The sequence below is a fragment of the Gordonia sp. Swx-4 genome (genome assembly GCF_030316175.1).
Taxonomy (GTDB): Bacteria; Actinomycetota; Actinomycetes; order Mycobacteriales; family Mycobacteriaceae; genus Gordonia; species Gordonia alkanivorans.
This window is the reverse complement of record NZ_CP128197.1, coordinates 5,054,750-5,169,601: the sequence shown is the minus strand read 5'-3', so window position 1 is coordinate 5,169,601 and position 114,852 is coordinate 5,054,750. Positions and strand designations below refer to the sequence as shown.

104 protein-coding genes and 1 pseudogene (2 of these 105 only partly in view) are annotated in these 114,852 nt (G+C 67.0%); 55 read left to right on the top strand and 50 right to left on the bottom strand.

Annotated elements, in window-relative coordinates:
- A protein-coding gene (locus tag PWF70_RS23410; RefSeq protein ID WP_042378357.1) for an MFS transporter crosses the window boundary here: on the bottom strand, positions 1–487 show its beginning. It extends 845 nt beyond the left edge of the window; the window shows 487 of its 1,332 coding nt (coding positions 1–487); its start codon is at positions 485–487; its stop codon lies off the left edge, out of view.
- Positions 488–654: 167 nt separating this feature from the next.
- On the opposite strand from PWF70_RS23410, the gene PWF70_RS23405 reads away from it, so the two are divergent.
- Positions 655–1,248, top strand: coding sequence for a YqgE/AlgH family protein (locus tag PWF70_RS23405; protein ID WP_042378368.1), 594 nt, complete (start codon positions 655–657; stop codon positions 1,246–1,248).
- 248 nt (positions 1,249–1,496) lie between these two features.
- A complete protein-coding gene (locus tag PWF70_RS23400) occupies positions 1,497–3,539 on the top strand; it encodes a CocE/NonD family hydrolase (protein WP_286352791.1) in 2,043 nt (680 codons plus the stop codon).
- A gap of 67 nt (positions 3,540–3,606) precedes the next feature.
- On the opposite strand, the gene PWF70_RS23395 is transcribed toward PWF70_RS23400, so the two are convergent.
- Positions 3,607–4,962, bottom strand: a complete 1,356-nt coding sequence (locus PWF70_RS23395) for an ATP-binding protein (RefSeq protein WP_286352790.1) — start codon at positions 4,960–4,962, stop codon at positions 3,607–3,609.
- 176 nt (positions 4,963–5,138) lie between these two features.
- On the opposite strand from PWF70_RS23395, the gene istA reads away from it, so the two are divergent.
- Together istA and istB are read left to right on the top strand one after the other, a co-directional pair.
- Positions 5,139–6,650, top strand: coding sequence for an IS21 family transposase (gene istA, locus PWF70_RS23390; RefSeq protein WP_075863973.1), 1,512 nt, complete (start codon positions 5,139–5,141; stop codon positions 6,648–6,650).
- Positions 6,647–7,432, top strand: coding sequence for an IS21-like element helper ATPase IstB (gene istB, locus PWF70_RS23385; RefSeq protein WP_006361228.1), 786 nt, complete (start codon positions 6,647–6,649; stop codon positions 7,430–7,432). Before istA ends, istB begins: the two co-directional genes overlap by 4 nt.
- A gap of 48 nt (positions 7,433–7,480) precedes the next feature.
- On the opposite strand, the gene PWF70_RS23380 is transcribed toward istB, so the two are convergent.
- The 3 genes from PWF70_RS23380 to PWF70_RS23370 form a co-directional block, all read right to left on the bottom strand.
- A complete protein-coding gene (locus PWF70_RS23380) occupies positions 7,481–7,900 on the bottom strand; it encodes an AlbA family DNA-binding domain-containing protein (protein WP_286352789.1) in 420 nt (139 codons plus the stop codon).
- 78 nt (positions 7,901–7,978) lie between these two features.
- Positions 7,979–8,974 carry a bile acid:sodium symporter family protein gene (locus PWF70_RS23375; protein WP_035753921.1) on the bottom strand — a complete coding sequence of 332 codons (996 nt, stop codon included), beginning with the start codon at positions 8,972–8,974 and terminating at the stop codon, positions 7,979–7,981.
- Between the two features lie 28 nt (positions 8,975–9,002).
- Positions 9,003–9,524: an SdpI family protein gene (locus PWF70_RS23370; RefSeq protein WP_006361136.1), complete on the bottom strand. Its 522-nt coding sequence runs from the start codon at positions 9,522–9,524 to the stop codon at positions 9,003–9,005.
- Between the two features lie 131 nt (positions 9,525–9,655).
- On the opposite strand from PWF70_RS23370, the gene leuS reads away from it, so the two are divergent.
- Positions 9,656–12,553, top strand: a complete 2,898-nt coding sequence (gene leuS, locus PWF70_RS23365) for a leucine--tRNA ligase (protein ID WP_035753922.1) — start codon at positions 9,656–9,658, stop codon at positions 12,551–12,553.
- Between the two features lie 24 nt (positions 12,554–12,577).
- Here the strand turns inward: leuS and PWF70_RS23360 are convergent, their stop codons facing one another.
- Together PWF70_RS23360 and PWF70_RS23355 are read right to left on the bottom strand one after the other, a co-directional pair.
- Positions 12,578–14,377, bottom strand: coding sequence for an alkyl/aryl-sulfatase (locus tag PWF70_RS23360; protein ID WP_035753923.1), 1,800 nt, complete (start codon positions 14,375–14,377; stop codon positions 12,578–12,580).
- A gap of 165 nt (positions 14,378–14,542) precedes the next feature.
- Positions 14,543–14,875 carry a TfoX/Sxy family protein gene (locus tag PWF70_RS23355; protein WP_006361133.1) on the bottom strand — a complete coding sequence of 111 codons (333 nt, stop codon included), beginning with the start codon at positions 14,873–14,875 and terminating at the stop codon, positions 14,543–14,545.
- Positions 14,876–14,947: 72 nt separating this feature from the next.
- Between PWF70_RS23355 and PWF70_RS23350 the strand changes: the two genes are divergently transcribed.
- Both PWF70_RS23350 and PWF70_RS23345 read left to right on the top strand, forming a co-directional pair.
- A complete protein-coding gene (locus PWF70_RS23350; protein ID WP_006361132.1) occupies positions 14,948–16,138 on the top strand; it encodes an acyl-CoA dehydrogenase family protein in 1,191 nt (396 codons plus the stop codon).
- Positions 16,139–16,258: 120 nt separating this feature from the next.
- On the top strand, positions 16,259–17,500 hold the full coding sequence (locus PWF70_RS23345) for an amidohydrolase (protein ID WP_006361131.1): 1,242 nt from the start codon (positions 16,259–16,261) through the stop codon (positions 17,498–17,500).
- 42 nt (positions 17,501–17,542) lie between these two features.
- Here PWF70_RS23345 and PWF70_RS23340 read toward each other — a convergent pair whose 3' ends face one another.
- Positions 17,543–18,394, bottom strand: coding sequence for an RDD family protein (locus tag PWF70_RS23340; protein ID WP_006361130.1), 852 nt, complete (start codon positions 18,392–18,394; stop codon positions 17,543–17,545).
- A 144-nt stretch (positions 18,395–18,538) separates the two neighbouring features.
- Here PWF70_RS23340 and PWF70_RS23335 point away from each other — a divergent pair, with 144 nt between their 5' ends.
- Together PWF70_RS23335 and PWF70_RS23330 are read left to right on the top strand one after the other, a co-directional pair.
- Complete coding sequence (locus PWF70_RS23335; protein ID WP_006361129.1) at positions 18,539–19,531, top strand: stage II sporulation protein M; 993 nt, start codon at positions 18,539–18,541, stop codon at positions 19,529–19,531.
- Positions 19,532–19,569: 38 nt separating this feature from the next.
- Positions 19,570–19,845, top strand: a complete 276-nt coding sequence (locus PWF70_RS23330) for a DoxX-related protein (protein ID WP_006361128.1) — start codon at positions 19,570–19,572, stop codon at positions 19,843–19,845.
- 4 nt (positions 19,846–19,849) lie between these two features.
- Here PWF70_RS23330 and PWF70_RS23325 read toward each other — a convergent pair whose 3' ends face one another.
- From PWF70_RS23325 to PWF70_RS23310, 4 genes are read right to left on the bottom strand one after another with little or no spacing between them, the layout of a single operon-like run.
- Complete coding sequence (locus tag PWF70_RS23325; RefSeq protein WP_006361127.1) at positions 19,850–21,142, bottom strand: DUF58 domain-containing protein; 1,293 nt, start codon at positions 21,140–21,142, stop codon at positions 19,850–19,852.
- On the bottom strand, positions 21,142–22,182 hold the full coding sequence (locus PWF70_RS23320; protein ID WP_035753924.1) for an AAA family ATPase: 1,041 nt from the start codon (positions 22,180–22,182) through the stop codon (positions 21,142–21,144). Before PWF70_RS23320 ends, PWF70_RS23325 begins: the two co-directional genes overlap by 1 nt.
- Positions 22,179–23,447 carry a DUF4350 domain-containing protein gene (locus tag PWF70_RS23315; RefSeq protein ID WP_231380925.1) on the bottom strand — a complete coding sequence of 423 codons (1,269 nt, stop codon included), beginning with the start codon at positions 23,445–23,447 and terminating at the stop codon, positions 22,179–22,181. Before PWF70_RS23315 ends, PWF70_RS23320 begins: the two co-directional genes overlap by 4 nt.
- The gene (locus PWF70_RS23310) at positions 23,444–24,121 is read right to left on the bottom strand and encodes a DUF4129 domain-containing protein (protein WP_035753926.1); all 678 of its coding nucleotides are present in this window, start codon (positions 24,119–24,121) and stop codon (positions 23,444–23,446) included. The genes PWF70_RS23315 and PWF70_RS23310 overlap by 4 nt, the downstream gene beginning before the upstream one ends.
- Positions 24,122–24,296: 175 nt before the next feature.
- Here PWF70_RS23310 and PWF70_RS23305 point away from each other — a divergent pair, with 175 nt between their 5' ends.
- Positions 24,297–24,686 carry a nuclear transport factor 2 family protein gene (locus PWF70_RS23305; protein ID WP_035753928.1) on the top strand — a complete coding sequence of 130 codons (390 nt, stop codon included), beginning with the start codon at positions 24,297–24,299 and terminating at the stop codon, positions 24,684–24,686.
- A 15-nt stretch (positions 24,687–24,701) separates the two neighbouring features.
- Here PWF70_RS23305 and PWF70_RS23300 read toward each other — a convergent pair whose 3' ends face one another.
- Positions 24,702–25,382, bottom strand: coding sequence for an SDR family oxidoreductase (locus PWF70_RS23300; RefSeq protein ID WP_006361122.1), 681 nt, complete (start codon positions 25,380–25,382; stop codon positions 24,702–24,704).
- A gap of 150 nt (positions 25,383–25,532) precedes the next feature.
- Between PWF70_RS23300 and ggh the strand changes: the two genes are divergently transcribed.
- From ggh to PWF70_RS23225, 15 genes are all read left to right on the top strand, one after another.
- On the top strand, positions 25,533–26,873 hold the full coding sequence (gene ggh / locus PWF70_RS23295; protein WP_035754033.1) for a glucosylglycerate hydrolase: 1,341 nt from the start codon (positions 25,533–25,535) through the stop codon (positions 26,871–26,873).
- Positions 26,874–26,964: 91 nt separating this feature from the next.
- Positions 26,965–27,300, top strand: coding sequence for a hypothetical protein (locus tag PWF70_RS23290; protein ID WP_035753930.1), 336 nt, complete (start codon positions 26,965–26,967; stop codon positions 27,298–27,300).
- 292 nt (positions 27,301–27,592) lie between these two features.
- On the top strand, positions 27,593–27,976 hold the full coding sequence (locus PWF70_RS23285) for a cupin domain-containing protein (RefSeq protein ID WP_035753931.1): 384 nt from the start codon (positions 27,593–27,595) through the stop codon (positions 27,974–27,976).
- 9 nt (positions 27,977–27,985) lie between these two features.
- Positions 27,986–28,543 carry a dimethylamine monooxygenase subunit DmmA family protein gene (locus tag PWF70_RS23280; protein WP_035753932.1) on the top strand — a complete coding sequence of 186 codons (558 nt, stop codon included), beginning with the start codon at positions 27,986–27,988 and terminating at the stop codon, positions 28,541–28,543.
- Positions 28,540–29,553 carry a PDR/VanB family oxidoreductase gene (locus PWF70_RS23275; RefSeq protein WP_035753934.1) on the top strand — a complete coding sequence of 338 codons (1,014 nt, stop codon included), beginning with the start codon at positions 28,540–28,542 and terminating at the stop codon, positions 29,551–29,553. Before PWF70_RS23280 ends, PWF70_RS23275 begins: the two co-directional genes overlap by 4 nt.
- Positions 29,550–31,079, top strand: coding sequence for a heme-dependent oxidative N-demethylase family protein (locus PWF70_RS23270; protein WP_035753936.1), 1,530 nt, complete (start codon positions 29,550–29,552; stop codon positions 31,077–31,079). Before PWF70_RS23275 ends, PWF70_RS23270 begins: the two co-directional genes overlap by 4 nt.
- Entirely contained in the window at positions 31,076–32,065 is a 990-nt protein-coding gene (locus PWF70_RS23265) for a PDR/VanB family oxidoreductase (protein ID WP_035753937.1), read from the top strand. Before PWF70_RS23270 ends, PWF70_RS23265 begins: the two co-directional genes overlap by 4 nt.
- Positions 32,062–33,087, top strand: a complete 1,026-nt coding sequence (locus tag PWF70_RS23260; RefSeq protein WP_286352788.1) for a heme-dependent oxidative N-demethylase family protein — start codon at positions 32,062–32,064, stop codon at positions 33,085–33,087. Before PWF70_RS23265 ends, PWF70_RS23260 begins: the two co-directional genes overlap by 4 nt.
- Positions 33,088–33,150: 63 nt before the next feature.
- Positions 33,151–34,512, top strand: coding sequence for an ammonium transporter (locus tag PWF70_RS23255; protein ID WP_286352787.1), 1,362 nt, complete (start codon positions 33,151–33,153; stop codon positions 34,510–34,512).
- 216 nt (positions 34,513–34,728) lie between these two features.
- Complete coding sequence (glnT, locus tag PWF70_RS23250) at positions 34,729–36,090, top strand: type III glutamate--ammonia ligase (RefSeq protein ID WP_119033507.1); 1,362 nt, start codon at positions 34,729–34,731, stop codon at positions 36,088–36,090.
- 68 nt (positions 36,091–36,158) lie between these two features.
- Positions 36,159–37,055 carry a class II glutamine amidotransferase domain-containing protein gene (locus PWF70_RS23245; RefSeq protein WP_286352786.1) on the top strand — a complete coding sequence of 299 codons (897 nt, stop codon included), beginning with the start codon at positions 36,159–36,161 and terminating at the stop codon, positions 37,053–37,055.
- The gene (locus PWF70_RS23240; RefSeq protein ID WP_502876438.1) at positions 37,043–37,825 is read left to right on the top strand and encodes a protein glxC; all 783 of its coding nucleotides are present in this window, start codon (positions 37,043–37,045) and stop codon (positions 37,823–37,825) included. The genes PWF70_RS23245 and PWF70_RS23240 overlap by 13 nt, the downstream gene beginning before the upstream one ends.
- A gap of 91 nt (positions 37,826–37,916) precedes the next feature.
- On the top strand, positions 37,917–39,275 hold the full coding sequence (locus tag PWF70_RS23235) for an FMN-binding glutamate synthase family protein (protein WP_005200589.1): 1,359 nt from the start codon (positions 37,917–37,919) through the stop codon (positions 39,273–39,275).
- The gene (locus tag PWF70_RS23230; protein WP_286352785.1) at positions 39,272–40,468 is read left to right on the top strand and encodes an NAD(P)/FAD-dependent oxidoreductase; all 1,197 of its coding nucleotides are present in this window, start codon (positions 39,272–39,274) and stop codon (positions 40,466–40,468) included. The genes PWF70_RS23235 and PWF70_RS23230 overlap by 4 nt, the downstream gene beginning before the upstream one ends.
- Before the next feature lie 51 nt (positions 40,469–40,519).
- Entirely contained in the window at positions 40,520–41,212 is a 693-nt protein-coding gene (locus PWF70_RS23225; protein ID WP_005197668.1) for a helix-turn-helix domain-containing protein, read from the top strand.
- A gap of 10 nt (positions 41,213–41,222) precedes the next feature.
- Here PWF70_RS23225 and PWF70_RS23220 read toward each other — a convergent pair whose 3' ends face one another.
- From PWF70_RS23220 to PWF70_RS23200, 5 genes are all read right to left on the bottom strand, one after another.
- Positions 41,223–42,506: an MFS transporter gene (locus PWF70_RS23220; RefSeq protein ID WP_005197669.1), complete on the bottom strand. Its 1,284-nt coding sequence runs from the start codon at positions 42,504–42,506 to the stop codon at positions 41,223–41,225.
- Between the two features lie 56 nt (positions 42,507–42,562).
- Positions 42,563–43,048, bottom strand: coding sequence for a MarR family winged helix-turn-helix transcriptional regulator (locus tag PWF70_RS23215; protein ID WP_042376062.1), 486 nt, complete (start codon positions 43,046–43,048; stop codon positions 42,563–42,565).
- A 160-nt stretch (positions 43,049–43,208) separates the two neighbouring features.
- The gene (locus PWF70_RS23210) at positions 43,209–45,287 is read right to left on the bottom strand and encodes a PhoX family protein (protein WP_143934214.1); all 2,079 of its coding nucleotides are present in this window, start codon (positions 45,285–45,287) and stop codon (positions 43,209–43,211) included.
- A gap of 109 nt (positions 45,288–45,396) precedes the next feature.
- Positions 45,397–47,463: a TPM domain-containing protein gene (locus tag PWF70_RS23205; RefSeq protein ID WP_143934215.1), complete on the bottom strand. Its 2,067-nt coding sequence runs from the start codon at positions 47,461–47,463 to the stop codon at positions 45,397–45,399.
- Between the two features lie 76 nt (positions 47,464–47,539).
- Positions 47,540–48,331 carry an LLM class F420-dependent oxidoreductase gene (locus PWF70_RS23200; RefSeq protein WP_005197684.1) on the bottom strand — a complete coding sequence of 264 codons (792 nt, stop codon included), beginning with the start codon at positions 48,329–48,331 and terminating at the stop codon, positions 47,540–47,542.
- A gap of 60 nt (positions 48,332–48,391) precedes the next feature.
- Here PWF70_RS23200 and PWF70_RS23195 point away from each other — a divergent pair, with 60 nt between their 5' ends.
- Positions 48,392–49,555 carry a MalY/PatB family protein gene (locus PWF70_RS23195; protein WP_119033504.1) on the top strand — a complete coding sequence of 388 codons (1,164 nt, stop codon included), beginning with the start codon at positions 48,392–48,394 and terminating at the stop codon, positions 49,553–49,555.
- Between the two features lie 57 nt (positions 49,556–49,612).
- Positions 49,613–50,206, top strand: coding sequence for a class I SAM-dependent methyltransferase (locus tag PWF70_RS23190; RefSeq protein WP_005197687.1), 594 nt, complete (start codon positions 49,613–49,615; stop codon positions 50,204–50,206).
- A gap of 11 nt (positions 50,207–50,217) precedes the next feature.
- Here PWF70_RS23190 and PWF70_RS23185 read toward each other — a convergent pair whose 3' ends face one another.
- The 3 genes from PWF70_RS23185 to PWF70_RS23175 all read right to left on the bottom strand — a co-directional run bounded on the left by PWF70_RS23185 (position 50,218) and on the right by PWF70_RS23175 (position 54,655).
- Complete coding sequence (locus PWF70_RS23185; protein WP_286352784.1) at positions 50,218–51,072, bottom strand: SGNH/GDSL hydrolase family protein; 855 nt, start codon at positions 51,070–51,072, stop codon at positions 50,218–50,220.
- 261 nt (positions 51,073–51,333) lie between these two features.
- Positions 51,334–53,049, bottom strand: a complete 1,716-nt coding sequence (ilvD, locus tag PWF70_RS23180; protein ID WP_039880307.1) for a dihydroxy-acid dehydratase — start codon at positions 53,047–53,049, stop codon at positions 51,334–51,336.
- A gap of 97 nt (positions 53,050–53,146) precedes the next feature.
- A complete protein-coding gene (locus PWF70_RS23175; protein WP_286352783.1) occupies positions 53,147–54,655 on the bottom strand; it encodes an acyl-CoA synthetase in 1,509 nt (502 codons plus the stop codon).
- Between the two features lie 130 nt (positions 54,656–54,785).
- Here PWF70_RS23175 and PWF70_RS23170 point away from each other — a divergent pair, with 130 nt between their 5' ends.
- The 7 genes from PWF70_RS23170 to PWF70_RS23140 all read left to right on the top strand — a co-directional run bounded on the left by PWF70_RS23170 (position 54,786) and on the right by PWF70_RS23140 (position 62,662).
- Positions 54,786–55,223 (top strand): DUF309 domain-containing protein, encoded by a 438-nt coding sequence (locus PWF70_RS23170; RefSeq protein WP_075863116.1) that lies wholly within the window; start codon positions 54,786–54,788, stop codon positions 55,221–55,223.
- Between the two features lie 66 nt (positions 55,224–55,289).
- The gene (gene dinB / locus PWF70_RS23165; RefSeq protein WP_035753959.1) at positions 55,290–56,498 is read left to right on the top strand and encodes a DNA polymerase IV; all 1,209 of its coding nucleotides are present in this window, start codon (positions 55,290–55,292) and stop codon (positions 56,496–56,498) included.
- Positions 56,499–56,680: 182 nt separating this feature from the next.
- Positions 56,681–58,117 carry a CitMHS family transporter gene (locus PWF70_RS23160; protein ID WP_035753961.1) on the top strand — a complete coding sequence of 479 codons (1,437 nt, stop codon included), beginning with the start codon at positions 56,681–56,683 and terminating at the stop codon, positions 58,115–58,117.
- Positions 58,118–58,171: 54 nt separating this feature from the next.
- A complete protein-coding gene (locus PWF70_RS23155) occupies positions 58,172–59,833 on the top strand; it encodes an ATP-binding protein (protein ID WP_286352782.1) in 1,662 nt (553 codons plus the stop codon).
- The gene (locus PWF70_RS23150; protein ID WP_042376037.1) at positions 59,826–60,494 is read left to right on the top strand and encodes a response regulator; all 669 of its coding nucleotides are present in this window, start codon (positions 59,826–59,828) and stop codon (positions 60,492–60,494) included. The genes PWF70_RS23155 and PWF70_RS23150 overlap by 8 nt, the downstream gene beginning before the upstream one ends.
- 57 nt (positions 60,495–60,551) lie before the next feature.
- Positions 60,552–61,853 carry a TrpB-like pyridoxal phosphate-dependent enzyme gene (locus tag PWF70_RS23145; protein WP_005197711.1) on the top strand — a complete coding sequence of 434 codons (1,302 nt, stop codon included), beginning with the start codon at positions 60,552–60,554 and terminating at the stop codon, positions 61,851–61,853.
- 14 nt (positions 61,854–61,867) lie between these two features.
- A complete protein-coding gene (locus PWF70_RS23140) occupies positions 61,868–62,662 on the top strand; it encodes a DUF429 domain-containing protein (protein WP_286352992.1) in 795 nt (264 codons plus the stop codon).
- Here the strand turns inward: PWF70_RS23140 and PWF70_RS23135 are convergent.
- Positions 62,589–63,173 carry a GNAT family N-acetyltransferase gene (locus tag PWF70_RS23135; protein WP_035754043.1) on the bottom strand — a complete coding sequence of 195 codons (585 nt, stop codon included), beginning with the start codon at positions 63,171–63,173 and terminating at the stop codon, positions 62,589–62,591. The two genes, PWF70_RS23140 and PWF70_RS23135, sit on opposite strands and share 74 nt — an antisense overlap.
- Before the next feature lie 57 nt (positions 63,174–63,230).
- On the bottom strand, positions 63,231–63,845 hold the full coding sequence (locus PWF70_RS23130; RefSeq protein WP_006361081.1) for a TetR/AcrR family transcriptional regulator: 615 nt from the start codon (positions 63,843–63,845) through the stop codon (positions 63,231–63,233).
- Between the two features lie 206 nt (positions 63,846–64,051).
- On the opposite strand from PWF70_RS23130, the gene PWF70_RS23125 reads away from it, so the two are divergent.
- From PWF70_RS23125 to PWF70_RS23115, 3 genes are all read left to right on the top strand, one after another.
- Positions 64,052–65,161 (top strand): homogentisate 1,2-dioxygenase, encoded by a 1,110-nt coding sequence (locus tag PWF70_RS23125; RefSeq protein ID WP_042376035.1) that lies wholly within the window; start codon positions 64,052–64,054, stop codon positions 65,159–65,161.
- On the top strand, positions 65,158–66,345 hold the full coding sequence (locus tag PWF70_RS23120; RefSeq protein WP_035753969.1) for an alpha/beta fold hydrolase: 1,188 nt from the start codon (positions 65,158–65,160) through the stop codon (positions 66,343–66,345). Before PWF70_RS23125 ends, PWF70_RS23120 begins: the two co-directional genes overlap by 4 nt.
- 199 nt (positions 66,346–66,544) lie before the next feature.
- Positions 66,545–67,396, top strand: a complete 852-nt coding sequence (locus PWF70_RS23115) for a type IV toxin-antitoxin system AbiEi family antitoxin domain-containing protein (protein ID WP_042376033.1) — start codon at positions 66,545–66,547, stop codon at positions 67,394–67,396.
- Positions 67,397–67,522: 126 nt separating this feature from the next.
- Here the strand turns inward: PWF70_RS23115 and PWF70_RS23110 are convergent, their stop codons facing one another.
- From PWF70_RS23110 to PWF70_RS23095, 4 genes and pseudogenes are all read right to left on the bottom strand, one after another.
- The gene (locus PWF70_RS23110) at positions 67,523–68,914 is read right to left on the bottom strand and encodes an acyl-CoA synthetase (RefSeq protein ID WP_035753971.1); all 1,392 of its coding nucleotides are present in this window, start codon (positions 68,912–68,914) and stop codon (positions 67,523–67,525) included.
- A gap of 57 nt (positions 68,915–68,971) precedes the next feature.
- Positions 68,972–69,589: pseudogene (locus PWF70_RS23105) on the bottom strand (SRPBCC family protein).
- Positions 69,586–70,104 carry a hypothetical protein gene (locus PWF70_RS23100; protein WP_006361075.1) on the bottom strand — a complete coding sequence of 173 codons (519 nt, stop codon included), beginning with the start codon at positions 70,102–70,104 and terminating at the stop codon, positions 69,586–69,588. The pseudogene PWF70_RS23105 and the gene PWF70_RS23100 overlap by 4 nt, the downstream one beginning before the upstream one ends.
- 63 nt (positions 70,105–70,167) lie before the next feature.
- Positions 70,168–70,854, bottom strand: a complete 687-nt coding sequence (locus tag PWF70_RS23095) for a helix-turn-helix transcriptional regulator (protein WP_006361074.1) — start codon at positions 70,852–70,854, stop codon at positions 70,168–70,170.
- Positions 70,855–71,134: 280 nt separating this feature from the next.
- Between PWF70_RS23095 and PWF70_RS23090 the strand changes: the two genes are divergently transcribed.
- Entirely contained in the window at positions 71,135–71,878 is a 744-nt protein-coding gene (locus PWF70_RS23090) for an MSMEG_1198 family transcriptional regulator (protein WP_042376030.1), read from the top strand.
- Here the strand turns inward: PWF70_RS23090 and PWF70_RS23085 are convergent.
- From PWF70_RS23085 to PWF70_RS23065, 5 genes are read right to left on the bottom strand one after another with little or no spacing between them, the layout of a single operon-like run.
- Positions 71,823–72,695, bottom strand: a complete 873-nt coding sequence (locus PWF70_RS23085) for a haloacid dehalogenase (protein ID WP_042376028.1) — start codon at positions 72,693–72,695, stop codon at positions 71,823–71,825. The two genes, PWF70_RS23090 and PWF70_RS23085, sit on opposite strands and share 56 nt — an antisense overlap.
- Complete coding sequence (locus PWF70_RS23080; protein WP_042376026.1) at positions 72,692–73,810, bottom strand: cysteine protease StiP family protein; 1,119 nt, start codon at positions 73,808–73,810, stop codon at positions 72,692–72,694. The genes PWF70_RS23085 and PWF70_RS23080 overlap by 4 nt, the downstream gene beginning before the upstream one ends.
- Positions 73,807–75,120, bottom strand: coding sequence for a phosphoribosyltransferase family protein (locus PWF70_RS23075; protein WP_042376024.1), 1,314 nt, complete (start codon positions 75,118–75,120; stop codon positions 73,807–73,809). The genes PWF70_RS23080 and PWF70_RS23075 overlap by 4 nt, the downstream gene beginning before the upstream one ends.
- Complete coding sequence (locus PWF70_RS23070; protein ID WP_006361069.1) at positions 75,117–76,367, bottom strand: HpcH/HpaI aldolase/citrate lyase family protein; 1,251 nt, start codon at positions 76,365–76,367, stop codon at positions 75,117–75,119. Before PWF70_RS23070 ends, PWF70_RS23075 begins: the two co-directional genes overlap by 4 nt.
- The gene (locus PWF70_RS23065; RefSeq protein WP_042376022.1) at positions 76,364–77,476 is read right to left on the bottom strand and encodes a hypothetical protein; all 1,113 of its coding nucleotides are present in this window, start codon (positions 77,474–77,476) and stop codon (positions 76,364–76,366) included. The genes PWF70_RS23070 and PWF70_RS23065 overlap by 4 nt, the downstream gene beginning before the upstream one ends.
- 269 nt (positions 77,477–77,745) lie before the next feature.
- On the opposite strand from PWF70_RS23065, the gene PWF70_RS23060 reads away from it, so the two are divergent.
- From PWF70_RS23060 to PWF70_RS23050, 3 genes are read left to right on the top strand one after another with little or no spacing between them, the layout of a single operon-like run.
- Positions 77,746–78,366: an AIM24 family protein gene (locus PWF70_RS23060; protein ID WP_042376020.1), complete on the top strand. Its 621-nt coding sequence runs from the start codon at positions 77,746–77,748 to the stop codon at positions 78,364–78,366.
- A 14-nt stretch (positions 78,367–78,380) separates the two neighbouring features.
- Positions 78,381–79,100 (top strand): AIM24 family protein, encoded by a 720-nt coding sequence (locus PWF70_RS23055; RefSeq protein WP_006361066.1) that lies wholly within the window; start codon positions 78,381–78,383, stop codon positions 79,098–79,100.
- Complete coding sequence (locus PWF70_RS23050; RefSeq protein ID WP_005194143.1) at positions 79,097–79,861, top strand: AIM24 family protein; 765 nt, start codon at positions 79,097–79,099, stop codon at positions 79,859–79,861. The genes PWF70_RS23055 and PWF70_RS23050 overlap by 4 nt, the downstream gene beginning before the upstream one ends.
- A 76-nt stretch (positions 79,862–79,937) precedes the next feature.
- Here PWF70_RS23050 and PWF70_RS23045 read toward each other — a convergent pair whose 3' ends face one another.
- Together PWF70_RS23045 and PWF70_RS23040 are read right to left on the bottom strand one after the other, a co-directional pair.
- Positions 79,938–81,092, bottom strand: coding sequence for a DUF475 domain-containing protein (locus PWF70_RS23045; RefSeq protein WP_035753981.1), 1,155 nt, complete (start codon positions 81,090–81,092; stop codon positions 79,938–79,940).
- Between the two features lie 145 nt (positions 81,093–81,237).
- A complete protein-coding gene (locus PWF70_RS23040; RefSeq protein WP_035753983.1) occupies positions 81,238–81,813 on the bottom strand; it encodes a TerD family protein in 576 nt (191 codons plus the stop codon).
- 339 nt (positions 81,814–82,152) lie between these two features.
- Here PWF70_RS23040 and PWF70_RS23035 point away from each other — a divergent pair, with 339 nt between their 5' ends.
- Positions 82,153–84,162: an aconitate hydratase gene (locus tag PWF70_RS23035; RefSeq protein ID WP_042376017.1), complete on the top strand. Its 2,010-nt coding sequence runs from the start codon at positions 82,153–82,155 to the stop codon at positions 84,160–84,162.
- A 3-nt stretch (positions 84,163–84,165) separates the two neighbouring features.
- Here the strand turns inward: PWF70_RS23035 and PWF70_RS23030 are convergent, their stop codons facing one another.
- From PWF70_RS23030 to PWF70_RS23020, 3 genes are all read right to left on the bottom strand, one after another.
- A complete protein-coding gene (locus PWF70_RS23030) occupies positions 84,166–84,591 on the bottom strand; it encodes a hypothetical protein (protein WP_035754045.1) in 426 nt (141 codons plus the stop codon).
- A gap of 175 nt (positions 84,592–84,766) precedes the next feature.
- On the bottom strand, positions 84,767–85,858 hold the full coding sequence (locus tag PWF70_RS23025; RefSeq protein WP_006361047.1) for an inositol-3-phosphate synthase: 1,092 nt from the start codon (positions 85,856–85,858) through the stop codon (positions 84,767–84,769).
- A 57-nt stretch (positions 85,859–85,915) separates the two neighbouring features.
- Positions 85,916–86,629 carry a PadR family transcriptional regulator gene (locus PWF70_RS23020; RefSeq protein WP_035753986.1) on the bottom strand — a complete coding sequence of 238 codons (714 nt, stop codon included), beginning with the start codon at positions 86,627–86,629 and terminating at the stop codon, positions 85,916–85,918.
- A gap of 225 nt (positions 86,630–86,854) precedes the next feature.
- Between PWF70_RS23020 and PWF70_RS23015 the strand changes: the two genes are divergently transcribed.
- The 5 genes from PWF70_RS23015 (at position 86,855) to PWF70_RS22995 (ending at position 92,853) form a co-directional block, all read left to right on the top strand.
- On the top strand, positions 86,855–87,247 hold the full coding sequence (locus PWF70_RS23015; protein ID WP_006361045.1) for a DUF5318 family protein: 393 nt from the start codon (positions 86,855–86,857) through the stop codon (positions 87,245–87,247).
- Positions 87,248–87,376: 129 nt separating this feature from the next.
- Positions 87,377–89,737, top strand: a complete 2,361-nt coding sequence (locus tag PWF70_RS23010; RefSeq protein WP_035753989.1) for a transglycosylase domain-containing protein — start codon at positions 87,377–87,379, stop codon at positions 89,735–89,737.
- Positions 89,697–91,358 carry a glycosyltransferase family 87 protein gene (locus tag PWF70_RS23005; RefSeq protein ID WP_231498855.1) on the top strand — a complete coding sequence of 554 codons (1,662 nt, stop codon included), beginning with the start codon at positions 89,697–89,699 and terminating at the stop codon, positions 91,356–91,358. Before PWF70_RS23010 ends, PWF70_RS23005 begins: the two co-directional genes overlap by 41 nt.
- Positions 91,359–91,431: 73 nt before the next feature.
- On the top strand, positions 91,432–92,373 hold the full coding sequence (locus tag PWF70_RS23000; RefSeq protein WP_042376015.1) for an 8-oxoguanine DNA glycosylase OGG fold protein: 942 nt from the start codon (positions 91,432–91,434) through the stop codon (positions 92,371–92,373).
- Between the two features lie 36 nt (positions 92,374–92,409).
- Positions 92,410–92,853 (top strand): hypothetical protein, encoded by a 444-nt coding sequence (locus tag PWF70_RS22995; RefSeq protein WP_035753990.1) that lies wholly within the window; start codon positions 92,410–92,412, stop codon positions 92,851–92,853.
- Here the strand turns inward: PWF70_RS22995 and PWF70_RS22990 are convergent.
- Positions 92,833–93,414: a GNAT family N-acetyltransferase gene (locus PWF70_RS22990; protein ID WP_035754048.1), complete on the bottom strand. Its 582-nt coding sequence runs from the start codon at positions 93,412–93,414 to the stop codon at positions 92,833–92,835. The two genes, PWF70_RS22995 and PWF70_RS22990, sit on opposite strands and share 21 nt — an antisense overlap.
- Position 93,415: 1 nt before the next feature.
- A complete protein-coding gene (locus PWF70_RS22985) occupies positions 93,416–94,873 on the bottom strand; it encodes a glycosyltransferase family protein (protein ID WP_042376071.1) in 1,458 nt (485 codons plus the stop codon).
- A 122-nt stretch (positions 94,874–94,995) separates the two neighbouring features.
- Here PWF70_RS22985 and PWF70_RS22980 point away from each other — a divergent pair, with 122 nt between their 5' ends.
- The 5 genes from PWF70_RS22980 to rplI all read left to right on the top strand — a co-directional run bounded on the left by PWF70_RS22980 (position 94,996) and on the right by rplI (position 97,301).
- Positions 94,996–95,448, top strand: a complete 453-nt coding sequence (locus PWF70_RS22980; protein WP_006361037.1) for a hypothetical protein — start codon at positions 94,996–94,998, stop codon at positions 95,446–95,448.
- Between the two features lie 132 nt (positions 95,449–95,580).
- Positions 95,581–95,862, top strand: coding sequence for a 30S ribosomal protein S6 (rpsF, locus tag PWF70_RS22975; RefSeq protein ID WP_004020660.1), 282 nt, complete (start codon positions 95,581–95,583; stop codon positions 95,860–95,862).
- A gap of 116 nt (positions 95,863–95,978) precedes the next feature.
- Positions 95,979–96,503: a single-stranded DNA-binding protein gene (locus PWF70_RS22970; RefSeq protein ID WP_035753991.1), complete on the top strand. Its 525-nt coding sequence runs from the start codon at positions 95,979–95,981 to the stop codon at positions 96,501–96,503.
- Between the two features lie 65 nt (positions 96,504–96,568).
- On the top strand, positions 96,569–96,826 hold the full coding sequence (gene rpsR, locus PWF70_RS22965) for a 30S ribosomal protein S18 (protein ID WP_006361034.1): 258 nt from the start codon (positions 96,569–96,571) through the stop codon (positions 96,824–96,826).
- 19 nt (positions 96,827–96,845) lie between these two features.
- Complete coding sequence (gene rplI, locus PWF70_RS22960) at positions 96,846–97,301, top strand: 50S ribosomal protein L9 (protein ID WP_006361033.1); 456 nt, start codon at positions 96,846–96,848, stop codon at positions 97,299–97,301.
- Positions 97,302–97,371: 70 nt separating this feature from the next.
- Here rplI and PWF70_RS22955 read toward each other — a convergent pair whose 3' ends face one another.
- A complete protein-coding gene (locus PWF70_RS22955; RefSeq protein ID WP_035754051.1) occupies positions 97,372–98,037 on the bottom strand; it encodes a hypothetical protein in 666 nt (221 codons plus the stop codon).
- Positions 98,038–98,611: 574 nt separating this feature from the next.
- On the opposite strand from PWF70_RS22955, the gene dnaB reads away from it, so the two are divergent.
- Entirely contained in the window at positions 98,612–100,864 is a 2,253-nt protein-coding gene (gene dnaB, locus PWF70_RS22950; protein ID WP_035753992.1) for a replicative DNA helicase, read from the top strand.
- A gap of 20 nt (positions 100,865–100,884) precedes the next feature.
- On the opposite strand, the gene PWF70_RS22945 is transcribed toward dnaB, so the two are convergent.
- Positions 100,885–101,409, bottom strand: a complete 525-nt coding sequence (locus PWF70_RS22945; RefSeq protein WP_035753993.1) for a hypothetical protein — start codon at positions 101,407–101,409, stop codon at positions 100,885–100,887.
- Between the two features lie 253 nt (positions 101,410–101,662).
- Here PWF70_RS22945 and PWF70_RS22940 point away from each other — a divergent pair, with 253 nt between their 5' ends.
- Entirely contained in the window at positions 101,663–102,973 is a 1,311-nt protein-coding gene (locus tag PWF70_RS22940; protein ID WP_035753994.1) for an MFS transporter, read from the top strand.
- A gap of 132 nt (positions 102,974–103,105) precedes the next feature.
- Positions 103,106–104,437, top strand: a complete 1,332-nt coding sequence (locus PWF70_RS22935) for a DoxX family protein (RefSeq protein WP_035753995.1) — start codon at positions 103,106–103,108, stop codon at positions 104,435–104,437.
- Positions 104,438–104,459: 22 nt separating this feature from the next.
- Here the strand turns inward: PWF70_RS22935 and PWF70_RS22930 are convergent, their stop codons facing one another.
- The 9 genes in view from PWF70_RS22930 to PWF70_RS22890 are tightly spaced (at most 55 nt apart) and all read right to left on the bottom strand, a layout consistent with a single transcriptional unit that may run on beyond the window.
- Positions 104,460–105,656, bottom strand: coding sequence for a Wadjet anti-phage system protein JetD domain-containing protein (locus PWF70_RS22930; protein ID WP_035753996.1), 1,197 nt, complete (start codon positions 105,654–105,656; stop codon positions 104,460–104,462).
- On the bottom strand, positions 105,653–109,051 hold the full coding sequence (locus PWF70_RS22925; protein WP_042376009.1) for an ATP-binding protein: 3,399 nt from the start codon (positions 109,049–109,051) through the stop codon (positions 105,653–105,655). The genes PWF70_RS22930 and PWF70_RS22925 overlap by 4 nt, the downstream gene beginning before the upstream one ends.
- Positions 109,048–109,635 (bottom strand): DUF4194 domain-containing protein, encoded by a 588-nt coding sequence (locus PWF70_RS22920; protein WP_035753998.1) that lies wholly within the window; start codon positions 109,633–109,635, stop codon positions 109,048–109,050. The genes PWF70_RS22925 and PWF70_RS22920 overlap by 4 nt, the downstream gene beginning before the upstream one ends.
- On the bottom strand, positions 109,632–111,074 hold the full coding sequence (locus PWF70_RS22915; protein ID WP_035753999.1) for a DUF3375 domain-containing protein: 1,443 nt from the start codon (positions 111,072–111,074) through the stop codon (positions 109,632–109,634). The genes PWF70_RS22920 and PWF70_RS22915 overlap by 4 nt, the downstream gene beginning before the upstream one ends.
- 40 nt (positions 111,075–111,114) lie before the next feature.
- Positions 111,115–111,513 (bottom strand): type II toxin-antitoxin system VapC family toxin, encoded by a 399-nt coding sequence (locus PWF70_RS22910; protein WP_035754001.1) that lies wholly within the window; start codon positions 111,511–111,513, stop codon positions 111,115–111,117.
- Entirely contained in the window at positions 111,510–111,743 is a 234-nt protein-coding gene (locus PWF70_RS22905) for a type II toxin-antitoxin system Phd/YefM family antitoxin (RefSeq protein ID WP_035754052.1), read from the bottom strand. The genes PWF70_RS22910 and PWF70_RS22905 overlap by 4 nt, the downstream gene beginning before the upstream one ends.
- Positions 111,744–111,798: 55 nt before the next feature.
- The gene (locus PWF70_RS22900; RefSeq protein ID WP_081724846.1) at positions 111,799–111,999 is read right to left on the bottom strand and encodes a hypothetical protein; all 201 of its coding nucleotides are present in this window, start codon (positions 111,997–111,999) and stop codon (positions 111,799–111,801) included.
- A 31-nt stretch (positions 112,000–112,030) separates the two neighbouring features.
- On the bottom strand, positions 112,031–113,485 hold the full coding sequence (locus PWF70_RS22895; protein ID WP_035754002.1) for a wax ester/triacylglycerol synthase domain-containing protein: 1,455 nt from the start codon (positions 113,483–113,485) through the stop codon (positions 112,031–112,033).
- A 2-nt stretch (positions 113,486–113,487) separates the two neighbouring features.
- Positions 113,488–114,852: the 3' portion of an HAD-IB family hydrolase gene (locus tag PWF70_RS22890; protein ID WP_035754003.1), read on the bottom strand. The gene runs 123 nt beyond the window's last position; only the last 1,365 of its 1,488 coding nucleotides appear in the window; its start codon lies beyond the right edge, outside the window; it ends in the stop codon at positions 113,488–113,490.

Below are 114,852 nucleotides of genomic sequence, written 5' to 3'. Positions count from 1 at the left end.
CGAGCGTCGTGAACAACGCGTTGGTCGCCACGATCACCTCGCGTCTGGCCACGTGCGGGAGTCCGGCGGACAGACCCGCGGCGACGAACCGGCTCGCACCCGTTGCGGCGAGTGCGGAGACCAGCACCACCAGGTCCGGTGCGCCGGATGCGACCGCGATCGCGACGAGTCCGATGATCGCGCCGCGCAACAGGTTCGCGTACATCAGCACATTGCGTCGATCCCAGTGATCGAGCAGCGCTCCGGCGAACGGACCGATGAGCGAATAGGGCAACAACAGCACTGCGAGACCGCCCGCGACGGCCAGCGGATCCGCGTGACGTTCGGGGTTGAAGAGGATGCTCCCGACGAGCGCTGCCTGGAAGATCCCGTCCGTGACCTGACTCGAGAGACGGACGAACAGCAACCGTCCCAGACCCGGTGAGTGACGGAGCGAATGGATGAACACCGACCACCCGCGGCTTTGGCTCACCTCGGTGCTGTTCACCCGTTCAAGCGTACTCACCGACGCCGGTGGGGTCCGTCGGCTGCGCCGACCCCGGGACTCGACGGACGTGCGATGATGGCTGAGTGGCCGGCGGTGACGACGCAGACGATCCCACACCGGAATTCCGCTCCGGGGATCCTTCGGCGGGCAGCGGTGACAGTGGTCGCATGCCCGGTGTCCCCTGGGACGCCGATCCCACCCAGCGCGTCCGTCCCGGCACCGCGCTGATCGCGTCGACCGATCTCATCGAACCGACATTCGCGCGCACGGTCATCTATGTCATCGAGCACAACGAGGCAGGCAGTCTCGGCGTCGTCCTCAACCGCATGAGCCAGACAGCGGTGCACAACCTGCTGCCGCAGTGGACGGACATCGCGGCGTCGCCTCGCGCGCTCTACATCGGCGGCCCGGTCAAGCAGGACGCGGCACTGTGCCTCGGCGTGATGAAGCACGGCTACGACGTCGACGACCATCCCGCTCTTCGTCCCGTCGACGGCCGCGTAGTCCTCGTCGACCTCGACGCCGACCCGGAACCGCTGTCCGAGGTCCTCGAAGGTGTGCGCATCTTCGCCGGCTACAGCGGATGGGGAATCGGTCAGCTCGACGACGAGCTCGACCAGTTCAGCTGGATGCTCGCCTCGGCACTCCCCCGCGACCTGCTCGCCCCGCCCGGCGCCGACGTCTGGTTCGACATCCTGCGCCGGCAACCGTGGCCGTTGCCGCTTCTCGCGACGCACCCGATCGACCTCAGCCTCAACTGACCGTGCCCGTTGATCCGCGGGAGCGCACCCCTTGTCGTGCTGCTCCGCGGGGCGCACCCCTGCTGCCTGAGGTGCGAGGAGCGAAAGCGACGAGCCACGAAGGCCCGGTGAGCCGAACCAAACCAGCGAGCACCTGGCCGACCGCTGGTGACCCACATCACCACCGATGCTAAGTTGTGATCGCTTGATCAGGTATCGCCGCGACGACGCACGACCGTCGGCGCGGCGAATCACACGCGGGGGTGTGTATGGGCGGGTCGTCGAAGAGTGTTCGTCTGCTGGCGGGGGTGATCGCACTCGTCGCGGTGCTGGTCGCGCCGACCGTTGTCGCCGGCGCCGCGCCGAGCGGTCCGACGGGAGGGTCGGCGGCAGCGCGTTGGGCCGCGAGCCACGACGGCCCGCAACCCTACGCCGGCGTGAACGTCAGCTGGGACGTGCCGATCCGGATGAGCGACGGCACCGTCCTGCGGGCGAACGTCTACCGGCCCGCCGACGCCCGCGAACGGCCGACGTCGACGAAGACCCCCGTCATCGTCAACATGACCCCGTACACCAAGCTGATCAGCTCGATAGGTTCCGCGGTCACCCAGCATCCGGTGCTCGAACCGTTCCTGCTGCAGCTCGCCCGGTCGATCAATCTGTCGGGCACCCCGATCGACGGCATCAACGACATCGCACACACCATCCGTGACGGCGGCGCCAAGACCTTCCTCGTCGACTTCGACCTCGTCCGCAGCGGCTACACACAGGTCGTCGTCGACGTACGCGGAACCGGCTTCTCCCAGGGCAAGTGGGATGTCTTCCAGGACCGCGAGCAGCGGGACACCGTCGAGGTGATCGACTGGGCGTCGAAGCAGCGATGGTCCAACGGCAAGGTCGGCATGTCGGGTGTCTCCTACTCGGCGATCAACCAGATCCAGGCCGCCAACAAGAACCCGAAGGCGCTCAAGGCGATCTTCCCGGTCGAACCGGGCGGCGATCTCATCCGCGACATCGTGGCGCCCGGCGGCGCACTCGGCGTCGGCTTCCTCCCCCTCTGGCTGACGCTGGTCAACACCACCAAGATGGTTCCGAACGTGGCGTCGATGCTGAACGGCACCTTCGACTGGAAGTGGCTGGCCGACCGGATCGCCGATCCGCTCACCTTCTATCCCCAACTCCTCGCCGGCCTCTTCACCCCCGACATCGCGTCGGTGCCGCCGGAGCTGAAGGAGTTGCTGGAGACCGACTCCGAGCCGCGCACGGCCTGGCTCGACCGCGCCGAGAACATCACCACGCCGACGTTCATCTACGGCGGTTGGTTCGACCTGTTCACCAACTCCGAAGTCCGCATGTACAACAAGATCCCGCTGCCCCCCGGCAAGAAGCAGCTGATCATGGGCGACGGTTATCACCTCACCATCGGTGGCGGCCAGCAGGGCCGTGCCGGCACGCCGCCGCGGCTCGACGTGCTGCAGAAGGCGTGGTTCGACAAGTGGCTCAAGGGAATCGACAACGGCATCGACTCCTACGGTCCGGTGAACCTCAAGCAGGTCGGTGACTCCTGGATCACCGCGCGGCAATTCCCGCGCGCCGGGATGGAACGCCAGCGCCTCTACCTGAGCGACCGTCGTAGCGGTACCGCCCCGTATGCGGTCCGCGACGGCAGCCTGACCCCGACGGCGCCGCAGTCGCGGGCGCGCATGACCGTCGCCCCCGGCCTCGCACCCGTGTGTTCGCGCGACGCCGCGCAGCAGATGGCCGGCGCGCTGGCGATCTTCCCGGGCTGCTCCGACGACGCCCGGATCTCCGAGCGCGCCGCACTGACGTTCACCACTCCCCCGCTGACGACGACCCGCAGCGTGTCCGGCTACTCGAACGTCCGGCTGAACACCGTGCTCGACGCCACGGACGGCTATTGGACGGCCACCCTCAACGACGTCGCACCCGATGGCACGTCGAAGGTCATCACCTCCGGCCAGGTGGTGGCGTCCCTGCGCGGATATGACCGTGCGACATCACAATTCGCACCCAATGGCGATGTCATCGACCCGTTCTACAACCTTACCCTGTCAACACGACAGCGGGTGGCGCCGGGACGACCGGTCAGCATCGACATCGGATTGTTGCCCACCGAGGCGATCGTGAAGCCCGGTCACCGACTGCGCGTCGACGTCTTCGCGATGAACTTCCCGCGCGGACTGCCGCTTCGGCCGCTGCTCAACGAGTCCGGACTGAGGCCGCAGCACATCCAGCTCGACCCGAACCGGCCGAGCTTCGTGAACCTGCCGGTCTCGACGCCTATCGGCTGACGCTTTGGCGTACTCGCAGAACGGGCCCGACGATGTTGATTCACTCCCACCGTCGTGATCGAAGCAGCTACTCCGAGCCGTCCGAGAACAGTGTGAGCGATTCACCCTTGGAGGTTTGCTTCCGTCTTGTCTTCTTCGCGGGGAATCTCGGTCCCGGTCCGTACTTCACGGCCTTGCCACGGGTCTGAGTGGATACCCGGGTTAGGACTTCACGCCCGACAAGATTCTTGAGAATGTCGCGCGCACCGTAAACGTCGATGTCGAATAGACGCTGAACTGTCGCGTTGTTTATTGAGTTGTATTCCCGGACATGGTCGATGATCTTCCGGTCGACTTCGCCGCTTGTACGAGAGTGATAGGCGACCGCAGGGCCAAGGCGAGCGAGTACATCGCCACGGAATCTGTAATTGGGATACTTGCGATTTCGCGTCCCTGCTGTGGGCTCGACAAGCTCGACCTCGGATTGGCTTGCGTGGCGAAGAGCAGACTCCGCATCTTCGACCGAACGTTGGATGATCGGCGCTATTTGCTGCGCGGTCACACTCTTCTTGGCGCACAATCGCATCAGTATCAACAGAGTGTCGGTGTCGTTCTTCAAGTCCTCGGGCAGCTCTGCAACCAGTCGAGCGACATGGATATTTGGTGGGGCACCCCTGAACAGCACCTCTACGCGGTCGGGGTAACTCTGGATTTCGGGCAGAGGCCGTCCGCTTCGCGCCATTTCGCGAAACATCCGATTTACTCCTTGGCCGAGGTATTCCCCCCAACCGAGGGTGTTGAAGGCCTTGGCGAGCGATGGGTATCTCGGTTTCGTTCCACGCGTGAGGATGTTGTCTGGAGTGACGCCAGCTACTAGCGGGCCAGGGGAATTGATGTTCAGCGTTGCGGGCGAGTGGCGTACTTGGACTGGCTGGTTTTCGCGTAGGTCGCGGTGGATCAGGGCGTTGGCGAGCGCTTCGCGGATGGCGATCGACGAGAAGTCCTCGATTGCGAGTTGCTGGCCCGAGCGAACGGTTATGGGTGTGACAGAGAGACGGGCTGAGATCACCTCAAGGACCTCGGCGAAGGTTGTCACCAGCGGCGTGCCCCATCGGCGACTGAAGTCGGCTTCGCCGCTGGGGGTGCGGCGGTGTTGATAAACGAGTAGCTCTTGTGGGCCACTTGACGACTTCTCGACAAGGAGGATCTCGCCTGCCCTTGTGAGGCATCCGTCGTCCGCTGCTAACCCGAGTCGACGCACGATTTCCGCTGGGCTAGAGCGTGACAAGTGAACCCTGGCGTCGTCGTCGGTCAGACGCAGGAGCTCACGGACTTTCTCTATTGCGGTTGTGTCGACTGCGTCGATCGGAGTGCCCGATGATTCTGCAGACCAGTCGTTTCCGCGCCGTTCGTCACTCAATCGCGCGACCGCGCCCGGATCCATAGGACGGCACTCTGTCCATGGCCATGAGAAAGTCCCCACTGGTGGCCAGGTCGAGGTCCCCGCTGGTGGCCAGATAAAAGTCCCCACCCTGTGTTCGTCGTGTCGACCCGGAACTGAGGGCCCAGGCGATGACGGTGAAGGTGCCAACCGATCACCATCACCGCCTGGGAGTTCCATTGAAGTCTGCGAAGGACCGTATGGACATCATTTCTGCTTACCGAGAACTCGGAAGCTATCGCGCCGCAGCCGAGGTGTGCGGCACCACCCACAAGACCGTCAAACGTGTGGTCGACCGGTTCGAGGCCGACGATCAACCACCCGATCGCAAGGAACGGGCCCGCAACTACGACACCGTCGCCGAGCTGGTCGCCGAGCGAGTCGAGCGGTCACACGGCCGGATCACCGCCAAACGTCTGCTACCAGTAGCGCGAGCGGCGGGCTATGCAGGCTCGGCCCGCAACTTCCGTCGTCTCGTCGCCCAGGAGAAAACACAGTGGCGCCGTGATCACCATCGTGGGCGTCGCCCGGCAGTGTGGGCTCCGGGTGACTACCTGGTCATCGATTGGGCCGTGATCGGCGGCCTGCACATGTTCTGCGCGGTGTTGGCGTTCTCACGCTGGCGGTTCGTTCGGTTCGCCACCAATGAAACATCCACCACCACACTCGGATTCATCGCTGAAGCCTTTGAGGAGATCGGTGGAGTACCCAACAAGGTACTCGCTGATCGGATGGGCTGCCTCAAAGGTGGAGTCGTCGCCAACGTCGTCGTACCCACCCCCTCGTATGTGCGGTTTGCCACCCACTACGGGTTCGCCCCGGATTTCTGTCACGGCGCCGATCCGGAATCGAAAGGGATCGTGGAGAACCTCTGCGGGTACGCGCAGTCAGATCTGGCGCAACCGTTGTGGACCGAAGCCAAGATCGCCGCTGGTCGTGACGACGTGCAGCTGGATGTGCACGCAGCGAACCGGGCCGCGCGGGACTGGTGTGTCGAGGTCAACACCCGCCGCCACAGCGACACACTGTGCGTGCCTGCTGAGCAACTCGATGTGGAACGAGAAGTGCTGTCGACGTTGCCATCTCTGCGGGCCCAAGTCGGCCCACCGCCGGTCACCCGAAAGGTCGATCGCCTCTCATGTATCCGGTACGCCTCGGCCCGCTACTCGGTACCCAACCGGCTCATCGGCACCACCGTGACCCTCATCCAGGACGGTGAACGGCTCCTGATCGCCGAACCCGCCTCAGGCGAGGTGATCGCCGAACATCTGCTGGCCGCACCCGGAGAGGTCGTCCTCAACGATGACCACTACGGCGGGCCACGCACACCGCCCAGTCGTGCACCACGACCCAAAACCGCAGCAGAGAAGCAGTTCTGCGCTCTCGGTGAGGTTGCTGAGCAGTTCCTGGTCGGTGCCGCCGCGATCGGTAACACCCGCCTAAGCGGTGAACTCGACGACATCCTCGGGCTCGTCACCTCCCACGGCCACGAACAGGTGCTCACCGCCCTGACCAGGGCGGTGGCATTCCGACGGTTCAAGGCCGCCGATGTGCGTTCGATCCTCGATGCCGGAGCCGGCACCCCCAACCCGCGACCGGCCGGCACAGCACTGCTCGGGCACCTGCCTACCGCGCCCACCCGCTCGCTGGATGCCTACAAGCTCGGCGCCGGCGACAAGGAGGTGTCATGACCACCACAACATCGACATCAGTTGCACCAACAGTGCCGCCACTACCGGCCGACCTCGACCAAGCGCTACGCCGATTGAAGCTCGCCTCGATCCGCCGCACCGCACCCGAGGTACTGCTCACCGCGAAAACCCAGCGATGGACACCCGAAGAAGTGCTGCGGACCCTGGTCGAAGCCGAGATCGCCGCTCGTGATGCCTCCAACATCCGCAACCGACTCAAAGCTGCCGGGTTCCCGGTCACCAAAACCCTGGAATCGTTCGACGTGGCCGCATCCTCCATCCCGGCCAACACCTTCGAATACCTATCCTCACTGGAATGGGTTCGAGCCCAACACAATCTGGCCTTGATCGGCCCAGCCGGGACTGGCAAGAGTCACACCCTGATCGGGCTGGGGATCGCCGCAGTACACGCCGGACACAAAGTGCGGTACTTCACCGCCGCCGACCTCGTGGAGACCCTGTATCGCGGACTGGCCGACAACACCGTCGGCAAAACCATCGACACCCTGCTACGCCAAGATCTGCTCATCCTCGACGAGATCGGATTCGCACCACTCGACGACACCGGCACCCAACTACTGTTCCGGCTCGTCGCCGGCGCCTACGAACGCCGCTCTCTCGCGATCGCCAGCCACTGGCCCTTCGAACAATGGGGACGATTCCTGCCCGAACACACCACCGCCGCCAGCATCCTCGACCGGCTCCTACACCACGCCACCATCGTCATCACCGACGGCGACTCCTACCGCATGACACACCGAACGGAGGTACCACCCACCTAGAACATCCCGCACAGGGTGGGGACTTTTACCTGGCCACCAGCGGGGACATCAAACTGGCCGTTGACAGCACTCAGACATCCAGCGCTGGCGGTACTCGCCTTGGGACGTTGAGTACACTTCGAGGCCCTCTGGCACTGTGATCTGCAGTAGCCGCGAACCCTCGTAGTGAACTTCTTCGATACTCACTGTCAGGTGGGGTTCGGTGCGGTCATAGATCGCGGATCGCAGTTTGTCGGCGTTGATTGACGTTCCGACGAATGCATCGGCCCCTCCCGGCTTGTCCTTGATCCCGAGTACAACTATTCCGCCGGTCGAGTTCGCGAAGCACACGCATGCTTCCGCAAGATCCACCGCGGTCTCTTTGAACCCACCCTGCTTCTCGGTCTTGAAGTCCAGGGTCGAAGACTCAACCGAGTCAGCAAAGGTACCTGAGCGAACTTTATACAGAGCAGTATCGATACCGGACATGACTTTGATCCTACTTTGGGGCTAGTGACAAAGTGTCATTTGCCCCAAAGTTTCGTCAAAGTAGCGTGCCTGCGTCAGCTAGCCGGCCTCGATCGCTTCCGCCTCACGTCCGTACCGCGTCGCCAGCCATGAGCAGATGATGAGCTGGATCTGATGGAAGATCATCAGCGGTAGGACGATGAGGCCGACGGTCGAGCCGGCGAAGAGGACGGTGGCCATCGGCAGTCCGGTGGCGAGGCTCTTCTTGGTGCCGCAGAACTGGATGGCGATGGTGTCGGCGCGGTCGAAGCCGAGCTTCTTCGGCACCCAGCCGGTGATGACGAGCATGATCAGCACCAGTAGTAGCGAGATCACCGCGACGGCGATCACCTGTGCGGCGTCGACCGACGACCAGATGCCGTTGACGACGCCCTCGCTGAAGGCGACGTAGACCACGAGGACGATGGTGCTGCGGTCGGCGAGTTTGGTGATCTTGGCGTGCCGGGCGAAGAACGGCCCGACCCACGGCCGAGCCAGCTGACCGACCACGAACGGCACCAGGATCTGCGCGACGATCTTCAGGATCGACGTCGCGTCGATGCTCGCGTCGCCGGTGTTGTGCATCAGTGCGACCACCAGCAGCGGGGTGAGGAACACGCCCAGGATGTTCGACGCGGAGGCGCTGACGATCGCGCCGGCGATGTTGCCCTTCGCGATGGAGGTGAACGCGATCGACGACTGCACGGTCGAGGGCACCAGGCACAGGAACAGCAGTCCGGCGTAGAGGTCGGAACCGATCAGCGGCTCGACGACCGGCTTCAGGGCCAGACCGATGATCGGGAACGCCACGAACGTGAACGCGAGGATCGTCACGTGCAGGCGCCAGTGCTTCAGACCCTCGAGGGCCTCTCGGGGGTGCAGCCGCGTGCCGTAGAGGAAGAACAGGGCGCCGATCGCGAAGATCACGACCCAGTCGAGGACTTCTCCGGCGGCCCCGCGGACGGGTAGGAAAGCGGCGACGACCACCGCGGCGACGATCGCGAGGATGAATCCGTCGATCGGCGAGCGGTCGAGAAGATTCTTGAGCGTGCGCATACGTCCGAGCTGCCGGCGGCAGGCCTGGTCAGGCCTGCGCGGTGTCGCTCGAGCAGACGCCGCGCAGCGAGCATGCACCGCAGCTGCTGGTGCCGCAGTCGGCGGCGGGCTCGGAGGTGCCCTGCTCCCCGGCCGGCTCGGCATGGCTGTGGCCGTCGTCGTGTCCCGAGCAGCAGGAGCAACCCGCGTCCTCGGCCGGCACGGTGGCGGCGGCGCGGACCCCGATGGCGCTGACCAAGCCGATGATGACCAGCGCGGCGACCAGGGCGACCACACCGAACAGGATCGACCAGCCGCCGTCGACGGCGAGGGTGGCGACGGCGCCGAGGACGAGGATCACGCCGGCGCCGAGGGTGCCCGGTGCGGCCACGCGATTGGCGACGCGGAAGGCTTCGTCGGAGCGCATGGTCTCGTCGGTACGAACGCCGAAGCGGCGATTGCGCGGGAGTGAGCCGCGGAGCCCGCGGACCCCGACCGTGGCCCAGAGCCCGGCCAACGCGAAGAGCAGCACGGCAACGGCGACGGACAGGGCATTCACGACCCACAGCATACGACCGCGGCCACCGCGCAACCGAATCGAGGATGGTCGGTGAGCTGCACCTCATAGAGGCACGCGCCCGGTCGCGGGTGACGGGCTGACCGGATTTCAGGCTGGTCGGGCCCAGGATTTACCCTGGTCGGGTGACTTCAGTCGACACCACCAGCACCAACGGCTCCGCCGGCGCCACCGCTCATCGCTACACCGCGGAGGTTGCGGGCGAGCTCGAGCAGCGCTGGCAGCAGACCTGGTCCGACGAGCATGCCTACGAGGCACCCAACCCCGTCGGACCGCTGGCCGGTGACCTGAGCGCGTTCGGCGGCGGCGGCGCCGACGCCCCCGACAAGCTGTTCGTCCAGGACATGTTCCCCTACCCCTCGGGCGCGGGTCTGCACGTCGGCCACCCGCTGGGCTTCATCGCCAGCGACGTCTTCGCGCGCTACCAGCGGATGACCGGCAAGAACGTTCTGCACACGATGGGCTTCGACTCCTTCGGTCTGCCCGCCGAGCAGTACGCCGTCCAGACGGGCACACACCCGCGGACCACGACCGAGCAGAACATCGAGCGCTACCTGGGTCAGATCCGACGCCTCGGCCTCGGCCACGACGAGCGTCGTCGTGTCGCGACCACAGACGTCGACTTCTATCGCTGGACACAGTGGATCTTCCTGCAGATCTACAACGCCTGGTTCGACGCCGATCAGGGCAAGGCCCGACGCATCTCCGAGCTGGTCGACGAGTTCGTCGCCGGCACCCGCGAACTCACCGGCGAGCACGCAGGCAAGTCCTGGGCGGACCTCTCCCCGGCCGAGCGCACCGCGGTGATCGACGACCACCGTCTCGTGTACCTGAGTGACTCGCTGGTCAACTGGTGCCCCGGTCTGGGCACCGTGCTGGCCAACGAGGAGGTCACCGCCGACGGCCGCAGCGACCGCGGCAACTTCCCGGTCTTCCGGAAGCATCTGCGGCAGTGGATGATGCGGATCACCGCCTACTCCGACCGTCTCCTCGACGACCTGGACCTGCTGGACTGGCCGGAGAAGGTCAAGACCATGCAGCGCAACTGGATCGGCCGTTCGCGCGGCGCCCAGGTCCGGTTCAGTGCGCCCGGGGTCGGCGACATCGAGGTCTTCACCACCCGCCCCGACACCCTGTTCGGCGCCACCTACATGGTGCTGTCACCCGAGCACCCGCTGGTCGATGCGCTGACCGCCGACGCGTGGCCGGAGGGCACCGACGACCGCTGGACCGGCGGCGCCGGGAGCGGCGCGGATGATCCGGCGTCGGCGATCGCCGCCTACCGTGCGTCGATCGCGGCGAAGTCCGATCTCGAGCGCCAGGAGAACAAGGAGAAGACCGGTGTCTTCACCGGCTCCTTCGCGATCAATCCGGTGAACGGACACCAGGTTCCGGTCTTCATCGCCGACTACGTCCTCATGGGCTACGGCACCGGCGCCATCATGGCGGTCCCGGCGCACGACTCCCGCGACCACGAGTTCGCGACCGTCTTCGGCCTGCCGATCATCGAGGTCATCGGCTCCGACACCGATGTGCAGGCCGAGGCCTACGTCGGCGACGGTCCGCTGGTGAACTCCGACTTCCTGAACGGTCTGAACGTCGAGGACGCCAAGGCCGCCATCGTCGAGCGTCTCGAGGCCGACGGCGTCGGTACCGGCAAGATCCAGTACAAGCTGCGGGACTGGCTGTTCGCCCGTCAGCGGTACTGGGGCGAGCCGTTCCCCATCGTCTACGACGCCGACGGTCAGCCGCACGCCCTGCCGGAATCGATGCTGCCGGTGGAACTCCCGGAGGTCGAGGACTACGCGCCGGTCTCCTTCGACCCCGACGACGCCGACAGCGAGCCGTCGCCGCCGCTGGCCAAAGCCGCCGACTGGATGACCGTCGAACTCGATCTCGGTGACGGTCCGAAGACGTACACCCGCGACGCCAACGTCATGCCGCAGTGGGCGGGCAGCTCGTGGTACCAGCTGCGCTACATCGACCCCACCAATCAGGACACCCTGTGCGACAAGGACAACGAGGCCTACTGGATGGGGCCGCGTCCGGAGCTGCACGGTCCGAACGACCCGGGTGGCCTCGATCTCTACATCGGTGGTGTCGAGCACGCGGTGCTCCACCTGTTGTACTCGCGGTTCTGGCACAAGGTCCTGTTCGACCTCGGTTACGTCACCAGCCGCGAGCCGTACCGAAAGTTGTTCAACCAGGGCATGATCCAGGCGTACGCCTACACCGACTCGCGCGGCATCTACGTGCCGGCCGAGGAGGTCACCGAGGAGAACGGCACGTTCTTCTACAACGGTGAAGAGGTCAACCAGGAGTACGGCAAGATGGGCAAGTCACTGAAGAACTCGGTGACCCCCGACGACATCTGCCGCGACTACGGTGCCGACACCCTGCGCGTCTACGAGATGTTCATGGGCCCGCTCGACCAGTCCCGCCCCTGGGCGACCAAGGACGTCGTCGGCTCGCAGCGCTTCCTGCAGCGCATCTGGCGTCTCGTCGTCGACGAGGAGTCCGGCGCGTCGCGGGTCGCCGACGCCGAGTCCGACGACGACACCAAGCGGTTGCTGCACAAGACGATCGCCGGTGTCCGCGAGGACTACGACGCGCTGCGCAACAACACCGCCGTCGCCAAGCTGACCGTGCTGACCAACCACCTCACCAAGAACTTCGAGAAGACCGGTGCCCCACGGGATGCCGTCGAAGCTCTGGTGATCATGCTCGCGCCGCTGGCACCGCACATCGCCGAGGAACTGTGGCACCGCCTGGGCCACGACACCCTCGTCGTCCGTGCGCCGTTCCCGGTGGCCGACGAGGCCTGGCTGGTCGAGGACACCATCGAGATCCCGGTTCAGGTCAAGGGCAAGGTTCGCAGTCGCATCACGGTCGCCGCCGACGCCGGTGAGGAAACCCTGCGTACCACCGCCCTCGCCGACGAGAAGATCGCCGCTCTCCTCGACGGTGCCGAGCCGCGCAAGGTGATCGTGGTCCCGGGCCGCATGGTCAACATCGTCCCCTGACGCCTCTCGATCCAACGGTTACGCTCACGGCGTCACGATCGCGAACCCTGGGTCGGGGTTGTCGATCAGTCCGATGATGGTCCCGATCACCGACGTGTCGCCCTCGAGACCGACACCGTCGGCCGACGCGCCGGTGAGAAGTCCGAGCAGATCGCGTTTGGTGAGTGTCACGACGAGGTCGGCGGGATCCTGCCGCCGCGTCGGATGGTGGATCAGGACTCCGTTCGACAGTTCCATCCGGTAGGTCTCGTCGAGATCGGTGAAATGCCAACGGATCGAGGACGACAGGTCCCAGGCCCGTGGACCGTCGAGGCGGATGGCGAGACTGTCGAAGAGTTGTGTGACGGTGAGCGCTGAGGAAACCCCGGATGCGTTGATCGGGGCGGCATGGACCTGCCCACCGAGTTCGTCGGCTCCGACGAGGAAGTTGTTGCGCCAGGTGGCGCACTCGGCGCCGTAACCCAACGTCGTGAAGACCTGCGCGAGCAACTCTTTCGCGCCGGCATGGTCCGGCTCGGCGAAGACCGCATGACCGGCGAGTTCTGCGGCGAATCGCAGATCCCCGTCGTCGGCGAACTGTTTCGCCTTGGCGACCGTCGCCTCGACGCCGCCGAGCGCTTGCACGTAACGTGCGGCGGCGGCTTCCGGTGGATGCTGCCACAGGTGCGCCGGATTGCCGTCGTACCAGCCGAGGTAGCGCTGATAGATGGCCTTGACGTTGTGGCTGACCGAGCCGTAGTACCCACGGGCGTGCCAGGCGGCATCGAGAGCCGGCGGCATCGGGAAGTCTTCGGAGATCTCGCTGCCGAGGTGGCCCTGATTGAGTCGCCGTAGCGTCTGATCGTGAAGGTATGCATACAGATCGCGCTGCTGGGTCAGATAGACGAGCAGCTCGTCGGTCCCCCAGGTCGGCCAATGGTGCGAAGCGAACGCGACATCGGAGTCGTAGGCGAACATCTCGATCGCCTCGCTGAGATACCGGGACCAGACACGGGCGTCGCGGACCTGTGCCCCACGGAGTGTCAGGAGGTTGTGGAGATTGTGAGTTGCGTTCTCTGCCAGACACAGTGCTCGGTGATCGGGGAACCAGAAGTTCATCTCCGACGGGGCTTCCGTTCCCGGCGTGACCTGGAAGACCATCCGGACATTGTCGAAGGTCTCCTCTTGTCCGGTGTGAGTGATGTCGAGCGTCGGCGCGATCAAACCCACTGTGCCGGTGGATGTACTGGGCCCGAGGCCAGCACCGAGGGTTCCGGTTGCACCGACGGGCAGGACGATCCCCGTGTGGTACATGCTGCGCCGTAGCATCGCGGTGCCGGCGTAGACGTTCTCGGAGACGGCATGCTGGAGAAAGTGTTCGGGCGCGACGATCGGCACCGTCGTGTCGGCGTCGACGACACCGAGAACGCCGCCGAAGTGATCGACGTGAGAGTGGGTGTAGATGACCGCGCTCACCGGACGGTCACCACGATGCTCGCGGTAGAGGGCGAGGCCGGCCGCTGCACATTCCGACGAGACCAGGGGGTCGATCACCACCACACCGGTGTCCCCTTCGACCATCGTCATGTTCGACAGGTCGTACCCACGGATCTGATAGATACCGGCGGTCACCTCGAACAACCCGTGCACTGACGTCAGCTGGGCCTGCCGCCACAGACTGGGGTTGACGGTGTCGGGGCAGTCGCCGACGGTCGCCTCCGCGAAACCCGCGGCGTCGTAGACCACTCGGCCGTCGCCGCCGTGAACGACGGCCGGGTCGAGTACCCCGATCAGACCGCGGGTGGCATTGTCGAAGTCGGTCTGGTCGGAGAAATCGGCAGACATCGGGACTCCTCCACCGGCAGGCCCGCGGGCTGCGCGGCTCAGATCGATGTTCGGTTCCCGACGCCATCACGTTCGAATCGCAATCACGAGTATCTCGCACCGGGTGCCCGGAACGTGGGGGTTCGTCAATGCCCGGCTGACGCCCGTCGCCGCCGAGCTCCCGTCTCACTTCGGCGGGAGCCTCCTGGCGTAGTCGGCACCGATGGTCACCCAGCGCGTCAGCTGCCGATCGGACGCGATCCCATCCTCGAAGACGCGCAGCCAGCCGAGTGTCTCGCGCGCCGACATGTGCATCGGCGCGGTGTGCGGGTATTCGAGCAGGGTGCTGGTCTCCTCGGGCGGCACGCGGACCATGATCCCGCCCTTGCCGCTCACGGTGACGGCCATGTTGCCGTTGATCAGGAAGGCCAGGCCGCCGAACATCGGGACCTCGTCCACGCCGACCTCCGCCGCGAGCAGCGCGCGGATGCGGAAGGCGAGTTCCTCGTCGTAAGCCACGTCTCCAGGCTATTCGGCGGGTGTGACGGGGAAAGACTTGGCAACCAACTTACCGAGCAGTAAGGTCATGCCATGGCGATCAACCTGGAGCTCCCGAAGAAGTTCGATTCGACGGTCGAGCGCACCCATCTGGCTGCCGAGCACATCTTCCGGCCGATCTCACGCAAGTACGACAAGGCCGAGCACGAATACCCCACGGAACTCGACGACCTGGCGAAGCTCGCCAAGCAGGGACGCGGGTCGGAGAAGGCGGCCGACTCGTCGAGCAGCGACGACGGACCGTCGGTCAACGGCGCCAACATGCGCGGCCTGATCTCCGCACTCGAGATGAGCTGGGGCGACGTGGGCCTGCTGCTCTCGATCCCGGGCCAGGGACTCGGCAACGCCGCCATCGCGGCCGTCGCCAACCCCGAACAGCTCGAGAAGTTCTCCGACGTCTGGGCGGCGATGGCCATCACCGAGCCCAGTTTCGGGTCGGACTCCGCGGCGGTGTCGACGACGGCAACCCGCGACGGCGACGACTACCTCATCAACGGCGAGAAGATCTTCGTGACCGCCGGTTCGCGTGCTGATCACGTCGTCGTGTGGGCGACCATCGACAAGAGTGTGGGCCGCGCGGCCATCAAGAGTTTCGTCGTCCCGATGACCACCGAGGGCGTGACGGTCGCCCGCCTCGAGCACAAGCTCGGCATCAAGGCCTCCGACACGGCCGTGATCCGTTTCGAGAACGCCCGCGTCCCCGCCGAGAATCTGCTCGGTTCGCCGGAGATCGACACCAAGAAGGCCTTCGGCGGGGTCATGCAGACCTTCGACAACACCCGTCCCGTCGTCGCGGCCATGGCGATCGGCCTGGGCCGCGCCGCCCTCGAGGAGCTCCGCCGGATGCTCGACGAGGCCGGCCACGAGATCGACTACGACCGGCCGGCAGCCGCCCAGCATGCGACCGTCGCCGAATTCATCCGCCTCGAATCGGAGTGGGAGGCCTCGTGGCTGCACACGCTGCGGGCCGCCTGGATGGCCGACAACGCCCAGCCGAACTCCACCGAGGCCTCGATGTCGAAGGCCAAGGCGGGGCGCACGGTCACCGAGATCACCAACAAGGCCGTGGAAATCGGTGCGACAGCAGGCTTCTCGGAGACCTCCCTCCTCGAGAAGTGGGCACGTGACTCGAAGATCCTCGACATCTTCGAGGGCACTCAGCAGATCCAGCAGCTGATCATCGCCCGCCGCGTTCTGGGAAAGTCCAGCACCGACCTGAAGTGAGGTCTTGGGCAGTCCTACGACGCTCGGGTTCCCAAAGCGGCACGGACGAGAACAACTGCGTGTGACGATGGAGGCTGGGCCGGCATTCGGTCCGGACGACTCCCGTCGGAAGGTCCTGACATGACCGCACCTGCAGGCATTCGCATCGATCCCTCGTTGGAGGACCTCTACAAAGACCTTCACCGACACCCGGAGCTCGGCTTTCAGGAGCACCGCACCGCCGGTCTGGTGGGCGATCGGCTCCGAGCGTCGGGGTTCGACGTGACCACCGGTGTCGGCAGGACCGGTGTGGTCGGTGTCCTGCGTAATGGTGACGGTCCGACGATCGCGATGCGCGCGGACATGGATGCCCTACCCGTCCGCGAGGACACCGGGCTCGACTACGCCAGCACCGTCACGGCCACCGACGACACGGGTAAGACGGTTCCGGTCGCACACGCCTGCGGCCACGATCTGCACACGACATGCCTGCTGGGCGCGGCGGACATCCTCGCCTCCGCTACGTCGGAATGGTCGGGCACGGTTGTCCTGGTGTTCCAGCCCGCCGAGGAGCTGGGTGCCGGCGCGCAGGCGATGGTCGACGACGGCTTGTGGGACCGTTTTCCCAAGCCCGACGTCGTGCTCGGTCAGCATGTCTCACCGCTGCCGGCCGGCAAGATCGCCGGACACCCGGGAGCTTCGTACGCCGGGTCGGATTCACTGCGGGTGAAGCTGGTGGGCCGGGGTGCACACGGCTCGATGCCCGAGGCCTCGGTGGATCCCATCGTGCTGGCCGCGGCCACGGTGCTGAGGCTGCAGACCATCATCTCGCGGGAGATCCCGAGTACCGCAACCGCGGTGCTCACCGTCGGATCGATCCACGCGGGTGACGCCGCGAATGTGATTCCGGGTGAGGCCGAGATCCAGCTGAACATCCGCAGCTACAACGAGACCGTTCGCGGCAAGATTCTCGACAGCGTCGAGCGCATCGTGCGTGGCGAGGCGGCGGCGTCGGGCGCGCCGGACGAGCCGACGATCACCGAGATCGAACGCTTTCCCGTGGTCACCAACGACCCGGACGCGCTGCGCACGACCCTGGATGCCTTCACGGACTGGTTGGGTGCGTCCAACATCCTCGACCCGGGGGCAGGTGCGGGAAGTGAGGACGTAGGCATCCTGGCCACGAGTTGTGGTGCACCTCTTTCGTACTGGCTGCTGGGCGGAGCCGATCCTTCTCTGTTCACCACCGGCGACCTGACGGACCCGGCGCTGCTGAAAGTGCCGTCGAACCACTCTCCGCATTACGCTCCGGTGATCGATCCGACGCTGGGTACTGGAGTACGGGCGCTGGTCGTCGCGGCTCGTACCTGGTTGGGCCGCTAGCCGTCTCGGTGACGAGAGGCTGAGGCAACCGGCCCGCTCGGCTCAGCGCAACAACCGTTCCCGTAGCCGTGCCTCGCGTTCCAGGCGTTCGGTATCCCGACGTCGACGTTCGGCCATGATCGCGCACAGCACGTCTTCGAACGGTGCATCCCGCGGCGGAGCAGGTGCCACGAACGGAGCGACGGCGAAGACCAGTCGGCGCGCGGCGACCGCGCGGGGCTCGGGTTTCATGCCATGTCGACCGTTGAGGAACTGGCGGATGACGACGGCGAGCTCGTCGGGAATGGCCGCGATATCCGCAGACACCGCCCACGTGGCGAGTCCGGCGGGCATCTCGATGGGATGCTGCTCCTCGATGCGGTGGCGGTCGCGGATCACATAGGTCCCGGCGAGGAGATCACCGAGACGCTTGTTCTTTCGAGAGATGGCCGCGCTGATGACCGCGGGTAGACCCAGGCAGGCGTACATCTCGACGAACCCGACGAGCGCTCGGGTCAGCGACTGCCGAAAACCGGTGGGCCCGGCGTCGTCTCGCACGGTGCGTAGCCCGACCACCAGATGGCCGACGGTCTTGCCGCGGGTGAGTGTCTCGGTGACGGTCGGTAGGGCGATCACGCTGACGATGGGCAGCAACGTGCTGACGGTGCCCCGCCACGCGTCGTTCAGGTCACCGGTCACCGTGTAGGACAGCCACCAGAGGAACAGCCACAGAGCGATCCCCAGCGCGACGTCGAGCATCCCCGAGAGAATCCGGTAGCCGAGACCGCCCGGCGGTAGTGCGAGCGCGACCGCCTCACCGGAGACGAGGTCGTTGCGGCCGACGCCGACGGTGGCCGACACACCGCCACCCCAGACGGTCGGCGGCGGCCCGACCGGGACCGGCGCACCCGCCATCACCGGAGGTCGTGGTGGCAACGATCCGGGCGGCACCGCCTCACCATACGACGCCTACTGCGGTCCGCGCGGTGTGAGCACACGCCACGACGCCCGTCGAATGACACGCTCTGCACCGGGTCGGATGCCGGTTACGCTGGCGGAGTGGATCTCGACGCCTATGTGTCCGCGCATCGCGCGACGTGGGAACGACTCGACACGCTGTCGCGCCGACGTCGGCTGACCGGAGCCGAGGCCGACGAGATCATCGACACCTATCAGCGCGTGGCCACCCACCTTTCGGTGATCCGCTCCTCGGCCCCCGACGCCTCGCTCGTCGCGTATCTGTCGGCGTTGTTGGCGCGGGCCCGCGGTCGGGCGTCGGGCACTCGGGTGAGTACCTGGTCGACGTTCATCGACTTCTTCGCCATCTCCTTCCCCGCCGCGCTGTACCGGATGCGGTGGTGGTGGCTGACCGTGATGGGTGTCTGCCTGCTCGCCGCCGCCGTCATGACCTGGTGGGTTCTGGAGCACCCGCGCATCGAGAGTTCCTTCGCCTCTCCGCAGGAGATCGAGCGTCTCGTCACCAACGACTTCGAGAGCTACTACAGCGAATACGAGGCGACCTCGTTCGCGGCGCGTGTGTGGACCAACAACTTCTGGCTCGCCGCGATGTGCATCGTCGTCGGCATCTTCGGCCTGCCGGTGATCTGGATGCTCTACACCAACATCCTGAACCTGGTGGTGATCGCGTCGATCATGATCCGGCACGGCCGCGGCGACCTGTTCTTCGGGCTACTCCTCCCACACGGCATGCTCGAGCTCACCTGCCTGTTCGTCGCCGCGGGGGTCGGCCTGCGGATCTTCTGGTCGTGGGTGTCACCCGGGAACCGAACGCGCGCAGCCGCTCTCGGTGAGGAGGGGCGCGCCGCGATCGGCGTGGCCCTGGGACTCGTCGTCGTGTTGCTGATCTGCGGCGTCATCGAGGCCTTCGTGACCCCCTCTCCCCTTCCGACCTGGGCGCGTGTCGGGATCGGTGTGACCGCCTGGCTGCTGTTCATGGCCTATGTCTTCGTCGCGGGACGTCGTGCGCACGAGTCCGGTGAAACCGGCGACCTCGCCGAGCTGGATCGAGGCCTCACCGCGCCCACCGTGTAGGAATGGACGGAGTGCATCCACCCGAGAGGAACACCCGAATGGCCAAGAACGACAAGTCCCTGGACGCGGTTTCGCTGATCGGCGGAGGTCTCGCCGCGGTCGGTCTGACGCACTTCGTCAAGCCGGAGCTGTTCGCCCCGATCACCGCGCCGGTGTTCCCCGAGGACACCACCACCTGGACCTATCGGAACGGGGCGTGCGAGACCGCGATCGGCGTCGCGCTGGTGTCTCCCCGTACCCGCCGGCTCGGCCTGGCCGGACTCGCCGGCTACCTGGGCTTCCTCGGCTACCGCGCGGTGCAGGCCAAGAGCTGACCGGCTAGAGCAACCCGCGCGACTTGAGCAGCAGATAGTGATCGGCGAGCCGCGCGGGGAGCTTGTCCGGCGGTGCGTCCACCACGTCGACGCCGAGTCGGCCGACGGCGGTGGCCGTCCGATTCCGCAGGGTGACGGTCCGGGCCGCGGCCGCCGCGTCGTAGACGGTCGCCGGATCCTCCCGGGCCGAGATCATCTCTTCCAGTGCGGGATCCGCAACGGATCCGATGACCACCTTGTAGTGCTGCGCGAGAACCGACAGCGGCGGCAGCAGTGACTCCTCGACGGCGGCCGGCTCCAGCGGGGTCAGCAACACCAGCAGGGCGCGCTGACGGCCGATCTTCGCGACCTCCGCCCCGAGCATCGGCCAATCGGCCTCCAGCAGAGCCGGTTCGAGGTTCGCCATCGCAGAGACCAGGCTGTTGAGCAGCGTCGTCCGGCCCACCCCGACCACTCGTCGGTGAACGCGTCGGTCACCTGCGATGAGGTCGACGCGGTCGCCCGCATGCGACGCCAGCGCGGCGAGCAGTAGAGCAGCGTCCATCGCCGCGTCGAGGCGTGGGACGTCGCCGACGCGACCGGCCGAGGTGCGCGACGTGTCGAGCACGATGACGATGTGACGATCCTTCTCCGGCTGCCAGGTACGCACGACGGTCGAACGGCGTCGTGCTGTCGCCCGCCAGTCGATGCTGCGGACGTCGTCTCCTTCGACGTAGTCCCTCAGCGAGTCGAATTCGGTTCCCTGTCCGCGTATCCGGACCGCGGACCGGCCGTCGAGCTGACGCAGGTGGGCGAGCCGGGAGGGCAGCAGTCGCCGTGAACCGAACGGCGGGAGCGCCCGGACCCGACCGGGTAGCGGCACACCGCGTTGCCGTCCGGCGAGTCCGAGGGGGCCGAGCCGACGAACCGTCATCCGCACCGCGAGCCGGTCGCCACGGCGCGTCGGGGTGAGAGTGGTGGTCACAGTGCGTGCTTCGCCGGGGGGCACGGTGAGCCGATGCTCGTCGTCGGTGGCACCGGCCGACGGCTGCCAGCAGTCGCGCAGGACGCCGCGGAACGTGCTGCTTCCGTTGTTGGTGACCGCGACCGAACACGAGGTGGTCTCGCCGAGCCGGACCGGACCGGGCGCCGACCGTGCCAGGGTCACGGTCTTCGTCGACCCGGCGAGCGCGAGGTCGAGGCACATCAGGAGCACGCAGAACAGGACCCACAGCACCGGGACGGCATAGTTCGGCCATACCAGGATCGGCACTGCGCCGAGCAGCACCAGGATCAGGAACCGGCCGGTGAGGAACATCAGCGCGGGACGGGAACCGAGTTGACGGCGGCGTCGAGGACCGAGCTCACGGACACGCCTTCGAGTTCGGCCTCCGGACGCAGCGACAACCGGTGCGCCAGCGTCGACTGTGCCAGCGCCTGCACGTCATCCGGGGTCACGAAGTCACGTCCGTTGAGCCATGCCCAGGCCCGGCTGGTCCCGAGCAATGCCGTCGCGCCGCGCGGGCTGACGCCGAGGGCCAGGGACGGTGAGAACCGTGTCGCGCGGGCGATGTCGACGATGTAGGCGGCCACCTGCGGGGCGACGCCGACGCGACGGACCTGCTCGATGCCGGCCTCGACGTCGGCGGCTGAGGCGACCGGTCGGAGCCCCGCCGCGGCGAGATTGCGCGGATCGAACCCGGCGGCATGCCGGGTGAGAACGGTGATCTCGTCCTCGCGGGGCGGCAGCGGCAGCGTCACCTTGAGCAGGAAGCGATCGAGCTGGGCCTCCGGCAGCGGGTAGGTCCCCTCGTACTCGACGGGGTTCTGCGTCGCCGCCACCAGGAAGGGGCTGGGCAGCGGACGGCCGACGCCGTCGACGGTCACCTGCCGTTCTTCCATCGCCTCGAGCAACGACGCCTGCGTCTTCGGCGGGGTGCGGTTGATCTCGTCGGCCAGCAGGAGATTGGTGAAGACCGGGCCTTCGCGGAAGGTGAATTGGGAACTGGCGGCGTCGAACACGAGTGAACCGGTCACGTCGCCGGGCATCAGGTCGGGGGTGAACTGGACGCGTTTGGTCTCGACGTCGAGCGCGGCCGCGACCGATCTGACGAGGAGTGTCTTCGCGACACCGGGTACGCCTTCGAGCAGGACGTGCCCGCGGCACAGCAGTGCGATGAGGATGCCTGCGACCGCCTGATCCTGTCCGACAACCGCTTTGGCGACCTCGGCACGTACCGCACCGAGTGCGTCGCGCGCAGTGTTCGACGACGGGGCGGGGCCGCCGTGCGGATTCTGCGGCGGTGCTGCGATCTCGAACGGACCGGGGCCGAAGGTGCGGGATGGATCGACGGTCATGGCGTTTGTCGGACTTCCTTGTCGAGGGCGGTCAGTTCGCTGGTGAAGAGGACGAGGCCGGTGTCGGTGGTGGGGAGCGGTCCGGCGAGCAGGGCCCGCACCCGGGCTAGGTCCTGGCCGGTGACGGACACGACTGTGGTGATGATGGCGTGCACCGCGGGGTCGGCGGTTTCCTCATGCGCCACCATCGATTCCCATCCGGGTATGGCCAGTTCGTCGGTGGCCTTCCCGGCGTCGTACGGCAGGCCGAGATACGACGCGAGTGAGGCCAGCGTGTGGATGCGCAGAGCGGCGGCGGACCGGGCATCCGCGCGGGCCTTGTGGTACATCCGACCCCGTGCCTGGGTGGTCTCGATCGCCTTGACGACCGCCGGCAGCGGCTCGGTGACCAGCGCGCCGAACCGGCGACCCCGCCACAGCATGAGGGCCAGAACCGCGAACGCGGCCAGCACGATCAGCGGCCCGATCGCCGCCGGGACGTCGGATTCCTCGTTCTCGGACGGCACCTCGTCGGTGACGAACGGTACGTACCAGAGGATGTCGTCGGCATTGGCGAAGAGCCGGGTCGTCACGCCGGCGTTGTCGCGGAGCGCGAGGTTCTCGTTGAGCAGCATGTCGCCGCTCACGACCACGATCTCCGGACGGCCGGCGGCGGCCGGAAGGTACAGCACATTCGACGCGGCGCCGGTGGTGAAGCACGACGTCGTACCCGGTGCGGAGGTGCTGTAACCGAGCGTGCCGCCCGTGATGGTGTCGTCGGGGGCGATCTCGCCGGTCGTGCAGCGGGCGGGCACCCCGGTCGGGGCGCCGCCGAACTCGAGCCGAACGGGCAGTCCGAGAAGCGACAGCGCGTAGTCCTGCGGCGCGATCAGGATCACCCGGTGCGCCTCGGAGACCCGGTCGAGGAACTGTTGCGCCGTACCCGGGTTGAACGCACCCACCGACGACACGACGACCGTCGTGTTGCTGCCGGGGCGCGGTGCGTCGGTGAACTCGTCCAGGCCGCGAGCCTGTCGGAGGTCGCCGCTATGCTCGTCGACGATCTGAGCCAAGGCGCGGGCGCCCTGGGGTCGGGGGTTGTCGGGGTCGTAACTCACACCCGGCCCGGGCTCCGCCCCGAACACGTTCAGCGCGGATACCCCGAGCAGGCCGATCGCGCCGACCACGACGACGACCAGAACCACCACGAGCACCCAGATCCACCGCGGTGTGCCGCGCTTCGGCGGGGACAGCGCGATCGACGGGGCACGGGTAGTCGTGGTCATCGGGGCACCGCCATTCGACGCGGACCTGAGGTGTCCGCCGCGGCCGGTTGGGCGGACGACACCGCACGCTCCAGATCGAGCACCGCACGCGCCGACCCGGCGGCCGCATGTCGGTCGCCATAGGCGATCGCGTCGAACAGATCAGCGGCGCGGCGCAGTTCGACGCCGTGGTCGGCGAACCGGAATGCCAGTTCGGCGGCCACCTCGTGCGCGGTGAGAGACGGCTCGTCGGCGAGCAGACCCCGTTCGATGGCGCGGCGGGCGAGGGCACGGACGGCGTGGACCACGCTGCCGTCGTAGTCGCCTGCGGTGTATCGGTCCTCGGCCACGGCCCGGAGTTCCTTCGCTGAGCGCGTACCGGGCAGCACCACTTTGGCCGCGGTGGTGTCGGCCGTTGTCGGGGCCCGCGGGATGCGTCGAACCCGGCGGGTCACGAGCACGGCGAGGCCCACGACCAGAAGGATCGCGAGCACGATGACGATCGCCCGGATCGTGTCCGAACCACCGAACAGGTCGAGGACGTTGTCGGCGATCCATTCCCACACGCCGTCGCTGAACTCGTCCCACCACGACGGTTCCGGCGGCTGGTAGGCGTCCTTCGACAGCTCGTCCTCGGCCCAGCGTCGGGCCTGCTCGTTGCCGGGGTCCAGAGGAGCAGCCAGGATCGGGGTCACGGATACCGGCCTTTCCGTGCTGCTGGGACTCGTCGTTTCACGGACTAGACGCCCGAGGAGACTCTTGCGGCGAACGTATCAAAGAACCCTGTGCAGGCACCGGAAACATCCACCGGTCGACGGACGCGCGTGCTACGGTGCAGAACTAGAACACGTTCTAATTTCTGGAGGATTCATGACCGTGGAGCAAGCCGACCTCGCCGACAAGATCGACGCGGCGGTCGACGCCTACGTCGAGCTGCTGAACACCGGGACCGCCGAACAGATCGCCGACCTCTACGCGCCCGACGCGACGGTCGAGGACCCGATCGGCGCCGACATCCGCAACACCCGCGAACAGCTCGTCGAGTTCTACTCGGTGATCACCGGCATGGACGAGCGCACCGCCACCCTCAAGTGGAAGAAAGTCGCCGGCGACACCGCGGTCTTCGAGTTCACCCTCGTCACCAAGACCGCGGGTCTCGCCTTCGAGATCACCCCGGTCGACATCATGGTCTTCAACGCCGACGGCAAGGTGTCGTCGATGCGCGCGGTCTGGCGGCCGGAGGATCTGACGCAGCTCTGACTCCGCTCTGAGCTGCTACCCACGCCCCGTCGGCCGCAGCACGATGTCCTGTGGATGGGCGTCGGCCGGGGTCTCGACGGCGTGCACGACGGCGGCCGCGACCGATTCCGGGCGCAGGAACTGCGAGGCGTCGTAGTCGCGACCCTCGATGGCGACCAGCTCGCGCTGCATGTCGGTGTCGATGCGACCGGGGTAGACGGATGTGACCCGGAGCGTCGGCTCTTCGGCGCGTAGGGAGTCGGCGAGTGCGCGCAGGCCGAACTTGCTTGCCGCATAGGGCGCCCAGCGCGGCTTGGCCGACCGGCCGGCTCCGGAGTTCACGAAGACGACGTGCCCTTCTGCCTGCCGCAGCGCCGGCAGGAGGAGCCGCGTCAGTTCGGCGACCGCCACGAGGTTCACCTCGAGTACGTGATGCCATTCCTCGACGGGGGTGTCCGAGACGTGTTCGAGACTGCTGCCGACGCCGGCATTGTGGACCAGCACGTCGAGTTCGCTGATGGTCTCCACCGCGGCGGCGACCTCGTCGTAGTCGGTCAGTTCGACGGCGAAGGTGCTCGCGCCGTCGAGCTCCGTGGCGAGGTGGTCGAGTTCGGGTGAGGGACGGCCGCCCAGCAACAGGTCATGCGTGGGGGCCAGCTGTCGGGCGATCTGTGCGCCGAGGCCGCGACTGGCCCCGGTGATCAATGCGGTGGGCACTCTGCCAACCCTACTGCGGCGACCCGGATGCCGAAATCGTCATGCCCACCCTCCGTCGGCCCGGTGACGACGACCGAGGCGAGTGAGGACGCCGCGTATCGAGGCCGCCTCGATGAGCAGACGTGCGCGCCGGGGGGCACAATCGTCGGCGTGGCCAGGTACGGATTCACCCCAACGCAGCTGTCGGCACGTGCCGCTTATCTGCTGCGCGGCAACGACCTGGGCACCATGACCAGTGCGGCGCCCAAGCTGTACCCGCACATGTGGAGCTGGGACGCCGCGTTCGTCACCGTCGGTCTCGCGCCGCTGTCCGTCGAGCGTGCGGTGATCGAGATGGACACCCTGCTGTCGGCCCAGTGGCGCAACGGCATGATCCCGCACATCGTGTTCGCCAACGGCCGTGACGGATACTTTCCCGGCCCGTCCCGCTGGGAGTGCGCACGACTGGCCGAGTGCGCCCCCGACTTCCCGGACACCTCGGGCATCACTCAGCCGCCGGTCCACGCGATCGCGGTGCAGCGCATTCTCGACCACTCCCGACGTCACGGTCGTACGACGCGGGCGGTGGCCAATGAGTTCATCGACCGCCGCTGGAGTTCGCTGGTGCGGTGGCATCGCTGGCTGGCCCACGCCCGGGATCCGATGGGACGCGGCCGGATCACCATCTTCCACGGCTGGGAATCCGGCATGGACAACTCGCCGCGCTGGGACTCCGCGTATGCGAATGTCGTTCCCGGACTAGACCTTCCGCCGTACCAGCGTGCCGATCTCGATCACGTCACCGACCTGTCGATGCGGCCCACCGACCTCGAGTACGACCGGTACATCTGGCTCGTCGAGCAGATGAAGCGTGCGCACTACGACGACGAGTTGTTGCCGAAGGTCATGAGTTTCGCCGTCGAGGACGTCTTCGTCAGCGCGATCTTCGCCGTCGCCTGCGACGTGCTCGCGACGATCGGCGAGGACTATTCCAAGCCGCTGGCCGACGTTCGCGACCTGCGCGCCTGGGCCGACCGGTTCCGTTCCGGCGTGGTGGCCGCGGCCAACGACCGTAACGGTGCCGCAAGGGATTTCGATCTGCGGGCGAACTCCTGGATCACCACCGAGACCATCGCCGCGTTCGCTCCGCTCATCTGCGGCGGGCTCCCCCGTGAGCGGGAACGCGCGCTGCTCCGGCTGTTCGAGGGCCCGCGCTTCTGCGGACATCCCGACCTTCGGTACGCCGTCCCACCGTCGACGTCGCCGATCTCGGCTGACTTCCGACCCCGCGAGTACTGGCGTGGTCCGGTGTGGCCGGTCATGACCTGGCTGTTCAGTTGGGCGTTCGCGCGTCGGGGCTGGACCGAGCGTTCGGCGCGGCTCCGCGAGGAGGGTCTGCGTCAGGCCACCGACGGCTCGTTCGCGGAGTACTACGAGCCCTTCACCGGCGAGCCTCTCGGCAGCATGCAGCAGAGCTGGACCGCGGCGTCGGTGCTGGACTGGCTCGACTGAGAGTGTCGTTCCGACTACCTGGGAGGTAGTGGCTTCCGCGCGTTCGGGGGCGGAGTCTGGAGTCACCGCAATCCGTCTCAGGAGGTGTCCGATGACCACGGAGAAGACCACTCACCGGAACCGGCGACCCCCACTGGGTGCGATGCCTACGGCCTCGACGCCGCGGTGGCTGGTGGCCGTGGCGCGATGCGACCGTGCGCTTTCGTCGTGGTTCATCGGGGCGGGCTTCTTCTTCGCGCCGATCCTGCTGATCCTCGACCCCTGGCCGATCGCGGTCGCCGTCGCCTGGACCGTGATCTCGCTGGCGGGACTGTGGCTCGGACTGCTCGGTGCGTTCATGGCCGCCGGACTCGCGCGCGTGTTGCGCGCCGGCGACGTGATCCCCGACGAGTTCTGGGTCGGGCTGCTCGACTATCGCCGTCAGTAGGCGCTGCGACTCTCGCTCACCCCCTTCGTTCTCGCTCACCCGATAAGTGTGAGCGGGAACGGATTACGTGAGCCGATCTCACGCCGAACCTCCGACGAGGCTCCGCACCGCATGACGTACGCCGCGTAGCACACCATTACAGAGCCGTCACACTCCGGAAACACACCACTTGTTTCATAACAGGGGACGGCGTCCACTACGAAGAGTCATCACGAACCCCCGGGTGGCACGAGGACGCCGACCACGTACCCGACGAGCGCATTCGCGCCCGAGTGAGACATGGAGGAGCATCGTGACGATCGAGAGTGCCAAGGCGTTGGAGTTCCGCGTGACCAGCGATGGTTTCAAGAATCTTCCGAAGATGCCGGAGGCGGAGTACCCGGGCACCGAGGGATTCATCGGTGACGTCTACGAGAACCCGGACGGCAGCCCGATGTGCAGCGGGTACTTCGAACTCCACCACACCGACGAGCCGCTCTACTACGAATACGAGTACGACGAGATGAAGGTCGTTCTCGAGGGCGAGTTCCTCTTGGAGAACAAGGAAACCGGGCAGAAGACGGTCGCCAAGGCCAAGGACGCGATCTTCTTCCCGAAGGGATCGAAGATCTACTTCAGCACACCGGACTATGCGCTCGCCTTCTACACCGGTCTGCGCGACGCCACTCTCCTCTGATCGCTGACGATGTCGCAGATCACGTACTCCAGCGTGCCGGCGTGGGCACGACCTGGTGACCTGGTCGAGACGACGACCCCCACGCCGACCGGTAGTTCCTACCTGCTGGTCGGTGTCGGGGACGTCGCCGACGCACTGGGCCGCTGGGAAGCCGACCTCCCTCCGCTGGTCACCACTCGAATCCACGGCGACGCCGACACCGCCGCCGACCTGCTCGCCGGAGCGCTCGCCGAGGCCACCGTCGGGGTCCGGGTCTGGATCGTCGCCGACGCCGGTGCGGCACTGCGGTTGCGCGCCGTCGCCGTGAACGCCGGACTCGAGGACGACGAGATCGAAGTCATGACAACCGATTCCGACGGCCAGGCCGAGGCCGACGTGTTCTGTTCGCACTGCCGGTCGGTCACCCGCGTCCGAGCGGTGATCGATGACGTCATCCCGTGCGCCGGATGTCGTCGCGACCTGCTGGTGTACCACCACGTGTCCCGTCGAACGGGGCAGTACCTGGGCTTCATGGTCGACGCCGAGACCGCCCAACCCCTGTCCACCGGTGAGGAGGTCCAACTGTGAGCATCACCGTCGCAGCAGAACCCGATTCGGCCGGCGCCGCCGCCGAGTCGACGAGCCGCGTCGACCGGATGCCCACGATGCAGCTCGTCGTGACCGCGATCGACTCCACCGTCACCGGCATCCGCAGCATCACGCTCGCCGACCCCGACGGTCGGGCCCTCCCCGGCTTCGTCCCCGGCAGTCACCTGGTGGTCCACGCCGGCTCGAACACCAACGCCTACAGCTTGACCGGCGACGGCACCCATCCCACGAACTACTCGATCTCGGTCCTCGAGGTCGACGACGGCAACGGCGGGTCCCGCTGGCTGCACAACGAACTCGCTGTCGGCGACACGCTGACCGTCGGACTCCCCCGAAGCGCCTTCGCGCCGATCGCCCGCGCCCGCAAACACCTGCTGGTCGCCGGCGGGATCGGGATCACTCCCATGGTGTCCCACCTGCGCGCAGCCGTGCGCTGGGGCCGGGACGTGCAGTTGCTCTATGTCTTCCGTGAGGAAGCCGCGGCCCACCTGGCCGACGTCACGGCGCTCGCCCGGGCTCGCGCCGAACTGTTCACCGACCGTGTCTCGTTCACCGGGCGCCTCGACGAAGCGCTTCGTACCCAGCCGGTCGGCACCCACCTGTACGTCTGCGGACCGTCGTCCATGATCGATTCCGTCGTGGCGTCCGCCGCAGCAGCCGGATGGCCCGACTCCCGAATCCACTTCGAACGCTTCGGCATCGATGCACTCGATGCCGGTGACCCGTTCCGCGTCGAGCTCACCGAATCCGGCCGGAGCATCGATGTCCCGTCGGGGACGAGCATGCTCGCGGCCCTGGAAGAGGCGGGCGTCGAGGTCCCGAATCTGTGCCGTCAGGGCGTGTGCGGCGAATGTCGCATCCCCCTGTCCGGCGGATCACCCATCCACCGCGATCTCTACCTCAGCGCCGAGGAGAAGTCCGCCGGTGACGCCATCATGCCGTGCGTCTCGCGCGCCGCCGGCGGCTGCACCCTGGAGGTTCCCCTGTGACAAGCACACTCGACAACACAACCGCCGAGACCGCGGCCGACCTGGTCGCCGGCTTCCCGTTCCCGTTCCTCGAGGACCGGTACCGCTACAGCACCAACGTCGAACCGGCCGAGCAACCCGTCACGACGCCCGCGGGTCAGTGGGGCACCGCGGTCGTCGACATCGACTCCGAGTACCGCGCCGAACTCGACCAGCGTGCGGTGACCCTCGCCGCCGATCCGACCCGCCACGCCGTACTCCCCCACATGGTGCCCGCCGCGTGGGATGCGATGTTCACCCTCATGCGCGAACTCGACGCCGCGTACCCGGAGCAGATGCAGCTCCGCTCGACCGGACCTGACGAATGGTTGTGGCGCAACGACATCCTCGGCATCGAACAGCACTTCCGCTACGGCGACGCCACCACCCTGCCCGACGAACCACTGCGCTACATCACCTCTCAGGTCCAGGAGGACATCGCGCTCCTCGACCAGCGCAACGACCAGCTCTTCGTCGACGCCGGGGTGGTCACCTTCGCCGCCGACTGGAGCTTCGGCTTCGACGTCGGGATGAGCTTCCTCGAGATCCACGGGCCCGTCCCGCGGGTGCGCAAGGAAGGCGTCATCACCCGGGCGCACGAGTTCCTCAAGCGTCTTCAGCCGCACCAGCCCTACCGGCGGACCAACTGGACACTCACCATCGACCGCCGCCTCGATGTCTCGACCGAGATCTACCCCGAGTGGGGCCCCGACCGCGAGAGTATCCAGCTCGTCGACGACGCCGAGTTCGGACGCCGCGTCCACCTACGCGTGGAGGTGCAACATCTCATCCGGCTCCCGGATTCGGGAGCGGTCATGTTCCTGATCCGCACCTACATGCTGCCTCTGGAGCAGCTGGCCACCGTCGATCCGTGGCGGCGTCGTGCCGCCGAGGTCCTGGCCGAATTGCCCGAGGACATGGCCGATTACAAGGGCATCATCAAGTACCGGGACCGCGCCGCCCAGTGGTTGCGCGACGCCGCGCCCACTCCGCCGGCGCCGACCGGCCCGGGCCTGCCGGTCTGGCCGGCCACTCCCCCGGCGGTCGACACCACCGGGGCGGCCTTCCTCGTGGTCGCCGTCGGCGATGACGCCGAGACCGCACACGTGTCACGCAACTGGGTCGCGGCGGCCGAGGCCGTCGGAGCCACCCGGCTGCTCGTGCTCGACACGCTCACCGACGAGCAGGATCGTGCGTCCCTGCACGACGCCCTCGACGAAGCGCTCACCGGCACGCGCATTCTCGTCACCGGCGGCCAGTACGACGTGTTGACCGCGCTGGCCATCGCGCGCGAGGCCGGGGCCGTACCCGCCGAACTGTCCTCCCATGTCGTCCACCTCCGCGACCTGCCGCTCTACTGTGCGCACTGCCGCAACACCTTCCGCGTCGAGGGTCGTGCCGGCGGGACAGCCACCTGTCCCGGTTGCTCCCGCGATCTGGAGATCCACGAACACCATTCACCGACGATGGGCAGCTTCCTGGCATCGGCTGCGGGAGGTGATGCATGACGGCGGCAGCCATCCCCGCACACCTGCACCCGGGCTATGCGACGTCGACACGGCCCATGCGCGTCGTCGCCGTCCGGCAGCTGACCGCGGACATCACGCACTTCCGGTTCGCGCCGCTCGCCGACACCCCGCAGGTCCTGACGCCCTACCAACCGGGCAGCCATCTCATCATCACCGCCGGTGAGCACCGCAACGCCTACTCGCTCGTCGACGACGGCATGTACCCCAACACCTACGGCATCTCGGTTCTACGACGCGGTGCCGGCGGGGGGTCGGACTGGTTGCACGACAACCTCTCCGAGGACGCCGTCGTCGAGGTGGAGGGGCCCCGGTCGATGTTCGCACCCGTCCTCGACCAGCGGGGAGCACTGCTGGTGGCCGGCGGTATCGGCGTCACACCGGTCCTGTCGCACGCACGGGCACTGGCACGCGAGGGGCTTCGCGCAGACATCGTCTACTCCTTCCGACCCGGCAGCGGAGCGCACCTCGACGATCTCCGTGCGCTCGCCGAGCAGCCGAACATCACCCTGCACGAGGTGTCCGGAGTCGAGGCCACGGCGGAACTGATCGCCGACAGGTTCCGGTCGCAGCCGCTGGGGACCCACGCCTACGCGTGCGGACCGGCAGCCCTGCTCGACTCCTATCAAGAACTCGCTGCTCAGACCGGATGGCCCACGGCGCGAGTCCATCTCGAGAGATTCGCCGCGCCGGAGCAGGAGCCCGGCGACCCGTTCACCGTGACGCTGTCCTCGACCGGGGACCGGATCGACGTCCCGGCCGGGGTGTCCCTACTCCAACGACTACTCGACAGTGGTGTCGAGGTGCCCAACCTGTGCCGCCAGGGCGTGTGCGGCGAATGCCGAATCCCTGTGCGCGGAGGCATCATCGAGCATCGCGACCTCGTCCTGTCCGACGAGGAGAAGGCTCTCGGTGATGCGATGCTGTGCTGTGTATCCCGGGGGCAGAACATCGAGGTGGACCTGTGACCACAGAAGCGATCCCGACCGAATCCGCAGAACTGTTCCTCAACCAGCCGGTGGATCATCTCGGTAATCTGCCGTGGCCGTTCCCGGACGACCTCGAGGAGTTCTCCTACAGCGTCAACGTCGAACCCGCCCGCATCCCCCGACGCACCCGTGGTGGTGAATGGGGTAGGCATCTGGTCGATCTCGGTGGCGCGGAGTACCCGGAGATGATGGCCGAACGCCGTCGGATTCTCGACAACGACCCCTCACGGGTGCGGGTCCGTGCCGGCATGGAGATCGCGTGCTGGGATCTGCTGCTCTACTACCTGCGCGATCTCAGCATCTCCTACCCCGGCCTCATGCACCTCGACGAACACGGCGACGGTCGGTTTCACTGGCGCAACGAGATCCTCGGCACCGACCAGGGATTCGTGCTCGGCGACCCCGAGTCCCTGCCCTACGGGCCGATGGAGTTCCTGGCGCGGGAGGTACCCGACGACCTCCTTCTCGTCACCGAACGCGACGGGCACCTGTACTTCGACGCCGGTGTGGTGACCTTTGCGGCGGCGTGGTCGGTGTCCTTCGATGTGGGCATGGACATGTACGAGATCCATGCCCCGGTCCCGCGCATGCTCCGCGAGGGCATCGTCGCCCGCGCCGAGCAGTTCCTGCGCAGGCTACCGGCAGATCAGGTGTACCGCAGGGTGAACTGGACTCTGTCGGCGTCGGATTCGCACAAGCTCGACGTCAGTCTCGAGGAGCTGCCGGCCTGGGCAGGTGACGTCCCGGGCATGGTCGCCGACGGCGATTTCGCCAGGGCGCGCCTGCGCATCGAGCTGGAACACTTCGTCCGGTTGCCGATGTCGGGTGCGGTGACGTTCAATATCCGGACATTCATGGCCTCGCTGGAGGACGTGAAGCGAATACCCGAGTGGGCCAGTCAGTTGGCGACCGTCATCGAGACACTCGGTGAGGACATCGCCGCCTACAAGGGATTCCTCGACTATCGCGACAGTGTGGTCGCATATCTACGCGGTCAATGACGCCCGTGAGCTGCTGGTGCAACAACCACCGACTTCTCAAGTCTCCGAACCGAAAGATCGCCCATGGAACCGATTCTCGCGGCTAACGCCGACCTGGCCTGGATGCTGGCAGCCTTCGTCTTCGTCCTGCTCATGTTCCCCGGCCTCGCCTTCTTCTACGGCGGCATGGTCGGCTCGAAGAACGTGCTGAACATCATGTCGATGGTCATCTCGACCCTCGGCATCACCGCCGTGCTCTATGTCGTCATCGGCTACGGACTCGTGTCCGGGCCGTCGGTGGGCGGGTGGGGCCTCATCGGCAACCCGACCGACTTCATCGGCCTGACCAACTGGCTGACCGACGACGCCTCCGGTGCGACCCAGACGCTGTACTTCGCGGCGTGGTTCATCCTGTTCGCGGCCATCACCATCGCCATCGTGGCCAGTGGTGCCGCCGGCCGCATGAAGTTCTCCGCATGGCTCGTCTTCGCACCGATCTGGCTCCTGGTGGTGTACTTCCCCGTGGCCCACTGGGTGTTCTCCGCCGATGTCGACGACAACTACAAGGGCGGCTTCCTGCTCAACAAGGTCGAGATCGTCGACTACGCAGGCGGAACCGCGGTCCACATGAACTCGGGTGTCGCAGCGCTCGCGCTGGCCGTTGTGCTGGGTGCCCGGAAGCGCCGCATGGAGCGTCCGCACAACGTGCCGATGACCATGCTCGGTGGCGGCATCCTGTTCTTCGGCTGGTTCGGCTTCAACGGGAGCTGTGCCCTCGGCGCCAACTTCCTCGCCCAGTCGGTCATCCTGAACACGCTGCTCGCCGGTTCCGCCGGCATGATCGGCTTCGCGATCATCGAGAAGTGGCGTGAAGGTCATGTCACCTCGCTGGGCATCATCACCGGCGTCGTCGCTGGTCTGGTCGGCATCACCCCTGCAGCCAGCAGCATGGCGCCGCTCGGTGCACTGTGCGTCGGCATCTTCGCCGCCGCGGTCGTCGCCTTCCTGCTGAGCTTCAAGTCGAAGCTGAAGGTCGACGAGACGCTCGACGCCTTCGCCGTGCACGGCATCGGCGGCATCGTGGGTACCTTCTGCATCATCCTGTTCGCCACCGATGTCGCTCCGGCCGGTGTCCAGGGTGTCCTCTTCGGCGGCGATCCCGACATCATCTGGCGTGAGCTCGCCGGTATCGCGATCACCTGCACCTACTCGTTCGTGATGACCTGGCTCATCGCGAAGGGTCTCGACAAGGTCATGGGCATCCGCGTCGACGAGGAGACCGAGATGGTCGGTCTCGACACCGTCCTGCACGCCGAGACCGCCTATGAGATCCCCAGTGCGAGCGTCGGCCACCCGGGCGGCGGCCTGGGCGCCCTGTCTCCGGCGGCAGCCGCCGAGTCGGTGGAGAAGTCGATGCCTTCCTCGACTCCACCCGCACAGGTCTGATCGCGCGGAGGAAGTGAACAACGGCCCGGGGCCCACCGTGAGAACGGTGGGTCCCGGGTCTTCTTCGTCCCGTCACACGAGGTGCTGAAACGACACCGTCCGCTCACCGGGCGGAAACAGCGGCGAAACAAAGGGCCGGTCTACTAACGGTAGACACTGGTTCACGCGAGTGGACATTCCGACAGGCAATACCTACAGTCGACCCCGGAGCGCATCATGACCACCACCAACGCAGCCCCTGACACCAGCACCCTCGCCGAGCTGTGTGCGGCGAACGACACCAAGTTCATCCTCGCCATGTTCGTCGACCTCCGCGGCAAGCCGTGCGCCAAGCTGGTGCCGGTCGAGGCGGTCGACGAACTCGCCACGGAGGGAGTGGGTTTCGCCGGTTACGCGGTCGGTGCGATCGGCCAGGAGCCCAAGGATCCCGACCTCATCGCGATCCCCGACGTGAGTTCCTTTCTTCCGATCCCGTTCATCAAGGAAGGCCTCGCCGTCGTCCAGTGCGATCCGCACGTCGAGGGCAAGCCGTGGCCGTTCGCCCCGCGCAACATCCTCAAGACCCTCATCGCGCAGACCGCCGACGCCGGCTTCGAGCCGTGGGTGGGTGCCGAGGTCGAATACTTCCTTCTCAAGCGTGCCGGCGACGGATCGCTCGTCACCGCCGACGACGCGGACGACTCCGACCAGCCCTGCTACGACGTCCGCGGACTCACCCGGATGTACGAGCACCTCACGTCGGTGTCCACTGCCATGAACCAGCTGGGCTGGAGCAACTACGCCAACGACCACGAGGACGGCAACGGACAGTTCGAGCAGAACTTCAAGTACGCCGACGCGCTCACCACCGCCGACCGGGTCGTCACTCTCCGCTACCTCCTCTCGGCGATGGCCGCGGAGAAGGGCATGATCGCCACCTTCATGCCGAAGCCGTTCGCCGACCGCACCGGCTCGGGACTCCACTTCCACCTATCCCTCACCAAGGGCGGTGAGCCGGTGTTCCCGCAGGTCAGCGAAGACGCCCGCGGACTCGGCCTGTCCGACACCGCCTACGGGTTCATCGGCGGCATCCTCGAGCACGCCCCGGCGCTGCAGGCCGTGATCGCACCGACCGTCAACTCCTACAAGCGAACCGGCGCCACCGCCACCCGCTCGGGCGCGTCCTGGGCGCCGCGCAAGGCCACCTACGGCGGCAACGACCGGACCCACTACATCCGCGTCCCCGACGACCAGCGCGTGGAACTCCGCGGCGGCGACGGATCAGCCAACCCGTACCTGGCCGCGGCCGCGCTGCTCGGTGCCGGCCTCGACGGCATCAAGCGCAGCCTCGACCCCGGCGCCGTCGGCGGAGCGCCCAGCCACATCGCCGAACTGCCCCTCACCCTGCTGCACGCGGTCGAGGCCTTCGAGGCCGACGCCGTCGTCGCGGGCGCGCTCGACGCCGCACTCCCCCAGGACTGGCCCGAAGACCAGGGCAAGGTGTCGACCTACTTCTCCAGCCTCAAGCGCGAGGAGTTCTTCAACTGGCATGCCGCGGTCTCCCCGTGGGAAGTGGACCAGTACCTCACCGCCTTCTGACGTGGCCGCACCCGGCCGCGCGAACCGAAGCACATCCCAACTCTCCCTTCGACGTAAAGGATTCGACAATGTGCGGAATCGTCGGATTGCATCTGCGTGATCCCGATCTTCATCCCCGGCTCGGCGCCATGCTCGCCGAGATGCTCGGCGAGATGCAGGATCGCGGCGCGGACTCAGCCGGTATCGCGGTCTACGGCAACCCCGAGTGGGCGCCGCCCGGCCACGGCTGCGTCTCGCTGCTCGAACTCGACGTCCTGCCCGACGAGGTCTCGTCGACCCTCGGCGCGGCGCTCGGTGTGCCCGTCGCCGCGCAGCTCGTCGACGCCACGCTGGTCGCGTCGGCCCCAGTCGGTGCCGAAGAACTTCTCGGCGCGGCCCGTGCCGCCTACCCGGATGCGCTCGTCGCCGGCTTCGGCGCGGATCTCACCGTCCTCAAGGGTGTCGGCGCGCCGCGTGACCTCACCGAATCCTGGGGGCTGGCAAACGCTTCGGGCTGGCAGGGCGTCGGCCACACCCGCATGGCCACGGAGTCGGCCGTGACCCCGTCGGGCGCGCATCCGTACGCCGTCGGCCCGGAGCAGTGTCTCGTGCACAACGGCTCCTTCGCCAACCACGCCACCATCCGGCGCGAATTACGCGCCGAGGGAGTGGAATTCGACAGCGAGAACGACACCGAGGTCGGCGCACGCTTCGTCGCCCACCAGCTCGCCGCCGGCAGGGACGTCGAGACCGCGCTCAAAGAGGTGTGCGCCACCTTCGACGGCTTCTACACCCTGGTGGTCTCCAACCGGGACTCCTTCGCCGTCGTCCGTGATGCCATCGCCTGCAAGCCCGCCGTGATCGCCGAGACCGACGACTGGGTCGCGATCGCCAGCGAGTACCGCGCCCTCGCCAAGCTGCCCGGCGTCGAGAACGCCCGCATCTGGGAGCCCGAGCCGGAGGTGGTCTACGCATGGACGCGGTGACACTCGAACAACCGGGGACCCTCGGACGACCCGAGGCCCCCGGCCACTCCACCTACTCCTCCACCGGCACAGCGAAAGCGGAGACGATGAGCCCCAATCACCACTTCGACCTCGCGAACACCCCACTGCGAGAGATCAACTCGGCCCTTCACGGGGACATCTCCGGGGAGATCGTCATCGACAACCCGGCCGGCGCGCACAGCGTCGCGGCCGGCGTCAACGCCCCGGTCAAGATCACCGTCGACGGACACGTCGGCTACTACGCCGCCGGGATGAACCAGCAGGCCGAGGTCACCATCAACGGCAACGCCGGCACCGGTGTCGCCGAGAACATGATGAGCGGCAGCGTGATCGTCAAGGGCAACGCCTCGCAGTCGGCGGGTGCCACCGCGCACGGCGGGCTCCTCGTCGTCGAGGGCGACGCGGCCGCGCGCTGCGGGATCTCGATGAAGGGCGTCGACATCGTGATCGGCGGCAACGTCGGACACAACAGCGCGTTCATGGCGCAGGCCGGCCGCCTGGTCATTCGCGGCAACGCCGGCGACGGGCTCGGCGACTCCATCTACGAGACCCGCATCTACGTCCGCGGCGAGGTCGCCTCCCTCGGTGCCGACTGCATCGCCAAGCCGATGCGCGAAGAGCACCTCGAGGAACTCGCCGGACTGCTGAAGGCCGCCGGTTACGGCGACGACGACCTGACCGCCTACACCCGCTACGGGTCGGCCCGCGAGCTCTACCACTTCAAGGTGGACAACGCTTCCGCCTACTGAGCCACCCCTCGCTCCCTGAGGTGCGAGGAGCGCTAGCGACGAGCCACGAAGGGCCGCAACTCACGCGCCCCACATCGAAAGAGACATCACCATGACCGAGAACCTCAGCGTCGAGCAGCGCGGACTCCGTGAATCCGCCACCTACGACCGCACCACCATCGCCGCCATCCAGCGGGCCGCCGAGACCGGCATCTACGACATCCGCGGTTGGGGCGCCAAACGCAAGCTCCCCCACTTCGACGACCTGCTCTTCCTCGGTGCCTCGATGTCGCGCTACCCGCTCGAGGGTTACCGCGAACGCTGCGACACCGACGTCGTCCTGGGTGGTCGCAACGCGAAGTACCCGCTGCACCTGTCGACCCCGGTCACGATCGCCGGGATGAGCTTCGGTGCGCTGTCGGCCGGTGCGAAGGAGGCCCTGGGCCGCGGGGCGTCGGAGGTCGGCACGTCGACCACCACCGGCGACGGCGGTATGACCCCCGAGGAACGCGGTCAGTCCAAGCACCTCGTCTACCAGTACCTGCCCTCGCGTTACGGCATGAACCCCGACGACCTGCGCAAGGCCGACGCGATCGAGGTCGTCCTCGGTCAGGGCGCCAAGCCGGGCGGTGGCGGAATGCTCCTGGGACAGAAGATCTCCGAGCGTGTCGCGGGCATGCGCACCCTCCCCCAGGGCATCGACCAGCGCAGCGCCTGCCGGCACCCGGACTGGACCGGTCCCGACGACCTCGCCATCAAGATCAACGAGCTGCGCGAGATCACCGACTGGGAGAAGCCGATCTACGTGAAGGTCGGTGCCAGCCGCACCTACTACGACGTGAAGCTGGCCGTTCATTCCGGCGCGGACGTGGTCGTGGTCGACGGCATGCAGGGCGGTACCGCCGCCACCCAGGAAGTGTTCATCGAGCACGTCGGCATTCCGACGCTGGCCGCCATCCCGCAGGCCGTGCAGGCGCTACAGGAACTCGGAGTTCACCGCCGGGCGGGAGTAGGGGCGGGCCGTGACGCAGTCCAGCTGATCGTCTCGGGCGGCATCCGCAACGGTGCCGATGTCGCCAAGGCCATGGCCCTCGGCGCCGACGCGGTGGCGATCGGGACCGCCGCTCTGATCGCGTTGGGCGACAACGATCCCCGTTACGCCGAGGAGTACGAGGCATTGGGTTCGGCGGCCGGCTACTACGACGACTTCCAGGACGGTCGTGACCCGGCCGGCATCAGCACGCAGGATCCGGAGCTGTCGGCGCGATTCGACCCGGTCCTCGGCGGCAAGCGTCTCGCCAACTTCCTGCGCGTCATGACGATGGAGGCCCAGACCATCGCCCGGGCCTGCGGCAAGGCGCACCTCCAGCATCTCGAGCCCGAGGACCTCGTCGCCATCACGATCGAGGCCGCGGCGATGGCACGGGTCCCGATGGCGGGGACCAACTGGATTCCGGGGAGTGGACTGTGACAGAGCAGAACTCGACGGCGTCGGTCGTCATCGTCGGCGGCGGCCTCGAAGGGGCCGCCACCGCCTGGGCACTCGGACAGCGCGGCATCACCGACGTGGTGGTGTGCGAACGCGACACCGTCGGCGGCGGGATGACCGGCAAGTCGTCGGGCATCGTCCGATGCCACTACGGCGTCAGTTCGCTCGCCGCGATGGCCGCCGTGGGCCTCGAGGTCTTCGAGAAGGCCGAGGAGATCTTCGGCACCGACATCGGTTTCCGACAGACCGGCTATGTCGTCGGCGTCGGCGAGGCGAACGCCGAGAGTCTGCGCAAAAGCCTTGCAGCACAGCGTGAGGTCGGCGTCCAGACCGAGGAGATCGACGTCGCCGAGGTCGCGAAGATGTGGCCGGCAGCCGATCTCGAGCCGTTCGCGGCCTTCGGCTGGGAGGAGCGCGGCGGTTACGGCGACGCCTACCAGACCGCTCAGGCCTTCGCCGCCGCCGCACGGGCCACCGGTATCAAGATCCGGCAGGGCACGACGGTCACCGAGCTGGTCGTGGACGGGGACCGGGTCACCGGCGTCCGCCTGACCGACGGCTCGACGATCTCCGCCGACACCGTCGTCGTGGCGACCGGGGTGTGGTCCAAGCCCTTCCTCGCGCCGCACGGCATCGACGTCCCGATCTCGGTGCATCGCGAGCAGATCGTGATGATCCATCCGGGTGAGGATCTCGGCGAGGTGCCGGTGTTCTCCGACCTCGTCTCCCTGCAGTACGTCCGGCCGGATGTCCGCGGCGAGATCCTCTTCGGCAACAGCGATCTCAAGGAGCTGCAGATCGCCGATCCGGACAATTACAGCAATCGGGTCGACAGCGATTTCGTCGACCTGACCGTCGACAAGGTGGGCACCCGCTTCCCCGGGTTCACCGAACCTGCGATCACCAGCAGCTACGCCGGGTGTTACGACGTGACGCCGGACTGGAACCCGATCATCTCGCGTGGGCCGCTCGACGGCCTGGTGCTCGCCGTCGGTTTCAGCGGTCACGGATTCAAGATCTCGCCGGCGGTGGGGCGGCTCGTCGCCGATCTCGTCGTCGACGGCCGCAGTTCGGATCCCCGGATCCCGGAGTCCGACTTCCGCTTCACCCGGTTCGCCGAAGGCGATCCGCTGACGACGAGGTTCCCCTACGTGGGAGCAGGGGAGATGCGCTGAGCGTTCCCGGGCGGTGTACGCGGGGGGTGAACCGACGAGAGGACGCGCGACATGTGTCAACTGACAGTGGACGACCTCGCTCACTATGCTGGCGAGGTGACCGACGACCCTTTGATCCGCAACCAATCTGGCATCGCACGGGAACGCCCCGTCGACCAGTCGGTCGAGGAACTCGAACTCGAGACCGCGATCGCGCACAACGTGCGCCGGTTGCGTCGTCAACAGGGACTGTCGGTGGGCGACATGGCGACCCGCGTCGGGATCTCCAAGGCGATGCTGTCGAAGATCGAGAACGCGCAGACCTCGTGCAGTCTCAGCACCCTCGCCCGACTGGCCAACGGCTTCGACGTCTCGGTCACGTCGTTGTTCCGCGGCGCGGAGATGGAGCGGTCGGCCGTCTTCGTGAAGGCGGGCGAGGGCAACGAGATCGTCCGTGAGGGCTCCCGGGAGGGACACGAGTACGAGTTGCTCGGGTCGCTGCGCGGGGAACACAAGCGCCTGGAATGTCTCCTCGTGACGCTGACCGAGAAATCGGTGACCCAGCCGCTGTTCCAGCACGCCGGTACCGAATTCCTGTACGTGCTCGAAGGCGTGATGGACTACGCGCACAGCCGCTCGGTGTACCGGATGCACCCCGGCGATGCGCTCCAGCTCGACGGCGAAGGAGCGCACGGGCCGGTCGAACTCGTCGAACTGCCCGTGCGCTTCCTGTCGGTCATCGCGTTCCCCGACTCCGCGGTCTGAGGTTCGTGCCTCAGAACTCCTCGGCGCCGATGAGGGCGGCGTCGGGAGCGACCTCGTGTCTGGTGGTCTTGACCAGCGCCACCGCGCCGAGTGCGACCACGCAGTAGCCGACGGCGAACCACCACGGGGCGACGTCGCCGAACCACTCGGCGAGGTAGGAGACGAGGACCGCGGCGACCGCCGCACCCCCCCAGCGCAGGAAGCTGAAGCCGGCGCTGGACACCGAGCGCGGGGTGTCGTCGCCGCCCGAGGCCATGGCGAGGTCGGTGAACAGGGTATTGAGGATGCCCGACGGCAGACCGGACAGGACGACCGCGAGACCGATGAGCCAGATCTGGTCGGAAAGCGTTCCGACGGCAGCGAGCGCCATGACGATGCCGTAACCGGTGATCGCGACGAGCACACCACCCTTCGCGCCGACGACGCGGGCGAGCGGCGTCGCGATGAACACGCCGGCGATGGCGGTCAGCAGACCCCAGCCGAAGAAGACCAGGCCGGCGTGAATGGGCCGGAGTCCCATGGCGATCGGAGCCCACGCGATGACGGTGAACAGTGCGCCGGTGTAGAAGGCCGAACCGATGCCGGCGATGGTGAGCGTGCGGTTGCGGAGGGCCTTGAGCGGGTCGGTGATGCTCACCCGGGCACGCGTCGACCTCGGGCCGTCGGCGGGCAGCATGATGGCGCACAGCACGGCACCGATGAGCATGAGCAGCGCGGTGCCGCCGAACGGGGCTCGCCAGGTCCATTCGCCGAGCGTCGCACCGAGCAGCGGACCGACGGCGAGGCCGATGCCCAGGGCCGCCTCGTACATCATGATCGCGCCCTGGCGGCTGCCCTTGGCCGAGGAGACGATGAAGGCGAGCGCGGTCGCCAAGAAGAAGGCGTTACCCAGGCCCCAGAGCACGCGGAAGGCGATCAGCTGGTCGATGTTGCTGGCGAACGCCGAGATCCCGGCGGCCACGACGATCATCACGAGGCCGACGGTGAGGGTCCGCTTGGGGCCGAAACGGTATGCGGCCCAACCGGTCAGGAGCATGGCCACACACTGCACACCGACGTACACACCGAACAGCAGGGTGAGCTTGTTCGCGGGAGCGTTGAGCGCCTGGGCGATGCTGTGGAGGATCGGGTCGACGAGACCGATGCCCATGAAGGCGATGGTGGCCGCGAACGCGGTGATCCACACGGCGCGGGGCTGCATGCGGAACATGGCGAGGAGTGAGTTGTTCTCCGCGTCGTCGGGGTGTGCCGGGGCCGACGAGTTTGTCGCGGCCTTGTCTTCGGTGACGGTCATGTGGGTCCTCTGAACGGGGCTGGTCGACGGAGTGGGGAGGTGGATCGGGCGGGAGGTCAGTTCCAGGCCGTGTTGGCATCCACCGCCGCGGAGGTCTGTGCGGGGTGATGGTCGAGTTCGTCGCGGAGCGCTTGTAGGGCCGGGGCGGCCGCGGCGAGTGCTTCAAGATGTTCGGGGCTCAGGTTGGCCAGGGCGTCGGTGAGCGCGACGTCGCGGCCGAGGCGGATCCGGTCGACCAGTTCGCGTCCATGGGCGGTGAGGTCGACGAGCACGGCACGACGATCGGCCGGGTCGGGCCGGCGTTCCACGAGTTCGTGTTTGGTCAGTCCGTCGATCACCGACGTCGCGGTGGGCATCCGGATCGATTCGCGTTCGGCGAGCTCACCCATGCGCATCCACCCGTGATCGGCGAGGACGTTCAGTGCCGAGGTCTGGGCGGCGGTCAGCTGGACCAGCGGCGCTCGGCGTCGAAGAGCCAGGTAGAGCCGCGTGATGGTCGGCCGGAGGGCCGTCGCGAGCTGAGCGGGTTCTGGTGTCGACACGTTTAGAAACCCTAATACTTAGAACTTCGAAGCAAAATCTCGGCAGGTGTGAGATCGACGACACACGGCTCCCCGACCTCACTCAGAATCGCCACTTCCCGACACGGGCGCTAGCGGTGACCAGGGCCTATGCCGGGAAGTGGCGACTCTGCAGGTGTCCTCAGACGCCGATCGGGGTCCCGCCGTCGCGCCAGACCGCGACCACCGCGGGCCGGGGCTGGGAGTTGCCGCCGTCGGGCCAGTGCGACGCCGGGTTGTCGGCCGAGTGGTCGTCGAGCTCACCGGGGTGTTGCACGGCGACGAGGATGCGGTCGCTGTCGATGACCGGCCCGCAGGTCTCGGCGCCGATCGGGACGGTGAGGAACTGTTTGGTCTCGCCACGGCGGTCGCCGTCGAGTGCGACGGCGAACAGTCCGTCGTTGGATCCGAGGGCATTGCCGTCGGTGGAGATCCACAGGTTGCCGTGCGGGTCGAAGGCCAGGTTGTCCGGGCAGGAGATGGGGCTGACCTTCGTCTTGTCGAAACCGCCGTAGTAGGTGTCGGCGGTGGTCGGGTCACCGCAGACCAGCAGCAACTCCCAGGTGAACTCGGTGCCGGCGTGATCGTCGGTGATCTCGAGGACCTGCCCGTTCTTGTTCTCGTTGCGCGGATTGGCCGCGTCGACGGGTGCCTTGCCGTCGGTGCCGCGGTCGCTGTTGTTGGTGAGAGCGCAGTACACCTTGCCGGTCGTGGGGCTCGGCTCGATGTCCTCGGGGCGGTCCATCTTGGTGGCGCCGACGGCGTCGGCCGCCTGGCGCGTGAACACCGCGACCTCTGCCGGCGACATCCCGGGCACATGCGAGCGCGCCGATCCGTCGGCGTTGCTGGTCAGCAGCGGCTTCCACGAGCCCTTTCCGGCGAACCGGCCCGATGCAGGCGGTTCACCGGAGCCGTCGGGGGTGTCCCCGGTGAAGGTCGCCACGTAGAGCGTGCCCTCGTCGAGGATGCGAATGTTGTGTTCGCGTGCGGTCTTCGAGAGTCCGCTCTTGATCTTGCGGGACGACACGAACTTGTAGATGTACTCGAACTTCTCGTCGTCGCCGCTGTAGGCGACGACGGTGCCCCGATCCGGACCGTTCTCCACGACGTGGATATTGGCCGACTCGTGCTTGCACCTCCCCAGCGAACTGTGTTTGACGGGAACGGCTTTCGGGTCGTGCGGATCGACCTCGACGACGTACCCGAATCGGTTGGCCTCGTTGGGTTCGACGGCAAGATCGAAACGCTTGTCGTACCGGCCCCACTGGTGCTCGTCGTCATCGTCGGCGAAGGAGTAGCGGTCGAGGCGTTCGGCCGCCCCGGGGTCGGTGACCTTGCTCGCGTTGGCGAAGTAGTTGTTGAAGTTCTCCTCTCCGGAGAGCATCGTGCCCCACGGCGTGAGACCGCCGGAGCAGTTGGCGAAGGTGCCCAGGATCGTGGTGCCGGCCGGATCCGCTGCGGTCCGGACGAACTCGCTGCCGGCGGCCGGGCCGGTCAGCCGGAACGGGCTCGACGCTGTGAGTCGTCGATTGCGCTCTCCGACCCTCGGTGTCAGTGCTCCGGTGCCCGGCCTTGCGACGACTTCGACGACGGCGATACCGACCGCGGCCATCGCGATCCGCGCCTGCTGCTCGGTCGGTGCGCCCTCCCGGTAACCGGTGAACATGAACGGCTCGGTTGGATACTCGAGGTTGGCGACGAGGTAGAAGTGCCCGGGGACGCCGTCCACGGGGATGAGTCCGGCGAAGTCGTTGTTGAAGCCGAACTGTTTGGCCTGCGCTTCGGGGGACTGGCCGGCGAAGTCGAAGTCCGGGGCGCCGGGCAGAACGGGGTCGCCCCAGCGGATCACGACCTCCTGCCGATAACCGTCGGGGATCACCACCGCGTCCTCGGTGTTCGCTGGGACGGCGGTGAATTTCATACCCGGCAAAGCATCTGTAGCTGCGGTGCCCGTCCGAGGCCCGGACCCGGAACCGCCGTCGCCGCAGGCCGCGAGCACGGATGCCGCACCGAACGCCACCGCTGTACCCGCGGAGGTCTTGAGGACGCTTCGGCGCGAGACCGCGGTACGCACGATGTCGCGGAAGTACGCGTTGTCGCTGGTGTTTCCGGGTTCGGATCGGCAGGCGTCACCGCATTTGTACCGGCAGGTGACGTGGGCACGGGACGACCGGCCGGCATCGCGGCCGTCGGAGGTGAACAGCGGCAACTGGATTCGCACCCGCAGGACGCTAGGAGAGCGAAGCAAACCGCCGGGTGCTCAGATGTGAACGGAAACCCAACGCCCGGTGGCCTTCGGGAGCAATGGATGTCTCGGCCGGCGGAACGGCTCAGAACCGTCCGCCGGTACCGATCCGCCCCGACGATCCGGAGCCGCCGAACGAGCCGGGACTGCGTCCGCCGCTGCTGAATCCGCCGCCGAAGCCCCCGGGATAACCGCCCCGGTATCCGCCTCCGCGGCCGCCGCTGACGGTGCCGCGCAGAAAGCTGTCGACCAGGATGCCGCCGAGAACCGCACCCGCGGTCGATGCTCCGCCCGAGCGCGGCCCCTGCGACTGCTGCCAGCTGACGACGTCGCCCTGGGCGGCCATCAGCGCCTGGTCGGCGAGGGCGCCGGACTGGCGTGCCGTGGAAGTCGCCGCTACCGGGTCTGTTCCGGCGGCGTCCTGAGCGGACCGAAGAAGTCGCTGGGCCTCGGCGAGACGGGTCCGGGCGGTGGACTGGACGGCGCCGCGTCGGGTGCCGATGAAGTCCGCCGCCGCGGTCACCTTCGCGGTCGCCGACTCGAGGGCCGCGGTCAACACCTGAGCGCGACGGGTGCGTTCGGCCGCGGAGTCCCGTGCGGCGTCGAGCGCGTCGTCGAGATCGGCATCCGCGTCGACCAGTGCGGTGAACGTGCCCAGGGGGTCGGCGTCGAAGCCGGTGCGGGCCGAGTCGAGAGCGGTTCGCGCGGCCGCCGCGGCAGTCGCCAGCGCGGATCCGCCGTCGGCGGTCAGCGAGGCGGCTTCGGCGAGCTCGCCCTCCACCTCCTCGATCAGCGCCGGCATCCGGGACTGCGCGGCCGCGATGTTCGCGTCGGCGTGATCGATGGCGTCGAGGAGCACGGTGGCCTGCTCGATGGACCCCTCGGCCGAGCGGATCGCCGCGACCGCGGGACCCTGCTGTCCGACCGGTGCCGCACTCGCCGCGCGACCTTGATCGGCCGTCGCCTCGGCGAAATCGATCTGCTGCCGGGCCAGTTCGACGTTCGACAGGATCGAGGCGAGCGTCTGCTCACCGTGCTTCTCGGTCAGCTCGGTGAGCTGCTGGGACGCCGGGTCGAGACGTGCGCGCAGGCCGATCAGCTGCTGGGTGATCGCGTCGAAGCGGGCGTCGGCGTTGATCAGCAGGTCGCGCATCGCGTCGAAAGCCTCGACCTGGTCGTCGAGCGCGGCGTCGGCCTCGGTGCAGGAGGTGATGATCTCGACGAGCATCCTGCGGCGTTGGTCGTCGGTCTCCGGGATGTTGTCGTCGAGTCGTTGTCGGGTGGTGAAGGACTGCGCGAGATCGCGTTTCGCCCGTTCGAGAGCCTTCGTGAACGGTGCGGTCTCGGCGGAACCGAACTCGCCCACGGCCAGCCGCAGTTCTTCTTCGCTGGTGCGGATGGCGTTGTCGAGATCGGTGAGGACTTCGCGCGACCACGGGTCCAGCACGTCGAGCGGCTGTTCTTCGAGCTGGTCGACGGTCAGTTCCTGTTCGCGGAGCGCTTCGACGCTGCTGTCGATCCGACGCTGCTTGCGGCGCCGCGAATACAGGTACGCACCGCCACCGCCGACCACGACCGCTCCGCCGACGACGCCGGCGGTGATGACCCCGGTGTAGCTGGGGTCGAGGGCATTCGAGAGCCCGTTGATCGCGCCCAGGCCGGCCTGTGCCCAGTTGCCCTCGCGGAGCTGCGGGACGACGTCGTTGGTGGCGACGTCATCGAGGGTGGCCTGATCGAGTCCGCCGATGCTGTCCGGGGCGAACATGCGGTAGGCCCGGTCGTCGGTCGCGACGGCCAGCAGGGCGTCGTGGTCGCCGAGTTCACTGGCGATGGCGGTCTGGTCGGCCCACTGCTCGCTGGTGAGGCCGTCGAAGCTGCGGACGTACACGATCCACATCTGGATGTCGTGCTCGTTGTAGAGATCGTCGACGGCGTTCTCGAGCTCGGTCCGCTGCTCCGGCGTGATCACCCCGGCCGAGTCGACGACGTAGGTGGGCAGGCGGGTGGGCGGTTCGGCGGCGGCCGGGCCCGCTCCGACACCCGCCAGCAGCAGGGTCATGCCGAGCGCAAGACCGACGGCGCCGAGGGCTGCCGAGATGCGACGTGTCACGGCGTGCCCCCACCCACCACGAATCGCAGGTTCCCGATGCATGATCACAAATCTAACCAGCCGCCGCATTCGGGTGAGTGTATGTCCGTCCTTGACCTCGATGGGTACCGGCACGTGCTCAGCGTCGAGCGTCGCGCCACCGGCACAGGGCCTCGACGGCGGTGAGGTCGTAGTCGGGGCCCGTCACGCCGACGGTGAGCAGACTGATGCCCTCGTCGGCCAATGCGTCGGCGCCGCGGAGCATCGTGTCGACGTCGCCGTCGAACTGCACCGCCGACGACCGTTCGATGGTCTCCGGGTCGCGTCCCACCGCAGCGCAGTGCTCGGCGAGCACCTTCGACTTGTGCCGGTACTGCTCGACGTCGTTGAAGCCGTGCCAGGCGTCGGCGTGCTCGGCGATGTAGCGCAGCGTCTTCTTCTCGCCGCTGCCGCCGACGAGGATCGGGATGTCGCGGGTGGGCGCCGGGTTCAGCTTGCCCAGACGCGACTTGATGCGCGGCAGTGCCGCCCCGAAGTCGTCGAGGCGCGAGCCGACGGTGCCGAATTCGTAGCCGTACTCGTCGTAGTCCTTCTGGAACCAGCCGGCGCCGACACCGAGGATGAGGCGTCCGCCGCTGATGTGGTCGACGGTGCGCGCCATGTCGGCCAGCAGCTCCGGATTGCGGTAGGAGTTGCAGGTCACCAGCGCGCCGATCTCCACCCGCGAGGTCTGTTCCGCCCACGCGCCGAGCATCGTCCAGCACTCGAAGTGCTCACCCTCCGGAGCGCCGTAGAGGGGATAGAAGTGATCCCAGTTGAAGGCGACGTCGACGCCCGCATCCTCGGCGCGGCGGACCGCGTCCCGGATCAGGCCGTACTCGGGAGCGTGCTGGGGCTGGATCTGGACACCGATACGAAGAGGGAAGGCCATGGCGACCAGTCTGCCCGCTCACGGCGTCGGCGTCGATGTCTCGGTGGTACCAATGACCCCGTGACACCCAGGCCCGCCGCACCGTCGCTCTCCGAACTCCGACGCCGCACCTCCTCGAAGTGGTCCACCCATCCCGACGATGTGTTGCCGCTGTTCATCGCGGAGATGGACTACCAGCTCGCACCGGTGGTCGCGGAGGCGATGATCGACCGCATCCGGGCATCCGATGTCGGTTATGCCGGCGACTCGGGCGGCGTGGGAACGGCTTTCGCGGGTTTCGCGCAGCGGCGGTGGAACTGGCAGCTGAGCGCCGACGACGTCACGCTGACCACCGATGTGAGTGTGGTGATCGTCGAGTCGTTGCGGTCGGCGATTCGTCCGGGCGACGGCGTCATCCTGATGCCGCCGGTGTATCCGCCGTTCTTCGAGCTCATCCCGGAGGCGGGCGGAACCGTCGTCGAGGTGCCGCTGCTCGACGATCCCGGGTGGCGGATGGATCTCGACGGCATCGACGCGGCGCTCGCGGCGGGTGCGCGGGCAGTTCTGTTGTGCCACCCGCACAATCCGGTGGGCCTGGTCCACGACGCATCCGACCTGGCGCGGCTGGCCGAGCTCGCGGCGTCGTATGGCGCGACGGTCGTCAGCGACGAGATTCACGCGCCACTGGTGCATCCTGGAGTCGGCTTTGTCCCGTTCCTCGCGGTGAGCGACATCGCGCGTGAGGTGGGCCTCGCTGCGCATTCGGCCAGCAAGGCGTTCAACCTCGCGGGGGCGAAGTGCGCGTTGACGGTGGCCACCTCGGACAGAGGCCGGGGGATCGTCGCACGTCAGCCCGACGAGGTGCAGTACCGGACGTCCATCCTCGGCCGTGCCGCGACGGAAGCCGCCTTCGATCGGGGCGACGACTGGCTCGACGCCACCCTGGACGTCATCGGGGAGAGTCTCGACCTGCTGGAACGGCTTCTGGCCGAACATCTGCCGGGCGTCGGTTATCGACGGCCTCGTGCGTCGTACCTGGCCTGGCTCGACTTCCGCGAGGCCGGACTCGGGGACAACCCGGGGCTGCCGATCCTCGAGCACGGCCGGGTCGCGTTGCATTACGGACCCGCTTTCGGCGCGCAGGGCGCGGGCTTCGCACGGCTGAATGTGGCGTGTTCGCCGGAGGTGCTGACCGAGGCGGTCGAACGGATCGCTCGCATCGTCACCGACCCGCCTGTTCCATAGCCCGAACCCGCGTCTGCCGCGGTGTGCTGATCCGGGTTCGACTGCTATGAATCGGGGATGGACAACGACCGGGCAGCCGAGTGGGACGAGCGATATGGCAATGCCGAGCGGCTGTGGACCGCAGACGTCAATCCCGCACTGATCACCGAGGCCGAAGGCCTGACGCCGACCACCGCGCTCGACGTCGGCTCGGGGGAGGGCGCCGACGCCCGCTGGCTGGCGAAACGCGGCTGGCAGGTGACCGCGGTCGACATCTCACAGGTGGCACTGGATCGGGCACGCGACATCAGCGGCGAACTGCCGATCACGTGGACGCGCGCCGACCTGGTCGTCGACCCGGTCCCCGGGGGCGATTTCGGTCTCGTTGTGTTGCACTACTTTCCGATCCCCGTCGAGGAGATCGACGTGGCGCGAAAGCTCGTCGACGCCGTCGGTCCGGGCGGTGCGCTGCTCGTCGTCGCCCATGCGCCGGAGGGCGTGCGAGCGCACGGGTTCGAGCCGGATGACTACGTCCAGCCGGGCGGTTTCGCCAAACTCCTCGGCGACGGTTGGGAGATCGTCACCGACGAGACGCGTGAGCGGGGAAAGGCCGCAGGCCGCGGTCACCACACTCACGACGTGGTGTTCCGGGCGCGGCGAGCCGGCCGGTAACAGCGCGCAGGTCAGTCGAGGGCGGCGCGTACCGCCTTCGCGGCCTGCTGATGCCCCTTGGCGTTCGGATGTAGCCGCAGCGCACCAACGGGATTCGTGTACGGTTCGACCCACCTCGTCGCCTGGGACTTGCACGAGTCGTGACCGACGCTGGGGCCGTACGTATCGACGAACGCGACGTCGGCCACCTGGGCCTGGGTCTTCAGCATGGTGTTCAGCTCGACCTCGAGACGGTCGAGAAAGGCGGTGTCCTCTGCCGAGAACGGGTTTCGTCCGGGGCAGTTGCCCTGTTGCGGGTAGACCGCGGGATAGCCGACGACGAGGATCTGCGCGGATGGGGCTCGGTCTTTGATCCCGGCGATGGCGGTGGCGATGTTGCCGGCCGTCAGTTGGATCTCGGCGGAGTACCGACCGAGGGTGCGGGTCTCGCAGGGCGCGAGTTGTGAGCTGCTGGAAGCAGTCTGCGAGCAGTCGGCGATGCTGCCCGAGTAGACGTTGCCGTCGTTGTATCCGATCTGCATGGTGACGACATCGGTCGTCGAGCTGAGGCCGTCGAACTGTGGGGGTTGGCCGGTGGTTTGGCTCGTCGTGAGGTGTCGGGTCTGGGCGCCACCGCAACTCATGTCCTTGAGTTGGTAGCCCTCCGCCTCGGCGACCAGACGCGGAAAGTTGTTCGTTGACCGTCCACACCCGCTCGGCGATCCCGGAACCGAAGAGGGAATCCCGACACCCGCCGAGAACGACGCGCCGAGCGCCACGTACTCGGTCGGATCGTCGGCGACCGCAACCGCAGTTGCTCCGGCCACCAGTCCGGCGACGGATGCCAGCGCGAGGACGAGTGTGGCAGATCGACGATGTAGACGCATGGGTCGAGAGTGACCGCCTGTGCACAGAAGTGAACTCAGAGTGACTGGTTCGTGAGGGAACCGAGATCTGCTCGATATCAACGAAATTCGGACATTCGTTGTGTATCAGACGTTGACGTGGTCGAGCGCCGCCCCTCCGCCCTCGACGGCGAGATGGGGGTTCGTGACATCGCTTGTTGTCATGAACGAAGTATGCACACTTCATCCATGTCCCGGCAGGGGCTTCGTCAAACCTGCGAGCGCGGAGTACGTCCACGCGTGTCAGCGGCAGACGGCACCCTGCGACGCGGACGTGACCAGCTTCGAGTACTTCGCCAGGACCCCGCGGGTGTACCGCGGCGGCAGGGGAGTGAAGTCCTTGGCGCGGGACTCGAGTTCGGCGTCGTCGACCAGTAGGTCCAGGAGACCGCGTCCGACGTCGAGCCGGATCCGGTCACCGTCGCGGACCAGGGCGATCGGCCCGCCGTCGACTGCCTCGGGCGCGATGTGGCCGACACACAGTCCGGTGGTGCCGCCGGAGAACCGGCCGTCGGTCATCAGCAGCACGTCCTTGCCCAGGCCCGCGCCCTTGATGGCACCGGTGATGGCCAGCATCTCGCGCATGCCCGGCCCGCCCTTGGGGCCCTCGTAGCGGATGACGACGACGTCGCCGGCGGTGATCGTGCCGTCCTCGAGTGCGTCCATTGCCGCCCGCTCCCGGTCGAAAACTCTTGCGGTGCCTTCGAACACGTCGGAGTCGAAGCCGGCTGACTTCACCACGGCACCTTCCGGGGCCAGCGACCCCTTCAGGATGGTGATGCCGCCCGTCGGATGGATGGGCGACTTGGTGGCCCGTAGGACCTGCCCGTCGGGATCCGGCGGCGCGATGTGCGCGAGGTTCTCCGCGACCGTCTTGCCGGTGACCGTCAGGCAGTCGCCGTGCAGCAGACCGGCGTCGAGCAGGGCCTTCATCACCACCGGTACCCCGCCGATGCGGTCCACGTCGGTCATCACGTGCCGTCCGAACGGTTTGACGTCGGCGAGGTGCGGGACGCGCGAGCCGACGCGGATGAAGTCGTCGAGCGACAGTTCGACCTCGGCTTCGTTGGCGATGGCGAGCAGGTGCAGGACCGCATTCGTGGACCCGCCGAACGCCATCACCACGGCGATCGCGTTCTCGAAGGCCTCACGCGTCATGATGTCGCGGGCGGTGATTCCGCGTCGGAGCATCTCGACGACGGCGACGCCGCTCTGCCGCGCGAACTGGTCGCGTCGCTTGTCGGGGGCGGGGGGAGCCGCGCTACCGGGCAGCGACATTCCGAGTGCCTCGGCAGCGCTGGCCATCGTGTTCGCCGTGTACATACCGCCGCAGGCACCCTCGCCGGGGCAGATGGCGCGTTCGATGGTGTCGACGTCCTCGCGGCTCATCAGCCCGCGGGAGCATGCACCCACCGCCTCGAAGGCGTCGATGATGGTGACCTGACGTTCCTTGCCGTCGGACAGCGTGGCGTATCCCGGCAGCGTCGACCCGGCGTAGAGGAACACCGACGCGAGATCGAGCCGGGCGGCGGCCATGAGCATGCCGGGCAGGGACTTGTCGCAGCCGGCGAGCAGGACCGAGCCGTCGAGCCGCTCCGCACTCATCACGGTTTCGACGCTGTCGGCGATCACCTCGCGGGAGACCAGCGAGAAGTGCATGCCCTCGTGGCCCATCGAGATGCCGTCGGACACCGAGATGGTGCCGAACTCGAGCGGGTATCCGCCTCCCTCGTGCACGCCGTCCTTGACGGCCTTGGCCAGACGGTCGAGGGAGAGGTTGCACGGGGTGATCTCGTTCCACGACGACCCGACACCGATCTGGGGCTTCGCCCAGTCGTCGTCGCCCATGCCCACCGCGCGGAGCATGCCGCGCGCGGCGGTCTTCTCGAGACCGTCCGTGACGTCGCGACTGCGAGGTTTGATGTCCACGTCGTTGCCTGTGCTCGTGCGCTCGGTCATGTGGTCCACGGTAGTGGTCGCCGGACGAGATCAGGTTGCGTTTGACCCCGGCGAGAGAGCCGAAACGCAACCTGATCTCGGTGAACAGCGGATGATTCTAGGCGCGCAATTCGCGCTTGAGCAGCTTCCCGCTCTGGTTGCGCGGCAGTTCCTCCACGAACTTCACCAACTTCGGGACCTTGAACGGCGCGAGCCGCTGCTTGACGTGGTCGATCAGCTCGGCGTCGGTGACGACGGCCTCGGCGCGCCGGACGACGACCGCGGTGATCGCCTCGATCCACTTGTCGTCCGGGGTGCCGATGACGGCGACCTCGGCCACCGCGTCGTGGGTGTAGATCGCATCCTCGACCTCACGCGAGGCGACGAGGATGCCGCCGGTGTTGATGACGTCCTTGATGCGGTCGACGACGGTGACGTAACCCTCCTCGTCGCGGGTGACCAGGTCGCCGGAGTGGAACCAACCGTCGCGGAAGGCCTCCTCGGTGGCGGTCGGGTTGTCCCAGTAGCCCTGGCACAGCTGCGGTGAGCGGTACAGGATCTCGCCGGGCTCGCCGACGGGGACGTCGTTGCCGTCGGCGTCGACGACGCGGGTTTCGACGAAGAAGACCGGACGGCCGCACGAGGCGGGGCGGGCGTTGTGCTCCTCGGGGCGGAGAACCGTTGCCAGCGGGCCGATCTCGGACTGACCGAAGCAGTTGTAGAAGCCGAGGTCAGGGTAGCGCTCGCGGAGGCGCTGCAGGACGGTGACCGGCATGATCGACGCGCCGTACTGCGCCTTGCGCAGCGACGACAGGTCGCGGGTCGCGAGGTCGGGGTGCGCGGCCAGCGGCACCCACACCGTCGGTGCCAGGAACAGCGAGCCGATCCGGTGTTCCTCGACGAGCCGCAGGATCTCGGGGATGTCGGGTGCCGGCATCAGCCGGATCGTGGCGCCGACCGCGAGGTACGGAAGCATGAACACATGCATGCCCGCCGAGTGGTAGAGCGGCATGCAGATGAGCGGGTTGTCGTCGGCGTCGAGGTCGAGCGCGATGATCGACGAGGTGTACTCGTGGATCAGCGCGCGGTGGGTCATCATGGCGCCCTTGGGCTTCGACGTCGTGCCCGACGTGTAGAGGAACTGCACCAGGTCGGTGTCCTCCACCGAGACGTCGAGTGGGGGAACCCCTCCCGCGGTCGCGATGGTGAACAGCGAGTCGTCGGCGTCGCGCAGGGGGAGCACGAACTCGGCCGGCACGACGTCGATGACGGCGTCGAGATTGTCGGTCAGAGCGGGGTCGACGAGCACGGCCCGGGCGCCGGACTGCTCGAGCAGGTAGCTCAGTTCGCCGGCGCGCAAGGCGTAGTTGATCGGCACGTGGACGAGCCCGGCACGCGCTGCGGCGAGGTAGCCGATCACGTAGGCGTGCGAGTTGGTGCCGTAACCGGCCACGCGATCGCCCTTGGCCAGACCGAGGGAGAGAAGGTGCGCGGCGGCGCGGGTCACGGCGTCGTCGAGCTCGCGGTAGGTGAGGGAGTCGTCGCCGAAATGCAGGGCGGCGCGGTCGGGGAATCTCGCGGCAGTGCGGCGCAGCACTCCGTCGACGGTGTTCGAAGTGGGGGTCATCACCACATCAGGATGACGGTCGAGGGGGGTTGTGATGCAAGCACCCCTGCCGCGTCCGGCACCTGCCCAGGGCGTCTGTCAGAGTCGAAGGACAGCACGAATCGGAGATCGACGCGATGGAGATGTGGCCATGGGAAAAGACCGAGATCGGGATCCCGGCGGTCGCGCCCGACAGGCTCGGCCGCGTGACGAACTGGGTCGCCCGCTGCCGTACGGTGCGGCGGGCGTCGAGCCGGTGCCCGAGGAGCCGTTGCCACCGCACGAGACGATCGCATTCGCGCGGCGGCTGCTCGAGGACGGCCGGCCGTTCTCCGCGCACGAGGTGTTCGAGACGCGATGGAAGTCCTGTCCGGTCGAGGAACGTCCCCTGTGGCAGGGGCTTGCCCAGCTCTGCGTGGCGCTGACGCATCATCGACGCGGAAATGCTGTCGGTGCCCGCCGCCTCCACGATCGGGCCGCCACGCGACTCGTCGAGTACGAGAACGCCGGCGGAGTGAGGTACGAGATGGATCTGAAGGCGATCCGCGACTGCGTGCTCGACGAGATCGACGAGTCCGAACCGACCTGAGGTGGCCCGGCCGAGTGTCATCGCCGCAGGGCCGAGTTGTCGGACCCGTATGCGAACATATGTTCTATGTGGATCGAGCGCCGGGAGCGCCAGGAGGCGACGATCCTGCATGCCGATCTCGACTCCTTCTACGCATCGGTCGAACAGCGCGACGATCCGTCCTTGCGCGGACGTCCGGTGCTGGTCGGCGGGGGAGTCGTGCTGGCCGCGAGCTACGAGGCCAAGGCCAAGGGGGTGCGGTCGCCGATGCCCGGGCACGAGGCGCGCGCCCTCTGTCCGGACGCCGTGGTGGTGCGTCCCCGGTTCGATGCCTACATGGAGGCCAGCCGCGAGGTCTTCGACATCTTCCACGACACCACTCCGGTCGTCGAGGGAATCTCGGTCGACGAGGCGTTCCTCGACGTCGGCGGTTTGGGCCGGATCAGCGGCACCCCGCACGACATCGCCACGACGATCCGCGAACGCGTACGGGACGAGGTCGGGTTGCCGATCACCGTGGGCGGCGCGCGCAGCAAGTTCCTGGCCAAGGTGGCCAGCGCCGTCGGCAAGCCCGACGGTCTGCTGATCGTCGCGCCCGGCACCGAACTCGCCTTCCTTCATCCTCTTCCGGTGCGTCGGTTGTGGGGCGTCGGGCCGGTGACCGAGGCCAAGCTGCACGACGCCGGGGTCGAGACGGTGGGTCAACTCGCCGAGATGGGTGAGCGGTCACTGAGTGCGATCGTCGGATCAGGAGCGGGTCGCCACCTCTTCGCGCTCTCGTTGGCGCAGGACCCGCGTCGCGTAGAAACCGGAAAGCGCCGTTCGTCGATCGGTTCACAGCGTGCGCTGGGTCGCCGCCCGAAGTCCGAAGCCGACCTCGAGGCGACCATCACCGCGATCGTCGAACGTCTCGGCAGGCGACTCAGGTCCGCCGAAAGGGTCTGTCGCACAGTCATTCTCCGGCTCCGCTTCGACGACTTCACCCGCGCGACCAGGTCGCGCACCCTGGTCGAGGCCACGGACCGCACCGACCTCATCATGGCGTCGGCGCGCGGCCTCCTCGCCGACGCGATGCCGATCATCCATGAGCGCGGCTGCACCCTCGTCGGGTTGTCGCTGACCAATCTCGACGACCACGACAACATCCAGCTGACGCTGCCCTTCGACACTGATCATGCCGAACAGCTCGACGCCACGATGGACTTGTTGCGGGATCGCTTCGGCCGGGACTCCGTCACCCGGGCCGTACTCATCGGCCGTCATCACGGCGACGACGCACCGATGCTCCCCGATTAGGAATCTCGTAGAGAACATGCGCGCCATGTCCCCACGCTTTCTACCGATCGCGGAGGTGAGCAAAACGCGCGAAACGATACTTATGCGCTCAAGCGTGACTGTGTCGACGTCTGCCCCAACACTTCTGATGTGGCCACCGAAATGTGGTCGTCCTCACATCCACATCAGAATCGAGCTAGACAATGTTGGTAGCACTCGGCCTCGGAATGGTGGCCACCTTCATGGTCCTGATCATCACCAAACGGGCCACGCCCGTGGTGGCGCTGATCCTCGTCCCGGTTGCGTTCGGCCTGTTCGCGGGAGCCGGCCTCGACATCAGCGACATGATCACCGACGGCATCAAGGACCTCGCACCCACCGCGGCGATGCTGTTCTTCGCGATCATCTTCTTCGGGATCATGATCGATGTCGGGCTCTTCGACCCGGTGGTCCGCCTCGTCATCCGCGCGGTGCACGACGACCCGGCCCGGCTCGTCGTCGGCACCGCGGTTCTGGCGATGGTCGTCTCGCTCGACGGTGACGGGTCGACGACCTTCATCATCACCACCGCAGCGCTGCTGCCGCTGTACGTGAAACTCGGTGTCAGCCCGGTGGTCCTGACCGTCGTCGCCGGTCTCGCCAACGGCACCATGAACATCCTCCCGTGGGGTGGTCCCACCGCCCGCGCCGCGAGTGCGCTCAACATCGACACCAACGACGTCTTCGTCCCGATGATCCCTGCGCTCGGCGCCGCGCTGGTCGTCGTACTCCTCTTCGCCTACCACCTGGGAGTCCTCGAACGTCGCCGCATCGGCACCCTCGAGATGAAGGAGTCGCTGCTGGCTCCGCGTGAAGAGGTCCTGGTCGCCGCCGGCACCGGCACGACCCTTCCGCCGACCCCGCCCCGACGCAGCACCGGCGGATCGTCGGAAATCGATTCGACGGCAACGGGTTCCGAAGCCGACGAGACCCCGGGTCGTGACCAGTCGTTCTCCGGCGTCCTCGACCCGAACCGGGAAACGCTCCGGCCCAAGCTCTTGTGGCTCAACGCCGGCCTCACCGTCGCCCTGCTGGCGATCCTCGGCGCCGACATCCTCGCCATCCCCGTGCTGTTCATGGTCTTCGCCGGCATCGCCCTCGCCGTCAACTTCCCGCACGTCAAACAGCAGCAGGCGGCCATCACCCGGCACAGCTCGAGCATCGTGTCGGTGGTCGCCATGGTCCTCGCCGCCGCGGTGCTGACCGGAGTGTTCAACGGCACCGGCATGGTCGACGCCATCGCACACTGGCTCGCCGACGGCATCCCCGACTGGATGGGTCCGCACATGGCCGTCGTCATCGGCGTCCTGTCGATCCCGTTCACCTTCCTGATGAGCAACGACGCCTTCTACTACGGTGTGCTGCCCGTCCTGTCCGAGACCGCGACGCGCTATGGCATCGACCCAACCGAGATGGCTCGCGCGTCCATCACCGGTCAGACGGTCCACATGCAAAGTCCGCTGGTCCCGGCGATCCTGCTGCTCGTCGCGCTGGCCGGCGTCACCCTCGCCGACCATCACAAGAAGGTCCTGTGGCGGGCGACGGTGGTCTCCCTGGTCATGCTCGGTGCGGGTGTGCTCGTCGGAGCCATCCCGTTCTGAGCGAATCGATGTCGGTGGCGGCGCTGCATTCAGCGCCGCCACTAGGCTGACGTCATGCGTTTACGGACGCAGGTGCTGCTGCTGCAGCTCGCTGTCCTCGCGGTCAGCCTCGCGGTCGGGTTCGGTCTCGTCATCGCCGGGGCCGACGATCGTGTCCGCGACGAGTACGCCCAGCGAGCCCTGGCGATAGCTCGTTCGGTGGCCGCCGACACCGGGGTCCGCGTGGCGGTGGCGGCTCAACAGGGTCGAGCCGTGGAAGCGGACGAGCTCGTCGACGGCCCGCTGCAACGCCAGGCGGCCGCGGTTCGGGAACGGACCGGCGCATTGTTCGTCGTCATCGGCAACGACCAGGGCATCCGACTCGCCCACCCTGAGGTCGCGGAACTGGCGAAACCGGTGTCGACCGACCCGTCGAAGGCGCTGGCCGGCTCCGACGACGTCGCGACCGACCGGGGCACCCTCGGCGAGTCCGTCCGGGCGAAGGTCCCGATCTTCGACCCCGGCGGTCGCATCGTCGGCTTCGTCAGCGTCGGCGTCTCGACGGAACGGATCGCGAAGGAAACGCGCAGCGACATCATCGCCACGACGCTCCTCGCGCTGACCGCACTGGGCATCGGCGCACTCGGATCGGTCATGCTGGCCCGGCGCTGGCGCAAGCTCACCCTCGGCCTCGAGTCCGACGAACTCGCCGAACTCGTTCGTGAACAGGGCGCGGTACTGCACGCGATGGCCGACGGAGTGCTGGCCGTCGACGCCGACGGCATCGTCCGGGTCGTCAACGACAAGGCCCGCGCGCTTCTCGACATCGACGCTCCGGTGGGGACGAAGGCCGCCGACCTCGGACTCACCCCCCGCATCGCGGCCGTTCTGGCCACGCCCACCGACGAGCCGCTCGCCGCCACCGTCGGCGACCGCGTCGTCCTGGTCAGCTCCCATCGGGTGCACGCCGACGGTCGCGACCTCGGCATGGTCCTCTCGGTCATCGACCGCACCGACGTCGAAGCGCTCAGTCGCGAGGTCGACTCCATCCGGTCGATGGGCGCCGCCCTCCGCGCTCAGCGTCACGAGACCGCCAACCGAATGCATGTCCTTGCCGGCCTCCTACGCCACGGCCATGCCGACGAAGCGCTCGACTACCTCGAAGAGCTGTTCGGGAGCGGCCCCGGCGGCGCGCTGCTCGCCGGACTGGGCAACGTCCGCGAACCCCACCTCCACGCCTTCCTCGACGCGAAAGCCGCCCACGCGCGGGAGCGTCGCGTCACGCTCCGCCTCGGCGACCAGACCTGGCTGCAGGGCACACTCACCGAACCCGTCGTCGCCACCACCGTCGTCGGCAACCTCATCGACAATGCACTTGAGGCAGCAAGCGGGCAGGCCGACGGGATCGTCGAGGTCGAGCTGATCGCCGACGGCGACACCCTGTTCGTATCGGTCGGCGATTCCGGTCCGGGAATCTCCTTCGACGATCCCGACGAGGTCTTCGCCGAGGGAGCGACCACCAAACCCGGCGACCACGTGCCCGGTGGTCGGGGGATGGGCCTGTCCCTCGCGCGGCAGGTCGCACGCCGGATCGGGGGAGACCTGTGGGTTGCCGACCCCGGTGGCGAACGGTCGCCGACACCGGAGCATGATCCGCCTGGCGCACTCTTCGTCGCCCGGCTTCCGGGCGTCATCGCGCCCGTGGAGTCCGCCGAGGGAGTGAGCAGCAATGAGTGAGGATCTGGGGGTCCTCATCGTCGACGACGATTTCCGGGTTGCCGCACTGCATTCGACGATCGTCGACGCCGTGCGCGGCTTCAGCGTCCGGGCACGAGTCGGCAGTGTCGCCGAGGCGCGCCGGGCATTCATCGATCATCCCGACATCGACCTCGCACTCCTCGACGTCTACCTCCCGGACGGATCCGGCATCGACCTGGTCGCCGAACTCGACTGCGACTGTTTCATCGTCGGCGCCGAGACCGACGCGGCCGCCGTCCGGACCGCGATGCGCGCCGGTGCGCTGGCCTACCTGATCAAGCCCTTCGACGACGCCGACCTCGCTCGTCGTCTCGCCGGCTACGCGCAGTACCGGCGCGTCCTCAGCGGCGAGAACGTCGACCAGCATGCGGTCGACGCCGCGCTGTCCGCCCTGCGCTTCGGCACCCGCGCGGTGGAGCGGTCGGAATCCGGGTCGCCGACGGAGCAACGCATCCTCGACCTCTTCGTCGATCCCGACACCGCGCTGTTCGCCGACGACGTGTCGCGGGCGGTCGGGATCGCCGCACCGACGGCTCGTCGGCATCTGGCCAATCTCGTCGCCGCCGGTCGACTGCGGATGTCGCTGCAGTATGGAACCACCGGCCGACCCCGCCAGGAATATCGGCGCCCCAAATCGTGACCAGATAATGCCGCGGGCGGGGTACGCCGCCGACCTCGCGCACTAGAGTGTCAACCCATGACGACGCAAGTAGACGCCACCAATCCCGATCTGGTGACGGTCGGTGTGCCGACGCACTGGTACAACCTCGCCGCCGAGCTCGAGACACCGATTCCCCCGCACCTGCACCCGGGCACCAAGGAGCCGGTGGGCCCCGAGGACCTGGCCGCACTGTTCCCCAGCGGGCTCATCGCGCAGGAGGTCTCCAGCGCGACCTACATCGAGATCCCCGAGCCGGTCCGCGAGATCTACAAGATGTGGCGTCCGTCGCCGCTGATCCGTGCCCGCCGGTTCGAGGAGGCGCTCAACACCAAGGCGCGCATCTACGTCAAGTACGAGGGTGTCAGCCCGGTCGGCAGCCACAAGACCAATTCCGCTGTCGCACAGGCCTACTACAACAGCATCGACGGCGTCACCAAGCTGACGACCGAGACCGGCGCCGGCCAGTGGGGCAGCGCACTCGCCTTCGCCGGCGCGCAGTTCGGGATCGACGTAGAGGTGTGGCAGGTCCGCGCCTCGTACAGCTCGAAGCCGTACCGCGGCTTCCTGATCCGCACCTACGGCGGCACCATCCACCCGAGCCCGTCGGACCTCACCGAATCGGGTCGCGCGATGCTCGCCAAGGATCCGAACACCACCGGCAGCCTCGGCATGGCCGTCAGCGAGGCGGTCGAGGTGGCCGCCTCCGACCCCGACACCCGCTACGCCCTGGGCAGCGTGCTCAACCACGTCGTGCTGCATCAGAGCGTCATCGGCCAGGAGGCCGTCGAGCAGCTCAACGCCGTCGAGGCCGGCGGCGCGGACGTCGTCTTCGGTTGCGCCGGAGGCGGTTCGAATCTCGCCGGTCTCTCGTTCCCGTTCCTCCGGGAGAAGCTGCACGGACGGTCGAACCCGCGCGTGGTCGCCGCCGAGCCCGCTGCCTGCCCGTCGATCACGCAGGGCGAGTACCGCTACGACCACGGGGACGTCGCAGGCCTCACCCCGCTGCTCAAGATGCACACGCTCGGAATGGATTTCGTTCCGGACCCGATCCATGCCGGTGGTCTGCGCTACCACGGCATGGCGCCGGCGCTGAGCCACACCGTGGAGCTCGGACTGGTCGAGGGCGTCGCCATCACGCAGCACGACGCCTTCGCCGCGGGCGTGCAGTTCGCCCGGGCGCAGGGCATCGTCCCGGCCCCGGAGTCCACTCACGCGATCGCGGCCTGTGCTGCCCACGTCGCCGACAGTGACAAGGAAGAGGTCGTGGTCATCGGCCTGTCCGGCCACGGCCAGCTCGATCTGCCCGCCTATGCGGAATTCCTCGACGGCAACTTCTGATCGTGACCCCGGCGATGCGGACGGTCGGTGTCGACCTGTCCGCATCGCCGGCCAAGACCGCGGTCGCGGTCCTCGACTGGTTCGACGACCGGACCGAGCTGGTGGACCTGGTCGTCGGAGCCGATGACGCCGAGATCCGACGCCTCGTCGACGGCGCCACGCGCATCGGGATCGACTCGCCGTTCGGCTGGCCCGATGACTTCGTGGAATTCGTTGTCGCACATCACCGCGGCGGTTTGGTTCCCGGCCGCAAACTCGACGACATCGCCAATCGACGCCCGCTCGCGCTGCGTCGTACCGACCGGTGGATCGCCGAATCCGGCCTCGGCCGACCTCTGAGTGTGTCGGCAGATCAGATCGCCCACGTCGCCTTCCGCTGCGCGGGACTCCTCGCCGACCTGGGCGTCGAGGATCGTGTCGAGGGCTGGGCCGTCGAGGCGTATCCCGCCGGCGCACTCAAACGCTGGGGACTGACCTCTCGTGGTTACAAGCGCGCAGCCGATCGAACCGTGCTGACCGAACTCGTCGATGCACTCCGGACTGCAGCACCGTGGCTGGAGCTCGGCGAGCGAATCGGTCAGATGCGGAGCGACGACGACGCATTCGACGCCGTCATCACCGCGTTGATCGCCCGCGCTGCGGAGTTGGGCTCCACGACGCTTCCCTCCCCGGACGACCGGCCGGTTGCGTTGCGCGAGGGGTGGATTCACGTCCCGGACGGTGAGCTGGACACCCTCACCCCAACGACTTCCGCATCAGCACGCGTGGGAATCCGTTCAGTACCGAGCCGGTGTCGGCGGCCTTGGTGAAGCCTGCCTTGTCGAACAGTCCCCGGGTGCCGACGTACGCCATGGTGAGATCGACCTTCTCGCCGTGGTTGTCGACGGGATACCCCTCGATGGCCGGCGCCCCGTTCGACCGGGCGAACTCGACCGCGCCGTCGAGGAGCGCATGTGCGATCCCCCGCTTGCGGTGGCCCGGTCGGACGCGGATGCACCAGACCGACCACACCGGGAGGTCGTCGACGTGCGGGATCGTGCGGCTGGTCGCAAAGGTCGTGTCCGCTCGCGGTGAGACCGCCGCCCAGCCGACCACGTCCTCGCCGTCGTCCGTCGACTCGTAGGCGAGGACGCCGAGTGGAATGCCGCTGTCGCACAGTTCCTTCACGTACTCGCCGCGCTGTTGGCGGACCAGCGCCTGATTCTCCTTGCTCGGAATGCGGTAGCTGAGACACCAGCACACGTTGGAGGTCGGCTTCTTGGGGCCGAGAATCGTCGCCATGTCGGCGAAGACCGTCGCGGGCCGGACGTCGATCGTCATGCGTCCCAGCATCACAACCGTCGCCGACGTGGCGCAAGGGCCAGAACCTGTCCGCGATCAGCGTCGGATGCGCGGAGCGGACCGGTAGACCGTACGGAACCAGATGGTGGTGAGGATGTCGATCGCGGTGTCGTCATCGGGGATCGACCCGACCACGCCTCCGCGGACGGCGAGCCAGGACCAGCAGGAGGACTCGAGCGTGTTCACCAATGCCGACGCGAGTGGCTCGAGGGGGAGGCCGACGTCGTATCCGGCGCGTTCCGCGCTGTGCAGACCCGCCAGCACCTGTTTGATCCCCGACGCCCGGTTGGCGTGCCAGCGATCCCGGAACTCGTCGTCGAGCATGGACATCTGGAACAGGCCGATGATCTCGGGCAGGTATTTCTTGTAGGTCGTCCAATAGGCGGTGACCGCGGCACGCACGCCGGCTTCGGGATCGCTGTGTCGTGTCGCTAGGGAACCCTCGACCACCTCGTCGCTGAACTGATCCAGCAGTGCCTCGAGGAGCTGATCCTTGTTGTCGTAGTAGTTGTAGAACGAGCCGGTGGAGCGTCCCGCGGCCTCCGCGATGTCGGAGATCTTGGTGTTCAGATAGCCCTTGTCGGCGAAGCAACGCCGCGCCGCGTCGAGAAACGCGGCCTCGGTCTGACGTCCCTTGTTCGTCGGCGGCACCGAGTACTCCTTCCGGGGACTGATCAGTTCATCGAACCACGCATTCACGTTGGTCGGAGAAGGTCCGGATGAACGGTGTGGTCCTTGTCATATTCTGAACCTGAATCTAGCATCAGAAAAGCTGCACGGGAACCGTCGGGGAGTGTTCCCGTGCAGGTGATCGCGCCTGCCCGTCGCTCTCCCGATACTCACACAGGAGTCAGCCAGTGGAATCGTTCATCCAGCACCGGAAAGGTCGCACACCGCGACAGGTCCACCGCGACCTCGAGGGCCTCAAAGACGACGAGCTCGGTCGTTACGGGTTCACCGGACGCACTGCGCACCTCTACCGCCGCAACGATCCGACGCAGTTCCGCGCGGTCGGGACGCACACGGGCGTCGACCGGTTCGTCACCGAGCTGACCCCGACCGACCAGATCGACCCGTCGGGTGAGCCGCTGCTGATGTTCTACAACGACGACTGCCGCATCTCGCTGAGTCGTCGAGGCCAGGCCGCGCCGTTCTGGTTCCGCCCGGTCGACGGCGACGAGCTGATCTTCGTCCATGAGGGCAGCGGTTACTTCGAGACCGAGTTCGGTCGGCTGCCCTACCGGCCGGGCGACTACATCTACATCCCCAAGGGGTGCACGTATCGGCAGATCCCCGACGACCAGTCCCTGCTGCTGATCATCGAGGCGGTCGACGAGTACCGGGTGCCGGAACCGGGCGTCCTCGGACGGTTCTTCCCGTTCGATTCGTCACTGGTCGGCGTCCCGGAAGCCGAGGTCTTCGAGGGCGACGGACGCGACGAGTACGAGGTCCGCTTCCGTCAGCGCGAGGGACAGACGACGCTGTTCTATCCCTTCCACCCGCTCGACGTCGAGGGCTGGCGCGGAGATCTGTTCCCGTTCACGTTCAACATCTCCGACTATGACGTCATCACCTCGGAGTCGGTGCACCTGCCGCCGACCGTGCACCTGTTCATGCAGGCCACCGGGGTGTATGTGATGAACTTCTTGCCGCGCCCGGCCGAGGCCCGCAAGGGTGCCGAGCGCCTGCCCTGGTATCACCGCAACACCGATTTCGACGAGATCGCGTTCTTCCACGGCGGCAGCCTGTTCGGCGCCGGCATGCCGCCGGGATTCATCTCGCATGCGCCGCAGGGCATCCACCACGGCATCCCCGAACGCGCCCGCGAGCGGTCGCGCCGCAAGTTCGACGAGTTCGACCGCGTGGAGTGGAAGGTCATCGCGATCGACACGCGTCGTCGTCTCATCGCGACCCCCGTCATGACCGAGTCGACGCAGGCCGAGGTCCAGGAAGAGGCACAGGTATGACGTCACCGAACACGTTGCCGCGCCACGAATACGAGCGCATTCCCTACCTCGTCGTCTTCGACGACACGTCGGCGTACAAGGACACCTATGGCGGTGTCACCGAGAGCGTCGTCCTGGAGAGCTACCTCCTCAAGCCGGTCGGCGTGGCGTCGAAGAACGTCATCATCTTCATGCACCCGATCGGCGGTGGTGCCTACCTGCCGATGACCAACGCGCTGGCCCGCGCCGGGCATCACGTCATCTACTGCAACAGCCGGTATCGCGGCGTCGACAGTGCGCTGATCATGGAGAAGGTCGTCCAGGATCTCGGCGCCTGCGTGAAGGACGCCAAGGAGCGCCTCGGCTACGAGAAGGTGATCCTGGCCGGCTGGAGTGGTGGCGGTGCGCTGTCGCTGTACTACCAGCAGCAGGCCCAGCATGCGACGGTCACCGAGACCCCGGCGGGCGAACCGCCAGACCTCACCCGGCTCGACCTCCCGGCCGCGGACGGCATGATGCTCCTCGCCGCCCACGTGTCGCGGCACGGGACGCTGACCGAGTGGATGGACCCCTCGATCCTCGACGAAACCGACCCGGAGAAGCGCGATCCCGAGCTCGATCTCTACAACCCGGCCAACCCGAACCAGCCGCCGTACACCGCGGAGTTCCTGGAGCGGTACCGGGCAGCGCAGATCGACCGCAACCGCCGGATCACCGCGTGGGTGAAGGAACAACTCGCCGACCTTCGCGGCCGTGGCGAGCCGCTGATGGAACGCGGTTTCATCGTCCACGGCACCATGGCCGACCCCCGGTGGCTGGACCTGTCCGTCGACCCGAGCGGCCGCAAACTGGGCTGCTACCTGGGTGATCCGCGCATCGTCAACATGGGTCCGGTCGGCCTGGCGCGCTTCACGACGCTGCGAAGCTGGTTGTCGCAGTGGAGTTATGACGACGCCCACGGCGACGGTCCGCGCTGCGCCGCCGATCTCGAGGTCCCGACCCTCGTCATCGGCAACTCGGCCGACAACGCGTGCACGCCCAGTCACACCCACCGACTGTTCGACGCCGTCGGACACCCCGACAAGACGCTGCACACCATTACCGGTGCGACGCACTACTATTCGGGGCGCGAACAGATCCCGCACCTCAAGGAGGCGGTCGGCATCATCACGGGCTGGATGGGTGAGCGGGGTTGGGCCAACTGATCACCGGGTTCTCTGAGATCCGCCCTGAAATGCGCCCCTGAGATCCGCCCCCGGAATGCGCCCTCCGTAGCGCCGCCGGCGACATAGTGTCATCGAGTCGGTTGTGGAAGGTCTATTCCAGGGGCGGTTTCCAGCGGAGTTATCCACAGCCCCCGGGACGCCACGCTCGATCGAGTCCCCAGCACCTGACACTGAACCGATGGACTACGACCAGCTCATCGAGCGCTTCGGGGGTGTGGTGTCGACCCGCCAGCTGCTCGAATCCGGAGAGACCACGCCGGATATTCGACGTGCCGTCGAAACCGGTGCGATCCAACGGATTCGGCACGGATGGTTTCGGGTTTCCGATGCCGACCCCGACGTGGTTGCGGCGGTGGCCGACCACGCCGTCGTGTCGTGCGCGAGTGCGCTGCTCCGCCACGGATTGTGGATTCCCGACCATCCCGTCGAGTCCCATGCGCGCGTGACGCGGTACGAACGACGTCGGTCCCCCGACCGTTGCCGACGCCACGGCCGCCCGACTCCGGCTCTGGCCGCCGTCGACGATGTCGCGACCGCACTGCAGTACGCCGCACGGTGCTTCGACGAGGAGGGCTTCGTCATCCTGTGTGACTCCGCACTACATCACGGCAAGCTGACCCACGACGATCTCCGTTCCGAGTTCCGACTCGCCCCACTCGCGATCAAGAACGCAATCGAGAGGTGCAACCGGCTCGCGGCGTCGGGAACCGAGACGGCGGCACGCCTGAGGCTGAGGAGTGCCGGGCTACGCGTCGAGGTGCAGCATCACGTGCCCGGGGTGGGTTGGATCGACCTGCTCGTCGGTGAGCGGCTCGCGATCGAACTCGACAGCCGGGCCCACCACACCGGCGAGGAGGACTACGAAAGCGACCGCGTCAGGTCCCGCAAGCTCATCCCGCTGGGCTATCTACCGATGCGACTCACCTACGCGCAGGTGTTCAGCCACTGGGAGGCCACGTACGCCGACATCGCGGCCGCGGTCCGGAAGGGGTACCACCGCAACCGCGCCGCCGCCGGAAACCGCCCCTGAAATCGACCCCTGATCTCCACCCTCCACAGCCCGCCCGACGACACTATGTCGCCGCCGGCACCGCCACCGAGGGTGCTTTCCAGGGGCGCTTTTCGGTGCGGGCCGCCGGGCATGACCCGCAAGCCCTCAGCCGAGCAGCTTCTTCTGCACCTTGCCCATGGCGTTGCGGGGGAGTGAGTCGACGAACCGGATCTCGCGGGGGCGTTTGTGGTTCGACAGTTCGCCGGCGACGAACTCGATGAGCTCGGTGTCGTCGACCTCGTCGGCCACCACATACGCGACGATCCGCTGGCCGAGATAGTCGTCGGGGACGCCGATCACCGCGGTTTCACGTACGGCCGGGTGCGCGAGGAGCACGGTCTCGATCTCCCCGGCGCCGATGCGGAAGCCGCCGGACTTGATGAGGTCGGTGGACCGGCGTCCGACGATGCGGTGCATGCCGTCCGGGTCGATGACCGCGACGTCGCCGGTGGCGAAGAAGCCGTCGTCGAGCCAGGATTCGGCGGTCGCGTCGGGTCGGTTGAGGTAACCCGACGCCATCATCGGTCCGCGGACGTGGAGGTCGCCGACGGATTCGCCGTCGTGGGGCACGTCGGCGTCGCCCTCGCGAAGGCGAGTCTCGACTCCCGCGAGGGGAAGTCCGACCCAGCCCGGGCGACGCTCGCCGTCGACCCGGGTGCTGACGGTGATCAGGGTTTCGGTCATGCCGTAACGTTCGACGATCTCGTGACCGGTGAGTTCGCGGACACGGTCGAAGACGGGAACCGGCAGTGGGGCACTGCCGGACACGAGAATGCGTGCGCTGGAAAGCGTTCGGGCGGCTTCGGGATCGGCGCCGACGCGACTCCACACGGTCGGGACCCCGAAGAACATCGACGCACCGGCTTCGGCGGCGGCGGCATACCCCGCCGCGGTCGGCTTCTCGGTGTGGATCAACCGGCCGCCTCGGCGGAGCGGCCCGAGAACGCCGAGGATGAGCCCGTGAACGTGAAAGAGCGGAAGGCCATGCGCGAGTGTGTCATCGGCGGTCCACAGCCAGGCATCCGCGAGTGCGTCGAGTCCCTCCGCGATGGCCTGACGGGTGATCGGCACGCCCTTGGGGAGCCCCGTGGTGCCGGAGGTGTAGAGGATCAGTGCCGTCGAATCGGCGTGGGGTTCGGGATGCCGATGCCACGACTTCGCGTAGCGACGGACCGGGACCACCGGCAGTGTGGCGTCGGCCGGCCCCTGTCCCAGCCAGGCCTGTGCGCCGGAATCGGCCAGGATGTGGGCGAATTCGCGCGGACCGGAGTCGGGCGGCACCGGGACCACCGGCACACCGGCGATCAGACCGCCGACCACCGCGAGAACGGTCTCGACCGTCGGCTGCGCCAGAACCGCGACGGTGCGCGCACCGGCAATCCGTTCCGCGACAGCGGTGGCCGCACCGACCAGGTCTTCCCGCGACAGTCGATCCTCACCTATCCGGATCACTTCGGGATCGTCCGGGGCAGTGGGGGTCAACGTCGGCAGGAGCACCCTCTCACTGTGCCACGACCGGCGCGCCGTCCCGTGGACCCGGCGCGACCTGCGAGGTCACCCGGCGTGCGCGAGAGCCTCGGCCCGCTCCTTGATCCCGTGGAGCATCTTGCGTTCCATGATCAGCGACCCGGGCTCCATCGGGATCATCGCCAGCTTCTTGCCCAGCCCGGGCAGCCGAAAGCGGTTCCGGCTGATCAGCCGCGTCGAGTCGCCGTCGGGGACCAGGGTGAACGACCACACCCAGTCACCGTCGGTGGTCCGGGTGACGAATGCGCGGCCGGGGTCGGCGATCTCGATGCGGGAGGCCTCGGGTCCGACACCGATCGTCTCGCCGACGACCGGATGCTGGAACTCCTCGAGCACCCGGTCGGTGCTGTGCATGTCGAGCCCGAGCAGGTTCTCGATCCAGTCGTAGGTGTAAGCGCCGCCCCGCGGCGACGGTCCCATCTGAGCCAGCCACGGGTAGATCGCGTCCGGTGGTGCGTCGATCGTGATCGCGCGCGTGGCCACACCGTCGGCGTCGGGCAGGAACTCGTCGCCCGGGAGTGCTGCGGCCACCTCCTCGTCCGTTGCGCCCCAGGTCATCACCCACGGCCGGACCTAGGCGCAGTACGCAGCGGCGGAACACGCGGTCGAAGCCAGCAGACCTGCGATGATCGGGCCGCTCCTCATTCCGGGTCCCGGTTCGACGCGGCGGACAGGGGGCGAGTCGGATACGGGTCGTCGGGCCGCGGTACCGGGCGGCGCGACAGCGTGCGCCGCCATAGGATCGCCAGGCAGATCTCGATGATCCCGAGTACGACGATGACCGGTTGCAGGAAGAAGAAGATCTGGAGCAGCGCGATCTGGATGCCGATCCATGCCACCAACGACGCGCCGCTCAGCAGACCCCCGAGAATGCCGAGCCGGGCGTCGACAGGCAGGACGACGACGGCCAGTGCCGCGAGCGCATGTGGCACGCCGATCGCTGCGATGAGTACGAGGCCGGGGCCGGTCCAGTTGTCGAACGGCGTGTGTTGCAGCCACTCCCGAGGCATCTTCCACCGGTCGTCGGCGAGCGCCAGACCACCGTCGATCGCCTGATACGCGACGAGCAACTCGACGACAGCCAGCAGCGCAGCGGCCCAGGTACGTCGGTATCCGGCAGCGATGGTGAGCGGGCGGCGGAGGCCCGGTGTTGACCTCATACCTCCAGTCTGCGCGCCCGGCGAGTCGGCGTCGTGGGTACTAGGTCCCTGACCAGGACGTTCTCAGGGGCGAACCCAACCGTCGGCCATGAACTCGAGGAGGAGCTGGGCCTTGTTGCCGATGGGTCGCCCGGCTTCTTCGTAACGACGCACGACGCGGCGGTAGTGCTCGCGGACCGTGCTCTCCGCGATCTGGTGTGCCTGCGAAGTCTCGCGGAGTGTGGCGCCGAGGGTGTAGGTCTGCAGGATCTCGCGCTCGCGTTCGGTCACCCGCACGCGGTCGGCGGGCGCGTGCGGAGTCGACTGCTGATCGGGCGGGCCGACGATCGCGGCAAGGGCCTGACGCAATGCGGATTCGGCGCCCGGCGAACGGGGTGAGATGCGGATGTGGTCGCGGGAGGCGATCCCGTCGCCGAGGAAGACGACGCGCACATTGCGCAGCATCGACGCACGCCGGACCTTAGCGAGCGAGCCGGGCGACCTGACCAGGAGGACGGCGGGATTGCGCAGGGAGGGAATCTGCCCAGGCTCGACCAGGGTGGCGCCGTAGCCGGCCCCCTCGATGAGGGCCACCAGTGCGGCGTCGAACAGATCGCCTTCGGCGACCACGACGGCGAGGCGTCTCAGATGGGAGTGGGGCTGCGACCCGGCGGATTGCGGGACGGTCCGGCCGACCGAATTGAGTCGGGACACGTTGGGCTGCGGGTTTGTCTCGTGCTGGCGGTGAAGTTCATCCAGAGGGGCTGACATCGGTACCGTCCTTCTGTAGACAGAATCCTGCTGCCGGCCCCGCGTGCCGCCGATTCTCTCGACCCGGCGGCATGATGGGAGCCGTGATCGACCTTGCTCGCGATCGGTTTGGCAGGCGGAGAGATGAACTGCTCTCAACGTCTACTTCTCTAGGGTTACGAACATTGCTCGATAAGTCACTGCCTTTCCGGCCCGATTGATAAGTTATCGAGCCATAATTGGCTCGAATGACTCCAGTAAATGCGTGATCACGCACGGATGGCCCGCATCAGGCAAAATCATGCACGTGCCGAATTGTCTTCGCGTGCTCGTCGCCTCCCCGCTCGGCCACGTCGTGGCGGGCCCTCTCCAAGGCGCGCTCGAACACGCCGTCGTCACCGTGGCGACCAGCGAGGACGAGTTCACCCGCTCGGTTGCCGGCCACGTCCGCTTCGACGTCGTGATCGCCGACCTCATCTGGAACCGCCCTGACCTGGAGTGGCGCTTCGACGGGCTCGACGCCATCGACGCCCTGAACAAACACGACCGTCAGGCGCCGGTCATCCTCGCGACCCAGGGCCATGGGCTCGAATCCGATCATCTCGATGAGGCGCGACTGCGCGACGAGGTCGCGGGCGTCATCTCGAAGTCCGACGGGTTCGCGACACTCATGCGCGCGGTGCGCGCGGTGGCGCTCGGTCAGGTGCTGGGGGAGAAGCCGGGGCCTCCGCGTCGGAGGCCTCTGTATGAGTTGTTCACGGGCCAGCGGGGTCATACCGCGGGACGCCTGGCGGGCGCGATCGCCTCGGGCAACGCGTCCGACGGTGCGAGTCTGGCGCGCGCGGCCAAGGTGTCACCCAACACGGCCAACAAGGTGACGAGTCACTACCTCGGCCCGATCATCTCCGAGCGTGGTGAGGCACCGACTTCGTCCCCGATGTCGCAGGCCGCCGTCTACCGCTGGTGCGGTCTGCACGCGCGGTACCTGATCAGCTGGTGCCGACGGCACGGGCACTCGGACGTGCTGGGTCCGATGCCGGCCTGACCGAACACCGGGCGTGGAGCCATTCGAGGATCTCCACCCCGGCGAGAGCGCCGGTCTCGGCGGTGACGGTGAGACCTGGCGTCGTCCAGCCGAGGAGCTCGAGCTCGCCGTGGCGTGGGCGGATCGCGTGGTCGGCGATCTCGAGAAGGTCGGCGTCCAACCACCCGTCACCGGCCGCGTACAGCTGCGCGTCCGTCCCGATCGTGCCGTCGTCGACGAGGCGCCGACGCACCTCGGCGATCGCCGCGGACTTGGTGACCGACCGGGGCGTCGCGTAGATCTTGCGACCCTGCTGCGAGGCCGTCCACCCGTGCGCCGCGCACCAGTCCTGCCACGCGGGCAGAAACTCATGCGGCTGGGCCGCGGGTTCGACGACGAGGTAGCAGAACAGGTCGTCGGCGATCCGCAGCGACTTCACCCAGGAATCGTCGATGCGGGTGCGCAGTTCGGTGAGTACCTCGTCGAGGCCTGCGCCTGAGGCGGACACCACGCGTTCGATCTGGTGACGCCAGGCCGGGTCATCGGCTCCGTCGACGAGGATTCGTCCGCCGTTGCTCGCCACGGCAAACCGAAACGGTCCGCCGGGCAGAGCGATTCGCTCGTACTGGTCCGGCGTCCGAGTCGTCGTCGGGATCACCGGCACCTCGTCGGCGAGGTGGGCGAGGAGCTGGACGGCGGTGGTCGTCATGTACGACAGCGGGGCGTCGCGGTAGATCTCGACGCAGACGGTGTCGAGGGCGGCGAACTGTGCCTCGCCCATCGCCGGTTGCGAATAGATCATCGTCCGGTCGAGGTCGGTGGCGACCAGCACGCTCACGCGTCCTCCTTGATCAACCCGACACACGAGTAGGCGAGATCGGGCGAGACCTCCACCGGCACTCCGCGTTCGGTGGCGAGGAGTCGGATGTGGCGGTGCTCGGGCAGGTCGTCGGCGCGGACGAGGACCCGCCACGGCACGCGGCGCAGCAGCACGCGGGTCGTCTCGCCCACGCCCGGCTTGACCAGGTTGATCGACGACAATCCGTAGTCGAGCTGAATCCGTTCGACCGATCGCCATCCCGACCAGGTCGGCGTCCGATGCTCCGCTGTCATGGCGGCCAGCGTGGCGGCGACGCGGTCGGCGACGGTGGGGAACTCGGCGCTCACCGCATCGAGAAGCCGACCGGAGACGTCGAACTCGGCCAGATCCCGATAGAACTTGGCGCCGTGGAACTCTCCCGGACCGATGTGGTCGGCGTTGAGGACCGTGCGCGACACCAGCCCCGACACGGTGGAGTTCAGGCATGCCGACGCGATGAGGAAGTCGTCGCGAGTACCGAACAGGGTGGTGCAGGAGCCGGGATCGGCGAGCACCGCCAGCTCGTCGTGCAGTGCCGGGCGGCCGGGAAGCTGCGCGTACTCGGCCAGCGCCGCGGTGAGTTCGCGCTGGATCGCACCCTTTCCGGTCCAGCCGTCGACGAAGACGATCGACTCAGCGGGATGGCGTTCGACGATGTGGTCCAGGGCGACCGTGTCGATCCCGCGACCACGCACGATCGAGATCGTGTAGTGCTGGGGCTCGATCCCGTGAACCGCCTGCATCCACCGGCGGATCAGGATGCCGACGGGTGTCCCGGCTCGCGCGAGTGACACAAGTGTCGGCGACGAATGCCGTTCGGTGAGAATCAGTTCGGAGACGACCCCGACCGCCTCGGCGAGTCGCTGTGCTGAAGACTGCAGCGTTGCCTGGAAGAGGTCCTGGTATTCGCGTCCCGGCTGGTACTCGATCGGCAGGGACTCGGCGTAATGCGCCTTACCCGACTGGATTCGACGTTCCCGCTCGTGCAGGTCGCCCTCGAGCGCGATGTCGGAGAGATCCTTGAGCAGCCACGTCACCTCGTCGGGTGCGTAGGAACCGAAGTCGGGACCGCGGAGCGGGGGTGTGGACGTCACGGGTTGACCGCCTGTCGTGATGCGCGGAGTTGCGTCTGGTCGGTTGCCGGGAGGATTGCCAGTGTGACGGGATGGCCTGCGGTGGTGAGGACGTCGAGAAGGCCGCCGGGGGAGCGGAGTTCAGGGGTGTCGGCTGGGGTGTCGATCACGACCACCACCTGGGGATCGGGCAGGGCGTCCGACGAGACGTTGTAGATGTAGCGCGGTGTCTCCGGATCGGATTCGGGTGCGAGGAAACGGAATCCTCGACGCAGCGGGTAGCCGGGCACGTTGTGGACCTGCGCGGGCGACCGAGTGGTCGTCTGATAGCCGGTCACGAAGCCTCGTTGCTCGAGGCCTTCGGCGATGCACAGCGGCGCGTACATCAGCTCCTCGTGTCCGACCACCACGACGGGACGCTGCGGATCGAGATGTTTCGCGATGGTCGCGGCGGCGGCCTCGGTCGCGTCGCGGAACGGCCCCGCATCGGATCGCGCGAACCCGTGGCGGCCGCCGTCCGGCGTCCCCTTCGGCCAGTCGAGGTCGAGTGTGGTGACGCCCGCTCTTTCCGGCACAACGGGGTTGAGCGTGTCCGAGGTGAGTTCCCACACGTCGTCGAGCAGAGTGGGCGGCAACGTGACCGAGCCGTGTGCCAGTGCGACGTAGGAGACCTCCACGCCGAGGTCGGCGGCGGCCTTGGCGCAGATGGCCCGCTGATCGGCGCTACGCATGTCGACGAGTGAGGCGACGACGAACCGTGCGCGCGGGCGTGTCGCGACGATCGTCTCGATCGCGCCGAGCGCCGTGGTGCCGGTGGAGATCTCGTCGTCGACGAGGATCAGCGTCTCGTCCGGGGTGGTCGCGTCGAGAAAGCGCGGATCGCTGGGTTGCAGCAGGTGGGTGGTGGCGTGCGAATGCCCCTCTTCGAAGGTTCCCGACACGACTACGCCGGGAAGCCGACGACGCGTCGAGTGTAAGTAGCGGGACGCGGAGATCCGTTGGGCGACACAGTGTCCGAGTCCGGTGGCGGTCTCGGCGAAGCCGAACACGATGGAGTCGCGCGCGGCGTCGGCGCCGATCTGCTCGATGATCGCCGCACCGAGGTCGTCGGCAGCACGGCGAACCACGTGGGGAGGCGTGGGGATGTGCTTGCCGAGAACGGTCGAGACCAGGAGGTGGGCCCGCCGCTTGTTGTGGCGCAGACCGAGGACGACGAGGTCACGCACTTCGTGCTCGGCATGACCGGTGCCGTCGGACGTCACCTCCACGCCGAAGCGGGTGGTGACCCAGTCCGGTTCGCGGTCTGAGGGATCGTGGCTCACTGCGTTCACCGGGCGGTGGGTCCCGGGGCGGCGAGGGCGGTCAGGAGATCGACGAAGCTGACGCCTTGCCGGGTCACGCCGAAGGCGGCGGCTCGGTCGATCACGCGTAGCGCCCAATTGCGATGTGGTTTGAGCTCGTTCATCTTGTTCCGGTACGACGACGCCCGGACGCCGCCGGCTTCTCCGGAGAGGATGTCGAGCGCATCGTGATACTCCTCGTGGGTCACCGCGGACAGCGCATGCACGGCGGCGACGTGTGCCGGATGGATCACCGTCTTGCCGTGGAGGCCGTTGGCGCGGTCGAGCGAGATCTCGCGCAGCAAGCCGTCCATGTCCCGGCTGACCAGCTGCTGCCGGAAATAGACGGCGTCACTCTCGCGAAAAGGTGTGTGCCGCAACATCGGCTGGAACATACGCTCGTGGTCGGCGAAGTATTCCCACACCGGTCCGGTCACGATGAAGCCGGATTCGTCGGTGCGTCCGAGGTGGTTGACGATGCCGGCGATGACGTCGGCGGCGACCCGGACGTCGTAGATCGTGAGGTCGCGGTCCCGGCGGATTCCGAAGTAACCGCAGATGTCGGTGGCCCCGATACGAACGGCGAGCACGCTGGCGCGGTGTGCGCTGAGATGCGCGGCCAGGGTGGTCAGTTCCTCGTCGCGTGTCTCCCGGTGGACCACCGAGGCGGACTCCAGGACCGGCATCACCCACAGATGTTGTCCCAGAAGTTCACTCGCCTCGGCGACGGCGCCAAGCGCCTCTTCGGCGTTGGCGGAGTTGAACTTCGGGATGACGAAACCGGTGAGCGCTGATGGGGTGCTCGCAGACGGTGCACCTGCGGCCGACGGGCCGGCGAGGGCGGTGGCGATGCGCAGAACGCGGTCGGCCGATCGCGGCCGGACGAACAGGAGCATCGGCTCGCCGGGATTCTCCCCGATGTCGCGCAGGGCGGCGACCGCGTGATCGATGGCATCGGCCTCCTCGTGGTCGGCGACCGCGTCCTCGAGGTCGATGACCATCGAGATCACGCCCTCGGCCCGCCGCTTGCGGATGACGTCGGCGAGATCGGGACGGGTGGCGGGCACGTAGAGGGTGGCGCCGAGCGCGATCGCCAATCTCTGTGCGGGCCAGGTCCGATCGATCGACTCCGGTTGCCGGAAGAACAGTTGTTCGCGCGTAGCAAGTCCCAATTGACCGAAATGCCGGATTGTTCCGGGTTCGAGCCCGGGATCGTCGTGGCGTGCCGTGGTGGTCATCGTGCGGCCACCTGTCCTCTCATCCGGGAAACTATCTCGCTGATCCGGTCGTCCACGGCCCGCAACTGGGTCAGATATCCCCAGTAGTCGGGGTGGACGCGATCGAGCTCCCCCTTCGCACGCTCGATCCGGTCGGCCTGAGCATCGAGTACCGAGCCCCATTCGTCAACCAGAGAATGGTTGACCGCGAAGCGTTGGGCGTCGCGGAGTCGGAAGCGGACGCCTCGTTCGGCGTCCTGCGGATCGGCGCGCACCTCGCGCAGGAGCCTCAGCCGATCCAGGGCGGCGTCGACCGCGGCCTCCGCGACGGACAGATCATCGCGGGCGGCGTCGGCCTGTTCGATTGCCTGGTCGGGTGCGTCGGCGAGCATTCCGCGCGCCGTCGAGATCGCCGTATCCGCATGGGCCAGACGCTCGTCGACGATGGTCTCGGTGCGCTCCAGGTCGGTGGAACAGTCCGCGCTGAACTCCCGGCGCAACGTCGAGAGCGTGTCGGGAACCTGTGCGCTGCGGGTCGCGATGGCGCTGCGTCGGGTTTCCACCGACCGGATGACCCGACGGGCGCGGTCGGCGAACGCGGGCGCCTCACGGAGGAGGCTCTCGAGCCGCTGTGCCGACGTGATGACCGTCGCAGCCGCCGGCTGCCGCTCACGGAGGGCTGAACTCTGCTCGAAAACTCTCAACGCCCGGTCGAGTTCGTCGGTGGCCCGGGTCACCGACTGCAGCCGGCCGATCGCCGGACCGGCGTTCTCCAGGGCCGTCATCGCCCGATGCGAGGCGACGCGCGCCTCGTGGTCCTGGGCGTTCGCGGTCTGCACCGCGGAACGGGCGCGTCGGAGTGCGCCGGCGTTCGCCTCGGCGAAGCCGCGCATCGACGCCGTGACCGCCCGGAGGGCCTCGGTGGTGCGGTCGTAGTCCTGTTGCCGGACGCGCGTGCCCTCGGGCGGGGAGACGAGTTGGAGGTAGTCGGCGGTCACCTGGGCGTGCTGATCCCGGATCGCCGACCACGCCTCGCGCAGCTGCGAGCGCGGGTCGGTGGCGGCGACCACCGCGACCGCCGGATCGATTTCGGCGAGGACCGTCTCGGACTCCAGGAAGGTCGCTGTCATTTGTTCCGATGATGCAGGTGAGGCGGAATTCGTGCGTGAATCGTTGCCGAACCAACGACGTACGAAGTTTCCGGGCACGACACGATGCTATCGGCTAATTTCAACTCGGTATGAGGCCGGACCGATCGACTCACAGCTGAGCTCATCAGCCACCTCATGGCGCAGATGGATGCCGATCGGCGGCGGTGCCGTGATTCGGGGACGGCGTCGGGGAACACACGAGGGGGGCCGAGCGGCGGCCTCCCGGCGGCGCGAGAGAGGCACGTCGAATGCAGTTGGTACAACGATCCAAACGCGTGGTCGAGGCCAGGCTGAACAACACCGCGGTCCGCGCGATCAGCGGTTCGATGGTGGCTTACGAGGGGCAGGTCGCGTTCAAGTCGGCCGGCTTCGGCGGTGGTGACGACGTGCTCGCCGGTCTCAAGCAGCGGGCGACCGGTGAGGCGTTGTCCTTCATGGAGGCCTCGGGCAACGGCATCGTGTACTTCGCCCACAACGCGGCCGAGACGACGATCATCGAACTCAACAACGAGACGCTGCAGGTCGAGTCCCAGCAACTCATGGTGCTGAACGGGAACCTCCAGACCAACGTGACGTTCGCGGGTCTGCGCGGCGCGTCGTCGGGACAGGGACTGTTCACGACGACGGTCAGTGGACACGGCCAGATAGCCCTGCTGTCCAACGGTGGCCCGCTGATCCATCTGGAGGTGTCACCCCAGTACCCACTGGTCGTCGATCCGGATGCATTCGTGTGTGCCCGTGGGCAATTGAGCCAGTCCTTCGTCACCGACGTCTCCTGGCGCTCCGCCCTGGGGCAGGGTGGCGGCGAGGCCTTCTCGCTGCGGTGGGACGGCAGCGGAGTCGTGTCGATCCAACCGGCCGAGCGGTGAGGGTGAGGTAGCGAATGTTCACCAAGGTCAACAGCAAGATCGTCTCGGTCGACATCGGCCGCAGCGGACCGGTCATCGCCCGCAAGGGGGCGATGATCTTCTACAAGGGCAACGTCTTCTTCCAGCCGCATCAGATCGCCGGTGCCGGAATGGGCGGCGGCATGCCGGGATTGGGTGCGATGGGCGGCATGGCCGGCCGCATGCTCGCCGGCGAGCACGAGTCGACGATGATCGCACAGGGGCAGGGCGAGGTGCACTACGGATTCCTCGGCATCGAGGTACACGTCGTGGATCTCGGCGCGGTCGGCGGAACCATCCGAGTCGAGGCCTCCCGACTACTCGCATACGGCGCGAACCTGCAGGCGTCGGTCGTATCGGTGGCTTCCCAGGGAGGGAGTGGCGGAGGTGGCGGAGGCGGGGGTCTGTTCGGTGCCCTGCGGTCGGCGGCGGCCGGCGCCGTCACCGGCCAGGGCATGTTCACGACGCAGCTCTCCGGTCCGGGCTCCGCGGTGATCCTCGGCCACGGCGGGGTCTTCGAGCTCGAGGTGACGCCGAACAAGCCGCCGGTGACCGTCGACCCGCAAGCCTTCGTCGGCTCCGCGGGACAGGTCAACACCAACCTCCGCTCGACGGTCAGCTGGCGCAACGTCGGCCGGACCGGCGGCGAGGCAATGCAATTGGAGTGTTCCGGGCAGGGCATCGTCTACGTGCAGGCATCGGAGGAGAAGCTGTGAGCCAACTCAACACCGTGTGGAATCCGATGACTCTGCCGTCGGACGACAACGTTCCGGACAACAACTACTCGTTCTGCATCGACCTGAACCAGCCCTGGTTCATGTCCAAGGGCGCGATGATCGCCTACTACGGTCAGATGCAGTTCACCTCACTGCAGCAGGGCTTGCAGGGCCAGCTGCTGCAGATGGTGGCGCAACAGTTCTCCGCCCCGCTGTACCTCGGCGACTACGTGGTGGCCGAGGGGCAGGGCAAGCTGATCATCGGCGACCGCGGCTACGACATCAACGCCTACGACCTGGAGGACGGCAATCTCACCATCCGTGCGTCGAATCTACTGGCGTTCCAGCCGAATCTGTCGCTGAATCAGTCGATCGTGCCCGGCTTCCTCACCCTGATCGGCACCGGCAAGTTCCTGGCGTCGTCGAACGGTCCGGTGATGTTCGTCGAGCCGCCCGTGCGCGTGGACCCCGAAGCGCTTGTCGGCTGGTCGGATTGCCCGTCCCCGAGCCATCACTATGACCAGGCCTGGGTGAACAGCTTCATCGCCGCCGCCGGCCAACGGTTCGGCATCAATTCCGGCGAGGAGCGGCAGTTCGACTTCACCGGCGCCGGAACGGTTCTGGTGCAGTCCAGTGAGAAGGTGCGCGACGACTCGTCGGTCCTGCGCACCATCCAGGGCCAGCTGCCGGGTCTCTCGGTGCCGGGCCTGCAGCAGATCAACCAGCAGATCAGTCAGCAGCTCACACAGCACCAGGGCTGACACCCGCGGAAACGAGAACTGCGCCGCAGATCCGGAAAGGATCTGCGGCGCAGTTGTGTGTGCTGTGTGCGGTGCGCTACACCTCGACCTTTTCCTGCTCGCCCTTCGCAGCGAGGCGGTTTCGGCGAACCACACTGGAGATCAGGGCCGCGATGATCAGTGCGACACCGATCAGGCCGGTGATGATCTCCGGCACGTGGGTGCCGATCGAGTACAGCAGGATGAACGCCAGCGCGCCGATGGCCCAGTGGGCGCCGTGCTCGAGGTACACGTACTCCGAGAGCGTGCCCTTGCGGACCAGGTACACGGTGAGCGAACGGACGAACATCGCGCCGATGAGGCCGAGACCCAGGGCGATGATGATCGGGTCTGCGGTGATGGCGAACGCGCCGATGACGCCGTCGAACGAGAACGACGCGTCGAGCACCTCGAGGTAGAGGAACAGGAAGAAGCCTGCCTTGCCGGTGGCCTTCGCCAGGTTCGACGGACCGGAACGCCCGTTGTCCCCTTCGGCCGCGGCCTTCTCGGCCGAGTCGGTACCCGGTTCTGCCGACTCGTCGTGCTCTTCGACCTCGACGTTGAAGTACTCACCGAGGCCGTTGACCAGGATGTAGGTGACCATGCCGAGCGCGCCGGCGATCATGACCGTCGACCGCTCGTCGGCCGGCGCGATGAACGTCGCGGTGAGCACGAGGAGAGTGATCGCGATGACGACCTCGAGCATCTCCAGCTTGCCGATCTTCTCGAGCGGACGCTCGATCCACGACAGCCAGGTGATCTCCTTCTGTTCGAACACGAAGCCCAGGAACAGCATCAGGAGGAACATGCCGCCGAACGCCGCGATCTGCGGGTGGGCGTCGGTGATGATCGTCTCGTAGCTCGGGTCACCGTTGGCGAAGTAGGCCGCGTCGTTGGGCGGCGGGTTCAACGCGAGGTCGAGTGCGTCGACCGGGTTGAGTCCCGACGCGAGCCACACGATGACCAGGGGGAACACCAGACGCATGCCGAAGACGGCGATCAGGATGCCGATGGTGAGGAAGATCTTCTGCCAGAACTCGCTCATTCTGCGAAGGATCGTGGCGTTGATGACCGCGTTGTCGAAGGACAGTGAGATCTCGAAGACGCCCAGGATGGCCGTCAGGATCAGCGCTTCGACACCGCCATAGAGGAACGCGATGATCAGCGACACGACCGTCACGACGACCGAGAGGCCGAATATTCGTACTACCACTAGCTGGTGGCCTTTCTGAGGTGTTCAAGGGACCGCTGCCGACGGCGACGCCGGAGGGTGAAGACACGAGGATGCCGCACCCACTCTAGGAGAGGTGCGGCATCCTCGCGGAATCTGCTGCGGGAACAGCAGGCGAAGACCGGACTCAGACGTTGACGCCGAAGTCGCGGGCGATGCCCGCGAGCCCCGATGCGTAGCCCTGACCGACGGCGCGGAACTTCCACTCCGAGCCGTGGCGGTACAGCTCACCGAAGACCATCGCGGTCTCGGTCGAGGCGTCCTCGCTGAGGTCGTAACGTGCGATCTCCGAGCCGCCCGCCTGGTTCACGACGCGAATGAACGCGTTGCGCACCTGGCCGAACGACTGTGAACGAGCGTCGGCGTCGTAGATCGAGACGGGGAAGACGATGGAGTCGATGTTCGGGGGAACAGCGGCGAGATCGACCTTGATGACCTCGTCGTCGCCCTCACCCTCACCGGTCAGGTTGTCGCCGGTGTGCTCGATCGAGCCGTCGGGCGAACGGAGGTTGTTGAAGAAGACGAAATGCTGATCCGAGACGACCTTCTTGTCGGTACCGAGCGCGATCGCGCTGGCGTCGAGGTCGAAGTCGGTGCCGGTGGTGGTGCGGATGTCCCAGCCCAGCCCGACCGACACCGCGGTCAGTCCGGGGGCCTCCTTGGTCAGCGAGACATTTCCGCCCTTGCTCAGGCTCACGCCCATGAGATTGTGCCTTTCTGTTGGTACGTGGTCTGGTGATGTCCGATTCGTCCGGGGTGCAGCCGATCGGAGCAACCGACAACACTCTATGTGAAGGGGGTGTCGGGGTCACTGGGTCGGATAGATGACCTGCGGGTTCCCGGATCCACGACACCTCGGGCCGGGACACATGTGCGCATCCAGGAGGGGACGCTGGCATGTGATGGGCATCACTGCGACCATGGAGGTCAGTCCGAGCGTGAGCGCCAGGCGTGTCGCGGTGTCGACATCGGCGGACGGTTTCTGACGTCGGTTCAGTCCCGAGCCAGTGTGGCTCGGGCGTGAGCCGATCAGGAGTGTGCGATGCCCGCCCAGAACGTTGCCCGCAAGCTCATCGAAGCCCACCTCGAGGCCGGGGAGATGACGCCCGGCGACGAGATCGCGATCCGCATCGACCAGACCCTCACCCAAGACGCCACCGGGACGCTGGTCATGCAGGAACTCGAGTCGCTGGGTCTCGACCGCGCCCGCACGGAGGTGAGCGTCCAGTACGTCGATCACAATCTGTTGCAGACCGATGAGAAGAATGCCGAGGACCACGAGTACCTGCGCACCGCCTGTGAACGGTTCGGGCTCTGGTTCTCCAAGCCCGGCAACGGCGTCTCCCATCCCACCCACATGCAGCGGTTCGGCATTCCCGGCAAGACGATGGTCGGGTCCGACTCGCACACGCCCGCCGCCGGATCCCTCGGGATGCTCGCGATCGGCGTCGGCGGTCTGGAGGTGGCACTGGCCATCACCGGTCGCCCGTTGAACATCCGGATGCCCGAGATCTGGGGCATCAAGCTGGAAGGTGAACTGCCGCCGTGGTGTTCGGCAAAGGACGTGATCCTCGAGATGCTTCGACGGCACGACGTGAAGGGTGCCGTGAACCGCATCATCGAGTATCACGGGCCCGGGCTCGGGAGTCTGACAGCGATGGACCGACACGTGATCGCGAACATGGGTGCGGAACTGGGTGCGACGACGACGGTGTTCCCGAGCGACGACGCGGTGCGTGAGTTCCTCCGCGCCGAGGGTCGCGAGGACGACTGGACCGAGCTCGTCGCCGACGACGGCGCGACCTACGACGCCGAGGAGACCATCGACCTCACCGGGATCGTCCCGCTGATCGCGAAGCCCTCCTCACCGGGGGACGTCGTGCCCGTCAGCGAGGTCGCCGGCGAGGAGATCTCGCAGGTTGTCATCGGGTCGAGTGCCAATCCGGGTCTCCGCGACTTCGCGATCGCCGCGGCGATGGTGGCGGGGCGGCAGACGTCGTCGAGTGTCAGCTTCGACATCAACCCGACCTCGCGCGAGATCCTCACCGATCTCACCAAGATGGGTGCCACGACCAACCTGGTGATCAGCGGCGCACGCATCCACCAGGCCGGTTGCATGGGCTGCATCGGCATGGGACAGGCGCCTGCGACCGGCCAGAACTCCCTGCGCACGATGCCCCGCAACTTCCCCGGGCGGTCGGGCACCAAGGACGACAAGGTGTGGCTGTGTTCACCGGAGACGGCGGCCGCGTCCGCGCTGACCGGCGTGATCACCGATCCCCGCGACTGGGCGGCCGGAAACGACGTCCCATATCCCGATCTGGAGCTGCCGCAAGAGCATTCGGTCAACACCGCGATGCTGGTGCCGCCGCTCCCGGCGGAGGAGGCAACGCAGATCGAGCCGGTGAAGGGGCCCAACATCTCCGACCTGCCGGACCTCGATGCGCTACCCGACGTCGTCGAGGCGCCGGTGCTGCTGAAGGTCGGCGACAACATCTCCACCGACGACATCTCGCCGGCTGGTGCGAAAGCGCTGCCGTATCGGTCGAACATCCCGAAGCTCGCCGAGTTCTGCTTCACCCGCATCGACGACACGTACACGGAGCGTGCCCGATCCACGGACACCGGCCACATCATCATCGGCGGTGACAACTACGGACAGGGCTCGTCGCGCGAGCATGCCGCCATCGCGCCGCGCCATCTCGGCCTGCGGGTGGTGATCGCCAAGTCGTTTGCGCGCATCCACTGGCAGAATCTCGCGAACTTCGGTGTGTTGGCGGTGGAATTCGTCGACCCCGCCGACTACGACGCCGTCGAGCAGGACGACGCCCTGCGGTTGGAGAACCTGCGGGACGCCCTGGGTGCCGATGACGTCCTCACCGTTCACAACCTGACCAAGGATCGCAGGTTCGAAGTCCGGCACCGACTCTCGAAGCGTCAGGTCTCAGATGTCCTGGCCGGTGGCCTGATCCCGCGGCTCGCCGCCGAGGAACACCCCGACGAACATCGAGCCGAGGAGACCGTGCTGCAGGACAGCGGCGAGATCAGCTGAGCGTCAGCGGACGTACCCCGTGAGCTGGTAGGTCTCCGGCGGACCGGTGATCGACGAGTAGAGCGAGACCTGAGTGAACGCGCCCTTCTTCGGCGCGAACAGCCAGATACCGACCGGGTACTTCGCGATCTTCCCGGCAGCGCAGTTCGGGTCACAGAGCTTGCGGTTTTCGGTGCCGAAGCCGACCGCGAAGGCGTCGGTCCATGCGAGCCAGGTGATGTCGGAGACGATGACTCCCACATCGGCGCAGAAGATCGACGAGAGAGTGCGGGGCTGAACAAGTTTCGCGCCGTCGCAACCGCCCACGACCGTCACGGCGGGGGCGGGCGCCGGAGCGGCAGCGGCGGTCCCGAGGCCGGTGGCGCCCACGATCGCGACCACCGCGGCGACCGCAGCGGTCACGCAGGTCCTGATGATGTTCCGTCGCATGAGATCCGCCTTCCGGTCGGGTTCCGGCACGCGAACATTCTCGGACACCCGGACGGGCCGCGGACGCCAAACCGCCGATCCCGGCGCCCATATGGGGGACACGACGAAGCCCCCGCCGGATCGGAGTGAACTCTCGACCCTGGCGGGGGCTGCGTACGTGGTGTTCCGAAGAGGATCAGGCCTCGACGATGAACGCCTCGAGCTGCTGACGCGCGACGTCGTCGGCGAGCTGCTTCGGCGGGGACTTCATCAGGTAGGCCGATGCCGGGAGGATCGGTCCGCCGATGCCGCGGTCCTTGGCGATCTTCGCGGCGCGCACGGCGTCGATGATGATGCCGGCCGAGTTGGGGGAGTCCCAGACCTCGAGCTTGTACTCCAGGTTCAGCGGCACGTCACCGAAGGCACGACCCTCCAGGCGGACGTAGGCCCACTTGCGGTCGTCGAGCCATGCGACGTGGTCCGACGGGCCGATGTGGACGTTCTTGTCCTCGACCTTGCCGGCGAGCGCGCCGGTCAGGTTGGAGGTCACGGCCTGGGTCTTCGAGACCTTCTTGGACTCCAGGCGCTCGCGCTCGAGCATGTTCTTGAAGTCCATGTTGCCGCCGACGTTGAGCTGGTAGGTGCGGTCGAGGGTGACGCCGCGATCCTCGAACAGCTTCGCCATCACGCGGTGGGTGATGGTGGCGCCGACCTGGCTCTTGATGTCGTCGCCGACGATCGGGACGCCGGCGTCGGTGAACTTCTTCGCCCACTCGGGGTCCGAGGCGATGAATACCGGGAGTGCGTTGACGAAGGCGACACCCGCGTCGATGCAGCACTGTGCGTAGAACTTGTCGGCCTGCTCCGAGCCGACCGGCAGGTAGCTGACGAGGACGTCGACCTCGGCGTCCTTGAGGGCCGCGACGACGTCGACACCCGAGCCGTCGGCCTCGGTGATGGTCTCGAGGTAGTACTTGCCGAGACCGTCGAGGGTGTGGCCACGCTGAACGGTGACACCGGTCGGCGGCACGTCGGCGATTTTGATGGTGTTGTTCTCGCTCGCGAAGATCGCGTCGGACAGGTCGAAGCCGACCTTCTTGGCGTCCACGTCGAACGCGGCGACGAACTCGACGTCGCGGACGTGGTACGGGCCGAACTTCACATGCATCAGGCCGGGAACGCTGGCGTTCTCGTCGGCGTCCTTGTAGTACTGCACGCCTTGCACCAAGGATGAAGCGCAGTTTCCTACGCCCACGATGGCAACGCGCACCTTATTGGGCTCACCCATGGTCGGGCTCTCCTTCTTGTTGCGGCGTCGCAGACCTTCGCTGCGCCACCGGTGTTTTCACTTGCTCGGGTGCCCGAGCTGTTCGTCCCGGCTCTGCGGCGAGTCCGGTTCTGGCAATTCGTCATCGGCTCGTCCGGTGCCGGCGTCCGGCCCCGGATCGACAGGTGACTGTTCGGTTCCGGCGTCGTCCCGAGCGGTGTCGTCGGGATCGAATGTGTCGGAATCGAACGGACTTGGAGTCCCGTCTCGCTGCTGGGAGCTCTCGGCGGCGATCAGCTCGTTGAGCCAGCGGACCTCCCGTTCGCTGGACTCGAGGCTGAGCTGATGCAGCTGACGGGTGTAGCGATCGACCGCCCGGTTGGACCGTCCGACGATCTCCCGCAACCCTTCGCGGCGCTCCTCCACCTGCCGACGACGACCCTCGAGGATGCGCATGCGCGCAACTGCGGGAGTCCGGCTGAAGAACGCCAGATGCACACCGAAACCGTCGTCGGTGTAGTTCTGCGGACCGGTGTCGGCCACGAGCTCGGCGAACCGAGTGCGGCCGGCATCGGTGAGTTGGTACACCCGACGCCCACGGCGAACCTTCATGCCCGAGGGTGCGTCGGCTTCATCGATGAGACCGTCGGCCTGCATCCGACGCAGGGTCGGATACAGCGAGCCGTAGGAGAAGGCACGGAAGGCCCCGAGGAGCCCGGTCAGCCGCTTGCGCAGCTCGTAACCGTGCATGGGGGCTTCGAGAAGCAACCCCAGAATCGCGAGCTCGAGCACTTCGTCACCCCCTCCGGTCCGTCGATGTGTCGAAAGGTGCTGACAGCGCAACACCTCGCTCCGATGTGTTTGCCAATGTATCGCACCGATATAACCGGTGTCCACGACGAGGTCGATCGAGGAAGATACGTCGTGCGTTGGGCGGTCTCGGCAGCCACCCGGTTCCGTGGAGCGCGCGGACCCGTCGCGCCGACGACAAAGGTGTGACCACGTACGCTTGGAACCGTGCAACGCCAGATCGTCGACTACGCCCTGCAGCGGCGCGCTCGGCTGTCCTCGGTCCACGCGGGCCGGACCGCCGTGGCCGACGTGTGCGATGCGAGTCCGTACCTTCTGCGCGCGGCGAAATTCCATGGTCGGCCCAGCGAGACGATGTGCCCGATCTGCCGAAAAGAGCAGGTCACACTTGTGTCCTGGGTGTTCGGTGAACGGCTCGGCCAGGTGAGCGGCTCAGCGCGGAGTACGGACGAGATCGCCCGGCTGGCGACCACCGCCGAGGAGTTCTCGGTGCATGTCGTCGAGGTGTGCCGGACGTGCAGCTGGAACCATTTGGTGCAGTCATACGTTGCCGGGCTGCCGCCGCGGACCACGCGTCGCACCCGACGTGTGGCCAAGTAGTGCGCTGGCCTGCGGTTTTTTGCCGAGGCCTCATGCGTGCTGTCAAAGTGGAGTGGCACGAGGCTAGAGAATGAGCCCGAGGTCAGCGGTGCGTGTACGTGCCGCACGGCCCGGTAGGAAAGGTGGACGATGAGCGAGGCGTACGGTTCTTCGCCCACACCGCGCGGTACCGGACCCCGTCCCGGTCGCAACGGTGGCGGTAACAACGGACGAGCCAGCAGGCAGGCCACGGAGGCGCGGCAGAAACGCTTCGCGTGGGCGCTCGGCGCAGTGGGTGCGATCGTCCCGGCCATCGTGCTGGTGCTGATCATCGCGTTCGCATTCACCTACTTCACCGCGGAGATCCCCGAACCCGAGGTCAGCCAGAAGGCGACGATCGTCGACACCTCCGGCCGCACCCTCGCCGACATCACCCAGCCCGACGGCAACCGCACCGTCGTCCCGTTCGACGAGATCCCCGAGACGATGATCCAGGCGATCGTCGCTGCCGAGGACCGCGAGTTCTGGACCAACAACGGCTTCTCGCCGCGCGGCCTGTCCCGCGCCATGATCGGTCAGATCACCGGCAACCAGTCCGCCGGCGGTGGTTCGACGATCACGCAGCAGTACGTCAAGAACGCGATCGTCGGCGACGAACGCAGCTTCGACCGCAAGTTCAAGGAACTCGCGATCGCCGCCAAGATGAACGAGCGGCACGGCTGGTCGAAAGAGAAGATCCTCGAGGCCTACCTCAACACCATCTACTTCGGCCGCGGAGCCTACGGCGTCGCCGTCGCCACGCAGAAGTACTTCAACAAGTCCATCACCGACAAGGCGCGGGCGAAGAAGAACCCGCTGACCTTCGAGGAAGCCGCTCTGCTCGCGGGCGTCATCCGCGCGCCGTCGTACTACGACCCGGAGAACAACCTCGAGGCGACCGAGGCCCGCTGGCGGTATGTGCTGAGCGGCATGGTCGCGACCGGAGCCATCACCAAGCAGCAGGCCGACAACGCGGTCTTCCCCAAGACCGTCAAGGCGCGTGTCAGCGGAAGCGACGAGACGCCCGGCCCCAACGGTCTGATCAAGCGTCGGGTGCTCGAAGAGCTCACCAGCGTCGGCATCACCGAGAAGCAGCTGCAGACCGGCGGCCTCAAGATCAGCACCACCATCGACCCCCAGGTGCAGAACGGTGTCGTCCAGGCGGCTTGCCGCAAGAACAAGATCTACAAGTGTCCGAACGGTCAGCTGAACGGTGAACCCGACGACCTCCTGGCGTCCGTGGTGTCCATCGACCCGCAGTCCGGAGCCGTGCGCGGCTACTACGGTGGCGACAACGCCGGGGGATGGGACCTCGCGCAGGCGGGTCTCCAGACCGGCTCGTCGTTCAAGGTCTTCGCGCTCATCGCAGCCCTCGAACAGGACATCCCGCTGTCGAAGACCTACAGCTCGGCGCCCTTCGAGGCCAGCGGTGGACTGACGGTCGAGAACTCCGACGGTGAGAGCTGCGGCTCGTGCAACCTCGCGACCGCGATGAAGATGTCGCTGAACACCGTCTACTACCGCCTCATGATGGACCTCAAGCGAGGCGCCCAGGACGTCGCCGACGCGGCGCACCGGGCCGGTGTCGCCGAGTCCTTCGGCAACATCGAGAAGACCCTGGAGGAGGCGAACGGCTCCCCCGAGGGCGGCGTGGTGCTGGGCCAGTACCAGTCCCGCGTCATCGACATGGCCTCGGCATATGCGACGCTCGCGGCGTCCGGCGTCTACCACGAGCCGTACTTCGTGCAGAAGGTCACCGACTCCGAGGGCCAGGTGCTCTTCGAGCGCAAGAACGAGGGCAAGCGGGTCTTCCCCGCCAAGGTCGCCGACACCGTGACCGCGGCACTCGAACCGATCGCCGCGTACTCCAACGGCAACTCGCTCTACGATTCGTCGCTGGGCGCGCGTCCGTCGGCTGCCAAGACCGGCACCGTGCAGCTCGGCGACACCGGCAAGAACAAGGATGCCTGGATGGTCGGCTACACGCCGCAGCTGTCCACCGCGGTCTGGGTCGGCACCAACGACGGCACGGCGCTCACCAACTACAGCGGCGCGTCGATCTACGGCAGCGGCCTGCCCTCGCAGATCTGGAAGGCGGCCATGAACTCCGCCCTGGAGGGCAAGGAGATCAAGGAGTTCCCCGAACCCGAAGAGGCGATCGGCGGACAGGTCGGCATCCCGTACGAGGCGCCGGCGACGACATACGCCCCGTCGACGCGCTCGCGCGGACCCTCTGCTCCCACCTTCGAGATCCCCGATCAGGGCAACGACGGCAACCTGACCCTCGCACCGGGCGTGACCATCCCGATCCCGGGAGCCCCGCGCGGCGGCGGCAACTCCGGTGGCGGCAATTCCGGCGGCGGGAACTCGCCCGGTGGCGGAGGCACCGGCGGCGGGAACACCCCGGGCGGCGGAGGCAACCAGCCCGGTGGTGAGGACGGCGGAGGCGTCCCTGAACCGCCTGTCGGCTGACCAGGACACCTCGGCTGACACCGACGACGCAGCCGACCCTGCCTGGGACAGCCCTGCACCGTTGGCGCGTGACGAACGCGTCGACGCAGAACGAATACTCCCGACACGCTCCGACAACCTCGTGCGCGAGGCGAGTTCACTCATCGGCGGCCCGGCGGGCGCGCATGCCGTCATCGGCCGCAGCCGCCACCTGACACCGCTGCGCGTGCTGTTCGCACTGGCTCTGTGCGGTCTGGCCCTCGGCTGGTTCGGCAAGGCGAGCTGTCTGCAGCAGGCTTCGCCCGACGACGGTTCGGCGAGCCGGCCGGGTGCCGAGATGCGACTCGACTGGGACGACCAGCGGCAGTTCACCAATCTCTGCTACAGCGACGTCATCAGCTTGTACGGCGCGGAACGACTGAACATCGGGGCACTGCCCTACCGCGATTTCTGGTTCCAGGAGGATGCCCGGGGTCAGACCATCAAGCGCTACATGGAGTACCCGGTCCTCACCGGGATGTTCATGTACGGCGCCGCGCAGCTGACGCGCGGTTGGGTGTGGGCCGAGGAGAACTGGGGTGTCCCCGGTGCGCTCGACGTCGTGCTGTTCTTCACCATCGTCGCGCTCGGACTGGCGCTGTTCTGGCTGGTCACGATCTGGGCCACGGCTCTGACCGCACGCACCCGGATGTGGGCGGTCTGGCTGGCGGCGCTGTCGCCGCTGGTGTTCGTCCACGCCTTCACCAACTTCGACACCATCGCGACGGCAGCCGTCGCGGTCGCCCTCCTCGCCTGGTCGCGGGACCGGCCGTGGATCGCGGGCGTGGCCATCGGGGTCGGTGCCGCCGCGAAGCTCTATCCGGCGTTGCTCCTGGTGGTGCTGGGAGCGTTGTGTCTGCGGTCCGGCCGGGTTCGGGAGTTCGGGGCCACGGCTGCGGCCGCGCTCACCGCCTGGCTGCTGGTCAACCTGCCGATCCTCATCCCGTATCCGACCGGGTGGTGGGAGTTCTTCCGGTTCAACGGCGACCGCTCCGCCGACGCCGACACCATCTACCGCATCCTCGCCGACACGCTTGGTTTCACATGGAACATCAACCATCTGAACGCGCTGTCGGTGGGGTTGACCGTCCTCGTCCTGGTGGCGGTCGCCCTCATCGGTCTGTGCGCGCCGTTCCGTCCCCGGGTCGCGCAACTGGCGTTCCTCGCGGTGGCCGGCTTCCTCCTCGTCAACAAGGTGTGGAGCCCGCAGTACTCGCTGTGGCTGGTGCCGCTGGCGGTCCTGGCGATCCCGCACACCCGGCTGCTGCTGACGTGGATGACGATCGACGCGCTGATCTGGATTCCGCGGATGGGCCTGTTCCTCGACCAGGAACGTCGTTGGCTCCCCGACCAGTGGTTCACCACCGCGGTGGTGCTCCGGGGATTGATCGTCATCGTGCTGTGTGCGGTGGTGATCTGGCAGATCTGGCATCCGAAGGACGACCTCGTCCGGGCCGGGAACGACGGTCGCTGGTACGACGACCCGGCCGGTGGGGTGCTCGACGGCGCACCGGACCACATCCGGCTGCGCCTGCCGTCGAGGCGTGTGCGGCGACGTACCGAAGGCGAAGTGGCCGAGTCGGTTTCGGTCGGGAGTCGGTGAGCGAACAGCAGCTGCCCGCGGTCCGACGCGTATCCGAGGGAACCGAACGCTGCGCCGGCGCGTCCAATCCATCATGAATCCCTCGCAACTCGCACTCCCCGACGACCTCGCCGACTGGCTCGCCGAGGGCGACCGTACGGCCGAGCTCCTGTCCGATTCCGTGCTGGTCGACCAACAGTGGTGGATCGACACGCTGGCCGAGTTCGAGATGCCGAACACGTTGCACGGCAGTCGAATCGGCCGACAGGAGTTGTTCGCTCTCGGTGCGGTCGCCGGCGAATCCCCGGAAGATGCGATCGCGCTGCTGTGGAATGTCGTCGCGTTCTGCCTGGGCCGGCAGAACTCCGACGGCAAGAAGCGGATCGCCGCCGTGGCCGCGGACCGCAAACGCCTCGGAAGGTTGCTCCAGGAGGCCGCCCTGGCCAGTCGAGACGACCCGGGCGCGGCGTACGCGATGCTGCGACCGGACAAGGGCGGCAACACCATCGATCGGCTTGGCCCGGGCGGGTTCACCTGGTTTCTGTACTTCGCGGGTGCCGGCGACCCGAAACACCCGAGTCCGGTGCTCGAGGCAAAGGTCGGCCGGTCGCTGCGACGTGCCGGGTGGAAGGGTCTGCGCGACGGCGTCTGGACCGCCGCCGACTACGTCGCCTACTCGCGGATCGTGGATCGCTGGCGCACGGAAGCCGGGGTCGATCGCAACGACGTCATCGTGCGCGGCCTGTTCGCGATCTCGCCCCCGACCGGATGGGACCACCCATGGCAGGCCTGGGAGCGTCAGACGTGGGAGAAGGCGAACTGGGTGCGCGGCCCGCTGTCCACCGACGATCTGCGCGTCGTCCACCGCTGGTTGTGCACTCTGTCCGCATTGGCGCCGAGATCCGCTGAGGCGCAACACGAATTCAGGGACCTCGGTCGCAAGATCAGCCAGGCGCTCAATGGCGAGGTCAGTGAGATCAACAACGGATTCGACGAGGACCACGTCTACGGCAGCTATCTCGGTCGACGATTCTGAGGGTTGAGGCGTGCTTGCCGTGGGTATGGCCTGGACATGGCTGAGCGTGGCGAGAACATCCCGGACAGCACCGCGGAGGCGGTCGGCAAGGTGGGGGAGGCGCTCGAGTACGTCGAGCGCGCCCGTGGCCACCTCTACAGTTTCCATCAGCTCATCGGGCATGCAGACCTGCTGCTCGGCGAGGCCGTGGACGCACTGCGCGAGGACGGGCACACCGACATCGCTGACGCCCTCGCCACCGAGATGGTCGGACGCAATGTCGTCAACGGCCGCTGGACATTCCAGGTCGTCGAGGAGTTCGACTCCACCTACTGGCAACCGCTGCGCGACCACGTCGATCGGGCACGGACCGAGCTGACGGACGGAATCGCACACCTCCACGAGGCGCGGATGAAAGAGGACCGACGGACGCACGGTCACCCCGACCACACCAAGGAGCCTGAGGGCAGAGAACCCGGATCAGGTGGACATCCGCTGTAGCAGTATGTCTTTGGCGACCGGCCAGTCATCATCGGTCATCGAGTAGAGCGCGGTCGTGCGCCAGCCGCCGCCGAACCGCCGGTGTTTGCGGAGCAAACCCTCGAATCGGGCGCCGAGCTTCTCGATGGCGGCGCGGGACTGCGCATTGTGCTCGTGGGTGTGCCAGGTGACTCGTACAGCGCCGCAGTCCTCGAAGGCGTGCCGCAGCAACAGGTACTTCGCGGTTGGGTTGACCGTCGTCCCCTGCACGCGTTCGGCGTAGAACGTGTACCCGATGCAGGCACTCCGGTGGGTGTGGTCGATCTCGTAGAAGCTCGTCGACCCGACGATCTCGCCGTCTACGTTGTCGACGACCGCGAACGCAACGCGTGCGTCTGGGCCGACGTTGGCGGCATCGATGAAACGTTGGGCGGAGGTGAGGTCGACCGGTACACCAGGAGACCAGCGGAACCGGGCCGGATCCCCGACCACGCGGGCGAGCGCCGGAGCGTCGTGGACGGTCAACGGCCGCAGGGTGACCCGCTCGCCGACGAGCGGGCCAGTGCCCAACCAGGAACTCACGTCAGGCTCGATCCGCGGCCGGTGCAGCGGGTCGAGTCGCGGGATTTCCGGGGAGATCACGCGGTCCCGTGTCGCGGATCGTCTTCGACGCGAGCGGTTCCCGCAGCGGTGTGCGGGCGAGCGTACCGATCAGGTAGACGAGCAACACCGCGTGCACCCACACCGAGCCGGCGACTCCGGTGAGCACCCACCAGGGCAGGGGATCGCCGGCGTCGCGGATGGGGAACAGGCGGAAGATCGTGAGGTCGAGGGCGATGTCGGTGAGCAGGTAGACGGCGATCACCTGCCAGCGGACTCGCATGAGCACGAAGAACGGGAGAATCCAGAGCGTGTACTGCGGTGAGTGCACTTTGTGGAACAGCATGAACCCGGCGAGCATCGCCCCGCTCACGCCGATCCAGGGGAAGACCCCGATCCGCTCGTAGCGGCGCCACCCCAGGTACATGGCCACGGCGAAGCTGACGAGGATCAGCACCGGCGACGCCACTCCGACGACGGAGTGGTAGGTGTCTGTCGTTCCGGTGAGATAGCGCAGACCCCAGTACCAGATGGAGTTGGTGTCGACGTCGGCTCGCCGCCGCCCCTGGAAGGTCAATGCCGCCTTCCAGCCGTCGAATCCGAGGACCATGAACGGCAACTGGATCGCGACGACGGTCACCACCGCGGCGCCGGCCACCCATGCGGCACCGACCCAGTCGAGGCCGCGACGCCCCGCTTGTCCCAGACGAGCGGCGTCCCCGGTCAGGACATAGGCGGCCAGCGGCAGCACGAAGATCCCGGGATAGAGCTTGAGGCAGAAGCCGATGGCCAGCAGGACGGCCGCCACCACGGCACAGGCGCGCAGCGGGAGTCTCCGTCGGTCGGTGGCGGGATCGATCGAACCGCCCCACGCCATCACGGCGATCGCGGCGACCGCGGTCGCGACCACCGGCAACTCCCAATTGTGGAAGGAGTACAGGACCAGCGGGGGAGTGGCCGCCCACAACAGCGCCCACCAGCGGACCATCAGCGCCAGCATCACGGTGATCGCGAAACCGAACGGCGCCAACAACAATGCGGACTGGGTGAAGAACGCGGTGTCGGTGTCGGCGCCGATGGCCCCGACGTACATGAGCAGGCCGGACAACACCGGGTACTCGACCACGCCGCCGAACAGGGTGCCGTCCCCGGCGATCCCACCGTGAATGTAGGGGAACACGTGGTTGTTGATGTCGCGGCCGAGCCACAGGTACATCAGGTCCGAGTAGCAGGGGATGAGGCCGCCGGGATCGCCGGAGGGCCAGTTGGCGCTGCGGCCCTCGGCGTCGAACGGCGCCCCGCCGCAGCGGGCCTTCGCCTGGAAGCTCCAGAACATCGTCGCCGCGGTGGCCAGTAGCGAGACCAGCACGATGACCGCGGTCTCACCGCGTCCGGACAACCACGGGATCCGCCGAGGCGTACTGATCCGCGGCTCCGACATGGCCAACAGAGTAGGTCGTCGCGTCTGGATCGTGTTCCCTGAGGTGTGACGAGCCGCGAACGCCGAACCGACCCGATCGTCGATCAACGGCCACCGGTGTCTCTCCGACTTACCCTGGGTCGATGAACGTGCTGACCGTCGCAGGCATCGTCCCGGGGCCGCGCTACAGCGTCGAGGCGACCCTGGCGACCGGAATCGGGCACGACGGCACCGCGGGACGCGAACTGCCGGTGCGGGTGTGGCGCTACCAGGGCGTCGTCTCTCTCGATCACAACCGGGAGTTCCGCGGGATGATCCGCCTCACCGACGTCACGTCGATCTCGTTCTTCCTCCCCGACAGCCTCGATCACCGCCGCGACCCGCAGGCGATCCACACCGAGCTCGGCGTGCGGCAGTACGTGAGCAACCCCGGGCCGGCGGCGATCGGGATCGGGCCCACCTGGGCGGAGACGACCGTGGTCGACGATCCCCGTGGTGGCGAGGGCCGGTGGCTGCAGACCCAGGCGCACATCCACGGCTACGGCGTCGCGACCCTCGAGCTGAACTACCGCATCGAGGTCGTCACCAGCCGCTGAACCGGTGCTCACGACCTCGGATTTCCGGGAGAACGTCCTGGTCATGTATCTTGGACCGGTTGCCGACGCAGGCGACCCTCCTGCCACGGACAGTCCGTGGCCGACCTAGCCCATAGGAGGTGATGTGGTCTTATGCGTCACTACGAATTGATGGTCATCCTCGATCCGAATCTGGACGAGCGCACCGTCGCACCCTCACTCGATACTTTCCTCAATGTTGTCCGCAAGGATGGCGGTTCGGTGGATGGTGTCGACATCTGGGGCAAGCGCCGCCTCGCTTACGAGATCCTGAAGCACAACGAGGGCATCTACGCCGTCATCGATCTCAATGCCGAGCCCGCCACGGTCACCGAGCTCGACCGTCAGCTGAAGCTGAACGAGTCGGTTCTGCGCACCAAGGTCCTGCGGAAGTAATCCACAGGGTTTCTTGAACGTCTGAAGACGTCGGTACCGGGTTCTAGGGTTGACCCAGAAAATCCCGGTGCATGTCGATCAGCGAGTGCCCACCTACGACCCAAGGGGAAACACACATGGCAGGCGACACGGTCATCACCGTCATCGGCAATCTCACCGCCGACCCGGAACTGCGGTTCACGCCGTCCGGTGCAGCGGTTGCCAACTTCACGGTGGCTTCCACCCCGCGCACGTTCGACCGTCAGACCAATGAGTGGAAGGACGGCGAAGCGCTGTTCCTCCGCTGCAACATCTGGCGCGACGCCGCGGAGAACGTGACCGAAAGCCTGACCAAGGGTTCCCGGGTGATCGTGCAGGGACGGCTCAAGCAGCGGTCCTACGAAACCAAAGAAGGCGAACGACGCACGGTCGTGGAACTCGAGGTCGACGAGATCGGCCCCTCGCTGCGTTATGCCACCGCCAAGGTCAACCGCGCCTCGCGCGGCGGCGGCGGCGGTGGTGGCGGCGGATTCGGATCCGGTGGCGGCGGCGGTAGCCGCGGCGGCGGATCGAACCAGCAGGTCGCCGACGATCCCTGGGGCAGCGCGCCTGCCAGCAGCGGCGGATCGTTCGGTGGCGGGGACGACGAACCACCTTTCTGATATCTCACGGGACGACACTCACATGTGAGTGATCCCGAAGAAGCATTGACTGGAGCAATACACACATGGCAAAGGCGAAGCCCAGCCGGAAGCCTCGCGTCGAAAAGGTCACCAAGACCAAGGCGTGCAGCTTCTGCAAGGACAAGAAGGCCGACATCGACTACAAGGACACCGCGCTTCTGCGCCGTTTCCTGTCCGACCGTGGCAAGATCCGCTCGCGTCGCGTGACCGGTAACTGCGTGCAGCACCAGCGCGACGTCGCTGTGGCTGTCAAGAACTCGCGTGAGGTGGCCCTGCTGCCCTTCACCTCGACCAGCCGATAAGCGGAAAGGATCAGTTGACATGAAGCTCATCCTCACCGCCGCCGTGGAGAACCTCGGCGAAGCCGGCGACATCGTCGTGGTCAAGGACGGCTACGGCCGCAACTACCTGCTGCCCCGCGGCCTGGCCATCAAGGCCACCCGCGGCGCCGAGAAGCAGGTCGAGGGCATACGCCGTGCGCAGGAGGCCCGCGAGGTTCGCGGTCTCGAGCACGCCAACGAGCTGAAGCAGGCCCTCGAGGGCCTCGACGCAGTCTCGCTGGACGTCAAGACCCACGACTCGGGCAAGCTGTTCGGTTCGGTCACCGCGGCTGACGTCGCCGGTGCCATCAAGACCGCCGGCGGCCCCGTCGTGGACAAGCGCACCGTCGTGCTGCCCAAGGGCCACATCAAGGCCACCGGTAGCTACCCGGTCACCGTCACCCTGCACCCGCAGGTCTCGGCAACCGTGCAGCTCGCCGTCGTCGCCGCAGGCTGACGCACCGCATCACACGAAACAAGGCCGGGTGGAAGAGATTCCACCCGGCCTTGTCGTATGTGCGGCCGCCCTACTTCGGCGCAGGCGGGTTGGCGGGCAACTGATTCCAATACTGCAGCCGTGGAGGCAGGTATCGCGGCGCCGGGTTTGCGCTGTGCGCGACGGCGTTGTTGCCCGGTCCGAGGGTGTCCCAGGACGGGAAGAAGAACTTGTGCCACGCGGGGGTGAAGATCAGCGCCCGTTCGCCGGTGCGGCAGGCGACGACGTCGCGCCGCGGCACGGTGCACGTGACCCCGGCGATGGTGACGCGCTTGCCGACGCCCAGAACCGGCGGCCGGAACCCGGTCTTCGAACCGAAGCGGTACGTCTGGTCTCTGTTGACCCACCACGGGCCCTGCTGGTCCGCCGTGATGGCGGCGCCCGTCGCGGTGGGCGGGGCGGTCGCGGGACGGCCCTGACAGCCCACGTAGCGGTAGGCCTGCCCGATCTGGCACATCCAGCGGCCGGTGGTGAAGAACGAACGCCCGTTGTCCCCGTAGGCGAGCGAGCGGAAGGTCGTCGGGTCGACCGGCTGGTAACGCGCCAGGTCGAATTCGACGGGCATCGTGGGACCGGGCGCGGCGTGCGCCGGCGGCGCACCCAACGCGATCCCGGTCGCAACCGTCAGCGCGGCCACCACCCCGACCGTTCGACGGATGACCCCGGTTCCCAACCCCAACCTCGACACGATCGACATTGCATCACACGGATTCGGGTCGTCGTCGTCGATCCAGCGATAAGTCATACGACTGATCACTGTCGTGACTAGCTGTTACGTAGATCACTCGGGAAATTCACCAAATTGTTTGCCACACGTACTTGAACAGTCGGTCGCAACACGCCCAACTGACGACGCGCCGAAGAGTGTCGAAGGATTTTCAGTTTCTTGATTGTGGAAATTAATAGGTGTTCTGACCTGGGCAAACAGAGTTGTTCACACCCGAATTCCTCAGGTTGTCCACAACGGGTGCACAATCGCTCCCCCGCTCATTCACACGTCGTCCACAAGTCCTCCCCAGATTCATCAACAGCCCGGTTTGAGTCGTCGTGTCGGAGGTCTTAGTGTCACGGCTCAGGTCTCAGTCCTGTTTTCGCACGCTCGGCGGCAGTCGTTGTCGGAGCGTCCCGATAGGAAGAGACGGACAGAGCAAGAGACAGAGCAGTACGTCGACACCGGAGACTCGCGAGGTGGCCTGCCGGGGCCGACACCACAGAGGTCGATTCACTCGTCAGGGCGAGCGGATCGAGCGTATGCGAGAGGTTAGACACACGTGGCTGTTGTGGATGACCGCGGGCACGGTCCTGCCGCCGGCGATCGGGATAAAGAACGAGGTCGGGGTCGAGGTGCGGACGATGCACCGCCCACCGAGGACTTCGGTAGGCAACCCCCACAGGATCTCGCTGCCGAGCAATCCGTGCTCGGCGGCATGTTGCTGTCCAAAGACGCGGTCGCCGACGTCGTCGAGAAGATCCGGACGGCCGACTTCTATCGGCCCGCTCACCAGGCGGTGTTCGAGGCGATCCTTAGCCTCTACTCCAAGGGTGAACCCGCCGATGCGGTCACCGTCGCCGCAGAACTCGAGCGGTCGGGCGAACTCAAACGCATCGGTGGCGCACCGTATCTGCACACGCTGATCTCGACGGTGCCCACGGCCGCAAACGCCGGCTACTACGCCGAGATCGTGGCCGAGAAGGCCATCCTGCGCCGTCTGGTCACCGCCGGTACCCGCATCGTGCAGTACGGCTACGCGGGCAACGACGGCCAGGACGTGGCCGAGGTCGTCGACCGCGCACAAGCAGAGGTCTACGAGGTCACCGAACGCCGTCAGGCCGAGGACTACCTTCCCCTCGAAGAACTGCTGCAGCCGACGATGGACGAGATCGACTCCATCGCCTCGCGCGGCGGCATCTCGTTGGGCGTGCCGACCGGCTTCGCGGACTTCGACAAGCTGACCAACGGTCTCCACCCGGGCCAGATGATCATCGTGGCCGCGCGACCCGGCGTCGGCAAAGCGCTCGCCCTCGACACCCCGCTGCCCACGCCCACCGGCTGGACGACGATGGGCAAGGTCGGGGTGGGCGACAAGCTGCTCGACGCGCACGGCCGGCCCACCAAGGTGGTCGCCGCGACCGACGTGATGACCGAACGTCCCTGCTACGAGGTCGAGTTCAACGACGGCGCGGTGTTGGTCGCCGACGAGCAGCACCAGTGGGCGGCCGAGATCGACGGTGAGCGCCAGGTCGTCACAACGGCGGGCCTGCGTGCGCACGTGGGGTGTGCGGTCATCCGCAACACCGCGCCGCTCGAGTTGCCGCGCAAGCGTTTTGCCTACGGCCCGTACACGGTCGCGGCGCTGGCGGGGATGGCGTTCGACGATCCCGAGATCAGCATGCGCATCGACGCCGAGGGGCCCGTCGACGTGATGACGCTGATGGCCGACCTCGGCGGCCGGATCCCCTACGAGTACCTGCGCGGTTCGATCGCGCAGCGTCGGTCGTTGCTGGCCGGTCTGCTCGATGCCCGCGCCAGCGTCGACGACGACGGCTGGATCACGGTGCCCGCCGCGACCCGGCACATGACCGCGGTCGTCGCCGATCTGGTCGCCGGTCTGGGCTTCAACTACAAGCGCTCGGCCACCGGTTGGCTGCGCGTCGACGCCGACGAGGACGTGTTCACCGTCCACCACAAGGCAATTCGACACAAGGAGCTCCGACGCAAGGCCGGCGTCCGCCGCGTCGTCGCGGTGCGTCCGGTGGATTCGGTGCCGGTGCGCTGCGTCGAGGTCGACAACGACGAGCACCTCTACCTCGCCGGCGAGGCGATGGTCCCGACGCACAACTCGACGCTGGCCATGGACTTTCTGCGCTCGGCGGCGATCGGCCACGGCCTCACCGCGGCCATGTTCTCGCTCGAAATGAGCAAGACCGAGATCGTCATGCGACTGCTCTCGGCAGAGGCCAAGGTCAAGCTCGCCGACATGCGTGCCGGCACCATGAGCGACGACGACTGGACGCGTCTGGCCCGCCGAATGGGTGAGATCTCGGATGCGCCGTTCTTCATCGACGACTCGCCGAACCTCACGATGATGGAGATCCGCGCCAAAGCGCGTCGTCTCAAGCAGCGCCACGACCTGAAAGTCGTTGCGGTGGACTACATGCAGTTGATGACCTCGGGCAAGAAGGTCGAGTCCCGTCAGCAAGAGGTCTCGGAGTTCTCGCGTCAGCTCAAGCTGCTGGCCAAGGAACTCGAGGTGCCGGTGATCGCGATCAGCCAGCTGAACCGTGGTCCCGAGCAACGTACCGACAAGAAGCCGCAGGTGTCGGACCTTCGTGAGTCCGGTTCGCTGGAGCAGGACGCCGACATGGTCATCCTGCTTCACCGCCCCGACTCGATCGAGCGCGACGACCCGCGCGCGGGTGAGGCCGACATCATCGTCGGCAAGCACCGTAACGGACCGACGGCCACGATCACCGTCGCGCACCAGCTGCATCTCAGCCGGTTCGTCGACATGGCGCGGGGTTAGGCTTCGCGAGGTCGGCCCTCTCAGGAGGTCTCGAGTGCACCAGCCGGGGGCCGGCACCAGACTTTCCTTCCCTCATCAGTGAGGTTCGTGTATTCGTTCACGCGGATCAGGAGATTGCCGTCCGAATCGTCGCGTTGACGGTAGGCGAACCCTCCGTGAGCGCATATTCCCTTGGTGGGTGGGATGTTCGGGTCGAACTCGACAACTACAGCCTCGCGTTCGAGTTTTCGCCACCACACGCGAAGTCTGTCCAGTTTGTCGGCGTTCATACCGGCACCGAAGGTTGCCATGTACTCCCCGTGGTCACGAAGTCGCCGGTAGGGAATCGCCTTGTCGTGGCCCTTTGAGGTCTCCCAGGGCCAGCAGTCGTTAATCAGCTGGCGCGTCGATTTCTTTCCGCCGTAGGTCTTCAGATGCCAGGAGACTGCCTGCCGCGTTACGCCGTACATCTCGGCGATCTGGGTTTGGTTGTAGCCCTTCGACTTCAGATCCTCGATTACCTCTTTGGAGAGCTCGCGATCAGATGTTGTGCTGGGTTGATCCATGACCTTGCTCTTTTTCGACGGGTCGGATCAAGAGAACCCTTGCTTCCGCGCCCTGGTACCGGGCTCGGATGCCCTGCGTATACCTGATCATCATAGGAAGGAACGTCCGCGCGTCCCTCAACCGCAGGTACACCCGGGCGGCTTCCGGACCGGGAGTACCGCGCGGAGCAGGGCCCTGGTCAAACCGGTTGCGCGCACCCCGACAATGGTGAGGTGACCGAACGAATTCTGCGCGCGTGAACGTCGGCGACCGATGACCGCACCCGCGCGCTCGAGCCAGGCCATGGTCGTCTGGCTGGTCGGTCTCACGGTCTACTTCGTCGCGGTCCTGCAGCGGTCCTCGCTGGCCGTGGCCGGTTTGCTGGCGGCCGAACGCTTCGACATCACCGCGTCGCAGCTGTCGACCTTCGTCGTGCTGCAGATCCTGGTCTATGCGTTGATGCAGGTCCCTGTCGGACTTCTGGTCGATCGGTTCGGGCCGCGGCGGGTGATGCTCACCGGGACGCTGATTCTCGTCGTCGCGCAGGTCAGTTTCGCTATCGCCGACAGCTACCCGTGGGCGCTGTCGTCCCGGTTCTTCATCGGCATCGGTGACGCGATGACGTTCGTGTGCGTTCTGCGGTTGGTCACCAGTTGGTTCCCGACGAAGCGGATCCCGTTGATGACTCAACTCACCGGGGTGCTGGGTCAGTTGGGTGCGGTGGCGGCGGCGATCCCGATGACGTGGGCGCTGTCGACCCTGGGATGGACGCACGCGTATCTCGCCACCGCAGCCATGGGCGCCGCTCTGCTGCTGGCCACCTGGCTGGTGGTGCGCGATTCGCCGACGGCGCGCTCGGTGTCGGGTCCGGTCCTCGGGTGGGCGGGTATCCGGCAAAGCCTGAGCGCGTCGTGGGAACATCCCGGTACCCGCCTGGGTTTCTGGATGCACTTCTCCACACCTTTCAGCGCCAACGTCCTCGGACTCCTGTGGGGCTATCCCTTCTTCGTGGAGAGCCAGGGCCTGAGCGCCGGCGCCGCGGGTCTTCTGTTGACGATCATGGTGCTCGCGATCATGGGCTTCGGCCCGGCATTCGCCTGGCTGATCACCCGATCACCTTGGCACCGTTCGACGTTGGTTCTCGGGGTGATCGCGAGTATCGCGACCGCCTGGGCCGTGGTGCTGGCGTGGCCCGGCCCGGCGCCGTTCTGGCTGCTCGTCATCCTCGTGATCATCTGCGGGATGGGTGGTCCGGCGTCGATGGTCGGCTTCGATCTCGGCCGCACCTCCAACCCCGCCTCTCGCACCAGCACAGCCACCGGGCTGATCAATCAGGCCGGGTTCCTCGCGACCCTCGTCACCGCCGGCTTGATCGGTCTCATCCTGGACTGGCGCACCCCGGATGGCGTCGAAGGCTATCCGGCCGAGGCATTCACCTGGGCCATGGCCGCGCAGTTCCTGCTCTGGGGACTCGGTGCGATACAGATCTGGCGGTACCGCCGGAGAGGCCGCGCACGGCTGCTGCTCGACGACCCGGAGCAGTGGGCGCGCCAGTCCGGCCGTCCGGTTCCCGAGCAGCCCTGAAACCCTTCAGACCCTCTCGATCGATGTGGTCGTCAACCCCGGATGACCCGGAGGTGACTCACCCGGAAGTAGGGGGTGATCTCGGTCCTTTCACCGATGTGGCGGCCACCTTCGCCGGCTTAGCCTCGCGATATGACTGTGATCGACACGGCCCAGGACGCGGAGGCCGCCCCCACCAGAGAACCTTCGACCCCGATCCGTCGTTGGGGTCCGGCCAGGAAAGTGGCGTTCCGGTTCGCCTTCATCTACACGGCACTGTTCTGCCTCACCTTCGCGCAGATCACCTTCATGTTCTTCGGCCTACTGGGAAACCTGCTGCCGGAGAACATGATCGTGTGGCAGATGAATGCTCTCGCACCGGTGATGGAGTGGTTCGGCCGCAACATCTTCGGGGTCGAGGCAGTGCTCGATCTGGACTCGGGGAGTGGCGATCAGACCGCGATCTGGGTCTATCTGTTCCTGATCGCCGTAGTCGCGGTGGTGGCCACAGCTCTGTGGTCGGCCCTGGATCGTCAACGGCCAGAATACATCCGCTTGTGGTCGTGGACGGTGCTGTTCCTGCGGCTCGCACTCGGCGGGCAGATGCTGTTCTACGGATTCGCGAAGCTCATCCCGTCGCAGATGGGCCAACCCCCACTGGCGACGCTCCTCGAACCGTACGGCGACTTCAGCCCGGCGTCGGTGCTGTGGATGCAGGTGGGGAGTTCACCGGTCTACGAGATCCTGCTCGGCAGCGTCGAGGTACTCGGCGGTCTCCTGCTGTTCTGGTCGCGCACAGCCACGCTCGGCGCGATCGTGAGCTTCGTCGCGATGGTCCAGGTGTTCATCCTCAACATGACCTTCGACGTCCCGGTCAAGATCCTCTCGTTCCACCTCGTGGTCTTCTCGCTCATCCTGTTGGCACCGCAGATGCGAAACCTCCTGGATCTGTTCGTATTCGGACGATCAGCGAATCCCGTCAACCCGCCCGCACTGTTCACACAGGACAAGCTCAACCGGTGGGCGGCGGGAATCCAGGTGGTCCTGGGCATCTGGGTGGCGATCGGAGCGGCCCAGATCAGCTGGACCGCGTACCACGAGTACGGCGGTGGTGCACCCAAGCCCGAGCTGTACGGCATCTGGTCGGTCCAGGACTTTCGCGCCGACGGTAGGTCGGTGCCGCCACTCACGACCGACGAAATCCGTTGGCAACGGCTCGTGTTCGACACCGGTGGCGCGACGACTCTGCAGATGATGAACGGTGCACTCGTTCCGATACCGGCCGAGATCGCCGACGGCACACTGCGGCTTCAGCAACCAGCTGCGGTCCTCGATATCGATCGTCCCGACGATGACACCCTCGTGTTGAGCGGCGACCTCGACGGCACTCCGACCACGATCGTCGCGCACCGGATGGACCACGACGCCATGACGTTGCGGAGCAGGGGATTCAACTGGGTCCAGGACGAGCCGTACTTCCGGTGAGATCCTGCAGCGCCATGTTCGATCAGCGGAACCGGCCCGAGGCTCGTCCGGCACTCTCAGCGCACCGCAACGACGTCGACGAGAACCGTGCGAGAACCCATTCCCAAGCGACTCGCTCCTGTTCGAGGCGCACACGCGTGCCGAGTGAGTCTTCCACGAGGTCGGTGTAGAGGGCTCGCTCGGCGGGAGTGAGCCGGGTGAGTGCAGACGTCGCCGGACGATCCTCGGTGACCCAGCGACCCCGGTGTGCGAGAAGAGTGTCGCGATCCATCAGGATCGACTCGGTCTGGGGGAGCCAGGCTCGTAGTCGGTCGAGAATGGCAAAGCCGTGTGTATCGATGTCGCCCCAGTACAAGACCGGAACATCGGTGAGCCATGGGAGCCGGCCGATGCGATCCACTTCGAACCCCTTGCCCCACAACACCATGCCGTCCTCGGGGACATCCACACTGAGATAGGTGATCTCGTTCTCGACGACGAGGACACGTCGCGGTCTCAACGCCACCTGCGCGAGTTCGTCGGCCCGGACGCTGAGCTCGGTCAGAAGCTCGGGCAATCCCAACGTCGATGACGGCCGAAACCGCACGAACTCGGGCTTCGCGCGCAAGCCCAGCCCGGCGAGGAAACCGGCGGCGGTCGAGGACACACCGAGCATCGACGCCAGTACCGACCGGTAGCGTTCGGCGAACTTGGTGTCGACGCCGGGGGCGGTGATCTCGCGTAGGTAGCGGCCCGATCCGCGTTGTGCATCGAGCCACTCGTATGCCGCGATCAACCGCGGGAACTCCGAGCTGAGCTCGACTGCGCGGAGCGGATGCCGGAGGACCCAGGCGCTCACCGCCGGCGTGTCGGCAGACAGACGCATTACATCGTCGAACTGTGCGACGTCGCTCGCCACGCCGAGCAGCGACCATGCCTGCTCGAACGAGTCGATGACCGCTCGCACCGGAAGCTCGTTCCGCCCGACCTGCCGTCCACCGATCGACTGCCAGCACAGCGTGTAGTGCCCATCGTGGCATCGCCCCCGGTCCAGTGCGAACACCCATTCGCGGGCCGCGCCGAGGTCCTCGGCGATCTGCGATGGGGTGGGGCCGCGCAGCGGGATCTCGATGGGCTCGAACAGACCGTCACTTGCATACGCGCGCAACAGGGTTCCGTCGATCCACCGGCGTCGGACCCGGGCAACGATGTCGTCGGGCGAGGTCCAGCGACCGCTCACCGCAACTGTCCGTCTCGGCGGGACCGGTACTCCTCGATCGTCATCGTCTGCAACCGTGAGAACGTGCCGGTGGGGTTGTCCACGAAGCCGATCGCCTTCACATACGGCTCGATCACATGCACCTTCTGCAGCGGCGTGACGATCAGCAACTGCAGCCCGAGCTTGGCGAACAGGTCCAGCGCGTAACGAGTGGACACGTCCGATCCCCGCCCGAACGCCTCGTCGATCACCGCGAACCGAAAATCACGAGACTTCTGCACGCCCCATTCCAAACCGAACTGATATGCCAGCGAGGCGGCGAGAATCGTGTAGGCGAGCTTCTCCTTCTGACCGCCGGACTTGCCGTCGGAATCGCTGTAGTGCTCCCACTCGATGTCGGTCTCCACGTCCCGCTCAGAGGCGGAGAACACGAACCAGTTCCGCACATCGGTGACCCGGCGCGTCCAGTTCTTGTCCGAGTCGGCGTGCCCGTCCCGACCGCGGAATCGTTCGATGATCCGCTTGACGTCCAGGAACCGCTGCTCCGAGTACTGGTCACCGTCGACCGCAAGGCTGTCGTTGGTCAGGTTCCGCAGATCGGATCGGAACTGCACCACTTCCTGATTCGTGGTGGCTTCTCGCTCCAGCCGGATACAGCGGCCCGGGTTGTACGGCACCGCGCCCAGCGCCTCGTTGATCCGGGCGATGCGCTCGTCGATCGACGCGGCCTGCCGGTTGAGCCAGTTGTTGAACCCGGCGAGCTCCTGGATGGCGTTCTTGTTCAGCTGGTCCTTGAACTCGGCCTCGAAACGTGGGAGGTCGTCGGTCGCGACGCGCTCGCGGAAGGCGACGAAGTCTGCTCGGGACCCGACGTCGGCGTCCATGTCGGCGCGCAGGTCGGGCCATCGTCGCAGGACCTCGGCCATGTACTGAGCGAGGTTCTGGCCGTGACCACCGAGCTCACGGGTGAGTCGTTCGATCCGCTGATGCAGCACGGACGAGAGTGTCGATTCCGCCGCGGGGCAGTCATCTGCCGTGGTCGGCATGACGTCGAGGCGTTGTGCCAGAGCGTCATACGACGCCCGTGCGGTCGTGAGGTCGGCCTCGGCGTGCTGTGCGATGAACGCGTCGGTCCCGGCACGAAGTTGCTCGGCCTGGTGTCGGGCCGCCGCAGTGGTTGCCAGTTTGCCGGTCAGCTCGTTGATCGTCGCGTTGAGGGCCTCGGCGTGCTCGGCATTGCGTTCCAGCGCCACCGTGATCTCCTGCAGCCGTGAGGAACCCGATTCGAGACGGGCCCGCTCTGCGTCGTGCGCCTCGACGCGATGACGGGCCTCGTCGACGTCGAGTTCGGTCCAGGAATGGAATCCCTCTAGCCGGGCGAGTGCTTCGCTGCGCTTCTGCACGACGTCTCGCTGTTCCGACATCGTGGTGATCTCCGTGGCGGCGGCCGACTGCAGACGCTCGAACTCATCGAGATCGTCACGCAGCGCGGCGATCTTGCGTTCGTTGGCCCAGCCGAGGACCCATCGCCGGGGATCGTCGACGCGGTGCCGGTCGTCCTTCTCATGACGACCACCGGAGCGCACCTGGCCTTCGCGTGTGACGGCGCGCGTGGCCGCCCGGAACTCGGCGATGTTCTCCGTGCGCCGGTGGTCGGCTCGTTTGAACACCTCGGCACGCAGGTAGTCCTCGAAGGGCCCGTCCTTGATCTCCAGGCACTCGGCGAGCACGGGAACGTCGGAAGGCTGGCGCTGTAACGGAATCTGTCGCCCCGGCACGCGCTCATATACCAGGCGCGCACCGACGTTCCGGCCGCCGGCGCCTCGAAAGGTCAATCGTCGGCCGTTGACCCACTCCGCGACCGAATCGTAGTGTTGCTGCGGCACCAACAGCGAGAGCGCGAAGCCGCGCAGAACCCGCTCGGCCGCGCCGCGCCACTCACCGTGCTCCGCGGCGACATCGAGAAGTTCGCCGGCATAAGGAAGATCGGTGTGGGTGAGCCCGAGGTCGGTGGTGAGCTGATCGCGCAGTTGTACCTGGTCGGGCGGCAGATTGCTGGTGCGGTTGCGGAGGTCGTCGAGTTCGTCGCGGATCGCATCCGCCCGTCGGACCGTGTCTTTCTCGCGTCCGATGGCGTCGGCGATCGTGGTGTCCAATGCGCGTTTGGTCGCCAGTAGCCGGGAACGTTCGTCGTCGATGAGGCCGCGCAGAGCGCTGAACTGCTCGGCGGAGGTCACCGGATCGAATCCGGCATCGGCGATTGTGGCGTCGAACAGTGCCCGGCCGTGCCGGCGTTTCTGCAGATCGTCGCGCGCCGCGGCGGCGAGCCGTTCGAGTTCGCCGACGCGGTCACCGCCGGCCCGCGCCCGCTCCTCGATGAGCGACTCGCGTTCGCGAGCCAGGTCGCGCTGGCGTGCGGTGGCTTCGTCCTGGCGGCGTAATAGGCTTTCACCTTCGGCGGTGTACGTGACGATCTCGCCGGCGAGCAATCCGGAACGGTGCTCGGCGATGAACAGCCGAACGGCCGCGCGCTGCAGGTCCAGCTCATCACGTTCGGCCAGTGCGGCGTCGTACTTGCGGCTGGTGGCGACGATGGGCTCGAGTGCCTCGAGCTGCTCGCGGGCTCGCTTGACGGCGTCGAACGCCTTGGTGAGGTCGTCGAAGTGGCTGATGATGTCGCGGACACGCTCGGAAGCGTCGCTGGGTTCGAGCATGTGTCCGCGCACGAACTCGTTGAGGTTGCCGACCGACTTCATCGACACCGTCTGGTGGAGCAGTTCGAGCGCTTGCTCGGACCGTATGCCGAGCAGCCGTCGCATCGAGGTGGAGTATTTCGGGAATTCGTCGACCACCTCGGCACCGCCGGACCGGAGTCGCTTGCGCAGGTCGCGGAGGTCGGAACCGAAGTCCGCGAAGTCGGTGGCGATGGTGAGTTGTTTGGTCGCGGTCACATAGAACCGGTAGGGCTGCCCGACGGTGTCGCGTTGCTGGAACACTTGAGCGAGGGTCACGGTCTCGTCGTAGCCGCCGTTTCCGAACACACCGAGGATGACCGAGTAGGTGTTGCGGTTCTGCCGGAGGCCTTTCGCGCGGGATCGCCCTGTCGATTCCTGTCGTTCGGACTTGTAGTGGCCTTCGACGTAGGAACGAAGTGTGCGTTCCTTGACCTCCGCACCGGCGGCCTTGTTGTAGGCGATCTTGTGGGCGGGCATAAGCAGGGTGGTGACCGCGTCGACCAGGGTCGACTTGCCCGATCCGATGTCTCCGGTGAGCAGTGCCGTCTCCGTGCCAGGGGTGAGTCGCCACACCTGTCGATCGAACGTGCCCCAGTTGAGGACCTCGACGTACTGCAGACGGAATCCCGCCCCCTGGGCGGGCCCGCCGAGTTCGACCGATGAGAAGAGTCCCTCGGTCATCGGCTTCCTCCGTCATCGGCCGGCCGTCCGGCGTACTCGCGGAGCTTGCCCGCGAAATCCGACAGTGTCTGCGCGTCGATGTAGGCCTTGATGATGCGCCGGACCTCCCACTGGTCGGTGTGGCCCCGCAGTTGGCGCAGGAATCCGAGTTCGACAGTCTTCTTGATGGTGCTCTCGGCCTGGTCGACGAGGCGTGCCTCGTTGGTCGACTCGGCCTGGAACAGGCGCAGCATCTCGACGATCTGGTCGGTCGACAGGACGAGTCGGCCCTCGCCGCCGGTGATCTCGAACTCCAGCAGGCGTTTGCGGAGGAGTACCAGTAGCAGGCTGACGTTGTAGGTCAGTGCGCGGCGTCGGACCAGCCGCGGAAGTGGTTCCTGTTCTGCTTGTTCCGGCCGTGAGCGGAGGTAGGCGTAGCCCTCGGAGTCGTCGACGACGACGTCGACTCCGATCGTGGCGAAATGGTCGCGTACGCCGGCCCCGGATCGCTCGAGCGTGGCCCAGGCATCCGCGTCGGATTCGCGGTAGACCACGCCCTGCATCAGCCGGATGATGGTGCTCGCGACGGCGCGTTCGTCGGTCATCGTCGCCTCACCGTGACTCTCGGAAGCCGGGCACGCCGGATGGTGTCCGGATCGTTGGGATCGGGGTATTCCAACAGGGTCTCGTCGGAGGCGTCGATGTCGATGCTGACGTCACCGTCGTCGAGCGCGAGATAGCCGACGATCTCGGCTGCGCCCTGCTCGATCGGGTACATGCCGACCACATCGGACAGGAGCGCGGACGACCGCTCGGGCAGGATCGCGCGGATGTTGGCAGCCAGACGGGCCTGGTCGACGAAGGTTTGGGTGAACAGCAGCTCGGCGTCGAGGTCCTCGGTGGCGTGCTCGATGTGGCTCTCGACGGTCGCCGAGGCGGGCTGCTGGTAGAGCGGCCGTTCGAAGGGCAAGGCGATCTCGATCCCGGGCTGGTCGACGTCGAGACCGAAATCCAGTGTGTCGCCGCGGAGCTCGAGCGCGGTGCTCTCCACGGCACGGACGAGGTCGAAGACTCGGCGGTTCTCGAGCCACACCTGGTCGTCGAGGAAGCGGCGAAGTTGTTCGGAGATCTGGCGGACGGTGCGCTGGGTGCGGTCGGCTGCCTCCGACCAGTCGTGGTGGATGCCGCGGATGCGGTGGTCGACTTTCACGAAGTCGAGCGAGGACACCTTGTCGAGCAGGGCGGACAGTTCGGTCTGCCGAGAGTCGGAGAGCAGGAACTCGAAGAACGACTGGAAGCTGCGCCCCTGGTCGGACGAGGCGATCTCCGACCGACTGCCCACCAACTCGGCGAGGAGTTCGCCCTTCGGGCCGTCCCAGGCGGCGATCTTCTCGCGGGCGGCGCGGTCGAGGAGGCGAAAGTTGTCCTCGACCTCGCGGAAATCGGAGAGCAGCTCACGCGCGGTCGACGACAGCTGCTGGTAACGGTCTCGGACCCCTGTCTGGTCGAGAACCGCGATGTGGCCGGACTCGACGGCGTCGATCTCGGCGTCGATCTCGGCACGACGACGCCGCAACTCCGCGAGTCGGACCCCCGGGTCGGATTCGACGCCGTGCACGATCTGCCGGAGCAGTTCGACGACGGTGTGCAACCGCGACTCGGTTCCGACGAAGGCTCTGCCCTGGAGGGAGACGACCCAGGAGTATGCCTTCTCGAAGGCCGGCGTCACCTCGTAGTGGACTTCGTCGTCCCCCGGCGGGTAGAAGCGACGGAGAAAGCCCGCCTCCGTTGCGGCCCAGTCCTCGAGGTACGCACGAGGTTCCTTCGGGAATCGAGCCTGTCCGTCTTCCGCTGCGGCTGCGGTGTTCAGGTCGTAGAGGAGGTCGTCCAACGCCGCGGCGAGGTCGTTGGCCGAACTCGCACCCCGGTTACCCTCGACGAAGTAGTTCCCGAGGAACGTCAGGATGAGCGGGGAATGGTGAGCACGCAGCAGCCGCCATGCGGGATGTCGTTCCCACAAACCGGTGAACGCGTGGAAGTCCATGGGCCAAGAGTAGGCAACCCGTCGGACATCGTCGTCTCGATCACCGGCGGGTGTCGATGACGGGGACCAGTGTGCCCCGGCGGATGGCCTTGTCGCTGGTGGCGATGGTCAGCCCCCGGCGAGTGGCCTGAGCGACGATCATGCGGTCGAACGGGTCGCGATGGTCCCACGCGAGTTGTCCGGCAAGTACTCCATCGATCGCGTCGATGGGTAGATCCATTGCTGCCATCGCCGCAATGGTTTCACTCCACGAGGACAAGAGGGGGCCTGCATCCAGGCGGCCCAGCCTGGTCTTGATCGCGATTTCCCAGGCCGATGCTGCCGAGACGTAGAGGTTGTTGGCGGGATCGCCGAGGATGTCCAGAGCTGACGGAGCGAGGCGGTCTGGGTCGGTCACGAGCCAGAGGAGAGCGTTGGTGTCGAGCAGGATGTCGGTCACGGCTTCGGTTCCCAGGCCTCGAGCTCGTCGTCGGGCAGCGGATCATCGAAATTGTCGGGAATCCTGATGCCAGGGAACTGTCCGAACCGGCGCGCCCGCGGCGTAGCGGGGGCGAGCACTGCCACAGGCCGACCATGGTTCGTGATGGTGACCGACTGTCCCGTCCGTTCGACTTCGGCCAGGACGGCGTTCAACCGGGCTTTGGCTTCGGTGCTGCTGATGTACTTCATGCCCGAGTGTAAGCCCATTCTGACTAGTGCAACCAGTCCGAAGGCCTTGGCGCCTTCAGCGCAGCAACAACCACACGAACCGCAGCACGATGGCACTGATCCCAAAGATCGCGGTGGCGATCAGCCATCGGCGGGCGAGACGGTCGGCGACCAACGGTTCCTGTCCGCGACGCAGATAGGTGAACGCCGACATGATCGCGCACACCGTCGCAGCCACGCCGCCGACGAGGACCAGCGTCAGCATCACCGTGTTCACCGTTGCACCCCATCGTCTGTGAGTGGTGCCCTCACACCACCCGCTTCAATTCGCCGGGTGTGACGTCGTCGTCTGCGGCCAGTGCCAGCACCTCACCGAACCCGGCGACCAGGCACTCGGCGAACAACTCCTGGTCGGTGATCGCGGCTCCGTCGGAATTGATTCCGAGGCAGGCGGTTCCGTTGTGGGTGATCATCGTGGCCATCATGGCGCAACCGGGGAGCGGGCCGAAGGGGAACATGCGCTCGACCTTGGCGCCGGCGACGTAGGTCTCCCAGGGGATTCCGGGGACGTTGCTGGCCTGGAGGTCGTTCTGGCTCGTCGTGCCGCTGAACCGCATCAGGACTGTGCCGGGCATCCAGGCCATCACCGATCCGAGGGTGTTGAAGATGTCGACCGCCGGTTCGTGGCGGGCTTGTCGGACCTGCTCGCGGATGGTGAGGACGCGCTCGAAGGGATCGGCGATGCCGACCGGACCGGCGAGGCGGCCCACGGCGATCCGGTTGCCGCCGGCGGGATCCTCCGGACGGCGCACCGAGATGGGGATCGCGACCGGGATGCTCTCGACCGGTGAGCCCATCTTCTCGTGATAGAGCCGGAATCCGCCGATCAGACCGGCGAGGTAGACATCGTTGACCGAGGAGCGGGCTGCGGTCGCGGCCGCCTTCAGATCGGCGAACGGCACCTCGAACGCGCTGAACCGCCACGACAGACTGCGGTGGGCCAACAACGGGGAACCCGGAGGACTGACGAGTCCGGCCACCCGCGGCACCGAACGGCCATAGCGCAGAGCGGTACTCAACGCCTGGCGCGGATTGGTCAGCGCGCGGACCCCGCGGAACGCGGTGTCGAGGCGGTGTGGAATTCGGCGAACCTCCTCGGCGATCTGTCGCTGGATCAGGTCGAGCGGTGTGATGTTCACCGGGTCGGGGCTCGGAGGCTGTGGCTTCTTCGGATTGTGGTCCCGGGTCGGCGAATGCAGTTGTGCCAGTCCGATGATCGCGCCGAGTCCGTCGGTGAGGGCGTGGTGTGCTTTCAGGAAGTACGCGGCTTTGCCGTCGGGCAACCCTTCGATCAGGTAGCCCTCCCACGGCGGGCGTGCCGCGTCGAGTGCAGTCATGGCCAGCTGTTCGCAGGTGGTCAGCAGTGCGCGTATGCTCCCGTCGCCGCCGAGGCGGATCCGGCGCAGGTGGTAGTGCAGGTCGAAGTCGGGATCGACTGCCCAGCTGGGTGTCCCGGTCCCGAAGGGGGAATCGACGACCCGCTGACGGAAGCGCGGAGCCATCCGGCTCGCCCACTCATGGGCGGCGACCAGGCGGTCCCAGTCGGGATCGCAGTCGTAGATCTCCAGCATGCAGATCGTGCCGCGCATACGACGGTCCGTGTCGCCGCGCCACATGATGGTGTCCACCGAGCTCATGTGCGGGTCGCTCGCCCAGTCCAGGGGACGGTCGACGCCTTCGGTGAGATCAGCCTCGTCGGCCATCGTCAGTTCTCCTCGGACGGTGTGTGCAGGGATTCCACCGAATCGTCGACGAATGACTCCAACGGCCAGTCGGCGAGCGCCGTGACATACATCTGGCGTACCTCCTCGGCGCGGGTGCCGATCTCGTCGGCCGTCCACTCGCTGGTGTCGATGGGTGGCAGGACCATCACCTCGACCGTACCCGGGCGAATGAGTTGCGCACCGCGCCACATCAATTCACCGGTGTTTCGTAGCACGACCGGGACGATCGGCACGCCGGCCTGCATGGCGATGTGGAACGGACCCTTCTTGAACTTCCCGATCCGCGGCGTCGGGGACCGCGTCCCCTCCGGCGACACGACCAGGGACATCCCTTCTTCGCGCAGCGCTTTCACCGCCGGTGCCAGTTGCTCGATGGCCTTGCCACGGTCGGCTCGATCGATGAAGACGAGCCCCGCCTGACGCAGGATCTCGCCGAGCACCGGGACGCGTTGGACCTCTTTCTTGGCAACGCCGGTCGCATCCGAGCGGACCAGGCTGATCATGACCGGGAGGTCAAGCTTCGACTGATGGTTGAACAGGAAGACGCACGGCCGGTCCGAGAAGAGGTACTCGCCGCCGTCGAGCACCTGTACGTGAACGCCGGCCAGGGACAACCCGACGTCGTTGCCGGTGGGCAGCGCCTCCACGAGCGCGTGCGGGTCGCGACGCACCAGACCGGCGGCGGCACCGACGGCGGCGGACGCGACGAACGAGCCGTAGAAGGCCCCGGTCCGGGCCAGCATCCCGAGACGGTTGTAGGTGGGGTTCTTCAGGTCGATGATCGGCCAGCCGCGGGACTCGGCCTCTGCGCGCAGGATTCGGCGGGGCGAGATCGCCGCCGGGTTGCCCACGGACTCCAAGTAGGGGATGTCCTCGTTGCCGTCGCTGTAGGCGAAGGACGCGTCGAGGTCGATGTCGTTCGCACGGGCCAACTCTCGGACCGCGGCTGCCTTACCCGGTCCCCAGAGCGGTCGGCCTTTGATGTTTCCGGTGACGACGCCGTCGACGACCTCGACATCGGTGGCGAGCGCGAAGTCCGCACCGATCTCGCGGGCGATCGGCTCGATCTGGAACCGGGTGGCCGACGACGCGATCACGATGGTGTGCCCCATCTCCCGGTGCGCACGCAGGATCTGCCACATCTGAGGACGCAGCTTGGCTGCGGTCTCGTACTTGAACAGGTGCTCGCCGAAGGCGATCAGCTCTGCGTAGGTCTTGCCCGCGAATGTGGGCCGCGTGGCCGCCAGGACCTCGGCGTAGTCCTGCTCCGATACGACGCCGCGCAGGCCGATCACCAGGAAGTCGGCGAGCTCGCCGAGTCCGAACTCCATGCTGCGCAACCGCGC

What these genes read in the sequence shown, in the direction of transcription:
- PWF70_RS23405 (WP_042378368.1), top strand. Translation starts at nt 655, where the DNA reads ATGCCCGGTGTCCCCTGGGACGCCGATCCCACCCAGCGCGTCCGTCCC.
- PWF70_RS23400 (WP_286352791.1), top strand. Translation starts at nt 1,497, where the DNA reads ATGGGCGGGTCGTCGAAGAGTGTTCGTCTGCTGGCGGGGGTGATCGCA.
- PWF70_RS23395 (WP_286352790.1), bottom strand. Translation starts at nt 4,962, where the DNA reads ATGGATCCGGGCGCGGTCGCGCGATTGAGTGACGAACGGCGCGGAAAC.
- istB (WP_006361228.1), top strand. Translation starts at nt 6,647, where the DNA reads ATGACCACCACAACATCGACATCAGTTGCACCAACAGTGCCGCCACTA.
- PWF70_RS23380 (WP_286352789.1), bottom strand. Translation starts at nt 7,900, where the DNA reads ATGTCCGGTATCGATACTGCTCTGTATAAAGTTCGCTCAGGTACCTTT.
- PWF70_RS23375 (WP_035753921.1), bottom strand. Translation starts at nt 8,974, where the DNA reads ATGCGCACGCTCAAGAATCTTCTCGACCGCTCGCCGATCGACGGATTC.
- PWF70_RS23370 (WP_006361136.1), bottom strand. Translation starts at nt 9,524, where the DNA reads ATGCTGTGGGTCGTGAATGCCCTGTCCGTCGCCGTTGCCGTGCTGCTC.
- PWF70_RS23360 (WP_035753923.1), bottom strand. Translation starts at nt 14,377, where the DNA reads ATGTCTGCCGATTTCTCCGACCAGACCGACTTCGACAATGCCACCCGC.
- PWF70_RS23350 (WP_006361132.1), top strand. Translation starts at nt 14,948, where the DNA reads ATGGCGATCAACCTGGAGCTCCCGAAGAAGTTCGATTCGACGGTCGAG.
- PWF70_RS23345 (WP_006361131.1), top strand. Translation starts at nt 16,259, where the DNA reads ATGACCGCACCTGCAGGCATTCGCATCGATCCCTCGTTGGAGGACCTC.
- PWF70_RS23340 (WP_006361130.1), bottom strand. Translation starts at nt 18,394, where the DNA reads ATGGCGGGTGCGCCGGTCCCGGTCGGGCCGCCGCCGACCGTCTGGGGT.
- PWF70_RS23330 (WP_006361128.1), top strand. Translation starts at nt 19,570, where the DNA reads ATGGCCAAGAACGACAAGTCCCTGGACGCGGTTTCGCTGATCGGCGGA.
- PWF70_RS23325 (WP_006361127.1), bottom strand. Translation starts at nt 21,142, where the DNA reads ATGTTCCTCACCGGCCGGTTCCTGATCCTGGTGCTGCTCGGCGCAGTG.
- PWF70_RS23320 (WP_035753924.1), bottom strand. Translation starts at nt 22,182, where the DNA reads ATGACCGTCGATCCATCCCGCACCTTCGGCCCCGGTCCGTTCGAGATC.
- PWF70_RS23315 (WP_231380925.1), bottom strand. Translation starts at nt 23,447, where the DNA reads ATGACCACGACTACCCGTGCCCCGTCGATCGCGCTGTCCCCGCCGAAG.
- PWF70_RS23305 (WP_035753928.1), top strand. Translation starts at nt 24,297, where the DNA reads ATGACCGTGGAGCAAGCCGACCTCGCCGACAAGATCGACGCGGCGGTC.
- PWF70_RS23290 (WP_035753930.1), top strand. Translation starts at nt 26,965, where the DNA reads ATGACCACGGAGAAGACCACTCACCGGAACCGGCGACCCCCACTGGGT.
- PWF70_RS23280 (WP_035753932.1), top strand. Translation starts at nt 27,986, where the DNA reads ATGTCGCAGATCACGTACTCCAGCGTGCCGGCGTGGGCACGACCTGGT.
- PWF70_RS23265 (WP_035753937.1), top strand. Translation starts at nt 31,076, where the DNA reads ATGACGGCGGCAGCCATCCCCGCACACCTGCACCCGGGCTATGCGACG.
- PWF70_RS23255 (WP_286352787.1), top strand. Translation starts at nt 33,151, where the DNA reads ATGGAACCGATTCTCGCGGCTAACGCCGACCTGGCCTGGATGCTGGCA.
- glnT (WP_119033507.1), top strand. Translation starts at nt 34,729, where the DNA reads ATGACCACCACCAACGCAGCCCCTGACACCAGCACCCTCGCCGAGCTG.
- PWF70_RS23245 (WP_286352786.1), top strand. Translation starts at nt 36,159, where the DNA reads ATGTGCGGAATCGTCGGATTGCATCTGCGTGATCCCGATCTTCATCCC.
- PWF70_RS23240 (WP_502876438.1), top strand. Translation starts at nt 37,043, where the DNA reads ATGGACGCGGTGACACTCGAACAACCGGGGACCCTCGGACGACCCGAG.
- PWF70_RS23235 (WP_005200589.1), top strand. Translation starts at nt 37,917, where the DNA reads ATGACCGAGAACCTCAGCGTCGAGCAGCGCGGACTCCGTGAATCCGCC.
- PWF70_RS23225 (WP_005197668.1), top strand. Translation starts at nt 40,520, where the DNA reads ATGTGTCAACTGACAGTGGACGACCTCGCTCACTATGCTGGCGAGGTG.
- PWF70_RS23220 (WP_005197669.1), bottom strand. Translation starts at nt 42,506, where the DNA reads ATGACCGTCACCGAAGACAAGGCCGCGACAAACTCGTCGGCCCCGGCA.
- PWF70_RS23205 (WP_143934215.1), bottom strand. Translation starts at nt 47,463, where the DNA reads ATGCATCGGGAACCTGCGATTCGTGGTGGGTGGGGGCACGCCGTGACA.
- PWF70_RS23200 (WP_005197684.1), bottom strand. Translation starts at nt 48,331, where the DNA reads ATGGCCTTCCCTCTTCGTATCGGTGTCCAGATCCAGCCCCAGCACGCT.
- PWF70_RS23190 (WP_005197687.1), top strand. Translation starts at nt 49,613, where the DNA reads ATGGACAACGACCGGGCAGCCGAGTGGGACGAGCGATATGGCAATGCC.
- PWF70_RS23185 (WP_286352784.1), bottom strand. Translation starts at nt 51,072, where the DNA reads ATGCGTCTACATCGTCGATCTGCCACACTCGTCCTCGCGCTGGCATCC.
- ilvD (WP_039880307.1), bottom strand. Translation starts at nt 53,049, where the DNA reads ATGACCGAGCGCACGAGCACAGGCAACGACGTGGACATCAAACCTCGC.
- PWF70_RS23175 (WP_286352783.1), bottom strand. Translation starts at nt 54,655, where the DNA reads ATGACCCCCACTTCGAACACCGTCGACGGAGTGCTGCGCCGCACTGCC.
- PWF70_RS23170 (WP_075863116.1), top strand. Translation starts at nt 54,786, where the DNA reads ATGGGAAAAGACCGAGATCGGGATCCCGGCGGTCGCGCCCGACAGGCT.
- dinB (WP_035753959.1), top strand. Translation starts at nt 55,290, where the DNA reads ATGTGGATCGAGCGCCGGGAGCGCCAGGAGGCGACGATCCTGCATGCC.
- PWF70_RS23160 (WP_035753961.1), top strand. Translation starts at nt 56,681, where the DNA reads ATGTTGGTAGCACTCGGCCTCGGAATGGTGGCCACCTTCATGGTCCTG.
- PWF70_RS23155 (WP_286352782.1), top strand. Translation starts at nt 58,172, where the DNA reads ATGCGTTTACGGACGCAGGTGCTGCTGCTGCAGCTCGCTGTCCTCGCG.
- PWF70_RS23150 (WP_042376037.1), top strand. Translation starts at nt 59,826, where the DNA reads ATGAGTGAGGATCTGGGGGTCCTCATCGTCGACGACGATTTCCGGGTT.
- PWF70_RS23145 (WP_005197711.1), top strand. Translation starts at nt 60,552, where the DNA reads ATGACGACGCAAGTAGACGCCACCAATCCCGATCTGGTGACGGTCGGT.
- PWF70_RS23140 (WP_286352992.1), top strand. Translation starts at nt 61,868, where the DNA reads ATGCGGACGGTCGGTGTCGACCTGTCCGCATCGCCGGCCAAGACCGCG.
- PWF70_RS23135 (WP_035754043.1), bottom strand. Translation starts at nt 63,173, where the DNA reads ATGACGATCGACGTCCGGCCCGCGACGGTCTTCGCCGACATGGCGACG.
- PWF70_RS23120 (WP_035753969.1), top strand. Translation starts at nt 65,158, where the DNA reads ATGACGTCACCGAACACGTTGCCGCGCCACGAATACGAGCGCATTCCC.
- PWF70_RS23115 (WP_042376033.1), top strand. Translation starts at nt 66,545, where the DNA reads ATGGACTACGACCAGCTCATCGAGCGCTTCGGGGGTGTGGTGTCGACC.
- PWF70_RS23100 (WP_006361075.1), bottom strand. Translation starts at nt 70,104, where the DNA reads ATGAGGTCAACACCGGGCCTCCGCCGCCCGCTCACCATCGCTGCCGGA.
- PWF70_RS23095 (WP_006361074.1), bottom strand. Translation starts at nt 70,854, where the DNA reads ATGTCAGCCCCTCTGGATGAACTTCACCGCCAGCACGAGACAAACCCG.
- PWF70_RS23090 (WP_042376030.1), top strand. Translation starts at nt 71,135, where the DNA reads ATGCACGTGCCGAATTGTCTTCGCGTGCTCGTCGCCTCCCCGCTCGGC.
- PWF70_RS23070 (WP_006361069.1), bottom strand. Translation starts at nt 76,367, where the DNA reads ATGACCACCACGGCACGCCACGACGATCCCGGGCTCGAACCCGGAACA.
- PWF70_RS23065 (WP_042376022.1), bottom strand. Translation starts at nt 77,476, where the DNA reads ATGACAGCGACCTTCCTGGAGTCCGAGACGGTCCTCGCCGAAATCGAT.
- PWF70_RS23060 (WP_042376020.1), top strand. Translation starts at nt 77,746, where the DNA reads ATGCAGTTGGTACAACGATCCAAACGCGTGGTCGAGGCCAGGCTGAAC.
- PWF70_RS23055 (WP_006361066.1), top strand. Translation starts at nt 78,381, where the DNA reads ATGTTCACCAAGGTCAACAGCAAGATCGTCTCGGTCGACATCGGCCGC.
- PWF70_RS23040 (WP_035753983.1), bottom strand. Translation starts at nt 81,813, where the DNA reads ATGGGCGTGAGCCTGAGCAAGGGCGGAAATGTCTCGCTGACCAAGGAG.
- PWF70_RS23035 (WP_042376017.1), top strand. Translation starts at nt 82,153, where the DNA reads ATGCCCGCCCAGAACGTTGCCCGCAAGCTCATCGAAGCCCACCTCGAG.
- PWF70_RS23030 (WP_035754045.1), bottom strand. Translation starts at nt 84,591, where the DNA reads ATGCGACGGAACATCATCAGGACCTGCGTGACCGCTGCGGTCGCCGCG.
- PWF70_RS23025 (WP_006361047.1), bottom strand. Translation starts at nt 85,858, where the DNA reads ATGGGTGAGCCCAATAAGGTGCGCGTTGCCATCGTGGGCGTAGGAAAC.
- PWF70_RS23010 (WP_035753989.1), top strand. Translation starts at nt 87,377, where the DNA reads ATGAGCGAGGCGTACGGTTCTTCGCCCACACCGCGCGGTACCGGACCC.
- PWF70_RS23000 (WP_042376015.1), top strand. Translation starts at nt 91,432, where the DNA reads ATGAATCCCTCGCAACTCGCACTCCCCGACGACCTCGCCGACTGGCTC.
- PWF70_RS22995 (WP_035753990.1), top strand. Translation starts at nt 92,410, where the DNA reads ATGGCTGAGCGTGGCGAGAACATCCCGGACAGCACCGCGGAGGCGGTC.
- PWF70_RS22985 (WP_042376071.1), bottom strand. Translation starts at nt 94,873, where the DNA reads ATGTCGGAGCCGCGGATCAGTACGCCTCGGCGGATCCCGTGGTTGTCC.
- PWF70_RS22980 (WP_006361037.1), top strand. Translation starts at nt 94,996, where the DNA reads ATGAACGTGCTGACCGTCGCAGGCATCGTCCCGGGGCCGCGCTACAGC.
- rpsF (WP_004020660.1), top strand. Translation starts at nt 95,581, where the DNA reads ATGCGTCACTACGAATTGATGGTCATCCTCGATCCGAATCTGGACGAG.
- PWF70_RS22970 (WP_035753991.1), top strand. Translation starts at nt 95,979, where the DNA reads ATGGCAGGCGACACGGTCATCACCGTCATCGGCAATCTCACCGCCGAC.
- rpsR (WP_006361034.1), top strand. Translation starts at nt 96,569, where the DNA reads ATGGCAAAGGCGAAGCCCAGCCGGAAGCCTCGCGTCGAAAAGGTCACC.
- rplI (WP_006361033.1), top strand. Translation starts at nt 96,846, where the DNA reads ATGAAGCTCATCCTCACCGCCGCCGTGGAGAACCTCGGCGAAGCCGGC.
- PWF70_RS22955 (WP_035754051.1), bottom strand. Translation starts at nt 98,037, where the DNA reads ATGTCGATCGTGTCGAGGTTGGGGTTGGGAACCGGGGTCATCCGTCGA.
- PWF70_RS22945 (WP_035753993.1), bottom strand. Translation starts at nt 101,409, where the DNA reads ATGGATCAACCCAGCACAACATCTGATCGCGAGCTCTCCAAAGAGGTA.
- PWF70_RS22940 (WP_035753994.1), top strand. Translation starts at nt 101,663, where the DNA reads ATGACCGCACCCGCGCGCTCGAGCCAGGCCATGGTCGTCTGGCTGGTC.
- PWF70_RS22935 (WP_035753995.1), top strand. Translation starts at nt 103,106, where the DNA reads ATGACTGTGATCGACACGGCCCAGGACGCGGAGGCCGCCCCCACCAGA.
- PWF70_RS22925 (WP_042376009.1), bottom strand. Translation starts at nt 109,051, where the DNA reads ATGACCGAGGGACTCTTCTCATCGGTCGAACTCGGCGGGCCCGCCCAG.
- PWF70_RS22920 (WP_035753998.1), bottom strand. Translation starts at nt 109,635, where the DNA reads ATGACCGACGAACGCGCCGTCGCGAGCACCATCATCCGGCTGATGCAG.
- PWF70_RS22915 (WP_035753999.1), bottom strand. Translation starts at nt 111,074, where the DNA reads ATGGACTTCCACGCGTTCACCGGTTTGTGGGAACGACATCCCGCATGG.
- PWF70_RS22905 (WP_035754052.1), bottom strand. Translation starts at nt 111,743, where the DNA reads ATGAAGTACATCAGCAGCACCGAAGCCAAAGCCCGGTTGAACGCCGTC.
- PWF70_RS22895 (WP_035754002.1), bottom strand. Translation starts at nt 113,485, where the DNA reads ATGGCCGACGAGGCTGATCTCACCGAAGGCGTCGACCGTCCCCTGGAC.